This window comes from Geobacter psychrophilus, from assembly GCF_056821595.1.
Genome location: NZ_JBXDTU010000004.1, coordinates 2,177,114 through 2,290,120 on the forward strand (window position 1 = coordinate 2,177,114; position 113,007 = coordinate 2,290,120).

The 113,007-nt window shown below is 51.4% G+C and carries 126 protein-coding genes and 1 pseudogene (2 of these 127 only partly in view); 105 read left to right on the forward strand and 22 right to left on the reverse strand.

The window, feature by feature from the left end; genetic code table 11:
* The 3 genes from ACOCF6_RS12495 to ACOCF6_RS12505 form a co-directional block, all read left to right on the forward strand.
* Positions 1-700, forward strand: partial view of a shikimate dehydrogenase family protein gene (locus ACOCF6_RS12495; protein ID WP_482460675.1) — the 3' portion only. The gene continues 95 nt to the left of window position 1, outside the view; the window shows 700 of its 795 coding nt (coding positions 96-795); its start codon lies off the left edge, out of view; the stop codon is at positions 698-700.
* Positions 701-791: 91 nt separating this feature from the next.
* Positions 792-1,907, forward strand: a complete 1,116-nt coding sequence (locus tag ACOCF6_RS12500) for an NADH:flavin oxidoreductase (RefSeq protein ID WP_482460676.1) — start codon at positions 792-794, stop codon at positions 1,905-1,907.
* A 290-nt stretch (positions 1,908-2,197) separates the two neighbouring features.
* Positions 2,198-2,680 carry a helix-turn-helix domain-containing protein gene (locus ACOCF6_RS12505; RefSeq protein ID WP_482460677.1) on the forward strand — a complete coding sequence of 161 codons (483 nt, stop codon included), beginning with the start codon at positions 2,198-2,200 and terminating at the stop codon, positions 2,678-2,680.
* Between the two features lie 168 nt (positions 2,681-2,848).
* Here ACOCF6_RS12505 and ACOCF6_RS12510 read toward each other — a convergent pair whose 3' ends face one another.
* Positions 2,849-2,983 carry a helix-turn-helix domain-containing protein gene (locus tag ACOCF6_RS12510; RefSeq protein ID WP_482463346.1) on the reverse strand — a complete coding sequence of 45 codons (135 nt, stop codon included), beginning with the start codon at positions 2,981-2,983 and terminating at the stop codon, positions 2,849-2,851.
* Positions 2,984-3,224: 241 nt separating this feature from the next.
* Between ACOCF6_RS12510 and ACOCF6_RS12515 the strand changes: the two genes are divergently transcribed.
* The 10 genes from ACOCF6_RS12515 to ACOCF6_RS12560 all read left to right on the forward strand — a co-directional run bounded on the left by ACOCF6_RS12515 (position 3,225) and on the right by ACOCF6_RS12560 (position 12,565).
* Complete coding sequence (locus ACOCF6_RS12515; protein WP_482460678.1) at positions 3,225-4,682, forward strand: efflux transporter outer membrane subunit; 1,458 nt, start codon at positions 3,225-3,227, stop codon at positions 4,680-4,682.
* A 67-nt stretch (positions 4,683-4,749) separates the two neighbouring features.
* Entirely contained in the window at positions 4,750-5,886 is a 1,137-nt protein-coding gene (locus ACOCF6_RS12520; protein WP_482460679.1) for a hypothetical protein, read from the forward strand.
* Between the two features lie 14 nt (positions 5,887-5,900).
* Positions 5,901-7,454 carry a DHA2 family efflux MFS transporter permease subunit gene (locus ACOCF6_RS12525; protein ID WP_482460680.1) on the forward strand — a complete coding sequence of 518 codons (1,554 nt, stop codon included), beginning with the start codon at positions 5,901-5,903 and terminating at the stop codon, positions 7,452-7,454.
* 21 nt (positions 7,455-7,475) lie between these two features.
* Positions 7,476-7,937: a universal stress protein gene (locus ACOCF6_RS12530; protein WP_482460681.1), complete on the forward strand. Its 462-nt coding sequence runs from the start codon at positions 7,476-7,478 to the stop codon at positions 7,935-7,937.
* 20 nt (positions 7,938-7,957) lie between these two features.
* Complete coding sequence (locus ACOCF6_RS12535; protein ID WP_482460682.1) at positions 7,958-8,767, forward strand: OmpA family protein; 810 nt, start codon at positions 7,958-7,960, stop codon at positions 8,765-8,767.
* Positions 8,768-9,076: 309 nt separating this feature from the next.
* Positions 9,077-9,691, forward strand: coding sequence for a TetR/AcrR family transcriptional regulator (locus ACOCF6_RS12540; RefSeq protein ID WP_482460683.1), 615 nt, complete (start codon positions 9,077-9,079; stop codon positions 9,689-9,691).
* Positions 9,692-9,910: 219 nt separating this feature from the next.
* Complete coding sequence (locus ACOCF6_RS12545; protein WP_482460684.1) at positions 9,911-10,354, forward strand: MarR family winged helix-turn-helix transcriptional regulator; 444 nt, start codon at positions 9,911-9,913, stop codon at positions 10,352-10,354.
* Positions 10,355-10,420: 66 nt separating this feature from the next.
* Positions 10,421-11,011, forward strand: a complete 591-nt coding sequence (locus ACOCF6_RS12550; protein ID WP_482460685.1) for a YceI family protein — start codon at positions 10,421-10,423, stop codon at positions 11,009-11,011.
* Positions 11,012-11,052: 41 nt separating this feature from the next.
* Positions 11,053-11,751: a pirin family protein gene (locus ACOCF6_RS12555; RefSeq protein ID WP_482460686.1), complete on the forward strand. Its 699-nt coding sequence runs from the start codon at positions 11,053-11,055 to the stop codon at positions 11,749-11,751.
* A gap of 37 nt (positions 11,752-11,788) precedes the next feature.
* On the forward strand, positions 11,789-12,565 hold the full coding sequence (locus tag ACOCF6_RS12560) for a DODA-type extradiol aromatic ring-opening family dioxygenase (protein ID WP_482460687.1): 777 nt from the start codon (positions 11,789-11,791) through the stop codon (positions 12,563-12,565).
* A gap of 34 nt (positions 12,566-12,599) precedes the next feature.
* Here the strand turns inward: ACOCF6_RS12560 and ACOCF6_RS12565 are convergent, their stop codons facing one another.
* A complete protein-coding gene (locus ACOCF6_RS12565; protein WP_482460688.1) occupies positions 12,600-13,130 on the reverse strand; it encodes a GNAT family N-acetyltransferase in 531 nt (176 codons plus the stop codon).
* A gap of 172 nt (positions 13,131-13,302) precedes the next feature.
* Between ACOCF6_RS12565 and ACOCF6_RS12570 the strand changes: the two genes are divergently transcribed.
* The 31 genes from ACOCF6_RS12570 to ACOCF6_RS12720 all read left to right on the forward strand — a co-directional run bounded on the left by ACOCF6_RS12570 (position 13,303) and on the right by ACOCF6_RS12720 (position 39,995).
* Positions 13,303-13,767, forward strand: coding sequence for a MarR family winged helix-turn-helix transcriptional regulator (locus ACOCF6_RS12570; protein WP_482460689.1), 465 nt, complete (start codon positions 13,303-13,305; stop codon positions 13,765-13,767).
* Positions 13,764-15,740: an FUSC family protein gene (locus ACOCF6_RS12575; protein ID WP_482460690.1), complete on the forward strand. Its 1,977-nt coding sequence runs from the start codon at positions 13,764-13,766 to the stop codon at positions 15,738-15,740. The genes ACOCF6_RS12570 and ACOCF6_RS12575 overlap by 4 nt, the downstream gene beginning before the upstream one ends.
* Positions 15,728-16,081, forward strand: a complete 354-nt coding sequence (locus tag ACOCF6_RS12580) for a DUF1904 family protein (protein WP_482460691.1) — start codon at positions 15,728-15,730, stop codon at positions 16,079-16,081. Before ACOCF6_RS12575 ends, ACOCF6_RS12580 begins: the two co-directional genes overlap by 13 nt.
* Positions 16,071-17,306: an MFS transporter gene (locus ACOCF6_RS12585; protein WP_482460692.1), complete on the forward strand. Its 1,236-nt coding sequence runs from the start codon at positions 16,071-16,073 to the stop codon at positions 17,304-17,306. The genes ACOCF6_RS12580 and ACOCF6_RS12585 overlap by 11 nt, the downstream gene beginning before the upstream one ends.
* Positions 17,307-17,308: 2 nt before the next feature.
* Positions 17,309-18,388 carry a branched-chain amino acid aminotransferase gene (locus ACOCF6_RS12590; RefSeq protein ID WP_482460693.1) on the forward strand — a complete coding sequence of 360 codons (1,080 nt, stop codon included), beginning with the start codon at positions 17,309-17,311 and terminating at the stop codon, positions 18,386-18,388.
* 17 nt (positions 18,389-18,405) lie between these two features.
* Entirely contained in the window at positions 18,406-18,900 is a 495-nt protein-coding gene (locus tag ACOCF6_RS12595) for a PaaI family thioesterase (RefSeq protein ID WP_482460694.1), read from the forward strand.
* Between the two features lie 218 nt (positions 18,901-19,118).
* Positions 19,119-20,966: a 2-oxoacid:acceptor oxidoreductase subunit alpha gene (locus ACOCF6_RS12600; protein ID WP_482460695.1), complete on the forward strand. Its 1,848-nt coding sequence runs from the start codon at positions 19,119-19,121 to the stop codon at positions 20,964-20,966.
* Positions 20,963-21,997: a 2-oxoacid:ferredoxin oxidoreductase subunit beta gene (locus ACOCF6_RS12605; RefSeq protein ID WP_482460696.1), complete on the forward strand. Its 1,035-nt coding sequence runs from the start codon at positions 20,963-20,965 to the stop codon at positions 21,995-21,997. Before ACOCF6_RS12600 ends, ACOCF6_RS12605 begins: the two co-directional genes overlap by 4 nt.
* A gap of 34 nt (positions 21,998-22,031) precedes the next feature.
* Positions 22,032-22,220: a hypothetical protein gene (locus tag ACOCF6_RS12610; protein ID WP_482460697.1), complete on the forward strand. Its 189-nt coding sequence runs from the start codon at positions 22,032-22,034 to the stop codon at positions 22,218-22,220.
* Positions 22,221-22,236: 16 nt separating this feature from the next.
* The gene (locus ACOCF6_RS12615) at positions 22,237-22,779 is read left to right on the forward strand and encodes an NADH peroxidase (RefSeq protein WP_482460698.1); all 543 of its coding nucleotides are present in this window, start codon (positions 22,237-22,239) and stop codon (positions 22,777-22,779) included.
* A 16-nt stretch (positions 22,780-22,795) separates the two neighbouring features.
* Positions 22,796-23,407, forward strand: coding sequence for an NAD(P)H:quinone oxidoreductase (gene wrbA, locus ACOCF6_RS12620; RefSeq protein WP_482460699.1), 612 nt, complete (start codon positions 22,796-22,798; stop codon positions 23,405-23,407).
* 188 nt (positions 23,408-23,595) lie between these two features.
* Positions 23,596-24,051, forward strand: coding sequence for a helix-turn-helix domain-containing protein (locus tag ACOCF6_RS12625; protein ID WP_214170290.1), 456 nt, complete (start codon positions 23,596-23,598; stop codon positions 24,049-24,051).
* A gap of 377 nt (positions 24,052-24,428) precedes the next feature.
* Positions 24,429-26,030 carry a hydroxylamine reductase gene (hcp, locus tag ACOCF6_RS12630; protein ID WP_281416782.1) on the forward strand — a complete coding sequence of 534 codons (1,602 nt, stop codon included), beginning with the start codon at positions 24,429-24,431 and terminating at the stop codon, positions 26,028-26,030.
* A gap of 180 nt (positions 26,031-26,210) precedes the next feature.
* Positions 26,211-26,645 carry a PAS domain-containing protein gene (locus tag ACOCF6_RS12635; protein ID WP_214170289.1) on the forward strand — a complete coding sequence of 145 codons (435 nt, stop codon included), beginning with the start codon at positions 26,211-26,213 and terminating at the stop codon, positions 26,643-26,645.
* 65 nt (positions 26,646-26,710) lie between these two features.
* Entirely contained in the window at positions 26,711-27,439 is a 729-nt protein-coding gene (gene ric / locus ACOCF6_RS12640; RefSeq protein WP_482460655.1) for an iron-sulfur cluster repair di-iron protein, read from the forward strand.
* Between the two features lie 43 nt (positions 27,440-27,482).
* Entirely contained in the window at positions 27,483-27,884 is a 402-nt protein-coding gene (locus tag ACOCF6_RS12645; protein ID WP_482460656.1) for an HD domain-containing protein, read from the forward strand.
* Between the two features lie 64 nt (positions 27,885-27,948).
* On the forward strand, positions 27,949-29,394 hold the full coding sequence (locus ACOCF6_RS12650; RefSeq protein ID WP_482460700.1) for an ammonia-forming cytochrome c nitrite reductase subunit c552: 1,446 nt from the start codon (positions 27,949-27,951) through the stop codon (positions 29,392-29,394).
* Between the two features lie 343 nt (positions 29,395-29,737).
* Positions 29,738-30,085, forward strand: coding sequence for a hypothetical protein (locus tag ACOCF6_RS12655; protein ID WP_482460658.1), 348 nt, complete (start codon positions 29,738-29,740; stop codon positions 30,083-30,085).
* Between the two features lie 116 nt (positions 30,086-30,201).
* Entirely contained in the window at positions 30,202-30,846 is a 645-nt protein-coding gene (locus ACOCF6_RS12660; RefSeq protein ID WP_482460701.1) for a DUF6448 family protein, read from the forward strand.
* A gap of 138 nt (positions 30,847-30,984) precedes the next feature.
* A complete protein-coding gene (locus tag ACOCF6_RS12665; protein ID WP_482460702.1) occupies positions 30,985-31,212 on the forward strand; it encodes a thioredoxin family protein in 228 nt (75 codons plus the stop codon).
* Positions 31,209-31,592, forward strand: a complete 384-nt coding sequence (locus tag ACOCF6_RS12670; RefSeq protein WP_482460703.1) for a thioredoxin family protein — start codon at positions 31,209-31,211, stop codon at positions 31,590-31,592. The genes ACOCF6_RS12665 and ACOCF6_RS12670 overlap by 4 nt, the downstream gene beginning before the upstream one ends.
* On the forward strand, positions 31,589-32,275 hold the full coding sequence (locus tag ACOCF6_RS12675; RefSeq protein ID WP_482460704.1) for a cytochrome c biogenesis CcdA family protein: 687 nt from the start codon (positions 31,589-31,591) through the stop codon (positions 32,273-32,275). The genes ACOCF6_RS12670 and ACOCF6_RS12675 overlap by 4 nt, the downstream gene beginning before the upstream one ends.
* A 63-nt stretch (positions 32,276-32,338) precedes the next feature.
* Positions 32,339-33,349 (forward strand): 4Fe-4S binding protein, encoded by a 1,011-nt coding sequence (locus ACOCF6_RS12680; protein ID WP_482460705.1) that lies wholly within the window; start codon positions 32,339-32,341, stop codon positions 33,347-33,349.
* Between the two features lie 39 nt (positions 33,350-33,388).
* The gene (locus ACOCF6_RS12685) at positions 33,389-34,093 is read left to right on the forward strand and encodes a hypothetical protein (RefSeq protein ID WP_482460706.1); all 705 of its coding nucleotides are present in this window, start codon (positions 33,389-33,391) and stop codon (positions 34,091-34,093) included.
* A 535-nt stretch (positions 34,094-34,628) separates the two neighbouring features.
* Positions 34,629-34,850, forward strand: a complete 222-nt coding sequence (locus ACOCF6_RS12690; protein ID WP_482460707.1) for a hypothetical protein — start codon at positions 34,629-34,631, stop codon at positions 34,848-34,850.
* Between the two features lie 3 nt (positions 34,851-34,853).
* On the forward strand, positions 34,854-35,309 hold the full coding sequence (locus tag ACOCF6_RS12695) for an iron-sulfur cluster-binding oxidoreductase (protein ID WP_482460708.1): 456 nt from the start codon (positions 34,854-34,856) through the stop codon (positions 35,307-35,309).
* A complete protein-coding gene (locus ACOCF6_RS12700; protein WP_482460709.1) occupies positions 35,309-35,857 on the forward strand; it encodes a hemerythrin domain-containing protein in 549 nt (182 codons plus the stop codon). The genes ACOCF6_RS12695 and ACOCF6_RS12700 overlap by 1 nt, the downstream gene beginning before the upstream one ends.
* Positions 35,858-36,220: 363 nt before the next feature.
* A complete protein-coding gene (locus ACOCF6_RS12705) occupies positions 36,221-36,811 on the forward strand; it encodes a TetR/AcrR family transcriptional regulator (protein WP_482460710.1) in 591 nt (196 codons plus the stop codon).
* A gap of 69 nt (positions 36,812-36,880) precedes the next feature.
* Positions 36,881-38,140 carry a TolC family protein gene (locus ACOCF6_RS12710; protein WP_482460711.1) on the forward strand — a complete coding sequence of 420 codons (1,260 nt, stop codon included), beginning with the start codon at positions 36,881-36,883 and terminating at the stop codon, positions 38,138-38,140.
* A gap of 23 nt (positions 38,141-38,163) precedes the next feature.
* On the forward strand, positions 38,164-39,336 hold the full coding sequence (locus tag ACOCF6_RS12715; RefSeq protein WP_482460712.1) for an efflux RND transporter periplasmic adaptor subunit: 1,173 nt from the start codon (positions 38,164-38,166) through the stop codon (positions 39,334-39,336).
* Positions 39,333-39,995, forward strand: a complete 663-nt coding sequence (locus ACOCF6_RS12720) for an ABC transporter permease (RefSeq protein ID WP_482460713.1) — start codon at positions 39,333-39,335, stop codon at positions 39,993-39,995. The genes ACOCF6_RS12715 and ACOCF6_RS12720 overlap by 4 nt, the downstream gene beginning before the upstream one ends.
* Before the next feature lie 93 nt (positions 39,996-40,088).
* Here the strand turns inward: ACOCF6_RS12720 and ACOCF6_RS12725 are convergent, their stop codons facing one another.
* The 8 genes from ACOCF6_RS12725 to ACOCF6_RS12760 form a co-directional block, all read right to left on the reverse strand.
* Positions 40,089-40,853 carry a hypothetical protein gene (locus tag ACOCF6_RS12725; RefSeq protein WP_482460714.1) on the reverse strand — a complete coding sequence of 255 codons (765 nt, stop codon included), beginning with the start codon at positions 40,851-40,853 and terminating at the stop codon, positions 40,089-40,091.
* A gap of 46 nt (positions 40,854-40,899) precedes the next feature.
* Positions 40,900-41,811 (reverse strand): CoB--CoM heterodisulfide reductase iron-sulfur subunit B family protein, encoded by a 912-nt coding sequence (locus tag ACOCF6_RS12730; RefSeq protein WP_482460715.1) that lies wholly within the window; start codon positions 41,809-41,811, stop codon positions 40,900-40,902.
* Positions 41,753-42,736 (reverse strand): succinate dehydrogenase/fumarate reductase iron-sulfur subunit, encoded by a 984-nt coding sequence (locus tag ACOCF6_RS12735; RefSeq protein WP_482460716.1) that lies wholly within the window; start codon positions 42,734-42,736, stop codon positions 41,753-41,755. Before ACOCF6_RS12735 ends, ACOCF6_RS12730 begins: the two co-directional genes overlap by 59 nt.
* Positions 42,736-44,439, reverse strand: a complete 1,704-nt coding sequence (locus tag ACOCF6_RS12740) for an FAD-dependent oxidoreductase (protein ID WP_482460717.1) — start codon at positions 44,437-44,439, stop codon at positions 42,736-42,738. Before ACOCF6_RS12740 ends, ACOCF6_RS12735 begins: the two co-directional genes overlap by 1 nt.
* Before the next feature lie 58 nt (positions 44,440-44,497).
* Positions 44,498-44,941 (reverse strand): CBS domain-containing protein, encoded by a 444-nt coding sequence (locus ACOCF6_RS12745; protein WP_482460718.1) that lies wholly within the window; start codon positions 44,939-44,941, stop codon positions 44,498-44,500.
* Positions 44,942-44,966: 25 nt separating this feature from the next.
* On the reverse strand, positions 44,967-47,696 hold the full coding sequence (locus ACOCF6_RS12750) for a CoA-binding protein (protein WP_482460719.1): 2,730 nt from the start codon (positions 47,694-47,696) through the stop codon (positions 44,967-44,969).
* The gene (locus tag ACOCF6_RS12755; protein WP_482460720.1) at positions 47,693-49,000 is read right to left on the reverse strand and encodes an ATP citrate lyase citrate-binding domain-containing protein; all 1,308 of its coding nucleotides are present in this window, start codon (positions 48,998-49,000) and stop codon (positions 47,693-47,695) included. Before ACOCF6_RS12755 ends, ACOCF6_RS12750 begins: the two co-directional genes overlap by 4 nt.
* 350 nt (positions 49,001-49,350) lie before the next feature.
* Entirely contained in the window at positions 49,351-50,745 is a 1,395-nt protein-coding gene (locus tag ACOCF6_RS12760; RefSeq protein ID WP_482460721.1) for a sigma-54 interaction domain-containing protein, read from the reverse strand.
* Between the two features lie 407 nt (positions 50,746-51,152).
* Here ACOCF6_RS12760 and ACOCF6_RS12765 point away from each other — a divergent pair, with 407 nt between their 5' ends.
* Positions 51,153-53,213: a methyl-accepting chemotaxis protein gene (locus tag ACOCF6_RS12765; RefSeq protein ID WP_482460722.1), complete on the forward strand. Its 2,061-nt coding sequence runs from the start codon at positions 51,153-51,155 to the stop codon at positions 53,211-53,213.
* Between the two features lies 1 nt (position 53,214).
* On the opposite strand, the gene ACOCF6_RS12770 is transcribed toward ACOCF6_RS12765, so the two are convergent.
* The 3 genes from ACOCF6_RS12770 to ACOCF6_RS12780 all read right to left on the reverse strand — a co-directional run bounded on the left by ACOCF6_RS12770 (position 53,215) and on the right by ACOCF6_RS12780 (position 57,367).
* The gene (locus ACOCF6_RS12770) at positions 53,215-53,376 is read right to left on the reverse strand and encodes a hypothetical protein (RefSeq protein ID WP_482460723.1); all 162 of its coding nucleotides are present in this window, start codon (positions 53,374-53,376) and stop codon (positions 53,215-53,217) included.
* A 34-nt stretch (positions 53,377-53,410) separates the two neighbouring features.
* Positions 53,411-53,863 (reverse strand): pyridoxamine 5'-phosphate oxidase family protein, encoded by a 453-nt coding sequence (locus tag ACOCF6_RS12775; protein WP_482460724.1) that lies wholly within the window; start codon positions 53,861-53,863, stop codon positions 53,411-53,413.
* A 282-nt stretch (positions 53,864-54,145) separates the two neighbouring features.
* Positions 54,146-57,367 (reverse strand): GAF domain-containing protein, encoded by a 3,222-nt coding sequence (locus ACOCF6_RS12780; protein ID WP_482460725.1) that lies wholly within the window; start codon positions 57,365-57,367, stop codon positions 54,146-54,148.
* Between the two features lie 328 nt (positions 57,368-57,695).
* On the opposite strand from ACOCF6_RS12780, the gene ACOCF6_RS12785 reads away from it, so the two are divergent.
* Positions 57,696-59,039: an IS1380 family transposase gene (locus tag ACOCF6_RS12785; RefSeq protein ID WP_482460726.1), complete on the forward strand. Its 1,344-nt coding sequence runs from the start codon at positions 57,696-57,698 to the stop codon at positions 59,037-59,039.
* 581 nt (positions 59,040-59,620) lie between these two features.
* Here ACOCF6_RS12785 and ACOCF6_RS12790 read toward each other — a convergent pair.
* A complete protein-coding gene (locus tag ACOCF6_RS12790; protein ID WP_482460727.1) occupies positions 59,621-60,133 on the reverse strand; it encodes a magnesium chelatase subunit ChlI family protein in 513 nt (170 codons plus the stop codon).
* Here ACOCF6_RS12790 and ACOCF6_RS12795 point away from each other — a divergent pair.
* Positions 60,103-60,585 carry a helix-turn-helix domain-containing protein gene (locus ACOCF6_RS12795; RefSeq protein WP_482460728.1) on the forward strand — a complete coding sequence of 161 codons (483 nt, stop codon included), beginning with the start codon at positions 60,103-60,105 and terminating at the stop codon, positions 60,583-60,585. The two genes, ACOCF6_RS12790 and ACOCF6_RS12795, sit on opposite strands and share 31 nt — an antisense overlap.
* Before the next feature lie 64 nt (positions 60,586-60,649).
* Here the strand turns inward: ACOCF6_RS12795 and ACOCF6_RS12800 are convergent, their stop codons facing one another.
* Positions 60,650-60,988 (reverse strand): helix-turn-helix transcriptional regulator, encoded by a 339-nt coding sequence (locus ACOCF6_RS12800; protein ID WP_482460729.1) that lies wholly within the window; start codon positions 60,986-60,988, stop codon positions 60,650-60,652.
* Positions 60,989-61,222: 234 nt separating this feature from the next.
* On the opposite strand from ACOCF6_RS12800, the gene ACOCF6_RS12805 reads away from it, so the two are divergent.
* The 9 genes from ACOCF6_RS12805 (at position 61,223) to ACOCF6_RS12845 (ending at position 69,717) form a co-directional block, all read left to right on the forward strand.
* Positions 61,223-61,672, forward strand: a complete 450-nt coding sequence (locus ACOCF6_RS12805) for a Fur family transcriptional regulator (protein WP_482460730.1) — start codon at positions 61,223-61,225, stop codon at positions 61,670-61,672.
* 191 nt (positions 61,673-61,863) lie between these two features.
* Positions 61,864-62,367: a ferritin-like domain-containing protein gene (locus tag ACOCF6_RS12810; protein WP_482460731.1), complete on the forward strand. Its 504-nt coding sequence runs from the start codon at positions 61,864-61,866 to the stop codon at positions 62,365-62,367.
* Positions 62,368-62,425: 58 nt separating this feature from the next.
* Positions 62,426-64,621: a catalase/peroxidase HPI gene (gene katG / locus ACOCF6_RS12815; protein WP_482460732.1), complete on the forward strand. Its 2,196-nt coding sequence runs from the start codon at positions 62,426-62,428 to the stop codon at positions 64,619-64,621.
* Positions 64,622-64,728: 107 nt separating this feature from the next.
* Positions 64,729-65,229, forward strand: a complete 501-nt coding sequence (locus ACOCF6_RS12820) for a rubrerythrin family protein (protein WP_482460733.1) — start codon at positions 64,729-64,731, stop codon at positions 65,227-65,229.
* Positions 65,230-65,304: 75 nt separating this feature from the next.
* A complete protein-coding gene (locus tag ACOCF6_RS12825; protein ID WP_482460734.1) occupies positions 65,305-66,795 on the forward strand; it encodes an FAD-dependent oxidoreductase in 1,491 nt (496 codons plus the stop codon).
* Between the two features lie 223 nt (positions 66,796-67,018).
* Positions 67,019-67,675 carry a DUF3793 family protein gene (locus ACOCF6_RS12830; RefSeq protein ID WP_482463348.1) on the forward strand — a complete coding sequence of 219 codons (657 nt, stop codon included), beginning with the start codon at positions 67,019-67,021 and terminating at the stop codon, positions 67,673-67,675.
* Complete coding sequence (gene feoB / locus ACOCF6_RS12835) at positions 67,581-68,906, forward strand: ferrous iron transport protein B (protein ID WP_482463350.1); 1,326 nt, start codon at positions 67,581-67,583, stop codon at positions 68,904-68,906. Before ACOCF6_RS12830 ends, feoB begins: the two co-directional genes overlap by 95 nt.
* A 1-nt stretch (position 68,907) precedes the next feature.
* Entirely contained in the window at positions 68,908-69,042 is a 135-nt protein-coding gene (locus ACOCF6_RS12840; protein ID WP_482460735.1) for a FeoB-associated Cys-rich membrane protein, read from the forward strand.
* 243 nt (positions 69,043-69,285) lie between these two features.
* The gene (locus tag ACOCF6_RS12845; RefSeq protein ID WP_482460736.1) at positions 69,286-69,717 is read left to right on the forward strand and encodes a helix-turn-helix transcriptional regulator; all 432 of its coding nucleotides are present in this window, start codon (positions 69,286-69,288) and stop codon (positions 69,715-69,717) included.
* 17 nt (positions 69,718-69,734) lie between these two features.
* On the opposite strand, the gene ACOCF6_RS12850 is transcribed toward ACOCF6_RS12845, so the two are convergent.
* From ACOCF6_RS12850 to ACOCF6_RS12865, 4 genes are read right to left on the reverse strand one after another with little or no spacing between them, the layout of a single operon-like run.
* A complete protein-coding gene (locus ACOCF6_RS12850) occupies positions 69,735-70,148 on the reverse strand; it encodes a thiol-disulfide oxidoreductase DCC family protein (RefSeq protein WP_482460737.1) in 414 nt (137 codons plus the stop codon).
* Entirely contained in the window at positions 70,149-70,520 is a 372-nt protein-coding gene (locus ACOCF6_RS12855; RefSeq protein ID WP_482460738.1) for a pyridoxamine 5'-phosphate oxidase family protein, read from the reverse strand.
* Between the two features lie 46 nt (positions 70,521-70,566).
* Complete coding sequence (locus ACOCF6_RS12860; protein ID WP_482460739.1) at positions 70,567-71,052, reverse strand: glutathione peroxidase; 486 nt, start codon at positions 71,050-71,052, stop codon at positions 70,567-70,569.
* A 14-nt stretch (positions 71,053-71,066) separates the two neighbouring features.
* Positions 71,067-71,636 carry an SOUL family heme-binding protein gene (locus tag ACOCF6_RS12865; RefSeq protein ID WP_482460740.1) on the reverse strand — a complete coding sequence of 190 codons (570 nt, stop codon included), beginning with the start codon at positions 71,634-71,636 and terminating at the stop codon, positions 71,067-71,069.
* Between the two features lie 351 nt (positions 71,637-71,987).
* Here ACOCF6_RS12865 and ACOCF6_RS12870 point away from each other — a divergent pair, with 351 nt between their 5' ends.
* From ACOCF6_RS12870 to ACOCF6_RS12960, 19 genes are all read left to right on the forward strand, one after another.
* Positions 71,988-72,437: an Hsp20/alpha crystallin family protein gene (locus ACOCF6_RS12870; protein WP_482460741.1), complete on the forward strand. Its 450-nt coding sequence runs from the start codon at positions 71,988-71,990 to the stop codon at positions 72,435-72,437.
* A gap of 37 nt (positions 72,438-72,474) precedes the next feature.
* On the forward strand, positions 72,475-72,873 hold the full coding sequence (locus tag ACOCF6_RS12875) for an Hsp20/alpha crystallin family protein (RefSeq protein WP_482460742.1): 399 nt from the start codon (positions 72,475-72,477) through the stop codon (positions 72,871-72,873).
* 29 nt (positions 72,874-72,902) lie between these two features.
* Positions 72,903-73,385, forward strand: coding sequence for an Hsp20/alpha crystallin family protein (locus ACOCF6_RS12880; RefSeq protein WP_482460743.1), 483 nt, complete (start codon positions 72,903-72,905; stop codon positions 73,383-73,385).
* A gap of 74 nt (positions 73,386-73,459) precedes the next feature.
* Complete coding sequence (locus ACOCF6_RS12885) at positions 73,460-74,401, forward strand: DnaJ C-terminal domain-containing protein (protein WP_482460744.1); 942 nt, start codon at positions 73,460-73,462, stop codon at positions 74,399-74,401.
* A gap of 13 nt (positions 74,402-74,414) precedes the next feature.
* Positions 74,415-74,717, forward strand: a complete 303-nt coding sequence (locus ACOCF6_RS12890) for a chaperone modulator CbpM (RefSeq protein ID WP_482460745.1) — start codon at positions 74,415-74,417, stop codon at positions 74,715-74,717.
* A 25-nt stretch (positions 74,718-74,742) separates the two neighbouring features.
* The gene (locus ACOCF6_RS12895) at positions 74,743-75,870 is read left to right on the forward strand and encodes a S1C family serine protease (protein WP_482460746.1); all 1,128 of its coding nucleotides are present in this window, start codon (positions 74,743-74,745) and stop codon (positions 75,868-75,870) included.
* Positions 75,871-75,896: 26 nt separating this feature from the next.
* Positions 75,897-76,505, forward strand: a complete 609-nt coding sequence (locus ACOCF6_RS12900; protein WP_482460747.1) for a hypothetical protein — start codon at positions 75,897-75,899, stop codon at positions 76,503-76,505.
* A 1-nt stretch (position 76,506) separates the two neighbouring features.
* Positions 76,507-76,950: a thioredoxin family protein gene (locus ACOCF6_RS12905; RefSeq protein ID WP_482460748.1), complete on the forward strand. Its 444-nt coding sequence runs from the start codon at positions 76,507-76,509 to the stop codon at positions 76,948-76,950.
* Positions 76,951-76,962: 12 nt separating this feature from the next.
* Positions 76,963-77,148 (forward strand): DUF2127 domain-containing protein, encoded by a 186-nt coding sequence (locus ACOCF6_RS12910; RefSeq protein ID WP_482460749.1) that lies wholly within the window; start codon positions 76,963-76,965, stop codon positions 77,146-77,148.
* Positions 77,149-77,262: 114 nt separating this feature from the next.
* Positions 77,263-77,967 (forward strand): ABC transporter ATP-binding protein, encoded by a 705-nt coding sequence (locus tag ACOCF6_RS12915; RefSeq protein WP_482460750.1) that lies wholly within the window; start codon positions 77,263-77,265, stop codon positions 77,965-77,967.
* 1 nt (position 77,968) lies between these two features.
* Complete coding sequence (locus ACOCF6_RS12920) at positions 77,969-78,817, forward strand: ABC transporter permease (RefSeq protein WP_482460751.1); 849 nt, start codon at positions 77,969-77,971, stop codon at positions 78,815-78,817.
* Positions 78,818-78,849: 32 nt separating this feature from the next.
* A complete protein-coding gene (locus tag ACOCF6_RS12925; RefSeq protein WP_482463352.1) occupies positions 78,850-78,993 on the forward strand; it encodes a hypothetical protein in 144 nt (47 codons plus the stop codon).
* 162 nt (positions 78,994-79,155) lie between these two features.
* Positions 79,156-79,851, forward strand: a complete 696-nt coding sequence (locus tag ACOCF6_RS12930) for a Bax inhibitor-1/YccA family protein (RefSeq protein ID WP_482460752.1) — start codon at positions 79,156-79,158, stop codon at positions 79,849-79,851.
* 174 nt (positions 79,852-80,025) lie between these two features.
* Complete coding sequence (locus tag ACOCF6_RS12935; protein ID WP_482460753.1) at positions 80,026-80,289, forward strand: hypothetical protein; 264 nt, start codon at positions 80,026-80,028, stop codon at positions 80,287-80,289.
* 40 nt (positions 80,290-80,329) lie between these two features.
* Positions 80,330-80,560 (forward strand): heavy-metal-associated domain-containing protein, encoded by a 231-nt coding sequence (locus ACOCF6_RS12940; protein ID WP_482460754.1) that lies wholly within the window; start codon positions 80,330-80,332, stop codon positions 80,558-80,560.
* Positions 80,535-80,780: a cation transporter gene (locus ACOCF6_RS12945; RefSeq protein WP_482460755.1), complete on the forward strand. Its 246-nt coding sequence runs from the start codon at positions 80,535-80,537 to the stop codon at positions 80,778-80,780. Before ACOCF6_RS12940 ends, ACOCF6_RS12945 begins: the two co-directional genes overlap by 26 nt.
* 165 nt (positions 80,781-80,945) lie before the next feature.
* Complete coding sequence (locus tag ACOCF6_RS12950) at positions 80,946-81,389, forward strand: MgtC/SapB family protein (protein WP_482460756.1); 444 nt, start codon at positions 80,946-80,948, stop codon at positions 81,387-81,389.
* Between the two features lie 214 nt (positions 81,390-81,603).
* Entirely contained in the window at positions 81,604-83,652 is a 2,049-nt protein-coding gene (locus ACOCF6_RS12955; protein ID WP_482460757.1) for a bifunctional DedA family/phosphatase PAP2 family protein, read from the forward strand.
* 150 nt (positions 83,653-83,802) lie between these two features.
* A complete protein-coding gene (locus ACOCF6_RS12960; RefSeq protein WP_482460758.1) occupies positions 83,803-86,133 on the forward strand; it encodes a heavy metal translocating P-type ATPase in 2,331 nt (776 codons plus the stop codon).
* A gap of 251 nt (positions 86,134-86,384) precedes the next feature.
* Here the strand turns inward: ACOCF6_RS12960 and ACOCF6_RS12965 are convergent, their stop codons facing one another.
* On the reverse strand, positions 86,385-86,798 hold the full coding sequence (locus ACOCF6_RS12965; RefSeq protein WP_482460759.1) for a thiol-disulfide oxidoreductase DCC family protein: 414 nt from the start codon (positions 86,796-86,798) through the stop codon (positions 86,385-86,387).
* A gap of 902 nt (positions 86,799-87,700) precedes the next feature.
* Between ACOCF6_RS12965 and ACOCF6_RS12970 the strand changes: the two genes are divergently transcribed.
* The 22 genes and pseudogenes from ACOCF6_RS12970 (at position 87,701) to ACOCF6_RS13075 (ending at position 102,739) form a co-directional block, all read left to right on the forward strand.
* Positions 87,701-88,039 carry a P-II family nitrogen regulator gene (locus ACOCF6_RS12970; RefSeq protein ID WP_482460760.1) on the forward strand — a complete coding sequence of 113 codons (339 nt, stop codon included), beginning with the start codon at positions 87,701-87,703 and terminating at the stop codon, positions 88,037-88,039.
* A 21-nt stretch (positions 88,040-88,060) separates the two neighbouring features.
* Complete coding sequence (locus tag ACOCF6_RS12975; protein ID WP_482460761.1) at positions 88,061-88,255, forward strand: hypothetical protein; 195 nt, start codon at positions 88,061-88,063, stop codon at positions 88,253-88,255.
* 126 nt (positions 88,256-88,381) lie between these two features.
* Complete coding sequence (locus ACOCF6_RS12980; RefSeq protein WP_482460762.1) at positions 88,382-89,533, forward strand: hypothetical protein; 1,152 nt, start codon at positions 88,382-88,384, stop codon at positions 89,531-89,533.
* A gap of 176 nt (positions 89,534-89,709) precedes the next feature.
* Positions 89,710-89,925 (forward strand): PGPGW domain-containing protein, encoded by a 216-nt coding sequence (locus ACOCF6_RS12985; RefSeq protein ID WP_482463354.1) that lies wholly within the window; start codon positions 89,710-89,712, stop codon positions 89,923-89,925.
* A complete protein-coding gene (locus tag ACOCF6_RS12990; RefSeq protein ID WP_482460763.1) occupies positions 89,922-90,230 on the forward strand; it encodes a TFIIB-type zinc ribbon-containing protein in 309 nt (102 codons plus the stop codon). The genes ACOCF6_RS12985 and ACOCF6_RS12990 overlap by 4 nt, the downstream gene beginning before the upstream one ends.
* 320 nt (positions 90,231-90,550) lie before the next feature.
* Positions 90,551-90,961, forward strand: a complete 411-nt coding sequence (locus tag ACOCF6_RS12995) for a cation transporting ATPase C-terminal domain-containing protein (RefSeq protein WP_482463356.1) — start codon at positions 90,551-90,553, stop codon at positions 90,959-90,961.
* On the forward strand, positions 90,897-91,442 hold the full coding sequence (locus tag ACOCF6_RS13000) for a hypothetical protein (RefSeq protein WP_482460764.1): 546 nt from the start codon (positions 90,897-90,899) through the stop codon (positions 91,440-91,442). The genes ACOCF6_RS12995 and ACOCF6_RS13000 overlap by 65 nt, the downstream gene beginning before the upstream one ends.
* A gap of 53 nt (positions 91,443-91,495) precedes the next feature.
* Positions 91,496-92,017, forward strand: a pseudogene (locus ACOCF6_RS13005) (transposase); the annotation flags it as partial.
* Positions 92,018-92,303: 286 nt separating this feature from the next.
* Positions 92,304-92,813: a hypothetical protein gene (locus ACOCF6_RS13010; protein ID WP_482460765.1), complete on the forward strand. Its 510-nt coding sequence runs from the start codon at positions 92,304-92,306 to the stop codon at positions 92,811-92,813.
* 277 nt (positions 92,814-93,090) lie between these two features.
* Entirely contained in the window at positions 93,091-93,897 is an 807-nt protein-coding gene (locus ACOCF6_RS13015) for a DNA/RNA non-specific endonuclease (RefSeq protein ID WP_482460766.1), read from the forward strand.
* On the forward strand, positions 93,894-94,148 hold the full coding sequence (locus ACOCF6_RS13020) for a hypothetical protein (RefSeq protein WP_482460767.1): 255 nt from the start codon (positions 93,894-93,896) through the stop codon (positions 94,146-94,148). Before ACOCF6_RS13015 ends, ACOCF6_RS13020 begins: the two co-directional genes overlap by 4 nt.
* A gap of 290 nt (positions 94,149-94,438) precedes the next feature.
* Entirely contained in the window at positions 94,439-94,717 is a 279-nt protein-coding gene (locus ACOCF6_RS13025; protein ID WP_482460768.1) for a YheU family protein, read from the forward strand.
* Between the two features lie 8 nt (positions 94,718-94,725).
* On the forward strand, positions 94,726-96,306 hold the full coding sequence (gene xseA / locus ACOCF6_RS13030; RefSeq protein ID WP_482460769.1) for an exodeoxyribonuclease VII large subunit: 1,581 nt from the start codon (positions 94,726-94,728) through the stop codon (positions 96,304-96,306).
* Positions 96,299-96,505: an exodeoxyribonuclease VII small subunit gene (gene xseB / locus ACOCF6_RS13035; RefSeq protein WP_482460770.1), complete on the forward strand. Its 207-nt coding sequence runs from the start codon at positions 96,299-96,301 to the stop codon at positions 96,503-96,505. The genes xseA and xseB overlap by 8 nt, the downstream gene beginning before the upstream one ends.
* Before the next feature lie 21 nt (positions 96,506-96,526).
* On the forward strand, positions 96,527-96,802 hold the full coding sequence (locus ACOCF6_RS13040) for an integration host factor subunit alpha (protein ID WP_482460771.1): 276 nt from the start codon (positions 96,527-96,529) through the stop codon (positions 96,800-96,802).
* Between the two features lie 315 nt (positions 96,803-97,117).
* On the forward strand, positions 97,118-98,026 hold the full coding sequence (locus ACOCF6_RS13045) for a 3'-5' exonuclease (RefSeq protein ID WP_482460772.1): 909 nt from the start codon (positions 97,118-97,120) through the stop codon (positions 98,024-98,026).
* A 20-nt stretch (positions 98,027-98,046) separates the two neighbouring features.
* Entirely contained in the window at positions 98,047-98,640 is a 594-nt protein-coding gene (locus ACOCF6_RS13050) for a GNAT family N-acetyltransferase (RefSeq protein ID WP_482460773.1), read from the forward strand.
* Complete coding sequence (locus ACOCF6_RS13055) at positions 98,637-98,807, forward strand: hypothetical protein (protein WP_482460774.1); 171 nt, start codon at positions 98,637-98,639, stop codon at positions 98,805-98,807. Before ACOCF6_RS13050 ends, ACOCF6_RS13055 begins: the two co-directional genes overlap by 4 nt.
* A complete protein-coding gene (locus ACOCF6_RS13060) occupies positions 98,804-99,571 on the forward strand; it encodes a SagB/ThcOx family dehydrogenase (protein ID WP_482460775.1) in 768 nt (255 codons plus the stop codon). Before ACOCF6_RS13055 ends, ACOCF6_RS13060 begins: the two co-directional genes overlap by 4 nt.
* On the forward strand, positions 99,568-101,754 hold the full coding sequence (gene recD2 / locus ACOCF6_RS13065) for an SF1B family DNA helicase RecD2 (RefSeq protein ID WP_482460776.1): 2,187 nt from the start codon (positions 99,568-99,570) through the stop codon (positions 101,752-101,754). Before ACOCF6_RS13060 ends, recD2 begins: the two co-directional genes overlap by 4 nt.
* Positions 101,751-102,500 (forward strand): alpha/beta hydrolase, encoded by a 750-nt coding sequence (locus ACOCF6_RS13070; RefSeq protein ID WP_482460777.1) that lies wholly within the window; start codon positions 101,751-101,753, stop codon positions 102,498-102,500. Before recD2 ends, ACOCF6_RS13070 begins: the two co-directional genes overlap by 4 nt.
* Entirely contained in the window at positions 102,497-102,739 is a 243-nt protein-coding gene (locus ACOCF6_RS13075) for a GIY-YIG nuclease family protein (protein WP_482460778.1), read from the forward strand. Before ACOCF6_RS13070 ends, ACOCF6_RS13075 begins: the two co-directional genes overlap by 4 nt.
* Before the next feature lie 26 nt (positions 102,740-102,765).
* Here the strand turns inward: ACOCF6_RS13075 and ACOCF6_RS13080 are convergent, their stop codons facing one another.
* Both ACOCF6_RS13080 and ACOCF6_RS13085 read right to left on the reverse strand, forming a co-directional pair.
* On the reverse strand, positions 102,766-103,527 hold the full coding sequence (locus ACOCF6_RS13080) for an SOS response-associated peptidase (RefSeq protein WP_482460779.1): 762 nt from the start codon (positions 103,525-103,527) through the stop codon (positions 102,766-102,768).
* 3 nt (positions 103,528-103,530) lie between these two features.
* The gene (locus ACOCF6_RS13085) at positions 103,531-104,502 is read right to left on the reverse strand and encodes a DNA polymerase Y family protein (RefSeq protein ID WP_482460780.1); all 972 of its coding nucleotides are present in this window, start codon (positions 104,500-104,502) and stop codon (positions 103,531-103,533) included.
* Here ACOCF6_RS13085 and ACOCF6_RS13090 point away from each other — a divergent pair.
* The 8 genes from ACOCF6_RS13090 to ACOCF6_RS13125 all read left to right on the forward strand — a co-directional run.
* Positions 104,428-105,000, forward strand: a complete 573-nt coding sequence (locus tag ACOCF6_RS13090; RefSeq protein ID WP_482460781.1) for a helix-turn-helix transcriptional regulator — start codon at positions 104,428-104,430, stop codon at positions 104,998-105,000. The two genes, ACOCF6_RS13085 and ACOCF6_RS13090, sit on opposite strands and share 75 nt — an antisense overlap.
* 772 nt (positions 105,001-105,772) lie before the next feature.
* A complete protein-coding gene (gene hcp, locus ACOCF6_RS13095; protein WP_482460782.1) occupies positions 105,773-107,368 on the forward strand; it encodes a hydroxylamine reductase in 1,596 nt (531 codons plus the stop codon).
* A gap of 350 nt (positions 107,369-107,718) precedes the next feature.
* Complete coding sequence (locus tag ACOCF6_RS13100; protein ID WP_482460783.1) at positions 107,719-108,321, forward strand: TetR/AcrR family transcriptional regulator; 603 nt, start codon at positions 107,719-107,721, stop codon at positions 108,319-108,321.
* Between the two features lie 64 nt (positions 108,322-108,385).
* Positions 108,386-109,018, forward strand: a complete 633-nt coding sequence (locus ACOCF6_RS13105) for a TetR/AcrR family transcriptional regulator (RefSeq protein ID WP_482460784.1) — start codon at positions 108,386-108,388, stop codon at positions 109,016-109,018.
* Positions 109,015-110,337 (forward strand): TolC family protein, encoded by a 1,323-nt coding sequence (locus ACOCF6_RS13110; RefSeq protein ID WP_482460785.1) that lies wholly within the window; start codon positions 109,015-109,017, stop codon positions 110,335-110,337. Before ACOCF6_RS13105 ends, ACOCF6_RS13110 begins: the two co-directional genes overlap by 4 nt.
* On the forward strand, positions 110,334-111,317 hold the full coding sequence (locus ACOCF6_RS13115) for an HlyD family secretion protein (protein ID WP_482460786.1): 984 nt from the start codon (positions 110,334-110,336) through the stop codon (positions 111,315-111,317). The genes ACOCF6_RS13110 and ACOCF6_RS13115 overlap by 4 nt, the downstream gene beginning before the upstream one ends.
* 10 nt (positions 111,318-111,327) lie before the next feature.
* On the forward strand, positions 111,328-112,254 hold the full coding sequence (locus tag ACOCF6_RS13120; protein WP_482460787.1) for an ABC transporter ATP-binding protein: 927 nt from the start codon (positions 111,328-111,330) through the stop codon (positions 112,252-112,254).
* Positions 112,251-113,007, forward strand: the 5' portion of a protein-coding gene (locus ACOCF6_RS13125) for an ABC transporter ATP-binding protein (RefSeq protein WP_482460788.1). Its footprint extends 170 nt past the window's final position; 757 of the gene's 927 nt are visible here — the first part of the coding sequence; it begins with the start codon at positions 112,251-112,253; its stop codon lies off the right edge, out of view. Before ACOCF6_RS13120 ends, ACOCF6_RS13125 begins: the two co-directional genes overlap by 4 nt.

Genomic DNA, 113,007 nt, shown 5'->3' on the forward strand with positions numbered 1-113,007 from the left:
CCGCTGTGATGCGGTTCTTGTCCCAATACAGGTAGCTCCAGAGGGGCTTAAGGCTGTCCTGGCTGCTTTTCGTGCCATGAAAAATCTAGGCGGTTTTGTCACGACGGTTCCGCACAAGACTGCGGTTGCCGCCCTCTGTGATGAACTTGGCGATGCCGGGCGTGCAATCGGTGCGGTTAACGCGGTGCGGCGGGAAACGGACGGGAGGCTGATTGGTAACATGTTTGACGGCGCCGGTTTTGTAGCCGGGTTGCGCTCCCAGGGGTACGATCCGGTTGGTCGCCGGGCACTGCTTGTAGGTGCTGGCGGTGCAGCCGCAGCCATCGCTTTTGCTCTGGTAGAGGCGGGAGTAGCATCCCTGACGGTTGCCAACCGCACCCGTTCGAAGGCTGAAGAGATTGCGGTGAGAATAGCCAAATATTTTCCAGATCGGCCAATCGTGGCGGGAAATGCCGATCCGACCGGCCACGATCTGGTGATAAACGCCACATCGCTCGGCCTGAAAGCAGATGATCCGCTGCCGATTGATACCACAAGGTTGACACCCGCCATGACCGTTGCCGAAATCATTATGAAGCCAGAAACCACCCAACTTCTGGCCGCAGCGAAAGCAAGGGGGTGCACCATTCATTACGGACGCCACATGCTTGATGAACAGGTTCGCCTGATAGCTGATTTTATCGGAGCGATGGGCTCTTGACCGTGATAGAAGAAAACTTACTCAGGATCATGATAGGTACAGCAGGAAGCAAATGATTGTCGTAGCTAACAATGGCGTACAGGAGAACATAATGGCTCAGCTGTTTGAATTTACCGACATAAAAAGTCTCACCCTCAGAAACCGCTTTATCAGATCTGCAACTTGGGAAGGCATGGCTGATGATTGCGGAGCCTGCACTCCACAACTGACAGACTTTTTTTGCACGCTCGCTCGTGGCGAAGTCGGGTTGATTATAACTGGCCATGCCTATGTAAACAAGGCAGGACAGGCAAGGCCCCTGCAATTGGGCGCTCATAAGGACAGTCTGCTCCCGGAACTGGAAAAGATGGTCCAAAGTGTTCATGACAACGGCGGCAAAATCGCCCTGCAGCTATCCCATGCAGGTTGCTATGCGGCCACCGAAATTACCGGACTTGACGTTTATGCCCCATCATCAGGTGAGAACGAGACCGGTCAGATCATCAGAGAAATGACACATGAGGAGATACGGAAGGTAGTAACCGATTTTCCCGAGAGTGCGGCTAGAGCCCAAAAGGCGGGGTTCGATGCAGTACAGATCCACGCAGCCCACGGGTATCTCCTCAGTCAGTTTCTCTCACCTACGCATAATAAAAGAAAAGATGAATATGGCGGTAACCTTGAGAATCGTGCACGTATCCTGCTTGAAGTTGTGACAAGCGTTCGACAGGCTGTTGGAGCCGAGTATCCGATCTTAATCAAGATCAACTCGGAAGATTTTGAGGAGGGTGGTTTCACGAAGGAAGAGATGATTCAGGTGGCGATCTCACTCGAAAAAGCAGGAGTCGATGCCATGGAATTAAGTGGAGGGACCAGAAACTCTGGCCGAAATATCCCCTTCCGACTCGGCCGATTGGATAATGAAGAGGATGAAGTCTATTATCGAGAAGCTGCAAAGCTCTACAAGGAGAAAATCAGTGTGCCACTGTTACTGGTCGGCGGGTTTCGCTCCTACTCGATTGCGGAAATGTTGGTGACAGAGGGGTTGACCGATTACGTATCCTTGTCTCGTCCTCTGGTCCGCGAACCTGATCTAATTCAGCGTTGGAAAGCTGGTGATAAACGAAAAGCGACCTGCATATCGTGCAATTTATGCTACAAACCAGCCCTTGAGGGAAAGGGCATCAGATGCGTTGTTGAAGATGCGCTGAAAAGTAAACAAATTTGAATCCTGTATAATGCGAAAAGGGGGCAGGCTACTTTATTTAAAAGCAGCCTGCCGCTTTTTTCCCAATTCCATTCTCCCTTTTGCTTACAATAACAAATCAAGTTTTTTCAGCCAGCTTGCTAAATCCTTGTCTACTCTGCCGACAGAGTTGTTCAGGTTGCATTCTAGGTCCGGTTGCTCAAAGACCTCAGCCAAGTAGTGATGGAGACATTTTCTGAAGTTGGAAAGCTTCACACCCCGTCGGAGTGTAACAGCCTGTTATTTCGGTGTTTACGAGCAAACACAGGGGTGTGTTAACCTTTCTCTACTATACTCACTTAAAACGGCACTCGTTCTCAATTCAAATTCCCCTCGAAAAACAGCAGCTTCCCGGTTATCCCGAATTTCCCATCACAGTCGGTGAACACATCCGTAAGAAACGAATGGATCTTGGTCTCCTCCAGCGAGAAGTCGCCGAGATCATCGGCGTCACTGAGTCATCCATCTGGAACTGGGAACATGGCACCGAACCAGAATTGCAATATAATCCAAGTATTATCAAATTTCTAGGTTATATTCCGTTCGACTGCCCGGATGACACAGTGGGGCGGCTTGCGTGGTACAAGAGAACGAATGGCCTCACTCTGAATGAGCTGGGCCAGCAGATGCGGCGACATCCGGATCAACTCCAGGAGTGGTTGAGTGGAACACGATGCCCATTCAGAAAGAGCCAGGAAAGGATTGAACTGTTCTTGGAAAACCAGAAAACATTCCTTTTACCAGGGAAAGAATAGCTGACTTTTTCTTCCGTGTAGGGAAGCTTTTCAGGCACACTTTCCGGTACAACCCATCATCAGAAATCATCATTGATCTTTACCGATCTACGAACCCTCTTGGGCAGCAGAGCCAGCTTATCATCGATGTGTCTCCCGAAGATATAGCGAATCGAATTCTCTTCGTCGCTAAAAAGCTTCGCTCCGACTATATTGGCGACCGCAAACACCAACCCCGATCTCACACTTCGTATCACCGCGCTCGATCTTCTGCAAGGTTCTTCTGGAAATCCCCGCCCGTCCGGACAGCTCTTCCTCGGTCATCTTGCGTTCTTTCCTGCCAAGCCGGATGAGCTTGCCCAACAGCTCTGCTGAATCAACGGGTCCGCTGAAGATATCTGCGGCTTACAGGAGACGCTATAAAACTAATCTATTCAATTCCACTACTCGACGCATGCTCCTGTCACGAACAAGAATTTAGCGTTGAGTTTTGGCGCTTGACATTACCTTTTTAATTCTGTACTGTACCGTACAGTATGCAATTCAAGTATGGGAGAGCTTGCTAATGATTAATGATTCCCTAACGTTCACCTCACCTTCAAAACGGATAGCCATCACAATTGCCTTGTGTTCAGTGTTTGGTCTTGGCGGTTGCGCAATGCTTCCTTCAGTCGGCCAAGTCGGCAGTGTGAAACCAGCGTCTGAATATCAGACGGCGGCGTCGCTTTCGGCACCTATTAGCGATTGGCCATCCGAACGCTGGTGGCAGGCATATGGTGACCCGCAACTTGATACGCTGGTTGACGAGGCGCTTCGAGATTCGCCAGATTTGGCCGCAGCGTCAGCTCGTCTGCAACGCGCAGCTGCATTCAGCAAGGTTGCATATTCCACGCTTATGCCACAAGTAAGCGCTAACGCCTCGGTAACTGAGCAGAAACTCAGCTACAACCACCTGATTCCCCGCAGCTCGTCAACAGATGGTTGGCAGGATTACGGAATGGCTGCACTGAGCTTAAATTGGGAAATCGATTTTTGGGGCAAGAATCGTGCTGGCTTTGCGGCTGCGACCTCGCAGCTCCAGGCGAGTCACGCTGAGCTCGCTCAGGTGAGGTTGAATCTTGTCGCTGCCATCGCAGGAAATTATGCGGAGTTGGCCCGTCTCTTCAACACCCGCGATATGGTCATACGCTCAGTAGAAATCCGCAGCAAGACGGCTAACCTGTTCAATGAACGTTTCGCTCATGGAATGGAAACCAAAGGTAGCCTGAATGAGGCCAAAGCCCGCCTGGTAGGAGCTCAAGGTGAACTTATGCTGATAGACGAGCAAATCGGCCTGCAATGTAATCGCCTGGCTGCTCTGGTAGGCGCGGGTCCAGACCGTGCTCTTTCCATCAAGCGCCCGGCTATTAACCTTAAAAGTAGTTTCGGACTCCCCTCTGAACTGGCCACCAACCTGCTGGGGCGACGACCGGATGTTGTCGCAGCGAGAATTATGACTGAAGTACAGATGTACAGAATTGATCAGAAGAAGGCTGAATTCTATCCCAATGTCAATCTCGTTGCCTTCATTGGTGTGCAATCGCTGGGACTAAACATGTTGGCGAGGAGCGGTTCGAGCATTGGCGGCATCGGACCAGCCATCTCGCTCCCGATATTCACTGCTGGCCGCTTGCAAGGTGAGCTGCGGGGGACAGCAGCAACCTATAACGAGGCGGTCGCAAACTACAACAGCACCGTAACCCATGCCCTGGAAGATATAGCCAGTGCTGGCCTCAGTATGAAGGCACTAGCAGCCCAGTTGAGCAAAGGTGAAGAAGCTGTCGAAGCGGCATCTGAGGCGCACCGAGTAGCTCGAAATCGATATGAAGGAGGACTTGCCAACTATATTGAAGTACTTCACGCCGAAGATGGGCTGCTGAACAGTCAACGTTTCCTCACTACTCTCCATTCCAGGGGGTTCACACTGGATGTGGCGCTGAAACGCGCTCTTGGCGGTGGGTATCAGCATAATTCTCAGTTGTAACCTGGTTCGCCAGTCAATAACTGCCCAACAGTCTCATCACAAAATTTCATTGCACAAGGATTACATCATGCCAGAAGAAACTTCACCATTAATTCCTACCGTTGTTAACAAAGAAAAACGCCGCAAGACGCTGCTTATTGGTCTCGCCGGCATCGTTGTTCTTTCTGCAGCAGTCGCTGCAACGTATTGGTATCTGTACAGCTCTAACTTTATATCTACCGACAACGCCTATGCTGCTGTCGAGATTGCCCAGGTGACGCCATCGGTTGGCGGAACTATCAGTGAAGTTCTTGTGAAAGACACTCAGGCCGTCAAAAAGGGTGACATTCTAGTTAGGATTGACCAGACCGATGCCAAGCTTGCGCTTGCCCAGGCTGAAGCTGACCTTGGCCGGGCTACCCGTCGTGTCAAGGGCTTTGTGGCTAATGACAGCAGCCTGAACGCGCAAATATCAGCCCGTGACGCCGATGAAAAACGCGCAGTCGCACAGCTTAGGTCGGCTGAAGCGGATTTTGAGCGGGCCCAAATCGACCTTAAACGACGCGAAGCTCTATCTTCATCCGGTTCTGTTTCAGGTGATGAGATTAGTCGTGCTCTGAATGCTTTTGCAGCTGCCAAAGCTAACCTTGATGTCACACGATCTGCTATTGCACAAGCAAAGGCAAACCGCAATACCGCTCTTAGTACTCGTGAGGCCAACGCCGTGCTCATTGCAGGGACCACCGAAGCTACGAACCCGGAGGTTGCCTTCGCACGTGCACGTCGTGACCAGGCTGCCGTTGATCTGGAGCGTACCGTGGTTAGGGCTCCGATTGATGGAATTGTCGCCAAGCGACAGGTACAGCTTGGCCAGCGTGTGCAGGCTGGCATGCCTTTGCTGACGGTAGTTCCAGTTCAGGAAATGCACGTTAATGCCAACTTCAAGGAAGTGCAGCTGAACAAGGTGCGCGTCGGCCATCCGGTCAAGCTCCATGCTGATATTTACGGCAGCTCGGTGACCTACCATGGCACCGTAGAGGGCTTTTCCGGTGGTTCGGGTTCTGCGTTCTCGGCTATTCCAGCTCAAAACGCCACCGGCAACTGGATCAAGGTGGTGCAGCGCCTGCCTGTGCGCGTCAAACTTGACCCGACAGAGTTGCAAAGCAAACCACTCAAAGTAGGGCTTTCCATGAGTGCCGAAATTGATACTCGCGGCAAAAACTAAGAAGGACTTTAAATATGAACCAAACTATATCCACAACGAACCCTGTTAATGCTGACGAACAGCTTACTGGCGGCATGCTCTGGCTGGCGGCCATCGTCCTGGCTGCGGCAAACTTTATTGCTGTTCTCAACTTGACGATTGCCAATGTTTCGGTGCCGAATATAGCCGGCAGTCTCGGAGCAACGACGAGTCAGGGTACCTGGGTAATTACATCCTATGCCGTGGGCGAAGCTATTACCGTACCACTCACTGGCTGGCTGGCAGCTCGATTCGGTGCTGTTCGCGTCTTTGTCTGGGCCATGGCACTGTTCGGTATTTTCTCTGTTGTGGGTGGCTTGTCCAATTCTCTCGGCCTACTGGTTGTTGCCCGTATCTTCCAAGGTTTTTCGGGCGGTCCGCTGATGCCACTATCACAAACCTTGCTGATGCGTATCTTCCCCAAGGAAAAGGCTGCCGCCGCGATTGGTCTCTGGTCAATGACGACGCTTATAGCCCCGGTGGTCGGCCCAATTCTTGGAGGTTATCTCTGTGATGAATACAGCTGGTCGTGGGTTTTCTATATCAATCTGCCGATTGCCGTCGCCTGTGCCTTTTTCTCCTGGCAACTGCTCAAACGCTATACCGAGCCATTGTCACGCAACCCGATCGACCTTGTTGGCCTCGGTCTGCTCGTTATATGGGTGGCTTCCCTGCAACTGATGCTGGATGAAGGGAAAGATCTCGACTGGTTTTCATCGAACAAGATCATTGTATTAGCCATTATTGCAGCTATTGGGTTTATCGCTTTCATTATCTGGGAGCTGTATGAAGAGCACCCGGCGGTCGACCTCAAGGTTTTCAGGCACCGTGGCTTTACTGCCTGCGTTCTGACCATCAGCTTTGCTTTTGCGGCTTTTTTTGGCGTCAACGTCCTGACGCCACTCTGGCTTCAAAGCTTTATGGGGTACACCGCGACTCAAGCGGGTCTTGCTACGGCTTGGTCTGGAGCATCGGCAATCTTCCTGGCGCCGCTTGTGGCACAGGCATCAAGCAAGTTTGACCCGAGAAAACTGGTGTTTGGCGGGGTAATTTTGATGGGTCTTGTCACACTGTGGCGTTCGATCGCTACCACTGATATGAGTTTCTGGGATGTCTCTATCCCACTGATGATTTTCGGTTTAGCGATACCGTTCTTCTTTATCCCGACTACCGGTTTGGCACTGGCTAGCGTAGAAGAGCATGAAATGGATTCTGCGGCCGGCCTGATGAATTTTCTGCGTACTCTGTCAGGAGCCTTTGCTACGTCGTTAGTGACCACAGTCTGGTCCAACAAAATAACAGCCAACCATGCTGAACTTGTCGGCCTTACTGACAGCGACCAGAGCGTGCGAGCCATGCTTGGAAGCTCAGGAGCGGAACCTGACGCGGTAAATCAGGTCATCGACTACATGATTACGAGCCAGAGCGTTATGCTGGCCACCAATCAGATGATGTGGACCATTGGTATCGCTTTTATTTTCGCCGCCTCGATCATCTGGCTTGCGCCAAAACCGACACGGGTAGTAGACCCTTCAGCCGGTGGACACTAATCAACAGCAGAGGAGTCTCTCATGTTCAAACACATTCTTGTTCCAACTGATGGTTCGGATCTCTCTATTAACGCCATTATACGCGCTGTCTCTTTCGCAAGAGAGGCAGGTGCCCGGATTACCTTTTTTTGTGCCATACAGCCGACGCCCAAGATGTACTACGGCATGGGCACAATCTTTGATGCGCACATGCCGGTCACGTTCCGCGAGACAATGCAGAGTACAGCCCAGGATATCCTTGATACCGCTGAAAAGCTTGCTCTGAATGCCGGAGTAGAATGCAGCAAAGTGATGCTTGTCAGTGAAGAACCTTACGAAGCAATCATCGAAGCGGCCAAGCAGAATAAATGTGACCTTGTTTTCATGGCATCTCATGGGCGACGTGGAATTACAGGGTTGTTGCTCGGCAGTGAGACTCAAAAAGTGCTTACCCATTCGACGATACCGGTGCTTGTACACCGCTCTGAAAAAGCGATCGATTAATCAGTTTGGGGAGGTGAGATGTGGCACTGAAACGTGAGCCGGAAAAACAGCCTAACCACGAAAGGTGGCTGGTTTCTTACGGTGACCTTTTGACACTTTTGTTTGCAGTGTTTGTTGTTATGTATGCGATGGGGCAGCAAGACAAAAAGAAGACAGAGGAAGTAATGCAATCGATGCAAAGCGCTTTCGGCATGTCAGTTACCGGATCTCCATCGTCTAAACTTAATGTGATTCCATCAAATCAGATCAATCCTGTTCCAAGTATTCAACCATCACTTTCACTGATACCAGCGCCGAAAACAGGGATCAACAATCAAAACCGTATTAAAACTACGGCTACAGATAATGACTTCAAGCACATCAAGTCATCAATTGAGGCATATCTCATAAAAGAAGGAAAAACAGACAAGGTAAGCATAAATATTACGAGACGCGGCTTGGTAATAAGCCTGAAAGAGGCCGGTTTCTTTGATTCTGGAAGTGCCACAGTAAGGCAGCAGTCAATAAGTGTCCTTGCAGCGATAGCTGATGCGATTTCCATCTATGAAAATGAGTTCCGGGTAGAAGGTCATACTGACAATCTACCCATAAGAACCTCTTTGTTCCTTTCAAACTGGGAACTCTCAAGCGCACGGGCAAATAATATCATGCATCTGCTGACAGAATCATACGGTTTGAAACCCGAGAGAATTTCGACCGTAGGTAACGGAGAATACCGACCTGTTGACACAAATGATACGCCAGAAGGTCGTGCAAAAAACAGACGGGTAGATATTGTGATCTTAAACTCTGAGGCCGATAAATTTGAAGCTAATTCGGTTGCACAGTAATCAGATTAGAGGTACTGACATGGAAACATCCAGATTATTGCTGTACAGCGTGATCGCTCTAATAGTGCTGTTACTGACTTATTTCGCTCTTGTAGCCGAGCCATCACAAGATTTTCCTACAAACATCATACACCTGCTATTCCGGCATTAACTGATTATATGTTATTCAAGATTATCGTATTTGGAATCATGGTTTGTTGGGCCATAATTGCAGTGATATGTTTTTTGCCACAAAGGAAATGATCTTTTGGCGCAGATTGTGATTAATGCTATCGTTCAATCAAAAACATAAGGAGAAACCACAATAGCATGGCTAAAAAATCCGACACAAAACGGCAACATATTCTAACGGTGGCGGCACAGGCTTTCCAGGAATTGGGATTCGAACGAGCGTCCATGTCAGAAATATGCGCTAGAGTTGGCGGTTCCAAAGCGACGCTTTATAATTATTTCTCTTCCAAAGATGAATTGTTTTACGAAGTAATGGCTCTCACGAATGATGCTGAATTCGAGGCAGTCTTTAATTCGATAGACCCTGCTGCAGAGGATATAGCCGTATCGCTGTGCGAGTTCGGCAGACGTTGGCTGACTTTTCTTTACTCCCCGGGTGTTAAGGCAAATCGTCATTTGGCTATCTCTGTTTCTGGCCGTACAGATCTGGGGCGGCTTATGTATGAACGCGGTGTACTACGCGGTCAGGATCTTGTTGTAGACTTTTTAAGGACAGCAATGAGCCTTGACAGGCTTCGGCAGGCTGACCCTGTTGTCGCGTCACGACATCTGCTCAGCCTGCTGGAGTCCGAACTGATGGAGCGTTTCCTGTTTCAGCTCATAGGAGAGGTCAGCCATGCGGAAATCAAGCAAGTTACTGCTCGTGCTATAGATGTTTTCATGGCAGCCTACGGTCATCACGAGGATAAATGATTGTTCCTTGGCGGTGACATCAGGCCGACTTCCGATCCAGACTCCGATACTGTTTTGCCGCTGCTATGATAAGTATTTTGCATTGTTCAGCAAGTGAGTAAGTTTTCTAATTTCCAACTTTAACAAAATAAACGGTTGACAGTTTCGGCTAAAAAATATAGCTTAACATTAAGCTATTTGATGTTGAGTTTGTTGATTTGAAATTCACCGAGGTTAGTAATGAAGCACAATGACAAATCAACATATCGTGCCCTGAATACCTACACCAAGCTGATGCGGGCGGCTGAATCGGTCACCAGCAGGGTGCATCGCGTCCTGGCGGAACCAAAGCTTACTATCAGCCAGTTCGGAGTACTTGAAGCTCTTTATCATAAAGGGCCACTGTGCCAACGCGACATCGGCGCAAAGATACTTAAGAGTTCTGGAAATATCACATTGGTGATCGACAACCTTGAGAAGCAGAACCTTGTGAGTCGAGTAAAAGACGAAAATGATAGGCGCTATTTCACCATTAACCTTACAGAATCCGGTACGGATCTGATTACCAAAGTATTCGAGGATGTTGAAGCAGCAATCGTTACGGAAATGGCAACGCTTAGCGAGAATGAGCAAGAGTTACTTGGTCAATTGTGTAAAAAACTGGGGATGAAAGGAGTGTCGTAAGGTAGCAGCTTTTTTTAGGCAAATAGTTCAACATCAAACCAATATTGCGACAAAAGGAGAAACATCATGAAAAGAATTATCGCATCAATCAGTACCATTATCGCCCTAGCCCTTCCGGCTTTTGCGTTCGCTACAACCTGGAACATTGACCCCGACCATTCCAATGTTGGTTTCAAATTACGTCACCTGATGGTGTCCAATGTGAAAGGTAGTTTCGATAAGCATACCGGCATCGTTGAGATCAACGACAAAGACATCACTAAGTCAAAAGTGGAAGTCAGCATCGACACAAACTCCATCAACACCAATGTTCAGAAGCGTGATGAGCATCTGCGCAGTGCCGACTTCTTCGATGTAGCAAAATACCCGGCAATGACCTTCGTCTCGAAAAAGGTGGCCAAGGCCGGCAAGGACAAGCTGAAGGTCACTGGCGACCTGACTTTGCACGGCGTAACCAAGCAAGTTGTTCTCGATGTTGAAGGTCCTACAAAAGAAAGCAAAGACCCGTGGGGCAATATCCGTAAAGGTGCAACTGCCACAACAAAGATCAATCGCAAGGATTTCGGCCTGGTCTGGAATGCTGCTCTGGAGACCGGCGGGGTTGCCGTGGGCGATGAGATAACCATCACCCTGGAAATCGAGATGATCAAAAAGTAACGAGATAAAACAAAATCAAAGTAACAACATGGAGGCACACAATGTTACGCGTACGAAAAGCAAGTGAACGTGGACATGCCGATCATGGCTGGCTGAATACCTATCATACCTTTTCCTTTGCCGGTTATTACGACCAGAAACATATGGGCTTCAGAGATTTACGGGTCATCAATGAGGATAGGGTCCAGCCAAAGGAAGGTTTTCCGACCCATCCTCACCGTGACATGGAGATCATCACCTATGTCTTGGAAGGTGCCTTGGAACATAAGGACAGTATGGGCAACGGTTCGGTCATCCGTCCGGGCGAGGTCCAGCGCATGAGCGCCGGCACTGGCATCACCCATAGCGAGTACAACCATTCCAGTACCGAGCTGGTTCACTTCCTCCAGATATGGATACTTCCTTCGAAGACTGGAGTGACACCAAGCTATGAGCAGAAAGCTTTTCCCGAGCAGGAAGAACGGGGTGTACTCAAACTGGTCGCCTCACCGGACGGTCGTGAAGGGTCAGTGACCATTCATCAGGATGTTAATCTGTATGCGGCCATCTTGGAAGTAGGAGAAGAACTCGTTCACCGGATTCCTGCCGGTCGGCATGTCTGGCTCCAGGTAGCCCGCGGCAAGGTTTGTGTTAATAGCACTGAGTTGGATCAAAGTGACGGCGCGGCAATAAGCGATGAGGGCCAGATCGTAGTTACCGGGCAGAGAAAATCAGAAATCCTGCTCTTCGATCTGGCCTGATTGCGAAAGATTTGGCGATTAGCGAAAGGTGACGATCATGACTGAAAGATTCCCGGCGCTGTTTGTATCACATGGCGCCCCCACCCTGATTATAGACGATTGTCCGACTCGCGATTTCTTGTTGCGGTTAGGCAAGGAGATTGGCAAACCCAAAGGGATTATCTGTGTATCGGCACACTGGACAACGGCGGAACCTCGCGTCACCATGCACCCAAGCCCGTCAACAATCCATGATTTTGGCGGGTTTCCCGATGAACTCTACTCCTTGAAATATCCGGCCCTCGGTGAACCGGTTTTGGCAAAACGGGTCATGTCACTGCTCCACGCCCAAGGGATACCTGCAGAAAAGGATATGTCCCGCGGTTACGATCACGGAGCCTGGGTTCCGCTCATGCTGATGTACCCGGAAGCCGATATCCCAGTAATCCAGCTGTCGGTGCAACCTCACCTGGGGCCAGAGCATCATCTGGCCATCGGGAAGGCGCTGCATGCATTACGGGATGAATCAATCCTTATTATCGCCAGCGGCTCGGCCACTCATAATCTGCGGGATTTCTTCGGTAGAAAACTCGATGCTGAACCGCTTCCCTATGCTCGGGAGTTTACAGAGTGGCTTAAAGAAGCTGTCGTTAACGGGCGAACCGGAGAGCTGCTTGACTATGTGAATTGTGCCCCCCATGCGCTCCTGAACCATCCGACGCCGGAGCACTTCCTGCCGCTTTTTGTCGCCATGGGGGTCGGTCTCAAAGGGACACTGCTGCATAACGCCTATACCTATGGTTTCATGTCCATGGCAGCGTTTCAGTGGGAATAAGGTCATTCGGAACTGATTGCAGCGAAATGTTCCGTCAGGTTGTAATCTCGACCTGGTATGATCCACCCTTGAAAAAATACTTTACCTGATAACCCAATTCACGAAGCGTCTTTTTCATGATGTCGTTTTGTGGGTCCATCATGCTGCCGAAGCGGCTGATACCAAACTCCTTGCCTATCATAATAATTCTCGACAGCAATGATTTGCCGACGCCCAGCTGTTGCCAATCGTCACGGACAGCAACTCCAAGGTCAGCAATATTCTCGTCAGGATCATGTGAATAGCGCGCTACGGCGATGATCTCGTTTTGGTCATTAGTTCCAACTACACAGGCAATGGCAAAGCTGTCGTGGTAATCAAGGTGTGTGAACTGATATAGCAGGTCTTCCGGCAGTTCCTGGAAGTTTGTCATGAAGCGCAGATAGCGGGATCGTGGAGTCATCTTGCTGAACATGTCAATCAGGAGGGGAGCATCGGTAGGAACGACAGGCCTAACGAGAACCTCAGCGCCATTCTTTAGCAAAAGGCATGATTCATACTGGCGGAGGTATTTTTCATCAGTCATGATCACACCTTTATTGACCTACAACTTAACAAGCCAGCGCAGAAAACCATCAGCCGCATTCTGTTTACCCAGCCTGAAAGCATTATTATTCATATCTCGTGAGTTAACAATCCAAAAAGTAGCCGATGAAGAATGTATTGCATGTTAATAGTTAGTATGCTATCTATTTTATATGGACATATACAAAACAGAAGTCAATCGCAGCAACCTTCTTTTACGTCTTGGTTACTTGACCCGTCACTGGCGCAAGATACTTGACGCAGAGTTCCAATCTTCCGGGCTCACTGATGCTACGTGGCGTCCCCTCCTGCACCTGCATATTCTCGGTGAGGACATACGCCAGAAGGACTTGGCAGCCTCCCTCGGCATCGAGGGGCCGTCCCTGGTACGGCTTATCGACAGCCTGATCACCAAAGATCTGATTGAACGGTCAGAGGATGTCAGGGATCGACGGGCAAAGCTCCTCCGTTTAACTCCGGAAGGACTTAAGCTGGTGGATCGCATCCGGAAAACGGTAACAGGCCTGGAAGATGGGATCTTCAGCTCGTTCAGCGATAACGAAGTGGCCAAATTCGCTGATTTTGTGCAGCGGCTGGAATCATCTGTTATCGACGCACGGGAACGGCACAAACCTTGAGTTACGGCGCAATACGCAAGATCCTGCGCCGAGAGTGGCCGAGTCTATTACTGGCTGTGCGCGGCACGCTGGCAGCGTTGCTGGCTCTGGCAGTAGCAGTGGCACTGAAGTTGGAATGTCCCTACTGGGCAGCAATGACGGCATTGATCGTTATCCAGCCGACGCGGGGGCTGCTGCTGGAAAAAAGCTATTTCCGCCTGGTTGGCACTGCTTTTGGGGCAGGTGCCGGCCTGCTGATTCTTCTGGCAACCCGCTCACCGCTCATGATTTCACTCCTGCTTTCCTTATGGCTGGCCGGTTGCGTCGGCGTCGGTAACCTGCTATTTGGGCTACGTTCCTATGGGGCCATGGTTGCCGGTTGTACCTGCGCAGTTGTTTCCATGGCCGGTTACAACAATCCCCCTCATCTACATGACCTGGTTTTCGGCAGGATCGCTGGCATTATCATCGGCATCATCATCTCGACAACGGTCACCCTGTACTTCACCCAACGGCGCTCAAAACGTGAAGTACTTCAAAGACTGGAACAGACAGTCATAACCAGCCTTGAATGGACAGCTCATCTGATACGCGGCTATGACCTAACAGAGCTGAACCTCCTCCGGAAGAGTATCCTTGCCGAACTCGCCGATATCGAAAACAGCCTGGATGCATACTGGGCTGGCACGCTTGACCTCAAGAAGAGGAAACAACTCGTCAACAGTTTGATCATTAGCCTCCTTTCCCACCTTGAAGCCGGTACGGTGGCTGACAAGCAGTTACAAAATCATTTCATCGCCTCCTGGAGAGGCTCTTTAGCCGACAAGCTTGAATTGACCGTTGACTGTCTTCAGCAACACGGCATGAGCGATTATGATCCTTCTGGTCTGTCAGGAATAATGACCGAACTGTCATCACGTTTGCCGCTGCTTGCCACGTCACTGGAGGATGTCATGACAGCCCTTCATGTGGCAGTCGCGCAGTGGGATGCGACGATGCCGACACTTGAGCGACCGGCTGCAACACCATATATACACCATCGAGACTGGAAGGAAGCTGGACGCGCTGCCCTGCGAGCCGCCTGCGCCATGGCGGGTGTCGGACTGGTCTGGTATGTCACCGGCTGGAATGAAAGTCCATTGATGATAATGGCTGCGTCAATAATGGTCAGCTTTTTTTCTACTCATGACCGGCCCGCCGTCATGCTCAGGCATATCTTCTGCGGTGCTTTGCTCGGTGTTGCTGCGGCATTTATATATCGCCTGCTGGTACTGCCTGGTTCCAGCAGTTTTTTACTGCAGGTTCTAGTATGCCTACCGGTTCTACTGGCTGGCAGCATTGCACTGCACCATCGTGCAACCGCCCGTGGCGCCATGGATGCCATGCTCTTTTTTCTGTTCGTGATGCAACCTGGGGTGCCAGCTGTTCCTCCCGCAGCCACGTTTGCTCTGGGTGGCCTGGCATGCCTTGGTGGTATCGGCGTTGCCATCCTTTCATTTCGTTTTCTGCTGCCGGTTGACCCAGAAAGGCGTCTTAATTCGCTCCTGGTTGCCATCGTTCGTGATCTTCAAGCCATTGCCCGCAGCGCTTCAGACCATGATTTTGAAAAGAGCCGTTACCGGATGCAGCACCGGGTGCTTCGTCTGCTTACCAATGCTCGAAAAATTGATACTGACATATCCTCTGCCGTTGAAGGGGGTCTTGCTGCCCTGATCATTGGCAGTTCCCTGCAACAGCTCAGGGATAAGGAAAGTAACTGCAGCACGAATTTTCTTCTCGAAGCATCACGCCAGCTCGATGAAGCTGCCCGGCAACCGGCTACTATTCTCCCTCTGCTTGAAGCTTTGGCATTCAAGCTCTGGCAAGCGACTGAGCCGCTCAGTGAGTCATGCGGTTTTTCGGTTGTACCGGAAGTCGGTTCCCGGCAACGGGGAACGTTGATTCAGCCGGAGTCATGGCACGTTGGCACAGGGAAATGCGCATGCCTTACCTGAGATTCAAAGGTTTTGACGAAGGTTTCCTGCGGGAGAAAGCACCACTGATTGTCGATGAATTTGCCCGTGTTGCCGAAGTGCCACAGGAAAAGGTCAAGGTCGAACTGCTCCCGGTAATCCAGATAACCGCTACTCCTCGGTCGCTCGAAATGTTCATGTTTCCGAGGGAGCAAAGTAAGCATGATTATATAGCTGAATCAATGGATACCCTGCTCAATCGCTTCGGCATTAAGGATGTGCATATATTCTTCATCCCTCTGACGCCGAGGCTCTATTACAAGGAAGGCCAGCCCCTGAAGCATATCAGCTGGCTGCCAGGATATGAAACAGATGAAAACTGAACAAATTCAGAGTAGCCGGCTGTTTGTTACCGCCTGCGTCATAGCGTTTGTTTGCTTTATTGGTTCCTACATGAGGATTCCCATCGTCCCCCTGTTTGCAACGTCACTTGGAACTGACACGGTTCAGGTTGGGATAATCAACGGCGCGTTCATGATGATGGCGGGGTTGCTCTCCATTCCTGCAGGACTTGCCTCCGACAGATGGGGCCGTCGATTGCCCATGCTGGGAGGAATTTTCCTGCTGGCATCATCTTCGTTTCTTCTCTACTGGAGCACAAGCCCTTTACAGATGGCCGGCATTTATCTTCTGTTCGGTGTGGGTCTGTCGGCCTTTTCCCCAACACTTATTTCGTATGTGGCTGATATCACCCCCCCAGAAGTACTGGGACAAGCGTACGGCTGGTACACCATGGCCGTATACAGCGGCATGACCTTCGGCCCCGCCGTCGGCGGATTTCTTGGGACAGCGCTTGGGCTCCGGCAGGTATTTCTTGTGTCAGGAGGATTGATCTTTGCGATGTTCTGGGTAGCGCTTTTTTTCATCTCTCCCCCTGCCACCAGTCATCATCAAGCTGCTCACTCTCATCCGCCATTCAATGAGATGGTAAAGAGTTTACTCGGTAATCAGCAGTTGGTGGCATGTCTTGTGGCTACTGCCGGTGGCCGTGTTGGTTTCGGTATGTTCGTTACCTTTATGCCGTTGTATATCCGCAGTGAGGGGCTCTCCACTGGCGCAGTGGGATTTGTTTTCGCATCCCAGGCGCTGGCGAATGCCTTGTCTCGCCTCCCTACTGGGAAATTGTGTGACCGTATAAAAGACCGGAGCCATCTGGTGATCGGTGGCATGGCGATATTTGCCGTGACGATGGGGTTGTTTGGTCTCTGCACATCGGTCGTGATGCTCATGATTACAGCCGCTTTCATGGGGCTCAGCATGGGGACGGCATTTACCGTAGTCTGCGCCTTGATCGTCGATTCGGTGCCAAGGGAGATGCGTGGGCTTGCCATGGGAAGCTACAACACCTGCGTGTACGCCGGCATGATGCTCTGTTCTTGCTGCATGGGGACGATCATCAGTAGTGCAGGATTTAAGGTCGCGTTCTTCTTGGCCGGGGCTATTGTGCTGCTCGCACTGGTGCTGTTCAAGTTCCTGTTCCATAGACCTATTTACTGGCCGGCAGATTCGAACACAGTTTCATCGGCAAACGAACTATTGGAGAATTGATCATGACGTTCACAACAGTACCATTGGGACAGGACAGTAAGAAGCAACAGATCAGAGACGAGTCACAACTCGGTTTCGGCAGGTATTTCACCGACCGGATGCTGCTGGTCGAATGGCGGGCCGGACAGGGGTGGTGCGATGCCCGAATCAAGCCCTATGAGCCGTTCACGCTTGACCCGTCCTGTATGGTCTTCCACTATGCCCAGGAGATCTTCGAGGGGCTCAAGGCCTACAAATGGGCTGACGGCCGGGTAGCCTTATTTCGCCCCGAGATGAACGCCCGCCGCTTCAACCAGTCGGCTGATCGGCTCTGCATGCCAGCAGTCCCGGAGGAACTGTTCCTTGAAGGCATCGAACGGCTGGTAGCCCTGGAAAATGAGTGGATTCCCACATCACCGGGCACTTCGCTCTACATCCGCCCGGCCATGATCGCCGTTGAACCGGTATTGGGGGTCAAACCATCCGACCATTTCTATTTTTTTGTGATCCTTTCTCCAGTTGGCGCCTACTACGCCTCTGGCTTCTCCCCAGTAAGCATCTTGGTCGAGGACTATTTTGTGCGGGCGGTGCCCGGCGGTACCGGCGAGGCCAAGACCGGCGGCAACTATGCCAGTTCCCTCAAGGCAGGGCTGGATGCGAAAAAGAAGGGATTCGATCAAGTACTTTGGCTTGACGGCCGAGAACGGCGCTATATCGACGAAGTCGGGGCCATGAACATGTTCTTCGTATATGGCCAGACCATCGTTACCGCCCCTTTGACCGGTTCAATCCTTCCTGGAGTGACGCGCGACTCGGTGCTTAAACTTGCACCAACTCTTGGTTACAAGATCGAAGAGCGCCCCATCGATATTCATGAACTGATGGCTGATATCAGGAACGGGAAGGTCACCGAGGCGTTCGGCAGCGGTACCGCAGCCGTGATAACGCCGGTGGGCAAACTCAGTTACAAGAATGAGATATTGCAGCTGAATGGTGGCGCCGTCGGTGAGATTACCCGGAATCTGTATGACACCCTGACCGGAATCCAGACCGGTACGGTAGCGGACAGGTTCGGATGGATCAGATTCGTTGATATTCAATAGATAAGGAGCCATCAGCAATGAATCAGACAAATACAGACGGTGCATGCAACAACAAACCAGATCTCAGGGGAGAAATTGACTGGACACCATTCGATGCCGCTGCAAGCGTCGGCTCTTCGCTTCGTTTCGTTTCCGGCGATCCCGAAGGTAATCGTTTCAGGGTCAGCTATTATCGGGACTCAGCAGAACATCTCAAGGCAAAGGTATGGTTCGGTCCCGAGACGGAGGGGCCGCCCGGCCATGCCCACGGAGGGGCAATGGCTGCAGTAGTGGATGAGGTCCTGGGACTGGCCGCCTGGGCTGCCGGTTATTCGATAGTGGTCGGCAATCTGAACGTCAGTTTCCGAAACATGCTGCCGTTGCACAAGGTTGTCAGCGTGGAGACCAAGGTCGTATCCGCAGAGGGACGTAAAGTATTGGTTCATGGCCGCATCTATTGCGAGAAAACTACGTATGCAGTCGGGGAATGTCTCTGTGTCACCATTCAGCCCGAACTTCTTACTATCAAATAGCTTCTGGGAGGAGGTGGTTTAGTTGAACCCGGAAGATTCCTATGAATTTGAAGTGCCGGTAAAGAAATCAAAATTTTTTCTTTACACACTTATTGCGATCATGGCGTCCATGTTAGCGTATGTTATCCTTGTGGACGAGCCTTCTGATGGCTGGCCACAGAACTTGATCCACCTGCTTATAAGGCATTAAACACACTATCACTATTTGAGGATACGACATGACAGTTACAGATTCAGCGGCACAAACCGTGGCGTGCGCTGCTTGTGATAAAGAGCCGGTTGTTAACAATTTCTCGATTACCATAGCCACTGTCAACGGTTCAGGCAGCCAGACAGCCAACAACACCTTGATTCACGCTATTCATAAAATGGGTGTCCCGGTCAGCGGCAAAAGCATATTACCCTCCAATATCCAGGGACTCCCCACGTGGTTCACCATCCGCGTGAGCAAAGAAGGGTACATCGCCCGAAGCGAAAAGACTGAAATACTGGTGGCAATGAACAAGGCATCGATGCTGGAAGACATTCAGAAGCTGGAACCCGGCGGCATCTGCCTTTACCCGAACGACATCCAACTCCCGCTCAAACGCGACGACGTGACCTTTTATCCGATGCCGGTGAACGAACTGGTCCAGGAATCAGGAGCAGAAGCCAAGCTGAAGCCGTACGTTGCCAACATGGTCTACGTCGGCGTACTGGCCTGTCTGCTGCATATCGACCTCCAGGAGATCGAAGCGGCGCTGTCGTATACCTTAAACGGCAAGCAGAAAGCAGTCACTCTAAACTTCGCTACGGCGAAAGCTGCCTATGACTGGGCGGTGTCGAACCTCGCCAAGAGCGACCCGTTTCGCGTCGAACGGATGAACAAGACCGCAGGCACGTTCCTGATCGATGGTAATAAAGCCGCTGCGCTCGGCGCGGTTTTTGGCGGTGTACAATTTGTAGCCTGGTATCCTATCACGCCGTCAACCTCCATCGTGGACAATCTCAGCGAGTACCTACCGAAACTGCGCCGCGACAGTGATGGTAAGGCAACTTATGCCATCGTCCAGACGGAGGACGAACTGGCAGTGCTCGGCATGGTCGTTGGCGCCGGGTGGGCCGGAGCTCGTTCAATGACGGCGACTTCAGGGCCAGGGTTGTCGCTGATGGCTGAATTTGCCGGGTATGCCTACTTTGCGGAAATACCCGCAGTCATCTGGGACGTACAGCGCATGGGGCCTTGTACCGGTTTGCCGACGCGCGTGGCGCAGGACGATATCTTGGCCGCGTACACGCTCGGTCATGGCGATGGCCGACATGTCTGCCTCATTCCTGCAACTGTCGCCGAATGTTTTGAGTTTGGCGGGATCGCACTCGATCTTGCCGAACGGCTGCAAACTCTCGTGATTGTCTTGAGCGATCTCGATCTTGGCCTGAACCTCTGGCCGACGAAACCTTTCGCCTACCCGGACAAGCCGCTCGATCGCGGTAAGGTCCTGTCAGCCGAAGATCTCACGCGTCTGCAGGGGGAATGGAAACGCTATGCCGATGTTGATGGCGATGGCATCTGCTACCGGACCCTGCCCGGCACACATCATCCGGCAGCGGGGTATTTCACCCGCGGAACCGGACACGATGAGGCGACCGGGTACAGTGAACGCCCGGAAGTCTGGGCCAGCAACCTGAAACGCCTGGCAAAGAAACATGATTATGCCCGCACGATTGTGCCGGCACCGGAAGTCGAACTGATTGATGAAGCGGAAGTCGGGATCATCGCCTATGGAACCAGCGACCCGGCTGTCCAGGAAGCGCGCGATCTCCTGCGATCGGCCGGCATCCAGTCATCATACCTGCGGCTGCGGGCGTTGCCGTTGGAGAACAGGCTTACGGAGTTCATCAAACAGCATAAGCGCATTTACGTCGTCGAAAACAATCTGGATGGGCAGATGCATGCGTTGGTCCAACTGCATGCGCCTGGCGCTGCCGGTCGCATAGTCTCGATTGCCAAGTGCGATGGTTTCCCTCTGACAGCGCAGTGGATATGCGAATCCGTTGTAACACTTGAAGTAAAGGAGAATCCATGACACCCGAATCTGCGAATGTCAATCAGCTTGGCTTGAGTAAAGCCGATTACAGCGGCGCACCTTCAACCCTCTGCAACGGCTGCGGCCATTATGCCATCGCCAACATAATCACAGGCGCCGCATTTGACCTGTCACTCGATCTGACCCGCATCGCCAAATTCAGCGGTATCGGCTGTTCGAGCAAGAGTCCGGCGTACTTCCTTGGAAAGTCGCACAGCATCAACGGCCTGCATGGGCGTATGCCGTCACTCGCCACCGGGGCAACAACCGTCAACAGGGATCTGGTGGCCATCGGCGTCAGTGGTGATGGAGACTCCGGATCGATCGGTCTCGGTCAATTCAAACATCTGCTGCGCCGTAATGTCGATATGGTCTACATCATCGAGAACAACGGCGTCTACGGTCTGACCAAGGGGCAACTTTCCGCTACCGCCGATCTGGGGCAGAAGCTAAAACATGGCGGCTTGAACGAAACTCCCCCGCTCGATCTCTGCCTTGAAGCGATCGTTGCCGGGTGTGGCTTTGTTGCACGATCCTTTGCCGGCGACGCCAGGCAACTGCAGTCACTGCTCAAGGCAGCTTTCTCACATCATGGCACGGCGGTGGTCAACGTTATCAGCCCATGCGTTACCTTCAATAATGGCGAAGGCTCGACCAAGAGCTACGTGTGGGCTAAAGAACATAGCCTGCCGCTGCATGATATCGGTTTTATCCCTTTGGAGCATGATGAGATCCTGACTGACTATGAACCTGGTGCGATCCGAGAAGTAACGATGCATGATGGCTCAGTCATTCGCCTGAAGAAAATAGGCCAGGAGCATGACCCAACGGATCGGATGGCTGCCATCAAGTTACTGGAAGATGAAAGAGCCGGACAGTTTTTTGCCACCGGCTTGCTGTATGTGAACGAGGAACGACGGACTTTGGTCGAACAGGCACAGCTGATCGATATGCCGCTGGTCCAACTGCCGAATGAAAAGTTGCGCCCCCCGAAAGCGGCGCTGGATCAAATCAACGCCGAATTGACGTAGAAACAACATTATCGTCATCGTACAGGGAGATTCCATGACACCAGAAACTGAAAACAAGACCTGCTGCTCTACCGCTGAACACAACGGGCACCTTTGTGAATTGGAAAGCCAGCAAGAGTGGGACATCATCAGACAGGTCACCGACCATCCGGCTGTACGTTGTGAAAACTGTGGAAACGTGGCAAATTCGGCCAGAAATGTCTGTATGCCAACAGAACTATAATAAAGGAGAAGAACGAATGAAGAAGTTTGTCTGTACCATTTGCGGTTATGTTCACGAGGGAGACGCTCCGCCGACAGAATGCCCTCAATGCAAGGCTCCAGCAGATAAGTTTATGCTCAAGGATGAAAGCGCCCTTAGCTGGGCCGATGAGCACAAAATCGGCGTCGCCCAAGGTGTCGATCAGGAAATCATCGAAGGGCTCAAGCGGAACTTCACGGGTGAATGCACAGAGGTGGGGATGTATCTGGCGATGAGCCGTCAGGCAGACCGTGAGGGTTATCCCGAAGTAGCAGAGGCTTACAAGCGTATAGCTTTTGAAGAGGCCGAACATGCTGCCAAGTTTGCCGAGTTACTGGGCGAAGTTGTCACTGCTGACACCAAGACTAATCTGCAAATGCGCGTTGATGCGGAAAACGGGGCCTGTAAAGGTAAAAAAGATCTCGCAACCAAAGCCAAGCAACTCAACTACGATGCGATACATGATACTGTTCACGAGATGTGCAAGGATGAGGCCCGCCATGGTCAAGTTTTTGCCGGGTTATTGAAGCGCTATTTCTAAAAAAGGAGAATATTGTATGAGCAAGGTATTGATAGTTGAGTACAGCATGTACGGCCATATTTATAAGATGGCAGAAGCGGTAGCCGAAGGTGTTCGACAGGTCGAAGGGTGCGAGGCGGTCATCAAGCGTGTACCGGAAACTCTGTCGGACGAAATACTCGGAATGATGGGGGCTCTGGATGCCCAAAAAGGCATGGCCCATATTCCAGTTGTCACGGTTGATGATCTGGTCGCAGTCGATGCCATTATCTTCGGCACCCCAACCCGCTTCGGCAATATGTGCGGACAAATGCGCCAGTTCCTTGATGCCACTGGTGGACTTTGGGCAAAAGGTGCACTGGTCGGAAAAGTTGGCAGCGTGTTCGCCAGTTCTGCCACCCAACATGGCGGGCAGGAATCGACCATCCTGAGCTTCCATACAACACTTCTGCATCATGGAATGATTGTTGTCGGTCTGCCCTATGCCTTTGCAGGACAGATGGGAATCGGAGAAATAACCGGGGGATCACCGTATGGTGCTTCCACCATTACTGGCGGTCAAGGTGAACGGATGCCGAGTGATAACGAACTTGCTGGTGCGCGTTTTCAAGGAGCGCATGTCGCTGGTATCGCAAAGAAACTGGCCTGACGAGTAGTTAATGCTGACAAGACTGTCTCCTCTTAAAGAGGAGGCAGCCTTGTCAGCAAGTTATGTTGTTCAAGTTGATCAAAAATGGTTGGAGCGAAAAATAACTAGCAGGTTGGAGATGGAAAGCTTCACACACCGTCGAAGTGTAACAGCCTGTTATTTCAGGGTTTACGAGCAAATCCAGGGGTGTGTTAACCTTTCTCTACTATACCCACTTAAAACGGCACTCGTTCTCAATTCAAATTCCTCTCGAAAAACAGCAGCTTCCCGGTTATCCAGAATTCCCCATCACAGTCGGTGAACACATCCGCAAGAAACGCATGGATGTTGGCCTCCTCCAGAGAGAAGTCGCAGAGATCATCGGAGTCACCGAATCATCTATCTGGAACTGGGAACATGGCACCGAACCGGAACTGCAATATAATCCAAGTATTATCAAATTTCTAGGTTATATTCCGTTCGACTGTCCGGATGATACTATTGGACGGCTTGCATGGTATAGGAGAGTGCAAGGGCTTACAGTGGTAGCACTGGGAAATCAGATGAAAATTCACCCTGATCAGCTGTACGAATGGTTGAGTGCGACGAGGAAGCCGTTCAATAAGAGCCTTCAGAGGATTGAGCGGTTTCTGGAAAGTCAGTAAGTGATCGCCAAAATAATAACCTGCATGTGCTGTCAGAAATCATCATTTATCTTTACCGGCCTGCGAATCCACTTGGGCAGCAGGGCGAGCTTATCGTCAAAGTGTCTCCCGAAAGTATATCGGTTCGAATTCTCTTCGTCGCTGAAGAGCTTCACCACAACCAGGTTGGCGACTTCTATGCGTCAGACAAGCGAGTTCTCTCCAAGCCTACACGGCAAAAAGATCATTTGCTGATTAGAAAAGGAAAGCCTATCTGTTTAGCAGTTTTTTGACTACGGTCAAGCAAATGTCACTAAACGAAGTATAATGTAAGGTTACACAGTTATAAATCTATCAGTCAAATCAATTAAACAACAAACCAAAGGAGAATAAAAAAGATGAGTATGTTCTGTAATCAATGCGAGCAGGCAGCAAACGGCACCGGCTGTAACATTTCCGGTGTCTGCGGTAAGAAACCCGATGTAGCGGCCCTGCAGGATCACCTGTTGTACGGTCTCAAATCTCTGGCCCTCTACGCTGTCAAGCTCGGCCGCAATGCCGAGATCGATCGTTTCACCATCGAGGGGCTCTTCAGCACCGTCACTAACGTTGACTTTGAAGCAGCCCGCATTGGCGACCTGATCAAGCGTTGCTACGAGTTGAAAGAGAAGGCCAAAACCGCTGCCGGTGTAACTATCACTGGTCCGGTAGCTGACTGGAAGCCGGCCGATGATCTGGCTGGTATGGTTGCGCAGGGCGAAGCCCACGGCCTTAGTACCCTGCATGTCAACGAAGACATTCGTTCAGTCATCGAAATTTTGACGCTGGGTCTCAAAGGCATGGCAGCCTATATGGATCACGCCATGATCCTGGGCAAGACAGATGATGAAGTCATGGCATTTTTCCAGAAAGCATTGGCAGCAACCACCGACGCCAACCTGGGTCTAATGGATTTTGTTGGTCTTTCAATGGAGTGCGGCAAGCAGAACCTGACCGTCATGGGACTCCTGAATACCGCCCATACCGACGCCTATGGCCACCCGGTCCCGACTCAGGTACAATTGGGCACCAAGGCCGGCAAGGCAATTCTGGTATCCGGCCACGACCTGAAGATGATGGAGGAGATCCTTAAACAGACTGAAGGCAAGGGGGTCAATGTCTATACCCATGGCGAGATGCTGCCGGCTCACGGCTATCCCGGCCTGAAAAAATACAGCCATCTGGTTGGTAACTACGGCGGCGCATGGCAGGATCAGGCCAAGGAATTCGCCAATTTCCCCGGTGCCATTATTTTTAACACCAACTGCATCCAGAAACCGGCCGAATCCTACACCGACCGTCTCTACACCTGGGGCCTGGTGGCATGGCCCGGTGTCAAGCACATCGACGGCTGGGACTTTACTCCTGTCATCAACAAAGCACTGGAGTGCCCGGCCCTGCCGGAAAATCCGGGCCAAGAGATCCTGACCGGTTTCGGCCATAACGCCGTCCTGGGTGTGGCTGACAAAGTAATTGCCGCGGTCAAGTCCGGTGCCATCAAGCACTTCTTCCTGGTTGGCGGCTGCGACGGCGCCAAGTCCGGCCGCAACTACTACACCGAGTTTGCCGAGAAGGCTCCCAAGGACACCGTTATACTGACACTGGCCTGCGGTAAGTACCGCTTCAACAAACTGGAGTTCGGCGATATCGGCGGAATCCCACGCTTGTTGGATGTTGGCCAGTGCAATGACGCCTACTCCGCTATCCAGATTGCCGTAGCCCTGGCAGGTGCCTTCGAGTGCGGCGTCAACGACCTGCCGCTCTCCATGGTGTTGTCCTGGTACGAGCAGAAGGCGGTTGTCATTCTGCTGACCCTGTTCCACCTCGGCATCAAGAACATCAAGCTCGGGCCGACACTGCCGGCCTTCATCACCCCCAACGTCCTCAACTTCCTGGTTGAAAACTTCAACGTCGGACCGATCACCACGGTTGATGCCGACATGAAGGCCATGCTGGGATAACACTTTCCAAATAACACCGTTGAATAATGAGCGCCTCGCGGGTCCCCGTGGGGCGCTCATCTTTTTTTGTGTACTACACTAGTTTATGTTCTTTTATTGATGTGGGTCAAAATACAAACATAGCCATCGGTGTATCATTTAATCATTGGGACATACGACAAGTCACAAATTGGAGGAAATATGGACAGGATATTGATTCAAGCAGTTAATAATGCTCCGGATGCAATCCTCATTTCAGACCGGGAAGGAATTATCAGCTATTGGAACAGCGGAGCAGAGCAAATGTTTGGACACACGGCAGCTGAAGCTGTTGGTCAATCACTTGATCTGATTATTCCTGAAAATCTGCGGGGCCGCCACTGGGATGGCTATCACCGGGTAATGGCATCTGGAGAGACGAAATATAAGACAGGTCTCCTGTCATCACCTGGAATTCGTAAAGACGGATCCCGTGTTTCGCTAGAATTCAGCATGGTACTGCTGCACGACGAAGCAGGCCAATTGCAGGGCTGTGCATCGATCATGCGGGATGTCACCGAACGATGGAAAAAGGAGAAGGAATTGAAAGAGCGATTGACTGTTTGTGAATCAAAACTGGCAGGATCACCTGATTAGGATTCAACAAAATGAGTCAGATGGCAGACTAATACCGGCCAACACTGATTCAGAGGAGAACACACATGAAAGAATCAACTCTTCAAACGAATTACACACTAAATACAACAATCGGTGAGATAGTTGCCGCCGATTATAGAACTGCCAAGGTCTTTGAGTCTCACGGGATTGACTTTTGCTGTGGTGGTAAGGTTGCTCTATCATCAATATGTCAGGAAAAGGCTATCAACCCCGACACGTTATTGCGGGAGATCGAAGCAATCAAAAGTGAACAGATTGATCGTAGCCAAAATTACACCTCATGGGAGCTCCCCTTCCTGGTGGATTACATAGTCAATACACATCATGCATATCTCAAAGAAAACGACGAACAAATTGCCATATACGCTCGAAAAATTGCAGAAGTCCATGGTGCTCATCATCCCGAGGTGATCGAGATCGCCACTATCTTCCAAAAGATAACCGCAGATATGGCAGCCCATCTACTTGAGGAGGAAGAAGTTTTCTTCCCAGCGGTAAAACGGGCCGATGCGGCAAGAAAAGCAGGCAAAGCATCATTGAAAGAAGATTGCGATGTAATTACGGAATCCCTAGCGAAACTCGGCCGCGAGCACGAGGAGATCGGCGATGCTATCCACACGATTCGTCACCTTTCAAAGGATTATGCAATACCAAAAGACACGTGCAATACATTCATGATCACATATCAAAAGCTCAAAGAGTTTGAGGATGATCTCCACAAGCACGTCCACCTGGAGAACAACATCCTCTTCCCCAAAGCGTCACAACTTTAGAACCTTTACGATGCCTCGGTAATTCTTAAGGGTTAGAGCGGATATGGATTACTTCAAAGCTAGAGTTACAAAATTATTGGTGGATTACTTTGGAAATGATTTTCGAAGAATCTCGCATGCGTTAGAGGTCTTGAAACACTCTGAGTTAATTATGGAGAATTTTCAGTGCTGTGATTATGAGATTCTGGTTGCCTCCGCACTTTTACACGATATCGGCATAAAGCAATCTGAAGAGAACCTTGGATATAATAATGGCAAGACTCAAGAGGAGTTCGGTCCGCCGATTGCCGAAATGCTGCTTAACAGCATCTGCTTCTCACAGAGTAAAACAATAAAAGTATGCGAAATCATAGCCAATCATCACTCACCTTCACGGCACGATTATATTGAGCTTAAAATCCTTAAAGAAGCTGACAGAATCGTGAACAAACTGGAAAGTGGCTAAGAAATACCTTGGTAATTCAGAGTGGTAGCGCAGCTAATCCAACCATGGGAGGCAAAACATGTAAATGAAGTATGTGAGAAGATTCACCGTGCTGGCAATACTGGCAGCCACGGGTATTTGGTCAGGGTGCTCACCAAAGAAGGTAGAGCCCTTGAAGACTGTAGCTATCGAAGACGGTACGGTCGACCCTGCTGAGTGGGGTAAAGTGTACCCTAGTCAGTATGAGCTCTGGAAACAGACAGGCGAGCCTACCCCAGCCGGGAAGAGTAAATACAAGAAGGGTTACGATGTTGGTGAGGACCGGCGTGACAAGCTCGATGAGTATCCATTTTTGGCGTTGTTATACAATGGCTGGGGTTTTGGTTCCGAATACCGCGAACCACGTGGACACTATTTTATGGTTCAGGATCAGCTTGAGGTTGACCCAGGCAGGGTAAAAGCAGGTGGTTCATGCCTGACATGTAAAACACCTTACGCACCAATACTAGAGAAACAGATGGGAAAAGCCTACTTCTCAACCCCATACAAGGAAGTGTTGGCAAAACTTCCTAAAGATCAGCAGACCCTCGGCGTCGCTTGTATTGACTGCCATGACAACAGGGGAATGGCTCTAAAGATTTCTCGTGGCTTCACATTAGGCAAAGCACTCAAGAAAATAGGCGTGGACGAGGCAAAACTCACGACTCAAGAAAAGCGGACTCTGGTCTGTGCACAGTGCCATGTCAGTTACATAATCAGTAAGGACAAAGAGATGCATTCGACGGATGTCGTCTTTCCTTGGCAGGGCAGCAAAGTTGGTAATATTAGCATTGAAAACATAATTGCCGAGATCAAGAGTTCTCCTGCACATGCAGAGTGGACACAGAGCGTTACAGGCTTTAAGTTGGGCTTTATTCGTCACCCCGAGTATGAACTATTTTCCAACAACAGCCCACATTGGGCCAACGGCGTTAGCTGTGCGGATTGCCACATGCCGACCGTTGCAAGGGATGGTCAGAAGATTTCCGATCACAGGATTATGAGCCCGCTTAAAAACGATCTGGTCGCTTGCGCCGCCTGCCACGAAGAGAAGCCGCAGGTACTCCGCGATAAGATCTTTGCTATCCAGGATAACACAATGATTGTGTACCTTAAGGCAGGCTATGCAACGGCAACAGACGCGAAACTGTTTGAGATTGCGAACAAGGTTGAGGCATCAGGTAAAAAGATCGATAAGGTTCTCTACGCTCAAGCAAAAGAACAGTACGAGCAGGCTTTCTATCGTCTCATATTCATTGGCGCAGAGAACTCGAATGGTTTCCATAACCCCAAAGAAACCATGCGCGTCTTGAATGATGCTGCAAAATACGCTGCGTCTGCCGAGGCACAGCTTCGCAAGCTGCTCGCGCAGGCTGGAGAAAAGGTGCCGGAAAAGATCGACCTTGAACTCTCAAAGTACACCAACAACCGGGGTGCAAAAAAAATCATGTTCAAACCCGAGCATGAGATAAAGTCCCCCGAAGCTAAATAACTCCATTTCCGGAGAGCGGCACATATCCGCTCTCCGGTTTTAGACAGCTATTTCGGCTTTTCGTCATTTGAATCTTCGGTGAGCGATGAAACTGGCCGTAAGCGGGGTTGTGCCTTGATCATGTGGGACGTATCTGCGAGGTGGAAGAAAGAGAGGGAATTGTAGGTGCATAAGGCTGTTTGCGAAACTAAATTGGCAGGGACATGTGGCTAGATTTCAACATATATCAAGTTATTTTGTTTTTTACTCTTAAATTGACCTGAATCAAACTTATTGCGAACATACCATGAGATCGTTGAGCAAGAGTTTTCAAATTCAGGACGTAGTACATCGGAAGATGCTTATGATGTTCTCAAACAGACATAGTAGGATAGTAATAATATTATTACTGCTGGTTCAGATCTGTCTGCCGCTTACCGGTTCGCTCTACATCTCAACTAATATGAGTACGAGTGAAACCGGTCATACGGAAACCGCGTGTGTCCATTCTGACGCCGATGCCGACCATGAATCCGGGGACCGGCACGATCAGATTCCCCACTGCCACGAACTTGATGCACCATGCGACGCTGTCTCCGGTACGGTAGTTAAACACTCTCCGCTCATTTCGCTTCACAAGGTCTCATACAACGGTGCCTTTCTGCCAGGCTACGGCGCTCCGCTGGAAATCCCCCCGAAATATAACGTTTGACTCATATCTGCCGGCATTATCTTCCTTCGTTGTAAGGCAGTCCCGGCAATAACGTGCAAATTCGCTTAGTACTGGTGAATCAACCGTCAAACCATACACATAAAGGAGAATAACTCATGAGATATACACACATATTTAAAACAGGCATGTTGGCAGTTTCAGTATTTACGGTGCTATTTCTTGCAACCCCTCGCGAAGCTGCTGCCCATTGTGACACCCTGGACGGCCCGGTTATCCAGGATGCCAGAATGGCGATCGAAGGCAAGGATATCACTCCAATTCTGAAATGGGTGAAGCCAAAGGATGAAAAAGCTGTCCGAGCTGCCTTTAACAAAGTGTTGTCCAGTAAATCAAAGAACCAGGAAGAAACAGAGCACAAATTCTTCGCAACCCTTGTCAAAATCCATCGGGCCGGAGAAGGTGCATCATTTACCGGTCTGAAACCGGCTGGCGCAGTAGAACCGGCCGTTGCCGCAGCGGACAAGGCCTTGACGAGCGGTTCAGCCGACGCTCTGGTGAAACTGGTCACCGATGATGTATCCGCTGGTATCAAGACCCGTTACGAGCATGCAGCGACTACATACAAGCATAAGGATGAAAGTGTTGCCCAGGGACGGGAATTTGTGGAAGCTTATGTTGCGTACACCCATTATGTAGAGCGGCTTCATCAGGATGCAACCGCTAAAGGCGCACATGGCGAGCATGGCAAAGTCGAAAAACATAACGAGCATAAAAAAGCGTCAGAGCATTCTACACACTGATGTTATGAGAGGTGTATCAGATTTGACCTCATAACACAGGATTGCTGCCTGGCAGGGACAACGCCCCGTCAGGCAGCTTTTTACTGCGAGTATTATATCGTGGACTATATGATACGTGGCTAATAAGGAGAATCCGCAATGAAAATAGAAGTATTAGGCACCGGTTGTATCGATTGCATTACCCTCTATGAGAACACGAAGAAAGCTCTTGCTGAAAGCGGTAAGAGTGGTGAAGTGGTTAAAGTCGAGGGAATTGTAACAATGTTGAAATACGGCATTCTTAGGCCCCCGGCACTGGTCATCGACGGCCAAGTCAAATCCTCAGGCGAGCTGCTGTCTGTAGCCGCAATCAAGGAGCTACTATGAAATCAACCGTTATTGCTATAGTCACTCTTCTTATGCTTGCCGGTGCTGCCGGAGCGGAGCTCCCTGCAGCTACCGCGACAGCCGTCAATCAGGCCCTGTCGTCCGGCAAGCCGACGCTGATTGATTTTGGCCTGCGCACCTGTCCCGTATGTAAGAAGATGGCACCCTACCTGGAATCTCTGTCCAATGAGTACCGGGGCCGTGCCAATATTCTCTTCATTGATGTACGTTCTGACCAGGCAACCGCCCAGAAATTCCGCGTTCAGATGCTGCCCACCCAGATCTTTATCAATCCGCAAGGGAAAGAGATACAACGTCACACTGGTTTTATGGACAAAGAAGATATCGTCAAAGGATTGAAATCGGCAGGGCTCAAGTGACCTTCATCGATAACATTGAGCAGATCATTACTGCCTACCCGCTGCTGGCCTTCGGCGCAGTTTTTCTGGCAGGAGTTATTTCTTCAGCTTCACCCTGTGTTCTCAGCACCATCCCGCTGGTGGTCGGTTTCGTTGGCGGCTATAGTAATGGTGACCGCTGGAAGGCATTCCGTTATTCCCTGATGTTCATTGTTGGACTGTCTCTCACCTTCACAGCCTTCGGCGCTGCAGCCGGATTGCTCGGCACGGTTTTCGGGGTGGTCGGTGTTTGGTGGTATGTGATTGCCGGTACCGTGGCACTGGTAATGGGTGGTCAGATGATGGGGTTGTATGAAATCCGTCTGCCGATCAAGCGCGATTTCAAGCCAAGACAGGGCGGTATAATTGGAGCGTTCATGCTTGGTCTGTTCTTTGGCCTTGTATCTTCGCCCTGCGCCACACCGGTAATGGTTGTGTTACTGACCGTTGTCACCGGCAAGGGCCAGGTTCTCTACGGCATCATGCTGATGTTCAGCTATGCTGTCGGCCATTGTCTACTCATGCTCGTTGCCGGGACGTTTACCGGTTTTGTGGAGTCTTTTGCCAAAACGCGAGGGGTGCTCAACTTTTCGAACTGGAGCAGGAAGGTAAGCGGTTTCATAATCTCTCTTGCCGGGGCCTGGTTCATCTGGCAGGCATTCTAGACGCTTATAAACAGGATTGAGAAGAGTATCTCGGCACATGCCCATGATACGAAGAGGATAATCATGTACCCAAACGGGGTTTTTACAAAATCTGCCAGTACCATACGGACTGTTGTGCAGTGGTGCTTTATGTTGTGGGTGATCGGGATCGGTATCCGCTTCGGCATGTTTGTCAGTTCTGTTGAACGTGGCGCAGCCGTTCCACTGGTTTCCCGCCCTCCGGGTGTGGAAGGCTTTCTGCCAATCGGAGCTCTAACAAGTCTGAAGTACTGGCTGGTTTCAGGAGAAATACATCCGGTACATCCAGCTGCACTGGTAATATTCGTGACAATTCTGCTCATGAGTCTGCTTGCCAAGAAATCATTTTGCTCATGGCTTTGCCCGGTCGGCACTCTTTCGGAAGGGGCATTCAAGATTGGCCGGAAGTTAGTTGGCCGGAATTATCGTATATGGAGATGGCTTGACTATGGATTACGGAGTATCAAATATCTACTATTGCTGATGTTTGTGAAATTTATCCTGGTGGACATGTCAGTCGAAGCGCTTGGCAGATTTCTGGATGCTCCATACTGGGCAGTCAGCGACGTCAAAATGCTCCATTTCTTCACGAGCATGTCCTTAACCACCATGGTGGTGCTGGCGATCCTGACATTATTATCACTCTTTTACAAAATGTTCTGGTGTAGGTATCTCTGCCCTTATGGTGCATTACTGGGGCTTGCAAGTATTTTCAGCCCTTTTAAAATCCGACGGGACTCGACTGGTTGTACCGGATGTCAGCGCTGCTCCAACGTCTGTCCTTCCAGTCTTGTAATTCATTCCAGAACAGCAGTTACTTCACCGGAATGCACGGGATGTCTCACTTGTGCAGCAAGCTGTCCGGAGCGAAATGTGCTCGCAATGCAGCCTGGCTTTTGGAAACGACCGCTACCATTTTGGGTTTTTCCGACAGTTGTCCTGACCATCTTTATCGGGGGAATCGGTGCTGGAATGGCCAGTGGGCACTGGCAAAGCTCTTTGAACTATGCTGATTATCAGAAGCTGATGCCGCTTGTACCGTACCTGAGTCATTGAACGTAGCAATACGCATTGCACATTTAAAAAGGTGATTATATGTTCATCAGCATTTGTCGTAAACTTCAGCTAACTCTTATCATAACTATCATGCTCCCCATGCAAGCACTCGCTATACCTGCAATTACCTGTCACTGCTTCACAGATCGCTCCTATGACGCTGCGCGGCCTACCTTGGCCGATCCCTATTTTCTAGCCACGACGCAAAATTCCTTTTTTGCTGCTGTTTTTGGAGTGGAGAAAAAGACGATTGTTGTCAAAAAGCAGAAAGGCGTCTCTTCTGATGATTTATGGGTTGCATATTGGCTGGCGGCCAAATCCGGCGTCGATCCTGAAGCTCTGCTTCTCGGGCGCAAAAGCAAAGGAACTTGGCGGCAGGTAGCAACTCCATTGGCTATCCCTGACAAGTCAATGGGGAGTAGAGTAGCTGAAGCCCTGAAAGTCAACGCTGCTGACGAACGATTGGCCAATGCGGTGGTTGACGAACTGGTGCTGCGCTTTCGCTTTCATGGCGAACCAGAATTAATAGCTCTAAGAAAAGCTGGTGCCGGGAACCAGGAGCTGATTATGCTTGGTTTGATTTCATCTAAAACGCATCAACCGGCTGCTAAGCTCTATCGCGATGTCAAAACTGGAACTACAAGTTGGGGGGGCTTGCTAAAGTTGGCAAAGGTAGAACCATCTGAAATCCAGTCTGAGGTCGTAGCACTGGTAATGATTTCAAGTGTTCCTGGATCGAAATAAAATAACCATTTACCCTGAGATGATAAAGCTTGTTCCTTTTCACCTCAGAAAAATAATCATGATGCCGTTGGCATCACAAAATCTCCCCCAGCAAACTGAATTGCAGTCGGCTCGTTGGCGCGAGGCGGCGATACGGCATGCACGCCACCGCACTCAGGGCAAGCCTGAACGAAAGTTTTGAGCACAAAAGATGCTCCGCATCCCTGACATGCTGAAGTCAGTCCACCGTTCGGTACTGGAGACACTGCTATAGCTCCACCATGGGCTGCAAGCACAAATTCCACGAGTTCCCTGCCTGATGCAAATGGTCCTGCCCCCGGTGTTTTGGTTGATCCGCAATCACACATAACCTTCTCCTCTTGATAATATTCACATCGAAATCTAACGACACCTTGCCCTACTGTGTTTCTGATAAGCATGACCTATGTCAAATTATCCGGCTTACTTCATTGAATCCGGTTTATTGATTCAGGTCAAACGCATGCGCCGATTTCTTTGCTAATCTCAGAATCATAACAAAGCAAGGAGACAAACAATGAACTTCAATAACGAACTTGGTGATAAAGCAATACAGGATGTGATGCAGACCTACCCTGAGATCGGCGAGATACTTGCTCGTTACGACATCGGCTGTACCACCTGCAAGGTTGGGATCTGTCTGCTAAAGGATGTTGTATCCATTCACGGCTTATCCAAGGAAGACGAAGCAAAAATTGAGCAGGAAATCAACGAACACTTAGTTAAAAAGGGAGAGTAAATCATGGGAAATCTGGGATGTGGTTGTTCCGGCAGCATGGCGAAGGTAATCGAAAGACCGGTAACAGAAGAAACAAGCAACATCAAGGCGGTCTCTGAACTCAGACAGTGGCCGGTGCAACTCCACCTGGTTCCTCCCGCCGCTCCGTACTTCAAGGATGCTGAGATTCTTGTCTGCGCTGACTGCGTGGCTTTCGCCATGGGGAGCATGCATCAGGACCTGCTGAAGGGAAAGGCGCTGGCAATTGCCTGCCCGAAGCTGGATGATACGGGTACGTACGTGGACAAACTGGCCACGATCTTTTCGACAAACGAGACCCCTCGTGTCACCGTGGCAATCATGGAAGTGCCATGCTGCAAAGGACTCGATATCATGGTTAAGGATGCGATTCAGAAAAGTGGTCGGGATATTCCATTGGACACAGTCATTGTTGGCATCGACGGCAACAGGAGAAATTGATGAAAGTAGACATCACCACAACATTGGTGGAAGAACATCGCCTCATTCTTCGCATGATTGCATTGCTTGAAAAAAATGCCCCTCAAACGGCTGAAGGGAATTACCTCAACTGGCAATTCTATCTTGATGGCATCGACTTCATCCGTCAGTATGCTGACCGTTTTCACCATGCCAAGGAAGAAGATGTCCTTTTCAAGGCATTGGTTGACAACGGTATGCCGAAAGAAAACAGTCCGGTAGCCGCCATGCTGATGGAACATGACCAGGGCCGGAACTTTGTTCGCGCAATGGAATTTGCTGTTCATGAGGCACAATCGGGCCGTACCGACACGTATCAGGCAATTGCAGATAATGCTCTGGGGTATGCTGCTCTGCTGCGGGACCATATAAGTAAGGAAGACGAAATTCTCTACCCGTTAGCAGAACGGGTGATTCCCGAAACTATGCGTACCGGCATCCTGCAGGGATATCAAGCCGCAGAAGCCCATGTATCGCCCGGGTTTGAAAGTCTTTATCAGGCCATTATTGTGCAGTACGAGCAGGAATAGTCTTGAATTCGGAGAATAAAATATGATCACCACGAGCGAAATAGCGGTTACAGCAACTATCTGGGTATTAACAGCTGCCGGCGGGTTCTTCGGCACGCGTGCTGCCTTGCGCAAAAAGAGACTGAAGTGTGAGATCACTAAAAGCAGGCTGCAGCAAACCAGCGGAGTAAATGATCGGTCAACGGACTGCTGAGTCGTTGAACTCCACATGGCTGATTTGCAAAAGAAGCGGTTTCATATTTACTACCATCGTAGTCTGGTCAATAGGCTGGCATTTAAGCTGATTATATTCGTTTGCTCAATCTGCTTGCATATATGTAAAAACCAGCATATTATGTGAATATATAATCACATGAGGTGCCTATGCTCGAAAAGAAAAGCACACGCGTTCGTAAAGAAGAAATCATCCAGGCAGCCCTTGAGGTAGTAGGTAGAAATGGAGTTCGCACTCTTACCATCGCTGCAATAGCAGCATCAGCGGGAATGAGCGAGGCCAATATTTACCGACATTTCAGCGGGAAAGACGACATCTATTCCGCCGTGGCAGAATTCATCGGAAGTTCGGTCATGAGTAATGCCTCCGCCATCGCCGGAGGGAGTCGGAAACCACTGGAAAAACTGGAGACGATCTATTTTTCCCATGTCGCTCTTATCATAGAGCATCCAGGAATTCCACGCTTCGTATTCTCCGATGATATCCATCTGGGGCAGAGGAATCTTGCTGATACCCTCACACTACGCATTGGTACTTATATCGAAACGATAACAGGTGTCATTGCCGCAGGCATAGCGGAAGGTGATTTGAAACCCGGCTTGTCTCCCCGGGAAACGGCCTTAACTCTCCTTGGCATGATCCAGTTTACCGCGTTGCGCTGGACTATAAGTAACGCATCCTTTGAAATACGGCCGGAAGCGGAAAAGCTCTGGCAAAATTTCCTGATCCTTATTCGTTGATTTTTTTTGCACCGAATGTGAATATAAATTCACTTTATATTCAATTTCCAGCATGACATAGGGAACCTTATGAAACGATTTGTGTTTGTGCTGTTGGCTCTCCTGACTTCGACTCAGCCGCTGTATGCTGCAGCCGACCTGACGCTGGACGAGGCGCTGGGTACAGCCCTGAAAAACCACCCCCAAGTTATCGAAGCCAGGGAAAACCTGAACGGTGCCGAAGCTAAAACCGGCCAGACTTTGGCAAATTACTATCCTCAGATAAACCTGACTGCTGACTGGATCAAAGGCCAGACGTACTTTCCGGCCCAGGAAACCATAAAGATTTCTGAAACCAATACTGCGTCACTGTATCTGAAGCAGACCATCTATGATTTTGGCCGCACTGCTGGTTCGGTCGAAGCTGCTCGCGGCAACCGCGAAGCAGCCGATAATGCCCTTACCGTGACCCGACAGGATTTGACGTTACGTGTCAAAGTTGCCTTCTATCTTGTTCTTGCGCTTGAAAAACAGGTCCAGGCCGTCAGAGAAAACGTCAAGGCGCGGGAAGACGTTTTCCGCCAGGCGCAGGAATTTTTCAATCAGGGGATCAGGGCCAGGGTGGACGTAGCCAGGTCAGAAGCTAACTATTTTGCTGCTAAAACGAATCTGATCCGCGCGGAAAGCAATCGGGAGATTGCCCGGGTAGAACTTGCCAATGCCATGGGGATTGCCACCTTGGAGGAACGTACCCCGGTTGCGACGTCCTTCGCTTTACTATCTTTGCCGGAGCGTAACACGTCCCAGCAAAATGCCTTAAGTACCCGCGCAGAACTGCAACAATTTGCGGCTATGAAGTCGGCAGCGAATGGAAATCTCACGTCAGCCAAAAGCAGCTATTTGCCGATTCTCTCCGGTGTCGCCAACATTGGCTATGCCGACCGTGACTTTCCACCCACCGGAAATGTCTGGGGGGTCGGCCTGAACCTGACCGTACCGCTCTTTTCCGGTTTTTCTTCCGTTGAGCAGGTGCGCGAGGCTACTGCTGCTATGAACTCCATCGAGGCCAGGCAGAACAATCTTAAACTTCAGATCATCAAGGAAGTCGAAACAGCCTGGTTTGGCGGAAACGATGCCGCTGCCCGCATGGTATCGACGGAAAAAGAAGTTGCGGCAGCAAACGAAAGCAAATCGCTGGCGGAAGGGCGCTATCAGGAAGGTATCGGCAGCATTATTGAAGTCACCGATGCACAGTCCCAAACGCTTGATGCCCAAACAGCAAACATTCAGGCAAAGTTTGATTATTACACCGCACTGGCACGACTCGACAGGGCTGTGGGCAAACAATGAGAATTACCGTAAAGGAGTACTGTATGGGTCTCTTGAATAGATTGGCAGGAAAGAAAAAATATCTGATCTGGCCCGTTGTTTTCGTGGCTGGGTGGATCGCTCTTAAAATGACTGTCTTAGCCCCTACGAAGGTAAATGTCGTGAGTGTTGAGAAACGCGATCTCACTGCCCAGGTCTACGGCAACGGAACGGTTGAGGCCAAGGTTGTGGTCGGTGTTTCCAGCAAGATCACCGGCAGAATAGTGGAACTGTACGCTGATCAGGGTGATCTGGTGAAACGGGGGCAACTCCTCGCCAAGCTGGAAAATGACGACTTTCGCCACCAGGAACAGCAGTCCGAGGCCGGACTGAGCAAATCAGCGGCCAATCTGAGTGTGGAACAGGCCAATCTCCAAAAGGCCAGGTCAAATCTGACCCTGGCGGAAAAAAATGCCCAGCGTTACAAAAACCTGGCCGAGAAGAACTTTGTCTCCAGGCTGGAGGCCGAACAGTATGATACCGCCAGCCAGGTGGCCAGGGAAGAGGTAGCCCGCAGCCAGGCAGCTGTAGAGGCTGTGCGCATGGAACAGCAGGCTGGCCGGGCCAGCGTTGGCTTTGCCCGAAGCAGGGTTGCAGACACGTTGATCTACGCACCCCAGGATGGGGTCATCATCACCCGTGACCTGGAAAAGGGCGCCACAGTTTCGCCGGGGATGTCGATCTTCAACCTGGCAGACCCGCAAACCGTCTGGGTCAAGGCCAACGTTGACGAATCACAGTTGAAAGGGGTGGCTGTCGGCAGGAAAGCGATGATTACGCTTCGTTCTTCGCCCGGTGAACAACTCTCCGGCCAGGTTGCCCGTCTGGGGCGCCAGAGCGATCGAGTGACCGAAGAGCTAGTTGTGGATGTGGCCTTCAGCGAGCCGCTGAAACAGTTCCGTTTGGGGGAGCAGTCCGATGTGTACATCGTCACGGATACAAAAAAAGATGCTCCGTCACTCCCATCCGCCGCCATTGTCGCCAAGGACAAAAAACGGGGCGTGTGGGTGATACAAGACGGTCGGTTAACATTTAAAGAGGTGACTATTGGGATCGAGGACCGCAGTAATCTGAGCGAAATCGTTGCAGGGCTTGATGCCGGCGACCGTGTAGCAGTGGCTCCACCCGCGAACATGGCAAAATTCAAGGAAGGCATGCGGGTGCGGGGGGCGAAATGAATCTCGCCATTCGGGACATACGCTACCACCGGGGCAGATTTATCCTGACCTCGATTGGCCTTGGGCTGCTCCTCGGTGTGGTTATCAGCATGGGAGGCATCTACCGGGGACTTATCGCCGACGCCCTGGCGATACTACACGCGAATAAGGCCGACATCTGGGTTGTGCAGCAGAATACCAACGGCCCGTTTGCCGAGAGTTCGCGCATCCCGGAAGACATCAAGTACCGAGTACGGGCGGTGCCCGGTGTTGCTGAGGCATCCCCGCTTTCCTTCCAGACGGTCCAGATCGAGCGTCACGGCAAACCCTTCCGCTTTTTCCTGATGGGTTATGAATTGAGCGGCTTCGGCGGACCGCCGGAGATAGTTGCCGGTCGCGGCATCCGCCAAAAGCATTACGAAATGGTGGCTGCCAAGGCGATGGGAATGCAGATTGGGGAAAAGATCCATCTGGGTCTCCATGATTACACGATCGTAGGATTAACCGGCAAGATTGTCTCTTCCAGCGGAGATCCGGTTGCCTATGTGAGTCTGGCCGACGCCCAGAACATTCAGTTCAAAAAGGACAACGACGCCATCAGGAACGACCGGGAACGGATCGGTGCCAATCTGGAGCAGCTCTATAAAAAGGCCGGAGGAAGCACATCCCGCCGGCCTTGAAAGGAGTACACATGGCAGCGTGTACTCATCCAACACTCATAATGTTGGATTTTTATTACCCGGCTTGCCCATAAAGACACGTACCGAGGAGATCTAAGCTTCTATATTTGCAATCAAATCTGAATACTTTACGTCAAACAAGGTTCTTGGCTTGCCCATAAATTCTTCCGTATAAGAGTGTAAAACTTCAAATTCGGCATCAATATTTATCTCTCTCTTGTACTGGAATGTGTCCCAGCGATTGGAATCAATGATCCTGATCTTTTCACCTTTTGTACAGGTTGCAATCAAAACAGGAAGTGAATCTCTGGCATTATTGTCCCACAGAAACGCGGCATCAGCCATCGGGAACACTCTCTCCACTGAAGCCGGCATATCCCGGTGTGCTTCAAGAAACATCCTGAAGCTCGGTCGTAATGCCAGGGAAATATCAATATCTTTACTTAAAAAAACAGTAAATGCGTTGAATTCTCCGGCAACATGTCTGGTCAGCGACCTTTTCCAGGCTTCAGAAGCTTGCGCGGTAATATAATTACATTCAATAAAGCGACCTGCATTTTGACCAAGCGAAATATACTCTTCAGCTCTTTTTGACACACAAAAGGGCCAATCTACGGTTACTCTCAACACATCGCTATACGCCACCGCAGATCTCTCACGACCATACACCATACTGATATGATCTCTTACATCCTGCTCTCTGACCTCAACATTATAGCTTTTCGCTTCCTTGACGACCATGGCGTCATAATCAAGGTGAACAAATTCCTCATTCGATTTATTTTGGTTCCGTACAAGAATATAAGAACTTTTTCCGGAAGCCGGCGGCCCACCTACTAACTCCAGTATTCTTCTCAATAAGTACCCCCTGGTCTTTATATCCAGTCGATCCCCGAAAACCTCGTCAGCAAATCATATGTCGATCGATACCAAGTTCCTCTCTTGTATGTCCGAGCGCCAGACCAATCATTTGCGACAGGTGTAGAACCGGTACATTCCCGCGAACGGTTCGCCCCTCTAACGCCTTTAACTGATAGGCATCAAGCGCGGTATGACAGAGCGGACAGGGTGTTACAATATAATCTGCATTACCGCGGACCGCAGTTTCCAGAACATCTCCCGACATCGTTAACGACTCTTTCTCCGCTACGAGGAGTGTATGGAAACCGCAGCATTTGTTTTTTGACGAAAACTCAACCACGGTTCCACCCAGAGCCTCGATCACTTGATCAAGAGAGGATGGAGCGACCGGGTTGTCTCTGCCGAGCAGATGCGAGGGCCTGATGATGTGACAACCGTAAAAGGGAGCAAACCGGATTCCTGACAATGGTTTGGACACCTTTTCTGTCAGTCGCTCCAGGCCATAGTCTTCTGTGATAACCCAAAGGATATGTTTTACGTCGCTGGCTCCGCTGTAGTACAACCCATCCGCTTCCAGCAGGCGATTTACGTTCTCCCTCTTTTCGGATGAGTTGTCCAGGATCTGTTTGGCGCGTCGCAAGGTCAGCAGACAGGTACTGCACGACGTCACCAGATCAAGCCCCAGCTGCTCGGCAAGGGCAAGATTCCTGCCATTGACCGCCAGAAAGTGATCAGGACTGACATAATCGAGATTACTGCCGCCGCAGCAGGTCCCTTTTTCGAGCTTGACCATGGTTATTCCGAGGTCTTTGTTCAACTGCTCAAGCGAGCCGTCAACCTCTTTGGTCATAGATTCGTTTATGCAACTGAGAAAGTAGGCAAATTTCATGATATCCTCACGACTTTCCGGCATGACGGCCGCATGTTCGTCCGACAAGTTTCCGGTACATTTCACGGACACGCTCTATTTCGGGAATCTTATGGGGGAATAATGGCGGTATTCTTCGTTTGACCGCCATCCTCACGGCAAGTGGAAACATACCGAAACTGCCGGCGACCCCCTTAGTGCGCAGGGGAAGAGTAGACTCCTTTAGTCGGCCGGAATCACGGATATCATCAAAAAAGGCCTGTGCATGCCGGGACCCTTCCGTGTCGGCCATGGTGCGCTCAAAGGTCTCTTCCCGAAGTCGATGGATTCCGTCCATGATCGGTATTTTCTTTGTGCAGTGTTCAACGCAGCGGTAGCAATGAGTGCAATCCCACAAACCGTGGTCTTTTGTGACACATTTTAGTCGATCAGCACCCTGGGTATCCCGCGTGTCATTGTTCAATCGGAACGTTTTGAGCAATACCGGTGGTGAGATATAGCGCGAATTGACTCCCGACATGCTACACTCTGAATAACATGAGGCACAAAGAATACAGTCGGTAGCGGTATTAATTACCTCGAACTCTTCATCGCTGACAAAGTGTTCCCTGCATCCCATCTGTTCTTCTGACGTTGCCGGAACGAGCCACCCTTGATTCTGCGTCAGCTTCTCCATCATGGGGTCCATATCGACCAGCAGATCGCGAATCACCGGCAGATTTTTGAGCGGTTCGATCAAAATGGGCTCATCGCCATGCAGTTCATCCCACACCTGGGTTGTGCAGGCAAGTTTAGAGACTCCGTTGACACGCACCGCGCAGGAACCACAGATACCGGCCTGACAGAAAGCCCGGAAGGTAAGACGAGGTTCGAGCTGTTCTTTGATATGGTTCAGGGCGCGCAGGATGGTTATCCCCTTTTCGACAAATATCTTGAAGTTATCAAAAAACGGGGCGCAGTCTACCTGCGGGTTATAGCGCTGGATTCGGAAGGCAACCTCTTTTAGTTCCATTAGTAACTCCTTGATTCCAGAGGGTGGATCCCCATTGTCACCGGCTTGCTTCCGGACACGATGTGCCCGTCATGACCCCAGTTGCAGAGGGAGTGTTTATGCCATGAGGCATCGTCCCGCACCGGAAAATCTTCACGGTGATGCGAACCTCTGCTTTCCTGGCGTTCCATGGCTGACACGGCAACGCACAGTGCAAGGTCGAGCATATTCTTCAGCTCCAGGATCTGAATCAGATTGGTATTGAACACGGTACCGGTATCGAAAAGCCGGATGCGCTGAAAACGTTCCCGTAAAGCGTGGATGTCATCGACACCTTGACGCAGTCGTTCACCGATCCGATAGATGCCCACATTCTCACTCATTGTCCGACCGAGTTCTTCTCTGATCAGCCCGTAGCGTTCATACCGGTCATGACCGGCATATGCCTTAATTTCCGACTTGTTTTTTTCGACTGCAGCAGATGGAACCTGACGAAATTTGCGTTCCTGTGCATCAAGAGCTGCCTCCCGACCGGCCAACTTGCCAAACACAAGGATATCAAGGAGTGAGTTACCACCAAGGCGGTTGGCACCATGTACGGAGACACAGGCGCATTCACCGATGGCATAGATTCCGCGCACCGCAGTGCGGGCCATATGGGTATCTATGCCCCCCATGGAATAATGGGCGGTCGGTCGGACCGGAATCGGCTCCTCAATCGGATCCACTCCCTCGAAGTGCATTGAAAGCTCTCTGATCTGAGGAAGTTTTTTCTTGATTGCCTCGGCACCCAGATGCCGCAGATCCAACTCGACATAGCTGCCGGCCTCACTACTAAAACCGTTGCCTTCGATTATCTCGGTCTCCATGGAGCGTGCTACCAGATCACGCGGGCCAAGTTCCATCTTCAGCGGGGCATAACGAGCCATGAATCGTTCGCCATGACGGTTGAGAAGGTAGCCCCCCTCACCTCGCGCAGCCTCCGTTACCAACAGCCCGCTTTTGCGCAGGCCAGTGGGATGGAACTGGATAAATTCCATGTCCTTCAAGGGGATACCTGTGCGCAATGCGGCTGCCTGCCCATCGCCCGTATTGCCGGAGGCATTGCTGGATCTGTTCCAGTACATCTTGGCGTGGCCGCCGGTGGCCAAGACGACCGTCCTGGCAGAAAAGGTCTCAATTGCGCTGGTGCGCATATTCATCGCCACCAATCCCTGACATTCACCGTTGTCATGCTCCAGCGAGAGGAGAAAATATTCGTTAAAAAACCTGACACCACGGCGGAGACACTGTTCATAGAGGGTATGCAGGATGGTGTGCCCGGTTTTGTCGGCGCAGTAGCAGCAACGGTCTTTGACGGTCCCTCCGAACGGCCGCTGGGCGATGGAGCCGTCGGCAAATCGTGAAAACGGGGCACCAAGATTTTCCAGTTCCCGCACCACAGGGGCAGCCTGATTGCAGAGGTATGCCACGGCATCCTGATCCGCCAGATAGTCACTTCCCTTTATGGTATCAAAAATATGGAGTGCCGGAGTATCATCGCTGTCCTTATTGGCCAACGCAGCATTGACACCGCCCTGGGCAGCGGACGTATGGGAACGGGTGGGATATACCTTTGAAATGACAGCCACTGAAATCCCCGGCGCGGTACGAAACGCCTCCAGTGCGGCAAAAAGACCACCACCGCCGGCACCCACAATAACCATATCATATGAATATTCCATCGTTTTCTCCCTGGCAGCTCCGTTTGAAACCGTCTTGAACCCGTTTCAGGTGACCGGACTACAATGCCACCTGGGTGATCGCCGGTAATTCCTCCACGGCTCGGAAAATCTCTATTTCACTAATGATACCGAGCAGATCTCTCCCCCGCAGCACAACCAGACGTCTGACACCGAGCTTGTTCATCATCCTCAGGGCGTATTTGACCCTCATCTCCGGATCTATGCTGAAGACCGGCTTGTTCATAATCTCATGTACCTGAGTATTCCAGATGTCACGGTAGATGTTCTCGCCCGGGTCGATCACCTTGCCAAGTATGTCGCGAACCGTCAGTATGCCGAACGCATCATCATCGTTTGCCGGCAGTATGACCAGGCTGGCAACCTTGCGCGATTTCATAACCTGAATGGCTTCGGCTACCGTGTGGCTACCGTTGAAGGTCACCATATCCCTCTGCATCAACTCTGAAACGGGTGTGTTTCGGATTCTTTTGAGAGCTTCCATGATTAATCTCCTGGCATTATTAGTATTACGACAGATATTTGAGCTCTTCCGGCAAAGTGCGACAATCAAGATCGCGGCCCTTGCTGCGATGATCGATAATTTCAGCAGAGATCCCTGCCATCCTGCCGTAAAGAAAGATTGTAAATACAATCTCTTGCGCTTCATTCTCGCTCAATTCACCGCTATGCAGCTGTTTCCAGAAGAGATCCAGTGCGATGCAGGCCAGAGCTGCATCAACATTTACACAGTATCGGTTTGGGGTAATCCCCTCGGAATACAGCTCATCAGCCAGAACATGATAGTATTCAAGAAACGGATTGCTGACTCCCCTGGCTGTGAGTTGACGATGAAGATACGCCTCACGGGGATCCTCATTTTTTTGTTTACCGCGAAAAACCGGGTGATTCAGACAGGGAACCCGAACGCTGAAGCCATCCAGCTTTGCTTTTCGCTTGCAGGCCACAAATTCCTGCACCGCTTTGGAGGCGAGATCTATAAACATGTTCTGCTGTTTCTGTTCACCGGCATGATACGGATCTGTGTCAGCAAACGTTTTGAGCAGGTAGCTCACCGCCTCAAATCCGTTACCGCCATGGGCAAGTCCGGTATTGGTCATAAATCCGGCATAGGCTGTGGCAATGTGGTTCCTGGCGCTGACGCTCTCTTTTGCACCTTTGGCGCTCAGCGTTCCCGGTCCATTGGTCACGGTCAGGTTCAACAAAGAATTGAAGGTAAACAGTTCATGCTCATCCGCTGTTCGACTGAACATGATCTGGAAGCAGGTTGACGAAAAATCCGCCGTCAGCAATGACAGATCAGAGAGATCATGCAGTTTCTGCCAGAAACTGTTTTTACTGGATGACACCGGCGAGACGCCGACAATAATCCCGTTCAGTCCCAGATAGGTTGCCATATCCTGAGCTGTCTCCCGGCTGATGCGACGATCACAGAGCTGCCCCCATGACAATCCCAGCAACATTGCAGATAGCAGCATTTTGAAAGGATCAGTACCGCTAATTTCCGGACTGGACTGAGCGCAGTAAGCCTGGGCAAAGCGAGTGAGCACCGTTTCCTGACCGGTTTTTTTCAGAATTTCCCCAAAATATTCGCCAAGTTTTTCAGAATTTGCCTCGCGCGTCATTGCAGGCAGTTTCGATACTGTGGTGCAGGTACTGGCAATCAGTTTTTCATCAATGGCCAGACTGCCACCGATTACAGGGTAAAACAGGTCGATCATCCATGCGCTTATCGAACGTACGTCTTCAAAGAGGCTATTGTTGCCGGCCAGCAGTATATCAGCGGCAATGTAAGCATTTGGTGTGCAGCCGTTTGCCCGTCCGCGGGCCACAGTAGCTACATTCTCACTCCCCTTGGAGACAAACCAGTTAAGCAGAGGATTGATAAGAGCCATTTGCTTGGCATCCGGCATGGTTTTGAGGATTGCATAGATACACATGGCACCGAACGGCACATCGATAAGATCGAGTAGTTTGTTGCCATGGAACGAGATGCCGTGATTATTCGGATCAATGTGGCTCGCCCCTGAACAATTGCGCATCGGCTCTCGTATTGTACGAGCTCCGATAAGTTCATTAGCCTTGTCAATTTCTTCACCATAGGGAGAGACCGCCTTGACCGGAATCATCTTCAGGTGACTCGGCAAAACCAGGCCATGGTCATTGACAAACCACGGTTTCAGGCTGAGATCGCCGGTCGGCTCGAAGTCGGGCTGGTCTCCGTGCAGCTGCATACAAGCGCCGACCGCTTCCGCAACATCCTGAATGGTAGTTATGCGGACACCTCGCCGAGACACCTCTGGATGGTTCGGATTGAATACCGGCACACCGAAGTATTCATCGAACCAGCGTTCTTTGGCTTCGGCATCATCCCCGCAGCCGGCCATGGCACCAGCGTGGCCGCACGAGCGGGTGAGATTCTTTTTCCAGCGACCTGTTACACAGGCAATGACCGGTTTGGTGAGCTTGAAACGCCCCTCTGTTATCCAGTCGAGAGCCTGTTTTTCATAGTAACCACCCGGTTCAACATACACAACGATCGCCTTGGTGCGTGGGTCGTTCTCGGCGCAATAGAGAAACTCCGCCAGAGCAAAATGGATGTAGACGTCCTTGCCGCTGCTCAGGATGGTAGAAGTGCCAAATCCGCCCGTCTTCAGGTACTCTGATAACGTAGTGCTGAAGTTTCCCGAGTTGCTGTAGATAGCAACGCTTCCCTTTCTCAGGCTTTCTGCCGGCTTATCGCCACCCAGTGCCCCGCCGATCCTTACCTGATCCCATGAATTGGCAATCCCCAGAGTGTTTGCGCCGATAACGTCTACTTTCCTGTTCTGGCAGCCATAGCGAATCAACCGTGAATCACGTACCGGCACCTTTTCCGTTACAATCACGATGCGCTTCAGATCGACGTTGCGGGCACACATTTCGGAGACCGCATGGGATACGGCCGTAGGAGGAAGATAAATCACTCCGGTGTCAAACTGGACACCGGACCGGATAACATCGGATACACTGCCGAACACCGGAATATCCCCAATCGAAGTTTCAAAGGCACCGCCCGATTCACCATACTGAACCCCGGCAACAACGTTACCACCGCTATAGGCGTGAGACACCGGCGTCACTGTTGAACTTTCGGTGCCACGGATGTTCATGATACAGACGCGGGAATGCTTATTCACCAGTTCATGCAAGGACTGAACGCCGACAAAATAGGGAAATGGATTATTGAGGTAGTTCATGCTCTGCTCCTTGCCTGTGTGTTCTTGCCAGATGCGGCGACTTTAACTCCGGCACGGTTTGTATTACCCGAAACATGCCGACCTGTGATCTCGCTCTCCAACTCCATGGCATGCTGGAGAACGCTCATCATACTGCTGTCATGTCCGAAGAAGCGATGCGGCACTCGCAGACTATCAAGCACATCACGTCCGTACACCATTCCTTCAATAACCTTTGGGCCGCCTCTACCTGCCACCACAACAATGTGAGGATTCAGGTGGATATGCTCCTTGAGTGAATCAAAAATAGCCTTAAACGTGGTGAAGATATCCGTATTGTTGGCTCGCCCCCCCACCAACATGACCACTTTGGCTTGTGGGAGCCAGTGCCGGAAAGTGATGTCAGCAATGGCCTTTATTTTCTCATAGGGAGGATTGCCGCCGAAGTCCGAGGAGATGATTCCCTTGTCTCCCAGTACCTCCGTGGCGGCACTGTTGGCACCACCGCCAAAGATAAACGGCAGAATAGTGCCCTTGGGATTTATCTCGGTAACATCACTTTGCCCCTGATGAGTTCTCAAAACATTGATCTCTGCTTCAAACTGGGTGATATTGGTCGAAAATATCTCCTCAGGGTACCCCAGGCGTTTCCACGCCTGATTGTCCTGGTCGAAGGATGCTTTGATATCGCAGGCATAAGGGATGTAGCGACCCTTTACCCGCCCCATTCTGATAGGGTTGAGCTCCAGAGTGGTCAAGCCATAACTGTCATAGGCCTGCCACAGCTTCGGCAGATGCTGCACAAGCTGGCTGATATACTGCGGAGGGCACTTCAGTTCGCGCAACGCATCATTTATATGGAAAGATTTTACTCCCGTTACCGGATTGAAGAGGATCGTACGCTTGGCATCTTGTGGCACATCCTCGACATCAACGCCGCCCTCCATAGTCAATAGCAACACCGGCATACGGTGTTCGCTTGAATCGGCAATGCTGACATAGATCTCAACATCAGAAGCGATGTACCCCTCGAAGGTTACTCCGCAAGCCTGAACGGGGCGGTTCCCTTGATTATGGGTCGCGAAGAATAATTCCCTTTTTGCAACCATGGCATCAAACACGTTGGTGACGACCCGCACCAACCCGGCTTTCCCCTTTTTCCCCACTCCGCCCAGAAACACCGGCTTAACGATGCATTTGCCGCCATGCGTCTCGATGAGATGGCTGATCTCATCGTGGGATGCGTCTTCGGACAGAACCGGGGCAACGGGAAATTCAACCATGTCTAAAAGACGTTTTCCATATTTCAATCCGGTTAATTGCATAAAGTACCTCTCTTATAGTTACGGTAAAACTGATTAAAACCTTACGGTTTACGGACACCACACATTAATATAACAGTGTTTAGCAATAGCTGTGCCAATGGAAAATCCAACCCGATATGATTTTAAAGCGCATATAATTACAGGCTTTTTTTACTGTGACTCTCAAAACTACGTTTAAATGTAAGGTCTATGTTTCATCTGCGTTACGAAACATGTTTCGAGACCGTAACAAAAATGACGGATGTTACGCGAAACAGAAAAGCCGCACCCAATAATGAGTGCGGCCTCTTTCTATTTACTGTCACGGCCTCTCTTACATCGAAACCATCAGACCACATCGTGCTGAAACATTATCCATTGCCCGATAAAGATGCGTCAATTTCGTGAATCTTCATTTTTTCCCAGAGAGTCTTACGAGAAATACCGAGCCGCTGTGCTGCCTCACCCTTTCGGTTTCCCGTAGCTCGCAGCGCTTCAAGTATTGCTGCCTTCGTCGACACAGTGACATTTGAGGAAAGCAAGGCATCTATTGGTGATACGGAGGCAGCCGGATACGCAGTTTGGTTTATGCCATATTCAGTTGGGAGATGCTCCAGGCGTAACTCTCCTCCGAGGGAAAGCGCCATGGCACGTTCCATGGTATTCTCCAGCTCCCGGACATTTCCGGGAAATCTATAGATCTCAAGGGCGTTCCTGGCGGCGAGCGATATGTCAAGTACCGGTTTGTGCATCCGCTCGGCGTACCGATTGAGAAACTGTCGGGCAAGAATCAGGATGTCCTCGCGCCGTTCCCGTAATGGAGGCAGATTGATCGGAATAACATTGAGACGGTAGTACAGGTCTTCACGGAAGGTTCCGTTGGTAACTTCACGCTGCAGATTCTTGTTTGTTGCCGCAATGATCCTGACATCGACACGGATTTCTCTGTTGCCACCCAACCGTTCAACAGTTCGTTCCTGCAATACCCGCAACAGTTTTGCCTGTGCAGACAGCGGCATTTCAGCGATTTCGTCAAGAAAAATTGTCCCGCCATCGGCTTGCTCAAACTTGCCAATCCGATCCTTAATGGCGCCGGTAAACGCCCCTTTATCATAGCCAAACAACTCGGATTCCAACAGCGAATCCGGCAGCGCAGCGCAGTTTACCTTAACCATCGCGAGATTTTTGCGGCGGCCATGCTGGTGAATAGCGCGCGCGACCAGTTCTTTGCCGGTACCGCTTTCTCCGGTGATCATAATTGTGGAATCAACACCAGCTGCAGCATGGATCAGCTGGAATATCGGTAGCATTGCCGGGCTGTTGCCAATCATATCACCGCAGCCGGAGTCTAACTGAATCTGTTCACGAAGCGCTACTGTTTCCTCTTTGAGTTTTTCCTTTTCGGTGACATCGCGACATACGATAAGAGTGCCCAGATACAACCCCTCGATGTTGCGGATTGGATAAAATGTATTTTCGTAAATACACAACTTGTCTTCAATGATCTGTCTATGAATAGGCTTGTTTCCGCTTTTGAGATCGGCAAACAATTCATAACTTGAACCGGAAGCAGCGTCAGTCGGAATTGAGAAGCCCGTCATGAAGCGCTCAATACCTGTATCACTTCCAAGATCGCGAATTTTTTCAGCAGCCCGGTTGATGTAGACCAAGACATCGTTCGCATTCAAGAAGAGAATACCATCTCCAATGTTATTCAGGATTGCCTGAGATATGAGCGGGTCAATTATTTTCAGGGACGTATTCATGGATGCTATGTATATCCTTATGGCCGTGAATTTCATGAAAATCGTGTATACGTACAGTATCAATTTATGCTTGACGCCCTACGCAAAATATAACATAGATATAGCAATTGATATGCCATGCTGGACATTAGTTACACCAAGACCAAGTCAACACTTATCTATTTGTATTTGCATTGCTTTTTATGGATAAAAAAATAACAATGTTTAACAATGTAGTGATCCACGCCGTTTATACCGTATCTGAATGTATATTTATGTCCAGAATGTGCCATCTTTGCTACACCCGATCTTTAGCAATGAAGGCTCTTATCTCCTCTGAATTGCGTTAACAATACCCGGTGTTGAATGTATTTTCCGCCTACTCAAAAAAACAAATTCCAATCCTTTAATGTCAAGGAGAGTGCCACGTGAAGAACCTATCTAAAATGTCCCTTGGAGTTAAATTTTCATTGGTTCAGACAGTCGTTATTGTGATCGTTATGGGGATTTTTACCGTTACGCTTTCTTCCCTGATTACCAGAAAACTGGATCAAAGAGCTGAAAGAGATTTAAATCAGCAGGTTACGTTGTTGATCAGTTCCATGTCATCTTATCATGAGGCACTGGCTGGAAGTGCTGGCAAGCAGATGGGAATCTTTCGCACCTCCTTTCCGGGCTCATTTGAAATTGATCCTTCAACAAGCGTCCTGGTTGGTGACAAACAAACCCCTACACTTACCGCTGGTTCTACCACCCTTAATCTTAACACTGAAGTTGTAGATAGATTCACTGCCACAACCAAGGATGTCGGCACGGTATTTGTGCGCGCAGGGGATGATTTTATCAGAATCAGCACGTCGCTAAAAAAGCAGGATGGTAGTAGAGCCATTGGTACCGCTCTTGACCGGGCACATCCGGCTTATCAAGGACTTCTCAAGGGCGAGGAGTTTACCGGCAGAGCTACACTGTTTGGTAAGGATTATATGACCAAATACCTTCCCGTTAAGGATGTAAGTGGTAAAATTATAGCGGTTCTTTTTATCGGTTATGATCTAACAGAAAGTTTTAAGGCGTTTAAAGAGAAAGTCTGCAGTATAAAGATTGGCCAGACCGGCTACCTGTATGCCATAGATGCATCTGATGGCAAAGGTCATGGGGTCTTCCAGATACACCCTTCATTGGAAGGTAAAAATGCGACTGAAATAAAAGATGCCAACGGTCGGGATTTTCTTGCTGATATGCTTAAACAGAAACAGGGAGTTATGCGCTATGACTGGATAAACAAAACTTCAGGTGAAAGCAGTCCGCGCGAGAAACTTGTAGCGTTTCAACATTTTAAGGAATGGAATTGGATTGTTGCAGCGGGTACGTATAGCCATGAACTGAATGGTGAAGCAAAAATACTCCGTAACGCTATGATCGTGGCCACGTTGTTGGTCGTGGTTGTTCTTGTGTTAATGTCCATGTTTATTGTCAGGCGCTGGATTTCTCTGCCACTTGGGAAGGTCATCTCAATGACGGCTCTTTTGGCCTCGGGTGATTTTAGAAATATTGATGTAGTTGATGTTGATTCGATACGGTCTGCTGACGAGGTGGAGCATCTTTCGCAGGAGATACGGCGAATGGCAGGCGCACTTAAAAGCTTATTGCTCAGTATAAACGAATCGTCGGAAGATGTTTCTACTGCAGCTGCAAAGGTTACTATTATTGCTGAACGGATCGCTACCGGAGCCGAAGAAGTTGCGGCGCAGTCTGGTACGGTAGCCACTGCCGGCGAAGAAATGTCGGCCACATCAGGTGATATTGCACAAAACTGCCAGATGGCTGCAGAAGGAGCACAACGTGCGACGCAGGCTGCCAGCGATGGCGCTGCAGTGGTGGAAAGAACTGTCGCCGTCATGGGACAGATCGCGCAGAAAGTTCAGGAGTCCGCCAGAACGGTGGAAAGCCTGGGGCAACGCTCCGACCAGATCGGCGCGATTATCGGCACGATTGAAGACATTGCCGACCAGACCAACCTGCTGGCGCTGAATGCCGCCATCGAAGCCGCCCGGGCCGGAGAACAGGGTCGAGGTTTTGCCGTTGTTGCCGATGAAGTTCGCGCTCTGGCCGAACGCACCACCCGCGCCACCAAAGAAATCGGCGAAATGATCAAGGCCATTCAGCGAGAAACCAAAGGCGCAGTTACCGCTATGGAGCAGGGTGTTCATCAGGTGGAGACCGGGACAGAGGAAGCAGCAAAATCAGGGCAGGCGTTGCAGGATATTCTGGCGCAGGTCAATGATGTCGCCATGCAGGTCAACCAGATCGCCACGGCAGCCGAAGAGCAGACTGCGACAACCAGCGAAATTTCCAGCAATATGATGCAGATCACCGAAGTCGTTCAGCAGACGTCGCAGGGAGCTCATGAATCCGCTAATGCTGCAGCGCAACTACACGGTAATGCCGAAGAGTTGCAACGGTTGGTGCGGCAGTTCAAGCTGCAATAGCTTATAGGTAACGCATATCCGGATAAAGCGCTGCAGCAGAAAACTGACTCTGTTGCTCCCGGTTCTTTGTGTCGAGAATGACTTTTAAGCGCACGACTGTTTCATCGGCCTTCTTCCAGCGATAGAACGATAGCAGGTTTTCAGCCAGTTCCCGATCGTTCATCTCCGGCAGGTCGATGACGAGTTGGTTGGAGTGTTCATGCTGAAAAGTGGAATTCCGTGACGTTCTGAAAACGTGTCACCAGGTAGATGCTCGCTATCTGCACCCCGAACAGGGCGCAGCTTGGTGACGCGGTGAACACTGCCAGGTGCGGATGCCGCTTCAGGAATATCGTCAGCCCGGTCTCCAACTCAGGCCCGCTCAATTCTTCGGCATTCCCAAGGATCGTGGCGGCGGCCGCCCGGCTGAAATCGGTCACCTGGTTGCTGCGATTGTCGATCAGGATAGAGACGTGATGGTTTCCGGCCAGATTGGTCCATTTGCGGGTGGCCCGGAGTGTGGCAAAGTACAGCTGGTGAAGGTCCGGGGTGGTGGCGACCGCCACCAGGCTGGTGTATGGCCCTTTTCCGGCGTCGGTGGCCAGCACTGCCAGCGGCTGACCGGCGCAGAGTTCCTTGAGAATAACATTGTTTTCAGCGCTGTTGTTCATTGATGTAGCTGCTCCTTTCGACAGCATGCCTTCCCCGCAGCAAAGAGTCAATACCCTCTGCCGGTTGCCGCCTCCGCAACTGTAGTAGCAGGTAACCGGCCATGGCATGTTGCCCAGGGTTGTGATCCAGAGCAACTGTCAGGCTGGTTGATTGGCCGACATCACCCATTCAGGAAAAATTGGGAAAAAATTGAGCTATTTTGGGAGCAGCGGATAGTGGACAGACCTGACTGCAAATTTTAATCGGTACGAGTATTAGATCAGCACTCGTCTATCACTCACTCATTTACCATCAAGTACTTCACGAATACTGATGGACAGGTTAGTCATTGAGAATGGCTTTTGAATAAAATTTAAACCGGCGTCAAGTACACCGTGATGTGCTATGACGTCGGCAGTGTATCCTGACATATACAGGCATTTGATGTTCTGGTGCTGTGATTGCAGCTTTTTCGCCAGATCCCGACCATTCATCTCGGGCATGACAACATCGGTCATGAGCAGGTGAATGTCATTTCCGTATTTACTTGCAAGAGTAATCGCTTCAGCGGTGAAGTTGGCAGCCAGTACTTTATAGCCAAGATTTTCAAGAATCATCGTGGTCATTTTCAGTATGGCCGGATCATCCTCCACCAAAAGAATAGTCTCCTGCCCCCGCTTGGCAGGTTCAACAGCATCTTTCGTCTGAGCTTTTTCAGATGTGCCCGAATATCTGGGCAGATAGATTGTGAACGTTGTTCCTAAGCCAGGTTCACTGTAAACATGTATAAAGCCTTTGTTCTGCCTGACTATGCCGTACACGGTGGCTAAACCGAGACCAGTGCCTTCACCAAGTCCTTTCGTTGTAAAGAATGGCTCAAAGATTTGTGCCAACGTTTCTTTGTCCATTCCGCAGCCATTGTCACTAATTGAAAGCTGCACGTATTCACCAACTGCAAAACCTGCGTTTTGAGTACAGTATTCCTCATCAATGACACTGATTCCGGTTTCAATGGTTATTGTTCCAACATCGGTTATCGAATCCCTAGCATTAACGCAGAGGTTGGCTAGAATCTGGTCAACCTGAGACGGATCCAGTTCCACTTCCCACAGATTTGGTGCCGAACGCCAGTTGAGACAGATTCTTTCACCGATGAGCCGCTGCAGCATCTTGAGCATTCCTGATATAGTTTCATTCAAATCAAGTACTTTGGGAGCTATGGTCTGTTTTCGAGCAAAGGCCAGCAATTGACGGGTAAGGTCCGCAGACTGCTCGGCAGCCTTGCGAATATCTGCAATATAGCGTTGCAAATTAGCCGTATCAGTCGCAGTATCAGCGAGATACGTATATCCCAGAATGACGGTTAGCTTGTTATTGAAGTCATGGGCTACGCCACCAGCCAGGCTGCCGATCGCTTCCATTTTCTGGGCTTGATGGAGTTGATCTTCCAGGTTTTTCCGCATAGAGATGTCATTAAAAAGCATGGCCCACTGTCCCTTGCGGTGAGAGAAGACCCGGACATCAAAATGGCGTTTAAGCGATTCGTTGTAGCGCTCGTAAGCGTAAGAACCACCATTTTCAGCAATATCAAAGAAGCTCTGGACAAGTGATGAGGGCCACTTGAAGGAAATTTCTGCAGATGTACGGCCAATTTCTTCACTGCGCTTCAAGCCCGTTTGTGTTTCAAACTCAGCATTAGCAGAGATCAATCGATAGTCAACAGGCACACCGGTCTCATCATAGATACTATTCATAACAATCAGGCCACTGTGCATCTGTTCAAAGAGGTTGAAATACTCCTCATCTCGTTCATGGAGCTTCTGCTCAGATTCTCCTTTTTTGACGACTTTCCACACAACATCCATCGTGAGCGTCAGTTGTTGCACATCGGCATTGGTGTATCCGCTTTCGTTATTGGCAACGCCAACGACAGCGACGATTCTGTCGTGATCAAAAATCGGCACAGTCATGAAAGACTTCAGAGCCACATGGCCTTCTGGATAGCCTTTTTTGAAGGGTGATGCCGCACAATAATCGTTAACGATGATTGGAGAACGCTGGCGAACCGCTTCACCCCACAAACCGGTTTTCTCCAAAGAGTACAGAGTCTGTGACTCCATAACAGAACACTCTTTCATAACATCATGAGACCACGAATTGAGCGTAAATTGCTTCAGTTCCTCGTCGTAGTAGTAGATATAGCCGAGCTTACTTTGGGTCAAGGTGAGCGCTTCGCCCAACACGTAGTCCAATAAGTCCTGAGTCGACTTATAATTGTACTGGGAAATCCGTAAAAGGCTCTCAAGCCACGCGGAGTCATGTCTGGTCTGCTCCTCTAACTGTGTGCGCTCGGTAATATCGGTTGCTGCGCCGTAGAGGATTAATTCCTCATTCGACGCCCCACGTTCGCAGCGACATTTATCCGCGATCCACCGCACACTGTGATCACGAGTAATTATCCGAAAGTTTATCTCCCTGATATCGTCCGGTTGCAAGCTGTCAAGTGCTGCCGCTGTTGCCTCCTGATCGTCTGGATGGACAATTGACATCCAGCATCCCCGCTCGAACATTTCCTCAATGCTGTACCCGGATATTGTTCTCAATGCGCCGCCGATCCATTGGATACGGTATGGTTCATTTCCCTTTCGTGCGCACTTGTGAACATAGTCCGAAGTCAGTGTGGCAAACTTCCGATAATTCTCTTCGCTGTCAGCCAGGGCAGTTGTGCTTCGTTGTACCCTCTGTCGCAGCATCAGATTAAACAGGTACAGTATGACCAGTATAAACACCGCAGAAATAGAAAACGTAGTAGCAACAAGTGCCGCCGATATATCATCTGTGATAGGAACGCGAATTGACTCGATCGCTCTGATGACGCCGGTTGTTTCATTGAAACCGCTTTGGCCGGAGTATATCTTCTGCAGACCAATAGGTGCGTCTGCCCGTTTACCATGGCAGCGAATGCACGCCTGGTTAGTCTCAAGAAACGGTTTAGCGTAGACCAGGAATTTATGTCCGCCTATGGTAGCGACTTCAGAATGATCTTTCAGAGCCCTGTTGGCGTTGAACAGCTTGATAAGTTCAGCTTCTTTTTCATCAGCCTTATTGACGGGATTTCGTGGGTTGTTGGCGGCAAGTTTGTAATAGACAAGCGGCAGACCTTCTTTTTCGCGCTCTTCGTTAAAGAATCCATGCATGACCCGGGCAACAAATGAAGAAGAGAGGATTTCAGGAGCGTAATAATCTTCCGCAATCTTACCTTCATCGCGGGCTTTATAGTAGGTTGGATGCATCACCTTCTGGATGTAATCGTGGAATGAACGGTGGGACAACATGATGCTGTGAAGATTTTCTTCGGCCTTGTGAACCACATATTTTGAAACGGCTGTATAGGTCAGAACACCAACGATTGAAGCAAGTGCCAGAGCAATTAACAGTTTTCGGAATATTTTCATGAATCCCCCACAGAAGCGTTCAATATGTGAGCCGGAAGCAGCATCAGCCGGAATTGAGAACCCCGTCATGAAGCGCTCAATACCTCTATCATTTCCAAGTCCGCGAATATTTTTGATGTCATACGCAAAATATAACAGCGGTATGCAATTTACAGGCCATTCCGGGCAATAGTTGCACCAAGACCAAGCAAATACGTATCTATCTATCTTTGCGTTGTTTTTTTGGATAAAAAAATAACAACGTTAAACAACATAGTGTGTCATGCCGTTTAAGTCGTATTCCTGACTCCGTGACGACTACTTAAATAAATTAATTCATACCATTTGTAACACATTGATGTTCTTTGATAATTGAGCTATTTTGCTATTCAAAAAAACTCACCCGGCAGGTGAATCCATGAAACGTTTCATCATCGAACAGTCCGACGAAGAATTCTACACTTCCCACTCCGGTCTTGCCCTTGTCGGGCTGGCTCTGAACCGTTTTACATCTCTTTCTTCTGCCCTTGCCGGTATGGACGCACCCAGCGATCTGATTGCCGGCATTGATATCATCAGGAGCTACTGTGCCCTTCTTGCACAAGGCAAGAGCGATTTCGTTGCTGTCGAGCAATATCGGCGTGACGACTTTTTCCGTGAATCGCTTGGCAATAAGGATGTCCCCTCCGAATGCACCATGCGGCAGCGCATGGATGAATATGCCGGTCGGATGCTCGGTGCAATTTCTTGGGCTTCCATCGAGTTTTTGGAGAGAACTAAAGTCCCTCTGACAGCTCTATCAACCGGCCACATTCCCCTTGACCTCGACGGATTCGTTCTCGACAATTCCGGAAGCAAGAAAGAGAAGGTAGAACGCACCTATCGGCAGGTTGACGGTTATCTCTGCCTTCCCGCCTATCTTGGCATGGAAGGCTGGATGGTGAATCAACACCTTCTGCCTGGCTCGCAGCATCCCCAGAACGGTTTCATATCCTTCATACGCGAAACACTTGGACGAGTTCGTCAGTTCTGCAAACAAAAGCTTTTGCTGCGCACCGACTCAGCCCATGACGCTCTTGCCAATATGGCGGAACTTTCCCGCCACCGGCGAGTGGATTACATCATCAAGTGGAACCCACGCAAACAGGATAAACAAGCCTGGGTGCAACAGGCCTTTTCTAAGGGAAAGATCAGCACACCACGCCCTGGCAAGCGGGTTGCGGTTTTCAGTGTTAAGGAAAAACACACCTTTGCCGATCCCGATGAAATAGAAAGAACCATTACTCTTCGCCGAGTCATGCGGGTTGTAGAGCGAACCACCGACAAAAAGGGACAGATGCTTCTTGAGCCGGACATCGAAATTGAAGGCTGGTGGACAAGCCTTTCACTTTCCGACCAGGAGATTATCGAACTGTACAAGGGGCATGCCGTCTGTGAACAGTACCATGCCGAAATCAAGACCGACATGGACCTTGAGCGGCTGCCGTCAGGTAAATTCGCAACCAATCAGCTTGTAATGGCCTGCGGCTCTTTGGTGTACAACATCCTGCGCTTCATCGGCCAAGTCGCTCTGGTAAACGCAAAAGGGATCATTCGTCACGACGCCAAACGCAGGAGAGTCAAGACAGTCATTCAGGAACTTGTTTACTTTGCCGGAAGGCTCATTACCAGTGGCAGACGACTGAAACTCCGATTCAGTCGTCATGTGACAGCCCATGCCGAAGCGTTCAATCAGATTTACCAACGGCTGGCCTACGGCTAAAGAACGACACCTGTACAAACAGAGTAATCAGGGGTTCCCGACAGGGGGACAAGAATAACACCTGTCCGCAATTTGGGAATAGACATAGCAAAACGGTTCAATTGCCAGAGAGCAGGGCTTACAGATCAAATTTAAGACTCGATTTTTTCAAAATCACAGCCTTTAATTAGCAAAAAATGGGACCGGTGCCCAAAACTACCCGTGTCAGCAAAATTGCGTCACGGATTCAGGGTATTAAATGTATATTTATGTCCACGATGTGCCATCTTTGCTACACCCGACTATTCTTGCCGGGCGCGTATGGCGTCTGGTCGAGCCGATTATTTCACCGATGAAAAATGACGTCTACGAAGAAGCAACCAGGATGTGAAGCATATTGGTGAGTTGATGCGTGGCTTGGGAATAGGAATATCCTTTGGCAGAAGCTTCACGAAACCTCTCTTCGCTATATACCTTAAGCGATATGATAGGCTTGAAATCGTGATCTGAATCCTGTTAAGCATCGCCCCGCCCCCGAGAGCCATACATAATCATCTGCCTGATATGAAAGACTATATCCTGATTTTGTTGTTCGAAAAGAACTACAACGTCTTCCTATCCAGGCTCCGATACTGAATCGCTTCAGCAATGTGCTGTTCATGGATAGAAGCGCTGCCATCAAGATCCGCAATCGTGCGGGCAACTTTGAGGATGCGGGTGTAGGTGCGGGCAGAGAAGCCGAGGCGGTCAGTGACCAGTTCGAGCATGCGGTTGCCGGAGGCGTCCAATTCGCAGTATTTTTTGATGAAGCGCGGAGTCATCTGGGCGTTGCAGTGAATTTTGGTGCCTTTGTAGCGTTCCAGTTGCAGTTCGCGCGAATGTTCAACCCGTTTGGCGATGGCGGCGGAACTTTCCGCGTCACTCCTATCAGCCAGATCACGATATTTGACCGCCGGTACTTCAATGTGAATGTCGATGCGATCGAGCAATGGCCCGGAGATACGGGAGCGGTAGCGGTGGATGGCAACCGGAGTACAGGTGCAGGGGTGAGTCGGATCGGAAAGATAGCCGCAAGGGCAGGGGTGTGTGCACCTTTCTCTACTATTCTGACTCAAGACGGCACTCGTTCTCAATTCAAATTCCCCTCGAAAAACAGCAGCTTCCCGATTATCCCGAATTCCCCATCACAGTCGGTGAACACATCCGCAAAAAACGAATGGACCTCGGCCTCCTCCAGAGAGAAATCGCCGAAATCATCGGCGTCACCGAGTCCTCTATCTGGAACTGGGAGCATGGCACCGAGCCAGAACTGCAATATAATCCAAGAATTATCAAATTTCTAGGTTATATTCCGTTCGACTGCCCGGATGACACCGTGGGGCGGCTTGCATGGTACAAGAGAGCTATGGGAATGAACCTGGATCTTCTGGGTGAAGCTATGGGTAGAGATCCCGAACAGCTATCTGACTGGTTGAGTGGCCGGCATAATCCGTTCCGGAAAAACCTAGATAAGATAGAACTCTTCCTGAAGAATCAGAAAAGCTTCCCTCTGCCAGAGATAAAATAGAGGATATTTTCTTCAGTGAAAGGAAACTCTTCAGAAACGCTACTCACCTGTACGTGTTCTACCGTCAAAAATCATCATTGACGTTTACTGCTTTACGAACCCGCTTGGGGAGCAATGCCAGCCTATCGTCAATGTGCCTCCCATAGGTGTAGCGAGTCGAGTTCTCTTCATCACTGAAAAGCTTCACTCCGACTATGTAGGCAACCTCGAACACCAGGCCGATCTCACACTTCGGGTCGCCGCGCTCGATTTTCTGCAAGGTCCTCCTGGAAATCCCCGCCCGTCCGGACAGGTCTTCCTCGGTCATTTTGCGTTCTTTCCTGCCAAGCCGGATGAGTTTGCCCAACAACTCAACTGCATCCCGGGTCTGCCGGAGATATGTACGGTTCACAGGAGATGCCATAAATCACAATTTGCTTATTATCGTAGTCATACGGACTTTTATTGATTACGATAATAGCCATATTGTGGCGATTGCGTCAACCGCATTACATCCGAGCGGTCACTTTCGCTCTGCTAACTGCCTCCCACCATGTTCGTCCACCCCAAGAGTGGATGACTAATTGTATTTGCGTAAATATTTTGCCAATAGTGTTGACATTTATAGAAGGTGTAGTACCATTCCTCCTAATCAGGAATGATTATTGACTGGGGTGTTATTATCAAACGGGAACAGTTCAAAAACGCGATTGTTAAGGGGCTGAAAGAACGGGGAATGAAACTGACTCCCCAGCGGCGGACTATTGTCGAAATCTTGACCCTTGACAATTGTCATCCCTCTGCCATGACCATCTATCGAGCGGCACGGGAAAAACACCCTAAAATCAGCCTCTCTACTGTTTACTCCACCCTGTCTCTACTTAAATCTCTCAAGTTGGTCAGGGAGTTGGAGTTTGAAGCTATGGATAATCGATATGATATGGATACAAGCAATCACCTCAATCTGATCTGTACCCGTTGCGGGCGGATTGAGGACTTCACCGATACCGCTATGATCCCACCTGAAATAGTTGAGAAACTAACTGGCTTCAAGGTGCATGACGTGCGTTTTGAATATTACGGCGTGTGTGGAAAATGTTCTCAATAGCCCCCACCATCAAAACGTATGCCAGAGCAAGAAAACCATCCAGCTTACCATTTTTTTGCTCATCAAACAGGAATGGTTCTTGATTGATTAAGTAATATATCGCTGCATGTCACTAAATTCTACATAAACACTACTCGGCATGCCTGGATAGCAGGAAAAGCTAAAACTATATTTTCAAAAAGGAGAAGAACATGGGATCGAAGGGACGTGAAATTATCGGTATGGATGTGAATGAATTACTCGGGCTGTTACGCAGCGCATACAGTGACGAATGGCTGGCCTATTACCAGTACTGGCTGGGAGCCAAGCTGGTAAAGGGACCAATGAAAGATGCCGTGGGGGCAGAACTGTTGCAGCATGCCACCGAGGAACTGGCACATGCTGACATGGTGGCCATGCGCATCATCCAACTGGGTGGAACGCCAGTCACCAAGCCTGAAGAATGGTACAAGCACACAAACTGCGGCTACGACGCCCCTGACGACCCGTTTGTCAAGGTGCTTCTGGAGCAGAACATCAAAGGGGAACAGTGCGCCATCGGCGTTTACAAGCGGCTGATGGATATCACCAGAGACAAGGACCCGGTCACCTACAACATGGTGTTGACCATCCTGCAACAGGAAGTCGAACATGAAGAGGATCTTCAGTCGCTGCTGGAGGATTACGAACTGCTGGTCAGGGCTATGAAGGAATAGGCGGCAACGGATACTCATAAAAACGATTCATAACAACACAAAGGAAAGGAGAGCAGAGATGAGTGAAGAAAGCACGTGCCCGGTCACGGGCAAAACCAGCAAGCAGGTAGCCGGAGGTGGCACCTCGAACCGGGACTGGTGGCCGAACCAGTTGAACCTCAAGATGCTTCATCAGAATTCTCCCTTGGGCAACCCGATGGGCGAGGAGTTCAACTATGCCGAGGAGTTCAAGAAACTTGACCTGGATGCCTTGAAGAAGGACCTCTATGCGCTGATGACCGACTCGCAGGAGTGGTGGCCGGCTGACTACGGTCACTACGGCGGGCTCTTCATCCGGATGGCATGGCACAGCGCCGGCACCTACCGCATGGGCGACGGCCGCGGCGGTGCCGGGTCCGGCAACCAGCGCCTGGCACCCCTCAACAGCTGGCCCGACAACGTCAACCTCGACAAGGCGCGCCGTCTGCTCTGGCCGATCAAGCAGAAATACGGCAAGAATATCTCCTGGGCCGACCTCATGGTCCTCGCCGGCAACTGCGCCATGGAGTCAATGGGATTCAAGACCTTCGGCTTCGGTGGCGGGCGCGAGGACATCTGGGAGCCGGAAGAAGACATCTACTGGGGCAGCGAGGACACCTGGCTCGGCGACCAGCGCTACAGCGGAAACCGGGACCTCGAGAACCCGCTTGCCGCCGTGCAGATGGGCCTGATCTACGTGAACCCGGAAGGGCCGAACGGCGAACCGGATGCGGTCGCCTCCGGCCGTGACGTTCGCGAAACCTTCGCCCGCATGGCAATGAACGACGAGGAGACTGTTGCTCTTGTTGCTGGTGGGCATACCTTTGGTAAATGCCATGGCGCTGGCCCCGCAACCCATGTGGGGCCTGAGCCGGAAGCCGCCCCCATCGAACAACAGGGCCTTGGCTGGAAAAGCAGCTTCGGTAGCGGCAAAGGGGGCGATACCATCAGCAGCGGCATCGAGGGCGCCTGGACGCCGAATCCGATCAAGTGGGATATGGGCTATTTCAGCATGCTGTTCGGCTATGACTGGAATCTGGTGAAAAGCCCTGCCGGCGCCAACCAGTGGGTTCCAGTCAATCCGGATGAAAAGGATCTCGCGCCGGCTGCTCACGAACCTTCTAAGCGGGTAACGACCATCATGACCACGGCGGACCTCTCCCTGAGAATGGATCCGATCTATAAGCCGATCGCGAAGCGGTTCCACGAGCACCCGGAGGAGTTCGCAGATGCCTTTGCCCGGGCGTGGTTCAAACTGACCCACCGCGACATGGGACCCCGTTCGCGCTACCTCGGCCCGGAGGTTCCGGCGGAGGAACTGATCTGGCAAGACCCGCTGCCCGCAGTCGATCATAAGCTGATCGACGAGAAGGACATCGCAGAGCTTAAGGGCAAGATTCTCGCTTCGGGACTGTCTGTCTCCCAACTGGTCTCTACGGCATGGGCGTCGGCGTCCACCTTCCGTGGCTCCGACAAGCGCGGCGGGGCGAACGGCGCGCGCATCCGTCTCGCCCCGCAAAAGGATTGGGAAGTCAACCAGCCGGAACAGCTTCAGGCGGTGCTGCAGACCCTGGAGGGGATCCAGCAGGAGTTCAACAGCGCGCAGTCCGGCGGGAAGCGGGTTTCCCTCGCCGACCTGATCGTTCTGGGCGGCTGCGCGGGTGTCGAACAGGCTGCCGGGAAGGCCGGCCACGACGTGACCGTCCCCTTCGCGCCGGGACGCACCGATGCGTCGCTGGAGCAGACCGACGTGAAGTCATTCAGCGTCCTGGAACCGAAAGCCGACGGATTCCGCAACTACCAGAAAACCAAGTATGCCGTTTCGGCGGAGGAGATGTTGGTTGATCGCGCGCAACTGCTGACACTGACCGCCCCTGAGATGACGATTCTGGTTGGCGGCCTGCGCGTCCTGAATGCCAACTTCGGACAGTCCCGACACGGCGTCTTCACCAAGCGGCCAGAGGCGCTAACCAATGACTTCTTCGTGAATCTGCTCGACATGAGCACGACGTGGAAGGCAACTGCGGAAGACGACGACGTGTTCGAGGGCCGTGATCGCGCATCGGGCGAACTCAAGTGGACCGGCACCCGTGTCGACCTTGTCTTCGGTTCGAACTCCCAGCTCCGGGCCGTCGCGGAAGTCTATGGTTGTCAGGACTCCCGGGAGAAGTTCCTGCACGACTTTGTAGCGGCGTGGAACAAAGTAATGAACCTTGACCGATTCGACCTCGCCTGATCCGGCTGAGAGGCAAAAACAGGTAAACCGTAGTGATGAAGGATGTTTCACACAATTATCCCGGGTGCTCTTTAGATCACCCAATCTAAAATCAGGAGGTAGCACCAGTGTCCACAAAAGAGAATCTCGCCGGAGCCTTTGCCGGTGAAAGTCAGGCCAACCGCAAATATCTTGCATTTGCCAAACAGGCCGAGGTAGACGGCTTCCCACAGGTAGCCAAACTGTTCCGGGCAGCCGCCCATGCCGAAACCATCCATGCCCATGCCCATCTGCGAGCTATGGGTGGAATCAAGAAGACCGCCGAAAACCTGGTGGAAGCGATAGAAGGTGAAGGATTCGAATTCCAGCAGATGTATCCACCGTATCTGGAAGAAGCGCAGAAAGAGGGGGATAAGATGGCGGAGATTTCGTTCCGCAATGCCCTGGCAGTTGAAGAGATCCATCACGACTTGTACCAGAAGGCTGCCGCTGCCGTTAACAGTGGCGGCGACCTGGCTGCACGACCGGTCTATGTCTGTGAAGTCTGCGGCAATACGGTTTATGACGGGGCTCCGGACAAATGCCTGGTCTGTGGCGTACCTAAAGAACGCTTCACTCTGATTGACTGATCCATGAACAAGCTGAGTTGATGAATCATCCGGCCACTGTCAATCCGACAGTGGCCGTCTATTCAGGAGGATTTTATGGCAGACACACGCTGGTGCTGCACGGTTTGCGGTTATATCCATGAAGGGAATACCCCGCCGGAATGTTGTCCGGTCTGCGGTGCGACGCCGGACCTCTTCGAGCCGTCGACTCCTGCGCCAGCACCGGTGAGGACTGCGCCTTGCAGATGGCGTTGTATCAACTGCGACTACGTTCACGATGGAGATGCCCCACCCGAATGCTGTCCGGTTTGTGGAGTCGGCCCTGACCAGTTCGAACCAGTGGTAGAGCAAGAGGAAAGTACCGTTAACCAAGTAATGACAGGCTGCATTGTGATCATCGGTGGTGGTATCGCCGGACTCTCGGCTGCCGAAGCCGCCCGCAGTGCCTCGCCCGAAGCATCCATCACCCTGATTTGCCAGGAGAACGATCTTCCATATTACCGCCTCAATTTAACCCGCTACCTGGCGGGGGAGATCACTGTCAGTGACCTCCCTGTCCATCCAGAATCCTGGTATACCGAGCAACGGATCACCATTTTAAGCGATGCCGAAGTGACTGCCATTGATCGCTCAGCCAGAATTGTTACGCTCAAGCGACATGCCGATCTTTGCTACGACAAGCTTGTCCTAGCCATGGGCGCTCACCCCAGCATTCCGCCCATTCCGGGCGCAGACCGGAACAATGTGGTCGCCCTCCGCACCTGCCGTGATGCCGAGACGATCCTGAGGCAGAGCCGGGCCAATGCCAGCTGTGTGATTATCGGCGGCGGCGTACTTGGGCTGGAGGCAGCAGCGGCTCTAGCTCGCCGCAAGGTACAGGTAACGCTGGTGGAAGGGTTTGACTGGCTCCTACCGCGCCAGCTCAACAGGGCGGCAGGAGAGCGTCTCGCTGAAGAGGCCATTGCGCTCGGTATCACCCTGATTTGTGGTGCCCGGATAAAAGAGCTGAAAGGTGATGCGCATGTGCGGAACGTTGTGCTTGAATCAGGAGAATCAATCCCTGCGGATCTGGTGATTATTGCCGCCGGAGTACGCAGCAACAGCTACCTTGCCCGCATGGCCGGACTTACCGTTAACTACGGGGTGGTTGTAGATCAGCATCTGCGCACCTCTGATCCGGACATATTCGCTGCGGGTGATCTGGCGGAACATTTGGGAACGGTTTACGGCACCTGGGCGCCATCCCAGTTCCAGGGAACAATTGCAGGCATGAACGCTGCCGGCGGAGATGCCCTCTTTGCCGGCATTCCCCGCTCCAACAGCATCAAGGTTCTGGGAGTTGATCTCTTCAGCATCGGCATGGTTCACCCTGATGATGCCAGCTACCAGATCTTCGAGGAAGAGGGAGACCATTACCAGCAGTATATCTTCCGTGATTCGCATCTGGTGGGAGCAATTCTTTTTGGTGACACATCCTCCGCACCGATTTTGAAGAAGATGATAGAGAAGAACATATCCTGTGCAGAACTGCTGTCCAGAGCCGGTAACGCCAAGGACATCCACGCCGGAATAGCACTCTTGACCTGAATAATATCTGCGGAAGATCAATATTTGCCAGCAGCCTGAGCCCTTGTTTAAAAGGGCTCTTTTTTTGCGGGTACTATTGTAATACTGCTGCTTTTGCAAGCCGCGATCGAGAGAATGATTATTTTTAAAGATTACTATTGACATTGATTTTCAATATCTATATTGTTTCAAAAAATCGATGGGGATACTTATGGGTCAAATGCAGTCTTATAACCACATACAAATGGGCACCCGGCACACGAGTCCAGATAGAAGTGCTGATAACAAGTCTTCCGGAACGAGTCACAAAACCAAGCGTGCTTTCTGGGGTGACGTCGCTGGCCGGTTCTGTGACCCTCGGGAATGTCTTGCCTCCTATCTTGCTCTTGAGACAGCGGAAGTCATTGCCGGTGTCAAACCAGCCAACCTGATTTCCGTACCTAACCGAACCCATTCATGCGGCAGCAATCCCTATACCTATTGGAAAAAGTGGGGTCGCGAGGTTACTAAGGTAGCCCAACTTGAATCATACACCTTGAAAGATCGGGGAAATTCCGTGCTGGTACTGCTGTACCGGGAGGATGTTCTGGCAGAGCTCTTGGCAACGCCTGCAGCACGTGCCATGCTGCGCCGCGCCGGATACTCCGGCCAGATGGGCATTTCCGAGCTACTTGATACACTCGCACAGCGCATGGGATCGGGAACTTTCCCCCATGAAATCGGCATTTTTCTCGGCTACCCGCTATGCGTTATCGACCGGTCTCTGTCGGGAAATTTTGACAAAGCCGGAAAAGCGGAACATCGAATTGACGGAGAAGATCGACCGGGTCGTTCTGAACCGTTTCTTCGGGATACCGATCTTCATGGCCGCCATGTGGCTGCTGTTCAAGCTGACCTTTGATCTTTCAGCGCCATTTGGTGAATGGATCGGGGCAATGACCGAAGGCCCCTTCAAACGCTGGGCCACCGACATTTTGGGCGGCATCGGCGCGCCGGACTGGACCGTGTCCCTGGTCAATGACGGGGTCATTGCCGGGGTCGGTTTTGTATTGGTTTTTGTCCCGGTGATATTTTGCATGATGTTTTTCATCACCTTTCTGGAGGGGAGCGGTTACATGGCGCGGGCGGCCTTTGTCATGGACCGGGCCATGCATGCCATCGGTCTGCACGGCAAGTCCTTCATTCCGATGCTGCTCGGTTTCGGCTGTAATGTGCCGGGCATCTATGCCACCCGTACACTGGAAAATCCCAAGGATAAAGTTCTGACCGCGCTGCTGATTCCGCTCATGTCCTGCGGGGCACGTCTGCCGGTGTATGTGCTCTTTATCGGAATATTTTTTCCGGATAATTCCGCTAATGTCATCTGGTCCCTGTATGTCATGGGTATCCTGCTGGCGGTTGTGATGGGTTACATCTTCAAGAACACCCTGTTCCGGGGTGAAGCGCCCATGTTCATCATGGAGCTGCCGCCGTACCGCATGCCATCCTTCACCAGCCTTTGCCTGCATACATGGGAAAAGGGCAAACACTTCCTGGTCAAGGCGGGCACCTACATCTTCGCGGTTTCCATTCTGGTCTGGTTCATGCTGCACCTGCCATGGGGAGTGGAACATAAAAAAGATTCATACTTGGGGCAAGCCGGGCAGGTAATGGCCCCAGCACTGGCGCCACTCGGCTTTGGAACCTGGGAAGCGGCTTCATCCCTGATTACCGGCGTCATCGCCAAGGAAATCGTGGTTGGCACCATGGGGGAAATTTACGCCCCCAAACAGGAAGATAAAAAAGAGATCCCGACTCTCGGCGAGGATTTGAAGGAAATCGTCGTATCATTCGGGACTGCGGCCAAAACAGCGATCAGCACGCTGCTCTTTATTCCTGGAGAAGAAGAAAAAGAGGAGGACAAGTCCGCACTGAATCAGGCGATCAAGGCCGGATTCACGCCCCTTTCATCGTATGCCTTCATGGCGTTTGTCCTGCTCTATATGCCCTGCATGATCGTGCTGGCCGCCATGCGCCAGGAGTTCGGCACCTGGAAATGGGTCGGTGTCGGATTCGTCTATCAGACCATACTGGCTTGGACAGTGGCGCTGATTATCTACCAGGGGGGAACACTACTGGGACTGGGAGGGTGACATGGGATTGTTCGATATCATTTTGATGGCCCTGATTCTGGGAGGAGCCTTCTGGCTCCTCTATCGCTCGCTCTGGAAAAAGAAAGGGTGCTGCAGTGGTTCCGAATGTGGCGGATGCGGGAGTCATAAGAATTGAGAAAAAGGAATTGCTATACGGTTTTACGGTCAAGGCTCCGATATTGGATCGCTTCGACGAGGTGCAGTTTCCTGAAAGCCTCGCTTCACTCCATATCGGCAATAGTTTAAGAATGAAATGCTGGAGTAGTTGCATTGGAAAGCTTCACACTCCGTCGAAGTGTAACAGCCTGTTATTTATGGGTTTACGTGCGAATCCAGGGGTGTGTGCACCTTTCTCTACTATTCTGACTCAAGCCGGCACTTGTTTTCAATCTACATCCCCCTCGAAAAACAGCAGCTTCCCGGTTATCCCGAATTCCCCATCACAGTCGGTGAACACATCCGTAAGAAACGAATGGATCTTGGTCTCCTGCAGAGAGAAGTAGCAGAGATCATCGGGGTCACCGAATCCTCAGTCTGGAACTGGGAGCATGGCACCGAACCGGAACTGCAATATAATCCAAGAATTATCAAATTTCTAGGTTATATTCCGTTCGACTGCCCGGATGACACTGTGGGGCGGCTTGCGTGGTACAAGAGAGCGATGGGGATGAACTTGGACCATCTGGGTGAGGCAATGGGCCGTGATCCTGAACAACTATCGGACTGGTTGAGTGGGAGGCACAATCCGTTCAGGAAGAATCGGGAGAGGATTGAGCTATTCCTGGAAAGTCAGCAAATGTTCTTCTCTTAAGCCGATATTCTGATGGTTCACCCCTTATGGTGAATGCTGCAGGTCCCGCTATCACATTGATGTCGTTTTGGCAGATACGGTCGAACACGGGTAAACAGCCAGTAGCCTATGCGTGCTAACCGGTTTACCAGCGGAAACTGGATGATGCGCCCCATGAGACCATAGATTGTCGAGGCTGGGAATGCCTGCCAGATGGCCCTGAATGAGTCAACCCCTTTGTAGATTTGTCCGACCTGATCAATGGCATGCAACTGATGCATGAAATCAGCGAGCGAGATCTGGTACGGTACCGAGTCGAATTCAGGGCTGCTGATGTCAATTGCCACCAACTTGTCACCATGATCCTTCCTCAGGTAGTGCTCTATCTCGGTAGCACAAACAATGCATGAGCCGTCGTAAAACACTCTGAGCGGGAATCGGGGCGTTTTCATTCAAATAAGTGGACGCACTTCGGTAACTGTGAACCAGGCAGCGTGGGTGACGGCAGCTCCGGTACCGGGGCCAACGGTGGCATCGGCGCTTTCTTTGATTTTTGCCAGCATGGGACCGGACTCTTCCGTCTTTACCAGTTCCAGGGCCAGACGGACGCCACTGAAGCCGGGACCTGAGGTCTTGAACAGAAATGATGCCTGCGGGTTTTCGGAAATATTCCGATAGGTACGCCCCTCTGTCATCCCCCATACCATAGTCTTTTCATCGATCACATGCGGTCGGGCATAGACAGCTGTGTTGACGCAACCATCCTTCGCTGTTGTTGCCATGACCCCCAGGCCTTGCTGTTTGAACAGTTCGTTCAGGTTCATGATTGTCATCTCCTTGTATAACGGACCATTTTGAGCAGTTCGATCGTTATTGTTGTAGCGCTGCTTCGATATCCTTTTCCATGCTTTCCGGTGTGGTCGTTGGTGCGTACCGCTCAAGTACCGCGCCGTGGCGATCGACTAGGAACTTTGTGAAATTCCATTTGATCGCCTCACTCCCCAGCACCCCTTTTGCTGCAGACTTCAGATACTGAAACAGCGGTGAGGCCTCAGATCCATTGACATCGATCTTGGCGAACAGGGGGAACGTCACGTCATAGGTGAGCGAACAGAAGTTTTGTATTTCGGTGATGTCTCCCGGTTCCTGTGCGCCAAACTGATTACAGGGGAACCCGAGCACGACAAACCCCTGAGAGGCGTACTTTCGGTACAGCGACTCAAGCCCCTTGTACTGGGGGGTAAAGCCGCACTTGCTGGCTGTATTGACGATCAACATGACCTGACCGCGGTATTCGGCCAGGCTTTTGATTTCCCCACTAGCCGTTTGCACCTGAAAATCATATATGCTGGGCATGATGGCGCTCCTCGTCATGATACCGGTCGTGCCACGACAGGTATCAGTATCTCATTGCGGCGCAGGAACCAGAGCGTAAATGGCGGATTGTAGCGAGCCCACACCGGTTCGCCGCTGATCTCTAATCCGTTTTCCCGAATCCAGTTTTCCAGCCTTTCCTTATAGTCGAGGTAGTTCTTATCGCTCCATGTCCCGGAATAACGGACAGCAACCATACGTCGGCCCGGCACCTGGCGCAAGGTGATGCTGTTATCATTAGGAACGGGCAGCGTTGCCAGTGTGTAGTTTGCCGGCATCATGAAGCTGACAGCCCATTTGCCCGCTGACACTTGCTGACTCACCGGAGCAGTCATGGTGATCTTTTCCCCGGATGACTCCTGAGAAACCGGGGCCGTCATGGCAATGGAACTGCGGGAGTGATTGGCACCGGATATGTAGTTGAAGAGTCGCCTGAAGGCTTTGTTGCCGGCATCTTCAAGAGTGCTGTCAACCAAAGTCTCGGCAAGTATATGCGGCTCGTAGTCCCGCACCTCGAAGATCCCGGATGCTTTAACCACGGTATAGGGTGCCTCTTCAATTGCCATTGCCTGTGCTCCCGTTAGAAGCGTAACCACTAGCAGCAACAATACCAGTTTCACAAACACCCCTTATTTCAGCTGATGAGATCGTAACTGTCACCTTAATACCATATACGAATATTATCATAGTCACTAGATATCCTTATGACTTCGATAGCAGTCATAACAGTCGGGTTTGTAAAAATTGTTTTCTATCAAGTGCTGGCAACTTCAACAGATACATCGGCAATTCAATTTCTTGCCCCCATAACACACCAATATCATGGAGTTAAATCGATTTAACCCTCCCCTTGACAACCCAATTATACGTACTTATTTTTTGTTCAGAAAGTCACAAATCGAAAGGAGGTAATCCACATGGCAACCTGGGATGTATTCAAAGAACTGGACAATCTGAGAAGGGAGATCGACGAAGCTTTCCGTGGCGCTGGTTACAACCGGCCGTTTGGTCCGACATTCCTTTCGCCGGTCACCACCCGTCGCTTTCCGTTGGTCAACTTCAGCGAGGATGAAGGGCGTGTCTACATTGAGGCACTGGTTCCCGGCGTAGATCCGAAGGATGTCGATCTTTCCGTTCTGCGGAACACTGTCACCATCAGCGGGGAACGCAAACCGTTCGTCGAAAAGGAAGGTCAGATCGTGCATCGCTCCGAACTAGGCTCCGGCAAATTCTCCCGCACCCTCGAATTGCCGGTCGACATCGACCCCGAAAAGATCACGGCCAACTGCAAGGACGGTATCATGCAGATCACCATGGCCAAGGCCGAACATGCCAAACCGAAGAAAATCGACATCAAACTTTCGTGACAACGAACGACATGATACGGAAAGGAGGTAATCAATCATGGCAACCAACAGCCTGACAGAAAGAAATGACGAACGGAATGTTCAGACCCGTGAAGAGACACGGTCGAACGAAAAATATATTCGCCCGGCGGTGAATATCATCGAGACCGAAGAAGGACTGGTTTTGACCGCTGATATTCCCGGCGCCTCCAAGGATGCTCTCGATGTGAACGTTGAAAAAGGCATCCTGACCATCAGCGCACCGGCACAACATACCACGCCGGGAGTCTCTGCCTATCGTGAATTCGAACTTGCCAGTTACTACCGTCAGTTCACGATCCCTGAAAGCCTCGACCACGAAAAAGCAAAGGCAGAATATATCAATGGCATTCTGACGCTGAGGGTCCCCAAGGCGGAAGTCGCCAAACCAAAACGGATCGCTGTACAGGTCAGCTAAGAGAGGTGTATGAACCGGAGGTGAAGGCAATGTCAAACCTGTTGCCCGAAAAATGGAGCGAGGCGCTGGAGCGGGTTAACGACAAAGTCGGCCATTTCCTGAACAGGATGGCGCCATGGAAAAAACAGGAGCAGTCGCCTGAAAGGATCACAGCCGATACCCTTCCAGCATTCATGAAGCTTGGTGGTCCGCTGCTGGACATGCACGAAACCCCTGATGAACTGATCATCAAGGCTGAAGTACCGGGACTGAATAAAGATGACTTTTCAGTCGAGCTTGTCGGCAGGCGGTTGACAATACATGGTGAAAAGAAAGTCGTACGTGAACAGAAAGGAGGTGATGGGTGCCTTATTTCAGAATGCAGGTACGGCAGTTTTTCCCGCAGTATCCAGTTACCGTACGAAATAGATGAGAAGTTGATTGCGGCGGACCTCAAACACGGGGTCCTCACCGTCCGGCTCCCCAAGCCGGAAAAGGAACAGCATACCCGCTATCGTGTGCCTGTCTCCTGAACCAGCAGATTGTACCGAGGGCCGCTGAAGCGGCCCTCACTATTTCGGTATGGTAGCAATGGCAGGTGAACGTTATGAACAACTACCAAGACTACTACAAGACACTCGGCGTCGAGAAAAAAGCAACTCAGGATGAAATACAGCGAGCGTATCGCAAGCTGGCTCGTAAATACCATCCTGACATTAACAAGGAAAGCTCCGCCGAGGAAAAGTTCAAACAGCTCAACGAAGCCTACGAGGTTCTGGGTGATCCGGAAAAGCGAGCCAAGTATGATCAACTCGCCAGCGGTTGGAATGGGCAATTTACGAATCAGGACTATCAAAATGGCGAAAATGTACAGTACCATTTCTCCAATGCCGACCCGGGCCAGTTCAGTGATTTCTTCCAAAACCTCTTCGGCGGCGGGTGGAGTTTTGGCGAAGAGCCAGAATTACGGGGCGGGGGCACCAGGAGGCGACGAGGCCGTGACCATGAGACCACCATCGGCATCACGCTGGCCGATGCCTATCATGGCGCCAGGAAAAGCATCGAACTGGAGAAGGTCGAAGCCGATAGCAGCGGCAGACCGACCAGGACCAGACGCAGCTATGACGTCACCATTCCTCCCGGCGTGACCGACGGATCCCTGATCCGGCTTGCCGGGCAAGGTGGCAGCGGCAGCGGTGGCGGGGATTCCGGCGACCTGTTCCTGCGGGTCAGTATCCAGCCCGACAGCCGCTTCAGTCTGAACGGCCATGACCTGGCCACGACGGTCGATATCACCCCCTGGGAGGCGGCCTTGGGAGCAAAGGTACTGGTGCCGACCATCGACGGCCGAATCAACCTCACCGTGCCGACCGGTACCCAGAGTGACCAGACCTTGCGGGTACGGGGCAAGGGGATGCCGGTTACTTCGGGCCGCTATGGAGACCTGCTGGTGAACGTGCGTATCGTGGTGCCGAAGCATCTCACGGCCAGGGAGCAGAATCTCTTCGAGGAATTGGCTAAAGAGTCGCGATTCGATCCGCGTGTGTGACCGAGGAATAGTTATGACCACTCATAAGTATGATATAATCATCAGCAGAAAGCATGAACTGGTCTCCGTGCCGGGCATTACCATCCATGAATTGAGCCGGCTGTGCGAGTGCCACTTATTAGTGGCGAAGCGGCTCTTCTCCATCGGCCTCATCGAGCCACTGTCGGCAGGTACAACTCCTCTATTCGACCGGAGCGCCGTGGTCAGGGCCAGGAAGGCCCTGCGCCTGAAACGGGATCTTGGCCTCAACTTCGATGCCATGGCCCTGGTTATGGAGCTGTTGGACCGCATTGACGACCTGGAACGGCGAATATGAACAGTACCCTGACAGGAGCTAAACCATGATACAGAAAACTGCCGATCCGTTCCTGCGCCGCCTGCGTTGGCTGACCATCGCTGCTATCACAGTGCTGTTTGCCTGGCATGCCCTGTCCTGGGCGGACCGGGTGTTCCAGAAAGAATCGGCAACACCGCGAGCGGTAACCGCCCGGGGCGACCTGGCCGCTGATGAGAAATCGACCATCGAACTGTTCGAACGGTCCCGCGATTCGGTCGTGTATATTACCACCTCGGAACAGGTCATGGACTTCTGGAGCCGCAATATCTTCACCATCCCTCGTGGCACCGGGTCCGGGTTCATCTGGGATGACAAGGGACATGTGGTCACCAATTACCATGTCATCGAAGGGGTTTCCGAAGCACGGGTCAGATTGTCGGACGGCAAGGAGTACAAGGCCAGTCTGGTCGGTGCCAGTCCCATGCACGACCTAGCGGTGCTGAAGATTGCTACCGGCTTCAAAGGGAATTCGCTGCCGGTGGGGACCTCACACAACCTAAAAGTTGGACAGAAGGTGTTCGCCATTGGCAACCCGTTTGGTCTCGACTGGACTCTGACCACAGGGATAGTCTCTGCTCTGGACCGGTCATTGAAGGGGGAATCCGGCAGCGTCATCGAGCATCTGATCCAGACCGATGCCGCCATCAACCCGGGAAACTCCGGCGGGCCGTTGCTTGATTCCGCCGGTCGGCTCATTGGTATTAATACCGCCATCTACAGCCCGTCTGGCGCATCCGCCGGGGTCGGATTCGCGGTCCCGGTTGATACTGTCAACCGGGTGGTACCGCAACTGGTTGGTCAAGGGAAATATGTCCGCCCATCCTTGGGAATTGAAATTGACCAGGATCTTAACGAGGCGATTACTGAACAGCTTGGCGTCAAAGGTGTAGCAATACTCAAGGTGCGTTCAAATTCTCCGGCAGCACGTGCAGGTTTCAGAGGCATAACCATTAATCGAGACCGAACATTTTCTCCGGGAGATATCATTACAGCCGTACAAGGAAAACAGGTCGAATCGATCCCCAAATTACTGGCTCGACTGGATGACTTCAAGGTGGGCGATACCGTGACCATCACCATTCTTCGTGACGGCAAACAGCAGCAGCGTAACGTTCAGTTGCAAGCAGAGTGAGCAAAATCAAGCCAGGGAGAAGCAGAATGCCCCAAACCATTGACGATCTCATACGACGGATCAAGGAACTGCAGGAGGATCTCGAAGTCGAGTTCAAGAAGAAGCGGGACGAATTCGAGTTCATTATCGAAAAGAAACGGGTTCGTTTTGCCGAGGAGGTAGCACGGCAGCAACGTCGCCTGAAAATCGACTGGTTCCGCTATCTGATCAAATCAAGACCGCTCAATGTCCTGACCGCTCCGGTTATCTACGCGGGTTTTATCCCCTTCATAATTCTGGATCTGTTTCTCTGGCTCTATCAGTCGATCTGCTTTCCGGTGTATGGTATTCCCAAGGCAAAGCGCTCCGATTATCTGATCTTCGACCGGGAAGATCTCCCGTACCTGAACGTCATCGAGAAGTTCAACTGTTTCTACTGTTCCTATGGCAACGGCCTCATGGCCTACGGTCGGGAGATTGCTGCACGGACCGAACAATACTGGTGCCCGATCAAGCATGCCCGCCGGATAAAAGCGGCTCACGAGCATTATCCGCGCTTCTTCGAGTACGGCGACGCAGAGAGCTGGCAGAAAGGGTTGGAACGGCTGCGGCGGCAATATCCAAAAGAGCAACAACCTGCAACCGAGGTGAAATGACATGGCCACGGCAAACTACCTGATTTCCTGCCCGTCCTGCGGCATTGGTAACCGTATCCCGGCTGATAAAGAGGGCCTGCGGGGACGCTGCGGCAACTGCAAGTCAGCTTTGCCGCCGTTGTACTGCCATTCCCAGCAGGTGACCGACCGGACATTCGACTCGTTTATCAATTCCTTTCCGGGCCCGGTGCTGGCAGAGTTCTGGGCCCCTACCTGACCGCACTGCCATACCTTCGCACCGGTGGTGCGAAACCTTGCAGAAAAACTGGCCGGTCAGGCGGCTGTATTACAGATCAATACCCAGGACAGTCCGTCCTTGGCGGCTCGCTTCGGAATCCGTGGCATACCGGCAATAGTGCTATTGAAGCAGGGACGTGTTGTCGATCAGCTGCCGGGAGCGCACCCGCTCGATGCGGTGCTAGCATGGTTCCGTCGAAAGGTTTGATAAATTTAGAACATGACTTCTGCTAAGCGACGGAAAAATCCAATTGCAGCCACATCACGTCACACCAAAGGTCTGCATATTGTCGCCCTGTTCGAGGGAACCAAGGGGGTTTTGGTCCTTCTGGCCGGCTTCGGACTGTTGTCGCTCATCCACAAAGATGTCCATGAAATTGCCGCTCGCCTGATTTTAATCATTTGATTAGCGGCGTCATGTTGCTATTTTGAACCATCGTAATTACTTTGAATACAGGTTCATTCTAAAGCACAGGAGTTGGTATTATGTCTCACCTGAAATCTCATAAGAGTCCATTATATGATTGAATTGAAAAACGTTACCAAACGATATGAGTCGCTTACAGCTGTTGACGATGTATCCTTTTCTGTAAAGACGGGTGAGTGTTTTGCTCTGCTTGGCCCCAATGGTGCCGGTAAGACGACAACCATTAAGATGCTGCTCGACTTTACTCGACCGACATCGGGAAGCTTAGCCTTAAGCGGCATCCCAAGTACCCTGGCAGAATGCCGACAATCAGTCGGATATCTTGCCGAAAACAATCATATTCCAGCATCTCTTTCAGGATGGCAATATCTTCAACGCTGTGCTGATCTATTGGATATGAACCGATCTGATGCTACAGATCAATGCAGGCGAATTGTCGAGCTGATTGGAATGCAAGGCAGGGAGAATACGAAGGTCGGCACATATTCCAAGGGCATGGTGCAACGGTTCGGTTTAGGCGCTGCACTCATGGGAAATCCAAAGCTGCTAATTCTCGATGAACCCACCTCCGGTTTAGATCCCATCGGGATCAGAGAAATACGCCAACTCCTGGAGTCGCTGAAAGATCAAGGCATGACTATCTTCCTGAATTCACATCTGCTGTCAGAAGTTGAAAAAATCTGCGATACCGCAGCTATAATCAACCGTGGCAAGCTTTTGGTAAAAGACACGATTTCCGCCATTGTTAAAGAAGGTGAGACGCTGGAAGATGTATTTGTAAGACTGGTGAAAGGTTGACATGGAAACTTCAAAATCACTCTCCGCCATAACAAAGATTACAAAATATACGCTTATTGACGAAGTGCAGCAGAGAAGTTTCGTCGTCATGTTCGTCTTCTGCGCACTCTGTGTATTTCTTGTTCGTGGCTGTTATCAAGGCAATTATATGGTGAACGGACAGACACTTGATGCCGATACCATTGTAAGAACTTTATCGAAAGCGACCTTCCACGTAATTGGTGCTGGCGTGATGGTCATAGCGGCCTTACTTTCAATGCGAATATTCAGGCGCGATCGGAATGAGGGTATGCAATCGTGTATTTTGTCCAAACCAATAGCCCGGTGGAAGTATGTAATGGGAAAGATTCTCGGATTATGGGCCTTATCGACACTTTTCATGTTCATTTTACATAGCATTGTCTTCTTGATAACATCCATCAATTTAAAGGTTATCATGCCGGGGTACCTCGTTGCCTCACTTATCTGTTCTATCAACCTGCTCTTTGTGGTTATTGCCGTACTTCTTTTATCAGTCCTGATTTCCGACATTGTCGCTTTTCTTAGTGTTCTGGGCGTTGGTGTCGTTGGCTTTGTAGCCGATGGCATCGCTGCTGCCAGCCACAGTCAGATTGCGCAGGCAATGTTGCAGCAATCGACCGGAAATCCACAGCCAGATTTAACGTGGTGGAAAGTTGTTTATTTGTTATGGCCGAAGCTCTTAGGAGTTCAGCAGTTGGCGTCTTCGTTGATCGAGAGCGAATCAAGCCATGGATTCGGCCCCATCTATCCACTCATTAATGTCCTTGTTTACTGCCTTATTCTTGGCGCATTGCTTTTCAAGCATTTTAGGAATGAAGATATTGCCTAGATTTTTGAGATGATTGATTTGCGACTGCGCTGATTACTCTAGCCATTTTGGGTGCTACCGCAGCATACGCCGGTGGTGCTCCCATTGCTAAGGGCGCTATTCGTGTTGCATTCTGGGGCGTGCTTGCAATGGGACTAACCGCCGGAGTCGGCAAGTTCTTTGGCGAGGTTATTTGAGAAACCGAAACAATCACCTAATGTTGCTAAAAATGGTATACTGGCCTCAATATGGCAAGACAAGAAAAAGTATATTTCCCAAGGCGACTATTAACAGTCAATCTTACTTCTGAGATCTGACATGATCGTGCCTCCAGAAAGATTGAAAACAGGAGCTTTATCATGAATGAATTTAGTACCACGCAGCCACGTAGCGCAACCCAGGTAGTTGTGAGACAAAACTCTCTTATCCGTCAGGTATACGCCTGGATGGGAGCAGGATTGGCAATAACAGCTTTTATGTCGCTCATCACGCTCTCCTCACCGGCGATACTCAATGCCGTATTTGGAAACAGGCTTGTCTTTTACGGAATAATGATCGGAGAACTGGCTCTGGTGTTCACTCTTGTAGGTGCAATAAACAAGATGAGCGCCTCAACTGCGACTTTTGTATTCATTGCCTACTCCGCACTTAACGGAATCACCCTTTCTAGTGTGGCGCTAGCCTACACCGCCAACTCTATTACCTCCACCTTTGTTACCACTGCCGGGATGTTTGGCGCCATGAGCCTTTTTGGCTTTATGACCAAGCGTGACCTCACATCATGGGGCAGTTTTCTGTTCATGGGGTTGATCGGTGTGGTAATCGCCTCGGTCGTCAACATCTTCGTTGGCAGCAGTGCAGTCTCCTGGGTCATATCAGGTATCGGCGTGATTGTTTTCACAGGTCTTACTGCATATGACACCTGGAAAATCAAAGCAATGGCAGCTCAGGGAACGGAAGGAAGAAAATCAGCTATTCTCGGGGCATTGACACTGTATCTTGATTTCATAAACCTTTTTCTTATGTTGCTACGGTTTACCGGTGACCGGCGATAATACGATGAACGTATACCCTATAAAATAGTTGGGTCTGCTGAGTGAATTGATGCAGACAAACGGATGTAAAAAAGCCGCACCAAAGTCCCAAAGCATCTGAGCAAACAGTCACACGCACGTGGACTGAATGTTGTTGCGCTCTTTGAAGGAGCAAAAGGGCTACTGGTTCTCCTTGTGGGTTTCGAGCTACTGACCTACATCCACAAGGACATCGATGAAGCCGCAATGCATCTGGTGAAACATCTTCACCTCAATCCTGCCAGCCATTACTGCAGCTGCCGGGTGGTTGCTCATCTCGGTAATGCTCATACCACTTATCTATATTTTTGCGTATTTAGGATTGAATTTCACTTCATCCGCTGGTTTATCCAAGTATGCTCAGGTGAGCGATGGCGATTGGGGTATATTATGCGTCAGGCAGAGATGAGCATGACGTAAAAAGACTCACTCAGATTTATCCGGATGAAAAGGACTATCGATGGCCCCACCACATACAACTCTTGAACTGAAGATTCGTGGTATGGATTGCTCCGGTTGCGCCAGACACCTGGAGAGTGTAGCAAAGAGAATTGTCGGAGTGACCAAAGTGGCGACACTGCTTAGCGACCGCAAGGTTGTGGTTCTCTACGACCCGGCCAAGACTACGGCGACTGCGATTCGTGATGGTATTGCGGCAGCTGGCTATGCCACAATTGCCGAGGGTAATTGAGGTCACCGCTCTCCCCGCTGCTCAGGCGAGCCGTCAGGAGCAGCTACGCATCGAAAATATGGACTGTCCGACTGAGGAAGCGCTGATCCGGAACAAATTGAAAGGTTTTCCCGGCGTGACGGGACTCGAATTCAACCTTCTGCAGAGAAACCTTGTCATCTCCCACACCCTGCCATCGCTGGATTCGGTAGTAGTTGCCCTGAGCGCCGCCGGCATGTAGGCTGGGGTGGTGGAGCAACCGGACGAATTACCGAAGGAAGAAAAGACCAATTAAGGTGGCTGTTGATTGTATCTGAAGTTACTGCGCTGAGCGGCCACCGTCGTGGATCAATCCGGCACTGGCTGCGCCACTCGATGTATAGACGTGAGGAGGTAAACGAAGAAAATGGATATCGAAACTGAACTTCTTTATACCATGCGCATGATGGTCGCTGCGCTGATAGGAGGCTTGATCGGCTGGGAAAGAGAACACCATGCGAGCGATGCGGGCATTCGGACTTACATGTCGATCGCTCTGGGTGCTTGCGCATTCTGTTTGATAGCTGTCCACGTGGCCAATGATCCGACTCGTATCGCGGCGCAAGTTGTCTCCGGCATAGGCTTTATCGGAGCAGGCGTCATTTTTCAGAACAAGGGGGGCGTGGCAGGACTAACGACCGCTGCAACGCTCTGGGCGACGGCGGCAGTGGGCATGGCCAGCGCTTTCGGAATGTATGTGTTGGCGACCCTCACGGGAGTGCTGATTTTTGCGACCCTCGCGCTTAATCATCTCCCCGGCTGGAAGCGGCTTGGCAATAAAAATGGTAACCAACAAGACTATCCCGAATAGAAAAGTGTCGTCGTTTGGCATAAGGGACTCGGTATTTACCAAAATGCCATTTACATCTGTAGGGACGAAGCAAGTTTCTTCTGCTTCGCCCGCCTGTTGTCTCCGTTTCAGCAAGGGCAAAGCAGGTGAGACGTTTGCTTTTGCCCCTACATTGAAAAACGGTATATCAATAATTACCGAATCCCTAATTCCATAGGAGAAGGAAACAGGCCTGGTGACAAGCCTCTTGCAAAATGCTGTGAGCTGGATCGGGATGCATCCGTCCGTCGCTGATGTCCTGGTCTTTGTCGTTGCCATGGCCGAATCGCTGGCAATGGTAGGCCTGGTCGTGCCCGGAGCTGTGGTCATGATCGCCGCCGGGGCGCTCGTGGCCCAAGGGGCAATCGGCTTCTGGCCAACCCTGCTTGCCGCCGTGGCGGGTGCGATTGTCGGCGACGGCATCAGTTTCTGGATCGGCCACCGCTATCGCGACCGGCTGCATGCCTTCTGGCCGTTCCATCGCCATCCGGAATGGCTATCGCACGGTGAGGTGTTTTTTCGTAGCCACGGATGCAAGAGTATTCTCTTCGCCCGCTTCGTCGGTCCCATCCGTCCCATTGTTCCGCTAGTTGCCGGTATGCTCGGGATGCGGCCTGCGGCCTTCTACGCAGTGAACGTCTTGTCGGCACTCGCCTGGGCGCCGGCCTATCTGATTCCCGGCATGGCTTTCGGCGCCTCGCTTGCCCTGGCGGGCGTGGTCGCGGTGCGGCTGGCGATGCTGCTGGTACTGGTCGCGGCGATGCTCTGGTTCATCTGGTGGCTCATTCGCTGGTTCTTCCAGGTGCTGCCACCGCATGCGGTACGGCTGACGCAATGGTTTCTGGCATGGGGCAGCCAGCATCCGAGAGTGAATAGAGTAATAGGTGGCGTGCTTGACCCGGCCCAGCCGGAGGCGAAGGCACTACTGGTCTTGGGAATACTGCTGATTGCCTCCAGCTGGTTGTTCCTGGGAGTGCTTGTAAATGTTGTCACGGGCGATCTCCTTGTGCGCACGGATCAAGCTTTGTACCGGTTTATTCAGGGTCTGCGGACGCCGTGGGGCGACCGGGCCATGGTGCTTGTGACGGAGTTGGGCGACGGCGCGGTTATCGCGCTTGTTGCGGCGGCGGTGATGGTCTGGCTCTTGTTGCGTCGCTGCTGGCGCGCGGCCACATACTGGGTCGCAGTGGTGGCTTTCGGTCAAATCGCCGCCATGGTGTTGAAGCAGGTCTTGCAGCGGCCTCGGCCGATCACCATTCCATACGACAGCCTCTCCGTCTACGCCTTTCCCAGCGGCCATGCCTCCATGAGCGCGGTGATATACGGGTTCCTGGCCGTGCTCATCGCCCGCAATCTTTCCCCGTCGCGGCGCCGGCTCACTTATGCCCTGGCTGCGCTGCTCATCGGCGCAATCGCGCTGTCACGATTGTATCTGGGTATCCACCGGTTCTCGGACGTTGCCGGGGGGCTGAGCCTCGGGCTGGCTTCGGTTACGTTGTGCGCCATCGCATATTATCGGCACTCCCATCCTTTGGCTCTGCCGCGCGGTTTGGCACGCGTCGCATTGCTCGCACTCGTGTTGGCGGGCGGATGGCACATGACCGTTCGGTATTCCACGGATATGCAGCGCTACGCGCAGCAGGTCACGGTCCGGCATCAGGACGCCGCATCCTGGTGGCAAGAGGGGTGGAAGTTGCAGCCTGCCTATCGGCAGGACCTCGATGGCGAGCCGCAGCATCCGCTCAACGTGCAATGGGCCGGCTCGCTTCTCGCCGTGAGTGAGAAGCTCGCCTCGCAAGGTTGGCGCGAGCCCGTCCCGCTGAGCGCGACCTCCGCCTTGCGCTGGTTGTCGCCGGCACCCCTGCTTGCCGAGCTGCCAGTGCTGCCGCAAGTGCATGACGGCAGACATGAATCGTTGATTCTGGTCCGCCCTCTGAACACGGACTTAAAGGAAGGAGAAGCCGGGCTTGACCGGCAGCTCGCTCTCCGTCTCTGGAACACCGGCATGCTGCTCGATCCCGATGGGATTCCGCTCTGGGTTGGGAGCGTTTCGTTCCAGAAGCCTGGACGCTTGCCGTTCCTGCGTCTGCCTCTGACTGCGGACGGATATGACGCGCCTCTTGCGTTGCTGGAACAGTCACTGAACGGGCGCGAGCGACGCCTGGTTCGACGTTCGCCTGCTCCCGGCCCGATGGAAAAGGAATATCGTTGGAGCGGAAATGTGTTGTTGGTACGCAATTGGTGATCTGACAAACGAAGAGCTGCAATCGCGCGCATTTTGCCATTATCGGAACAAGAAAATGAAAGGTCAAGTAATGAATGTGAACAGGGCAACGGTGGCCGAACAAGCGAGGGCTGCCCCCACTGCAATAAATTGGTTCTAAGGAGTAACAACATGAACGAAAAACTTAAACTGGAATTGTCCGTGGTCTTGCCGGACGTCGCCGATGAGCGTGACGCCTGCGTAGGGCGGCTGACTGAATTGCTGCAGGCCGAAGGGTTGGAAAAGGTACACTTGGCCCGCGAGGATGGGAGCGCCCTCCTGTGCCTGCATTACGACCCACAGCGGTTCAGCGTGAGCCGGGTACGCGAACTGGCGCAAGCGGCCGGGGCGAAGATCTCCAATCGCTATCGTCACGAGAGTCTGCGCATCGATGGCATGGACTGCGCCACCTGCGCCACGGTGATCGAACACGCGCTGTCGCGCATGGAGGGGGTGCTGGAAGCCTCCATGAGTTACGCGGCCGAACGCCTTAGCCTGGAATTCGACAGCGAAAAAATCGGGCGCACAGTGATCGTCCGGCGCATCCAGGCGCTCGGTTATACCGTGCTGGAGGAAGGCCGCGAGGCCGGATGGTTTGCCGAGCATCGCGAGCTCATTTTCAGCGGTGTTGCCGGCTTGCTGTTACTGGCCGGCTGGCTCGCGGGTCTCGCCGGCGCGCCGCGCGGCCTGGCGCTTGGCCTGTTGCTGGGCGCCTACGCAGCGGGCGGCATCTATACCCTGCGCGATGCCTGGCAGAGTTTGCAGAGCCGCAGCTTCGACATCGACACCCTGATGATTGTCGCGGCCGCCGGAGCGGCAGCGCTCGGCGCCTGGGAGGAAGGCGCGCTCCTGTTGTTCCTGTTCAGCCTGGGTCACGCGCTGGAACACTTGGCCATGGACCGCGCGCGCAAGGCCATCGAGGCGCTGGCAGAGCTGGCGCCCAAGACCGCCATCGTGCAGCGCGGGGGCGTGGAGATCGAGGTACGGGTGGAGGAACTGCTGCGCGGCGACCGGGTGATCGTCAAACCCGGCCAGCGAATCCCCGCCGACGGCCAGGTGGCGTCCGGCAACTCGGCAGTCGATCAATCTCCGGTTACCGGCGAATCCATGCCGGTAGACAAACAACCGGGCGACAAGGTATTCGCCGGCACGGTCAACGGCGAAGGTTCGCTGGTCGTCGAGGTGATCAAGCTGGCGCAGGAGAGCACGCTGGCGCGCATGGTGGTGATGGTGGCCGAGGCGCAGACGCAGAAATCACCCACCCAGCGTTTTACTGACCGTTTCGAGCGGCTCTTCGTGCCCATCGTCCTGGTGGGTGTCGTCTTGCTGATCGTGCTGCCGCCGTTGTTCGGCTTTCCTTTCACCGAATCCTTTTACCGCGCCATGGCGGTTCTGGTGGCGGCTTCGCCCTGTGCGCTGGCCATCGCCACCCCCTCGGCGGTGCTGTCCGGCATCGCACGCGCCGCGCGCGGCGGCGTGCTGATCAAGGGGGGCGTGCATCTGGAAAATCTCGGCGTGCTCACGGCCATCGCCTTCGACAAGACCGGCACCTTGACCGTCGGCAAGCCCGCGGTGACCGATGTAGTCGCCGTCAATGGAAACGAGGAACGTCTGCTGACCCTCGCCGCCGCCGTGGAAAGCCGCAGCGCGCATCCCCTGGCGCAGGCGGTTGTGGCGGAGGCGAAGCGGCGCGGTTTGACCTGGAGCGAGGCCGGGGAGACGGAATCCGTGACCGGGAAAGGCGTGCGCGCCGAATTCGATGGGCAGAAAGTGGCGATTGGTAACGCCAGGTTATTTGCCGGAGAAACCATCCCGGAAGAAATTCAACAGCTGACAGAGCGCCTCCAGTCAGATGGCAAAACCATCATGCTGATTCAGGTGGATGGGCAGTTCCTGGGTGGACTCGGCCTGGCCGATACGCCACGTGAAGGGGTGAAGGAGGTATTGGAACAACTGCGCCAGATCGGCATCCGCAAGACCATCATGCTCACCGGAGACAACGAACGCGTGGGCCGTGCCATCGGTGACGCTGTTGGCTTGGACGAAGTGAAAGCAGATCTGTTGCCGGAGGACAAGGTGCAGGCCATGGAAGAGCTCGGGCAACGTTACGGACAGGTGGCCATGGTCGGCGACGGGGTCAACGACGCCCCGGCCATGGCGCGCGCCACGGTCGGCATCGCCATGGGCGGCGCGGGCACCGACGTGGCGCTGGAAACCGCCGACGTGGCGCTGATGGCGGACGATCTCTCCAACCTGCCGTTTGCCGTGGCCTTGAGCCGCGCATCGCGGAACGTGATCCGCCAGAACCTGTGGGTGTCGCTGGGCGTGGTGGCATTATTGATTCCCGCGACCCTGTTCGGCTGGGCGGGGATCGGCGTGGCGGTGCTGGTGCACGAGGGATCGACGCTTGTCGTCGTGGTCAACGCGCTGCGACTGCTTGCTTTTCAATCCCAGAAGAAGTGAGGTGACAGGATTCAGCAATCAGGCATATCATCTATAAAAGGCGATGCGACGAGTTTCGGTATAAAAATGTCATCTATCGTGTGGTCGATCTCACCAAAATCGCCATTTAGTGCGAAGTTGAAACCCACGTCTTAGTTCATAAGGTTTTGTTTGCCGGCTTGGTCATAGGTACAAACCATCAGTACTGGGGTAGGGAAAAGTAGGGATTTTGCTCCGACAGATTTCTTCGTAATCTCTCCTGACGTCCTATTTCAATGCCTCTTACTGATATTGCAGGTGCCGCTGCTGCAATCGCGTCTCTTCGGCAGGTACGTTCTGATGCGGGCGAACCCCTTGTATAGAAGGTGGGCTAACGGGTTCAGTACGGGGGCGGTGACGATCTTCCCCAATAAACCATACACGCTTGATGCCGGGAATGCCTGCCAGATTGCCCAGAATGCTTCAACCCCACGATAAATGTTCCCGCTTCGGTCTATAACGTGAAGTTCATACATGAAATCTGCCAAAGGGATTTGATACTTTTCCGGAGCGAAACCCGGAGCACTGATGTCTTGCCCCATGAGTTTGCCGGCCCGATCCCGGCGCAGGTAGTGCTCAATCTCGGTCGCACAGACAGAACATGCTCCGTCATAGAAAATCCGGACTGGAAACTCAGGCTGTTTCACGAGTCATCCTCTATACTAGTTTTTCTTGCTGCAATAAGTTTGACTGGCGGGTTTTGTCATGTGCATTTTTCGCAGGCTGTTTCCGTAGTGCCCTGAAACTGGCAACCGCAGTGCACACAGGGATGAGTGCCGGTACTAAGAAATTTCGGGACTTGATGAAACGGACTATTCACAAACTGCCACTTCAGCCATTCGTTCGTAAGCCAACGAAATAGACACCAACGAAATAGATTCTTGACAATTTAGAGCAAGTTGAACATTATTACAAAACAAATGCAAAAATTAATTTCTCTCAAATTCTTTTCAAAACTTCTCCTCATAGTCATGTTGACTGTGACGATAACTAGCGTGTATGAAAGTGCTCATGCCATGCAGGATCACGTCAACGTGGCGAATTATCAAGCATCACCTTCGGAAGTCTCCGCCGCTCAGCAGTGTCCATGTGCCCCGTTTGAACAACACAAAGATTACGATGGTTGTGATACCTGTATCAATTGCGCTTGTCATGCCCCTCTGACCGTCCAGTCGTTTGAATTCAACAACCTGTCTATTCAGAAGACTAAATTTTATTTCTCCTTCAAGTTTTTACCCGAAGTCTATCTTTCCAAGTTTATCCCCCCACAAGAACAAGCCTAAAACACCACACCGGGAGTAGTGTGTCCCCATCCAGGGACAAATTTCTTCTTTCCATGTCTTGGTGCGTCCACAACCTTTTTACATGAGGCCATCTCCCGCTACGGCATCAACGTCATCGATATCCAGTATCTGCTGGAAGTGACGTCTGGCTACCGTCGTTATCGGCGGGCTAATAACATCCACATTACTTACCCTCGTTGTTCTGCCGCCCCTGTGTCGCTGGTGGGAACGAAGAGCGGAACTTAAACTCAAAAGGAGATTTCCGAATGAAACAGATAATTGCTTACATCAAACCAGCTGTTCTTGAACGGGTAACCGAAGCAATCAGGCTCGTTGCTGGCCTGACCGGGATGAGCGCAGAGGAAAACAACGGATTCGGCCGCGTAAAAGGCGCGGTACGTAAGAGAGTTGACAGTCAGATCAACTATTTCGCCAGAAATGTTCGCATTACGATCATGGCTTCGGATGCCGTTGTCTGGGAGATTGTGGATGCCATTCGTCAGCAGGCCTGGACCAGCGAAAAGGGGGGAGGAAAATTCTACGTAATCAACGTACTTGAGGCGGTGCGGATACGAACCCACGCACGGTGCGAAGCGGCGGTCTAACCCAAAAATCGAGTCAGTCATATGAACAAAGCCGGTCTGTTTTTAATGATTTCACTGATGGTGCTAAGTGGTTGGGCTGAAAGCTCCGCCCTGATTAAGGCCAATAGCACAGGCATTCGCACTGACGTCTATGAGGAATTAACGAACGGTGGTATTGCCCCACAGGGATATGCTGATTTGCGTATTGGACTTATTCACTTATTAACCGGACAGTAGTGACAATAAATATGAACATATTCGTAATGTTACATTTTTGGATGGAACCTTTTTAGTCGCCGATTCTTTAGAATCGGAATAGAATAAAATTAAGAGGTTGGTAATATAGTGAAAGGAATGACTACTATGCGTGGATATGTTCTCAAAAGTCTAGGACTGATGATGCTTCTCTGGTTGCCGATGCTGACTGCGGTTCAAACAGTTCTCGCGGCAGATGTTCCCCCACAAATTGCTCAACCGTTGATCCGCGAAGGTGATTTTGCACTTAAGCTCAGTCTGGCGCTGAGTCTCGGAACCCCGGCCAACGAGACCGAGGCAGAAAAGCTGCTTTCAGAGGTCAACATCATCCCGAAAAATGGTTGGCTCGCGGATTATCCAGTTACTCCAGACATCGCAGCTGAACTGTCCAATGCTGTGCAAGACGCAGCGGTCTCGGGGAAAATTTCACTGAGAGTGGAAGAGGCACTTCAGAAATTTGACAGCGTGCTAGCGCAGTCTAATTTGCCGATTACACTGGCGCCAACTGACGCAAGTAACCCGCTAGAACCACAGGAAGGCACAAATTCTCCGGTTGCACAAGTCACGACTCCGAATTACCCTAGCCAGACTGTGATTGAGAACTACTACCAGAGCACAGGTCCGCCGATTGTCACCTATTACGCTCCGCCACCCGCATACTACTCACTGTATGGGTGGGTCCCGTTCGGTTTTTGGAGTGCTGGTTTTTGGTTTCCGGGTTTCTTTGTGCTGAACAATTTCCACCAGGCGCAATTTTTTGGCAACCAACACTTCTTCGTGTCTAACCACTTCCGTGACACCTTTTACGGTCGAACCTTCCGTGTGAATGCAGTAGACCGGTTCCATGGACGAGCTTTTTTCGATGGAACTCGAACTAATTCGAGTCGTGAGTTCATCGGTGTCGGAAGAGGACGCAGTAACAGTGTTTCGACTTTCCAGGCTCCAAGAGGCAGCCGAGAATTCAGGGGCGCGGCGCGTTCGAGAGGTGGTGAAGCGTTCTTCGGGTCGAGAACCGGTCGAGGCTTGAATCCGCCGAGCATTGGTGCGACTCAGCGGTCGATGGGTGCTCGGTCAGGTCACAGCGGCCGAATCAGCCGAGAGATTAGCCTGACCTCGAACAGCGGAAGAGGCGTCAGTATGCCGTCAAGAATGGGCGGAGCGTCGCAGTCATTCTCCCACGGAGGTGGCGGATTCAGTGGAGGCGGCAGATCTGGCGGAAGCGGCAGATCCGGTGGAGGCGGCGGCCGAGGAAACCACTGACCCGCACAGTAGATAGTTGAGTATTCATGCATCTGAATGATGCTCGGGCAGTCTCGCTGTAAATCAGATTTCAATTCTTACCCACCATCGGCGTCCAATTTGACCCACTTTAATTTGATATAACATTGAAAAATAAGCACGTTAAAGAGTTCGGCGGTTCACACCTCGGTGCCGATGTGGGGCAAATTTCGAAGCCGGTTCACACTGATTTGCGTATCACTGGCTCACTGAAAACCCATAAACCTGGCTCTATCCCGGTTGGATTAGGCATACTAGCCACCGAGTTCGCCTGGGCCTATAGAATGCTGACGATAGTACGTGAGCGAATTCAATCTGCTATAATCAACTGCAATAGCAGCAACAAACAAAACTATAAGGAGGATGCGCCATGAAATGCCCAGTTTGCTCAGGAGTTGATTTGAAAATGGCAGAACGCCAGGGAGTGGAGATCGACTATTGTCCCGAATGCCGTGGTGTCTGGCTCGACCGTGGAGAACTGGATAAAATCATCGAACGCTCAGATGCCCTGCAACAAGAGCCCCAGCATCAAGAACCCCAGTACCAACAGCCAGAACCTCGGTACCAGCAGCCGGGCTATAATCAGCAGCACCATGGCAAGCCGCATCATGATGATCAAGGCTATAGTAATGCCGGCTACTCCAAGAGGAAGTCATGGCTGGCGGAATTGTTCGACTGATAACCTTTCAGGAGAGAAGGGCGTGTCCCCGGTGGCCCCCTTCTCTTTGTTATTATCAGCATTATCATGACACTATGCTGTTGCTCGACCTAATGAGCACCGAAACCGCCAAAATGATCACTGCTATCGCGCTATCCGTTGCCGATAAAGAAATCTCGGCGGATTAGTGACCAACCCCGTATCGCAAGCATCAGACCAATGAACTGTGATTGTCTTGAGCAGGACATTAAAATCTCTCCGGGTCATATTCCCCGAAGCTTGCTTCGATGAGAGAAATCAATTACTGACGTAATACCTCGTAGCTTGCTGCGAGGTAGTTCATTGGGGGTGCCCTTACGCTTACCTTTACAACTTTCGTGCTTTTTCAGGTGTTCAATGTCCTTAATTCGCGCAATGAAACGGATTCGGTCCTTAACCGCAACTTGTTTGCCAACCGGATGCTCTGGCTTGCAATTATCGGGGTGATAACATTGCAGGTGGTTGCTGTGACCTGGAAGCCGGCCCAGACCCTGTTTCATACCATAACACTCTCCACTGCCGACTGGTGTCTGGCTGTGGCGGTGTCAGCCTCTGTCCTGCTGATGGAAGAAATTTGTAAATGGATTGTCAGGCTTCAGTCCGTACTGACAGTAGCCTTACAAACACACAATAACAACGGAGGCAACTATGAAAAAGATTCTATTGATGATTATTATGACTGGAATGATGGCGCTCTGCGGCTGCACAACTGAAAAAGCACCCGAGCCGCCGCAACAGATCCCTGCTCTCAAACTCTCCTCTGCTGACAAAGAAAAACTGCTGGCATTCCAGAAGGAGATTCTGAACATTGAGAACCTTACAGACAAGGCTGTCAAGCTGGCGGTCGATGAACTGAAGAATGTCATCAAAGGGGGAGAAGTTTCCATCAACTGGTCTTCTATCATTGACAAGGCAAAAGCGGAATGCCTGCTTGCAGGAGAATCACTGGCCAGTAAGGTAATTCCTGAAGTACTGCCACCTGAAGCGAAGAGCCTTCTTAACGAGGGAAGAACAGGCTTGATTGCCGCTTATAAAGCCTATGCGGAATCATTTGACGCCATCAAGAGCTTTGTTGCTGACAAAAACCCTATGGCACTGCTTGAGTACCGGAAGAAAAACACACAAGCTCAGGAACTCTATAACGCAGCCGCCGCAAAGCTCAAGACGGTTATGACAGCGGCCGGGGGGTTGTAAAGTTGATTGTGTAAGTGGCTAAAATCGGTAAATACAAAAGATAGGAGAGACCGATGGCCACAACAGACGAACTGCTCGATATTTTGATGAAAGGCTACAAGAAACCCGAAGACTTGATAGGCGAGAATGGACTTCTGAAACAACTGACCAAGAGGTTGTTAGAACGGGCAATGCAAACCGAACTGACAGAACACCTCGGTTATGAGAAACATTCTCCCACTGGCAAGAACAGTGGTAACTCTAGAATCGGTGGTTATAAGAAAACCATCTCTGGTGAGTTTGGCAACCTCGATATTACTACACCCCGTGACCGCAACTCAACATTTGAACCGGTCATCCTCCCCAAAGGTGAAACCCGCTTTATCGGCTTTGACGACAAGATAATCTCCATGTACGTCAGAGGCATGACCACTCGTGACATTCAGGGCCATCTATAGGAAATTTATGGGATAGATGTCTCTCCTGCCTCGATTTCCCAAGTTACCGATGCTGTCAGTAAAGAGGTGCTGCTATGGCAGAACCGACCACTGGACGAGGTTTACCCTATTGTCTACCTAGATGCCGTCAGGATAAAGTGAAGAATATTGCGAAAAAGTGGACAATGCCGATTAAGGATTGGAAGTCTGCATTGAATCAGTTTAGTATCATTTTTGGAGACCGGATGCTGAACTTCTGAAAATGGGGGGGCATAATCCTCTTTGTTACTGAAGCAGGGAGATTATAGATAATTTGTTGTCCAACATCCCAATTTGGTGGATGGCCAGATCTGATCAATAATGAGTTGTCGCCAAATGAAGAACAGATAGGGCAAGGGGGATGATTTTACCAATTTTTAAAAGATCACAAAAAAAGGAGAATGGTATGAGACAGATTGGGAAACTTCTAATTGCTTCAACTTTCGCAACATGGTGCCTTGCATTCGCATCCTTAGTCAGTGCAGAACAGCCACCGAAGACAAGCGACAATTGGCTCTTGGATGCAAAAGATGACACGGAACGGTTCAAACGGATTCAGCAGATGTTTGGAGGCTTTTCCATGTCTATGCAATTCGTAGGTGAACGGTACGATCGAACGTATGATGCCATCATTGACGGCAATTATGATTTGGCTAACTACCACTGGAAGAAGATCAAGGAAACTATCGAACTGGGTTATCTCAGGCGGCCCGCACGTGAGGCTAATGCAACGGCTATTTTTTTAAAGGGTCCGTGGGTATCGGTTAGCGAAGCTATTACTTCTAAAGACAAAGTAAAGGCAAAGGAACAGTTTCTCATAGCGAGGTCAGCCTGCATAGCCTGTCATGTTGCAGAGAAAGTGCCGTTTATAAATGACCAGCCGAAGTTCCGGAGAACCGTTACGTTTCCCAAGTAGTGCCCAAATAGAATCGAAAGGATAAGGGTCAACTTTCCGTTTTCCATTTTATAAAGTGAAATGAATAGAGAAATTGCCAACCAGGAAGCAGGACCGGCCCTTTATAAAACTGGGCCGGTCAGCTCCCGCTCCGTTGAAATAATACTGAACTTCAGAAAACCGAAAAGACCATTTACACAATCCAGTTGACATGCCCCAACTTTGCTTTTTCCTAGCTCTTTCCTTGTAAAATCACCCGTAAATTGATAGAGTTACGCCTTCTTTTGGAGGTTTACAAATGAGCATTAAAAGATTTTTTCTTGTAGCGTTGTCGATATCAAGCCTTCTGTTGTCCGTTCCAGTGATGGCAGCCCAAACCGGGTGCCCAGAACACTTCGCAAACGGCATAGCCCCTGACTTCATCAATCAAAAGCTCACCGCAAAATCGCGTGAAATCTGCTATTCGGGTTTTGCGGTCAAGCATTCCGGTATTACCAGAACTCCCCTCTACGCTGCCGAGCATCTAACGCGAGAGCGAATACTACAGGGTAAGGGAATGAAACGGCAGAGCAAGTTCCACCCCGACGAGAATATTCAAAGATCGGAACGGGCCGAACTGCGTCACTATGCCAAGTCTGGATACGACCGAGGTCACGTAGCCCCTTCAGCCGATATGTTCGACCTGCAGTCTCAATACGAATGTTTCTCTCTTGCGAATATGATCCCCCAAGTTCCGGAAAACAACCGGGGCCCATGGGAAGGGATCGAATCAGCTGTGAGAATGATGGCAAAGAGTAAAGGTGACATCTTTGTCGTCACCGGTCCGATCTATCAGGGTAGCAACATCGAGCAGATTGGTGGCGCCGTAATGGTGCCGACAAAGATGTTCAAGGCCATTTACGATCCGCAGAGAAAAGAAACCGGTGCATACCTGATTGATAACACCGCAGATGCCCAACCTGAAAAAATCTCCATATCCGAGCTTGAAAAAATTACCGGGATCAGCATCTTCCCTTCAGTAGAGGAAAACGTCAAATCCAGACTCATGCGCCTGCCTGAACTAAAATCATACAAGGAGCGCAAGCGCAAGGGAGGCCGAGGATGAGCAGGAAAGGAATCAAACCCTTCGCGAACGAAAGCGATTGCCTACAGATCGGCGGGATCACCATCGAGAACCGGGTTGACAGGGTGTCGCTCTTCGGCAGCATTGATATCACCCGTGACAAGGAAGGTCTAGCTGCCGCACGGGAACTGAAGGCGATCCTGGACCTGACCCTGACGGAACTGGAAAGCGCAGAGCTTCCTGATAAGGTGTCTCTCAAACCGGTTAAGGCCGTTAAGAACCCATTTGACTAGAATGAATTCGAATCAGAAATTTTTTAGAGAAAGGCGGACGTTGTGAGAACTCCCAGCTATGCCCCTAACGAGGCATCCGTCAAAGAGCGCTGTCATGTGATCGAGTTGTACAGTCACGCCAATACACTCCGTCATTCACCAAACGAATTCTTCCAGGCAAGACAGAAAGCTGATAATGCCATTACAGCATGGCTTGATAAGTACGGCCCTCATACAAGACAACGGACCGGCGCGTGAATGTTCCGCACTGTCTTCGCCTGATACAACAACCAGCCTAATGGAGCATAAGCTTGCCTGATTCAACCGAAGTAATAATGGTTTCGGATGATTGCAGTTCGCAATCGACTGAGACTAATGCTGACGAGGATGGGGTTGAAGTCCCCTGGGACAGCATCAACCCGGAAACACTTCGCAACCTGATTTCCGAATTCGTCACCCGAGAGTGGCCAGACACGGAATACTCCCTTGAAACCAAAATTGATCAAGTGCTGAAGCAGCTCCGCACCGGGCAGGCGAAAATAGCCTTCGACCTGGTATCCAAGACCTGTAACATCATTCCGAGCAGGTGACCGCATCGATGGATAAACGATTCTTCCCCCTCTCCTCTATCACAAAGCGGATCAATGAACTGCTGGAACCTGCCATCAGCAAGCAGTTCTGGGTCAAGGCCGAGATATCCACTGGCCGGGAAAGAGGCGGAGCTTTTTACTGTGATCTGGTTGAAACGGATGCCGGCGGAAAAATCGTCGCAAAGATTGCCTGCACCATCTGGCAGAGAGAACTCGGCACCATTAAGGAGCTGTTCAAAGCCAGGAACATGGATCTTGTGCTGACAAATGGCACGGTGGTCGGTTTTCTCTGTTCCCTTCAGTTTAGTCCCCAGTACGGCTTGTCTCTCAGAGTCATTGATGCCGATCCATCGATTGCTTTGGGTGAAATGGAACTGAAAAAGAGAGAGATCATCGAGCGCCTGCAAAATGAAGGGCTGTTCGAGACGAACAAGGAACGCTTCGTACCGATCCTCCCTATAAGGCTTGGCCTGATTACCAGTGCCGGGAGCGCAGCATACAATGACTTCATTCAGACCCTCACAGCGTCAGGCTACGGCTTCAAGATTTACCTGGCCGATGCTATGGTCCAGGGTGACCAGACAGAAAAATCGGTCCTTCGAGCCTTGGATGCCCTTACCGGACTCGATGTCGACCTTGTACTTATCCTCCGGGGTGGCGGCAGCAAGACTGATCTCTACTTCCTGGATAATGAGGCCATTGCCAGGAAAATTGCCGGATACCCCAAGCCTGTGTGGACCGGTATCGGTCACGAAATCGATACGAGTATCCTGGACTATATCGCCAATCGCTCTTTCAAGACGCCGACGGCGGCAGCAGAGGAACTGGTGGCCCGTTTTGTCCAGATGCGCCGGCAGTTGGATGAGGCCACTAACACTCTGAAGACCGTCTGGGCCTACCGCTTGAAAATCGACCAGGACTATCTGGCAAGAGCGGTGACCGGCATACAGCAGGGGCCGAGAAAACTGCTTGATGTGACAGCAAGCTGCTTGAGGGAACAGGCACAAGAACTGCGTGCCCGGGTACAGCGGCGGTTGTCAACTGAGCAGATTAGAATAGGGCGGCGAAGGGAAAATTTACGTTCTCTCCCGCTGGCACTGACCAAGAATCACTTGGAACGCCTAACAGCAAAACGGCAAAAACTCTCATCAGGAGTGACTCACTGTCTTACCCGAACAGGAGAGACACTGTCCGGACTGAAGCAACGCTTTGAAAAAGATCGCTTTCTGCGGCGCCTGGCAGCTGAACGTGAGCGCAACGAGAAAAACCGACAGCAACTGAAAGCCCGGTTCTTTTCGGCATTCAAATTGAAATCGATGCTTCTCACAAATATCAAGGGACGGCTCAAGCAAGAGCGGGTTTTGCAGAGGATTGCTCTGGCTCGTACCAGCCTGAATGACAAAATGGCCATCCTGAAAGCTATTGACCCGCAGACTGTTTTGAAGCGTGGCTTTGCCCTTGTCTACAGCGAACAGGGCACTCTTGTCAGATCCATTGCTGATGTCGCTGAAAAGCAGCTTATTCAAACCCGCTTAGCTGATGGTTCTCTGATCAGCGAAGTTACTGCAAAGGAGTTAAACCATGAGTGACGCTACCGAACCTACTTATGAGCAGAAAGTAGAAAAACTGGACGAGATCCTGACCAAGCTTGACAATTCAGAGACTCCCATCGACAAACTTGCAGAAGATGTCAAGGAAGGAGCCCGGTTAATCAGGGAACTGGATAAAAAACTCAAACAGGTTGAGACTGAAGTGCTTGATGCCTTTAAGGAACTGGAAAGTGACTGATATTAATAGAGGACACAGCAAATGACCAAAGCAGATATTGTTGAAAAAATTCATACCAACACAGGTATGACCCAGAAGGAGTCAATGGAAATGGTGGAGGCGGTTTTTTCCATCATGAAATCGACCCTTGAAACCGGTGAGACTTTGAAAATCTCTGGTTTCGGCAGTTTTGTGGTGAAACAGAAAAATGACCGGCGGGGCCGTAATCCTCAGACTGGCGAAGCTATCACCATTGAGGCGCGGCGTATATTAACCTTTAAGCCAAGCACTGTGCTGCGCGATGCAATCAACAAGTAGAAATTTCTGCCACGGCGAGAATGTAACCTCATGAAGTTTGGAATTCGTACACCGTCTCTGACGAAACGGATTGCCGCTCGGACATCACTGAAGAGATACGTCCGGCAGTCATTGGGGCTTAAAGCCCCAAGAGGATGGGGTTGGCTGACGAACCCCAAGAAGGCGGCCTATAACAGAGTCTACAATCGAACGTCTGTAGGTTGCTTGATTCCGTTGACAGTAATTTTCGTAATTATTTCTCTTGCGGTATTCGCTTTGGCGAAGATTCGATAAGTGTAGAGGTAAGAGTTGGAAAAGCCCTCCAAAGACATACCGATGAACTCCCTTGAAGCTGAGATAGCAGTTACTTCACTTAATGCGACTGGCGATTACAAGGTGTTGCGCAGAATGAACCTGAGCCAGGACAACCGTTTCGCCGGCAAGGTTATAGCCAATCCCAGGATCGGTCTCTGCCTCGACACGGAAACAACCGGGTTGAACCCTGCTTGCGACAAGATAATTGAGCTTGGGATCGTGGCCTTTCAGTATGACCCGCTGACAGCAGGAATAATAAAGATCATCGACCGGTATGCCGGATTTGAAGACCCTGGAATTCCTCTTTCAGCCGAAACAACGGCGATTACCGGCATCACTGATGAGATGGTGTCTGGTCAATCCTTCGATGACGCCCAAGTATGCCGACTCGCCGATCAGGCAAGCCTGGTAATTGCCCACAATGCCGCGTTTGACCGCAAGTTCGTCGAGTCGCGATTCCCGGTCCTCTCAAAAGTGCCCTGGGGCTGTTCAATGACGCAGGTCGACTGGCAGGCAGAAAGAATTTCCACCCGGGTTCTGGAATACCTATTGTTCAAGTTCGGTTGGTTTATCAATGCCCATCGTGCCTTGGACGATGCCGAAGGCCTGCTCGGTATTCTTCTGGAATCTCTTCCTGTCAGTGGTACACCCATATTCAAGGTGCTGTTGGAGAGATATGATGAGGTCACCGCGAAAGTCTGCGCGGTAGGTGCCCCCTTTGAGAAGAAGGACGCATTGAAACAGAGAGGATATCGCTGGAATGACGGGGCGCAAGGTGGCTGCAAGGCATGGTGGACAAGTGTTCCCGGGGATATGGAAAGAGATGAACTTACCTGGCTTGCAAACGAAGTTTATCCTCGTGGCATAACGGACAGCGTGGAGATTACCAGAGTCGATGCACTTGATCGCTTCTCAATTCGGGAGAGATAATATTTTATGTGGAATGTCTCATGGCGATAACCGAGCAAATATTGACTGGTTCAGCCGTTGAAAACTGTCTCAACGATATAGCAACACTCCGAATCGAGATTTTTCGAGAATTCCCCTACCTGTACGATGGCCGCCGCGAGGATGAACTTCACTATCTGAAGCTTTACTCCGTAACCCCTGATTCATTCGTGATCATCGTCAAAGAGGGGGAAAAGGTCGCAGGTGCGGCCACCGGGATGCCGCTGCGACATGAGGCAACGGAACTGGTCGAGCCGTTCAGCGGCACATCCTATCCTGTCGACGAGATCTTCTATGTGGGTGAACTGCTTTTCTATCCCGAACATCGCAATCGCGGTACGGGGATGCAGGTAGTGCGAATGGTCGAGGAGCAGATTCGTTCCTACAGTACCTACCGGTACCTGACCTGTGCCACAGTGGTACGGACTGACGACCACTTGATGCGTCCGGCAGACTATATCCCCATTGACAGGTTTCTCGCACACACGGGTTTCAATCCCCTACTCGGAATAACGACGAGCTTCACCTGGCTGGAAACGGATGGTGTCAAGCGCTCCCACCCCATGGACTTCTGGATCAAGGAGTTGCCGGCATGACCTGGCAATTGTGGCGCCAGGACGATAACGGCGTCAGGTACCTCGTCGGGACGTACGGCACGAAGGAAGCGGCCCAAGAGAAGATAACGGAACTAACCAGGTGTCACCATAAGCAGACCTACTGGGTCAGTGAAGCAATAGAAGATATAACAGGTTCCGAATCATGAGTAAGCCGACGATAACCACAGAAAGCGGCAGGTACTTCCTGACAGACCGGATTAGGGAAGAGGTCAATTTCTATTGCACCCCGCAGTCTGAAGGGGTCGCTCCGCCTCCAGTCCAGAAACCGGTGCAACCGGGTAGCCGAATCATCCCTCTTCCATCCCGGCATGAATGGTCGATCAAGGCGCATGATCTGCAGACAGCAATCGCCGATCGTGAGAGCCACCGCCGTTTCACGGACGAGCACCTTTCCCTCGATGAACTGGCCTTTCTCCTCTGGTCAACCCAGGGTGTTCGTGCCGTGATCCACGAAGTTGCAGTGCTACGCACAGTCCCTTCCGCTGGTTGCCGCCACCCATTTGAGACCTACCTCGGTGTGCTCAAAGTCGCCGGTCTCGACCCTGGTCTGTATCGCTACCTTCCTCTTGATCACGCATTGGTGCATGAACGGGATCTCCCGAACCTGCCGGCCTATCTCACAGCTGCCTGCCGCGGTCAGGCATTTGCCGGGCAAGCCGCCGTAACCTTCATCTGGACTGCGGTAATGGCTCGCACCGAGTGGCGCTACGCTGAGGCATCCTACAAAGTTATCGCCCTCGATGCCGGCCATGTCTGCCAGAACCTGTACCTGGCCTGCGAAGCGATCGGCTGCGGCACCTGTGCCATCGCTGCCTATAATCAGGGTCTGGCGGATGATCTGGTTGTCGTCGATGGTAATGAGGAATTCACCGTCTATATCGCCCCGGTAGGCAAAGTAGCCAGTAAATGAACGGGAAAGCCACCGCATCAGATGTCCCGGTCGAACGGATATCCGGTTCCGTGGAGAGGGTAACCTTCCACAGCGAGGAATCAGGGTTCTGCGTCATCCGGATCAAGGTAAAGGGAAAGCGTGAACTGGTCACGGTCATCGGGAGTGCTGCATCTATAACCCCCGGTGAATTCGTCGAGTGCGTTGGCACCTGGCATAACGACAAGACCCACGGCCTGCAGTTCAAGACTACTCACCTGAAAACAGTCCCCCCGAGCACCCTGGAAGGCATCGAAAAGTACCTTGGCTCCGGCATGGTCAAAGGGATCGGCCCCCATTTCGCCAAAGTACTGGTGAAGGCATTCGGCGTCGACGTCTTCACCGTTATCGAGGAAACCCCGGAGAGAATGCTGACACTCCCTGGCATTGGCAAGAAAAGGACCGATAAAGTTACCGCTGCCTGGGCGGAGCAGAAAGCGATCCGGGAGATCATGGTTTTCCTCCAGTCCCATGGTGTCGGGACCGGTCGGGCAGTCAGGATCTACAAGACCTATGGCGATGAGGCCATCATCAAGGTGTCTGAAAACCCCTACCGCTTGGCTCTCGACATTCACGGAATTGGTTTCAAGACCGCTGACGTAATTGCCGGCAGGCTGGGTATTGCCCCGGACTCACTGATCAGGGCTCAGGCTGGCGTGCGCCATGTATTGCAGGAGTTGTCCGGCGACGGCCATTGTGCTGCCACCCACGACACCCTCATCAAGGAGTCGGTAAAGCTCCTGGAGATTGACGAGGCAATCCTGGAAGACGCGATCCGGGAGGAAGTCACCCAGGAAAACCTGGTGCCGGAAGAAATCGACGGCGTTCCCTGTCTGTTTCTGACCGCGCTTCACCGGGCTGAACAGGGAGTGGCGAACAGCGTCAGGAGAATACTGAGTGGAGCACCGCCATGGGGCAAGATCGATCTGGAAAAGGCGCTCCCCTGGGTGGAAGAGAAGACGGGCCTTTCGCTCTCCCAGTCGCAGAAGGACGCTGTATGCCTTGCTTTAACCAGCAAAGCACTCGTCATCACCGGCGGCCCGGGCACCGGCAAGACGACCCTGGTCAATAGCGTTCTGAAGATCCTCGCAGCCAAACAGCTCGACATCCTGCTGGCCGCCCCAACCGGACGTGCGGCCAAGCGGATGACCGAGACTACAGGACGGGAAGCCAAGACCATTCATCGCCTCCTGGAGTTTGATCCCCAGAGTTTCGGTTTCAAACGCGGGCGTGACAACCCTCTCGAAGCAGACCTCATAGTCATTGATGAATCATCAATGGTGGATGTGGTGCTGATGAACAAGCTCTTGGCGGCAGTCCCCGACAGCGCGGCTCTGATGATCGTGGGTGATGTGGATCAGCTGCCTTCTGTCGGACCTGGCGCCGTACTTGCCGACATCATCGCATCCGGTTCTGTCCCGACTGTCAGGCTGACCGAGATCTTCCGCCAGGCAGCCACCTCAAAGATCATCGTCAATGCCCACCGGATCAACAAGGGAGAGTTGCCGCTGAGAAATGAAACGGAAGAACTATCCGACTTCTACTTCATACCGGCGGAAACTCCGGAAGAAATTCACGCCAAGCTACTGCAGGTCGTTACCGAACGCATTCCGAAGCGCTTCGGCCTGCATCCGGTCAAAGATGTCCAGGTTCTCACCCCCATGAACCGTGGTGGACTGGGCGCTCACGCCTTGAACGCGGAACTCCAGAAAGTGCTCAATGGGAACAGCGAGCCCAAGATAACTCGCTTTGGAACGACGTACTCGCCGGGTGACAAGATCATCCAGACGGTGAATAACTACGACAAGGAAGTCTTCAACGGGGATATCGGCCAGATTCTTGAAATCGATACCGAGGAAAGCTCCCTCAAAGCTGATTACGACGGTAGAATAGTCGAGTATGAATTTGGTGAACTGGACGAGGTGTCGCTGGCCTATGCCACCAGCATCCATAAGAGCCAGGGTTCAGAGTACCCAGCTGTCGTGATTCCACTGGCAATGCAGCATTACATGCTGCTGGAGAGGAATCTGATCTATACGGCCGTCACGCGGGGGAAAAAACTGGTGACGATCATTGGCCAGCCAAAGGCATTGGGTATGGCGGTGAAGAATAAAAATGCCACAAAGCGTTTGACGAATTTGACAGCGAGGCTGCGTTTCGCATGACCGACCCTATCCTTGATCATCCAACTCTCACGGCACGTTACTTCTACCCCTGGCCGAATCGGCTTGATGATCCCTTCTACGTGCAGGGGGATGGTTTCCGTCTGGGGTGTCGCTATCGGCACATCTCGGATGACCTGCCGACGATTATCCATTTCCACGGAAACGGAGAGACCGTAGCAGACTACCTTGGCGACTTCGAAGATCGGATCACTGGCTTGGGAGCCAATCTGCTACTGGCAGAGTACCGGGGCTACGGGATGTCCGAAGGCGAACCAGGACTGGCAGCCATGCTGGACGATGTCCGACTGATCACGGAGGCCAGCGGAGTGCCACAGGGAAAAATTATCTTCTTCGGGAGGTCCCTGGGATCGCTTTACGCAGTCCACGGTGTGTTCCTCTATCCACAGGCAGCCGGTCTCATCGTGGAAAGCGGCCTGGCAGAGCCGCTGGAAAGAATCCTGGTCCGGATCGAACCGCAGCATATCGGTGCTACCATGGATTCACTCAAGGAAGCTGTGGCCCGCCATCTTAACCAGAAGCGGAAGATTGCCTCGTACCAGGGACGGCTGTTGATCCTGCATACTCAGAACGACGATCTGGTTAGCGTTTCACATGCCGAGAATCTGTACGAATGGGCGCAGGAGCCGAAAGAATTGCTGATTTTCGAGCGGGGGGACCACAACAATATCATGGCGGTGAACACAGAGTCATATTTCAGAGCAGTAGCGAGGTTCCTCAGCGCATGAACTGGTGCGTCTATGTCATCCTTTGTTCCGATAACACTCTCTACACAGGGATCACCACTGATATTGAGCGCCGGTTCCTGCAACATGCATCTGGGATCGGCGCAAAATACTTCCGGGGACGTCAACCATTACGGGTTACGTATCTTGAAAATGGGCATAGTCGATCTTCTGCTTCCAAGAGAGAATATCAAATCAAGACTATGGACAGGGCTGACAAAATGCAGTTGGCAGGGGTATGAAATCAGCCTCTCATTGCTGAAATTCTTCACTTGTAGAATTCATCGATAATCTCATCCGGTAAAAGGTCAAAATCTTCAGACATCTTTATCTGACCCTTGGCAGTGCCAAGTATTCTTATGGGGGCAATACAATCAGCAGAATCGTTTTTCGGACTGTTGACTATTGGAGAGACGGGATAGGCATTCAGGATATCTGGAGGACAAGGCCGACAAAGCTCCTTCAGCAGCACGCCATCTGTCAGCTTGGTGTTGAGCCACGTCGCATGGTCTTCATGGCTCAGAATAACCGGCATCCTGTCATGTATGGGTGCCATCAGCTCATTCGCGCTGGTTGTCAGGATGGAACAGGACTCTATTACCTGACCATCGCTCCCCTGCCAATGTTCCCATAAACCAGCAATCGACACGGGACTTCCATCGGGCATCCGAAAATACCAAGGCTGTTTCCTTTTCCCATCCTGCCGCTGCCATTCGTAAAATCCTCCTGCTGGAATGACACAGCGACGTCGCTTAAATGCTGACCGGAATGACGGTTTCTCCGCAGCGGTCTCCGAACGGGCGTTGATCAGGCTGTTACCGATAGAGATGTCTTTTGACCAGGAAGGGATGAGTCCCCACCGAACGAAGGTCAGCTCCCGACTACCTTCCACATCCTCCCTGACAATGGGTATTGTCTGGGATGGAATCACATTGTATCTGGGGTTAAGCTCCCGGTCGATTTTCTTGATGATGCCGTAAATTTCGGTGATCATTTCCGGCGACAGATCGATTACCAGACGTCCGCACATGGTTTACCTCACCTGCACATTCCTGATCCCCTCCGGCTTCCAAGCCGGCGAGATCACATGTGAACCCTTCTCCTCATTGTTGCCCAAAAGACTGCCATACGTCACGGTAAAATCGCCGAACCGGTCATTCACCGTATCCATTGCGTTGATCATGAAGGCCTTGCGGCGTTCCTCCTCAAACAGGGGCAACTGTTCGCGCTGGTAGCAGAGATTGGTGATCCTTACCCCCAGCAGGCGAACGGGCTGTTCCAGTTCAATGCTATCCAGAATCTTAATGGCGCCCTGGTAAATGTCATCACTCTGGTTGACATGACAGGAAAGGGTTTCCTGTTTCCCAAAGGTGCTGAAGTCGGCATAACGAATGGTCAGATGAACCGTCTTGCCGGCCACCCCGTAGCGCCGAGCCCGACGCCCAACCATTTCCGAGAGCTGCAGCAGGTAGCGCAGGATCTCGTTTCGGCTGCTGATATCCCTTTTTAGGGTCATTGAATGCCCGACGGACTTGACCTCCTCGGCATCTTCTGCCGGGATTACCGGGGAATCGTCAATCCCCTGTCCCATCTGCTTCAACCGGCTACCGATGATGCCGAATTTTCTCTTCAACCGCCCCTCATCGCATCGCCCCAGATCCCCGCAGGTATAGATGCTCATCATATTGAGATGTCGCTCCATTTTTTTACCGATGCCGCACAGTTCCTTGATCGGCATATGTTCCAGAGTTGAACTGACTTTATCGGGCGTGATGATGGTAAGCCCGTCAGGTTTCATCATTTCCGAGGCAAGCTTTGCCAGCAGCTTGTTCGGAGCAATGCCAATTGAACAGGTAATATCGAACTGGTGCTTGATCCGTGCCTTGAGCAGATAGGAGATGTTTTCAGCACTGTTGAAGATCGACAGAGAATGGGTCACGTCCAGGAATGCTTCATCGATGCTGAAAACTTCTACCAAGGGAGTGTAGTCCAGCATCATCTTCATGATTTGAGCAGGGGTGTGTGCACCTTTCTCTACTATCCTGACTCAAGACGGCACTCGTTCTCAATTCAAATTCCCCTCGAAAAACAGCAGCTTCCCGGTTATCCCGAATTCCCTATCACAGTCGGTGAACACATCCGCAAGAAACGAATGGATCTCGGACTCCTCCAGAGAGAACTCGCGAAGATCATCGGCGTCACCGAATCCTCAATCTGGAACTGGGAGCATGGCACCGAACCAGAACTGCAATATAATCCAAGTATTATCAAATTTCTAGGTTATATTCCGTTCGACTGCCCGGATGACACTGTTGGTAGGCTTGCGTGGTACAAGAGAGCGATGGGGATGAACCTGGATCATCTGGGTGAAGCTATGGGTAGAGATCCTGAACAGCTATCAGATTGGTTGAGTGGCCGGCATAATCCGTTCAGGAAGAACCGAGAGAGAATAGAGCTGTTCCTTGGAAACCAGAAAACCTTCCTTCAGCCAGAGAAAGAATAACGGATACTTTCTCTCTTACAAGGAAGTTTTTCAGCATCGGGGCTTCCAGTACAACCCACCATCAGAAATCATCATTGATCTTTACCGGTCTACGAACCCGCTTGGGCAGCAGAGCCAGCTTATCATCGATGTGCCTGCCGAAGGTGTAGCGAATCGAATTTTCATCGTCCCCAAAAAGGTTCCCCCCAACTAGGTTGCCACCTCAAAAACCAGACCTATCTCGCACTGCGGGTCGTCACGTTCGATCTTCAGTATGGGATTTCTGGAAATCTCCAGCCGAAACCACAACAATCATGATCGATGGCAAAGAGAAGACGACACCGCTGGAGCAAGTGCAAGTCGGCGACCTGCTTTCTGTCAAGTCCGGCGAGGCATTCCAGTATCGTTAATTCCCCATCAAACCGCCGATGACTTATTACTTGTTTACTCAGTGATCATGCAAAACATATTAGAATTTATTGTAGTTATATTTCCGCTTGCACTGAATGTTTATAGTGTTAAACTAAAGTGAGTACCCACTTGCAAGAGGAGCTTAAATGACTAAAAGAAGGCGGGAAACTACTGAGGTAAGGCAGCAGCAAATAACCGAGGCAGCAATGCAGGTTACACGGCAATGAGTTCATTGGCTGATTGGAAAAGAACAGCCTATCTTCTATACTGATTTTTGACTATGATCAAACGAATGTCAGTAAACGTAGTATAAATTACCGTCATTCAGCTTATTAACGCTCAGTTCAATCGTCTAAAACAACAAACAAAAGGAGTAACACACATGTTCTGTAATCAATGCGAGCAGGCAGCAAATGGAACCGGTTGTAACATCTCTGGCGTATGCGGCAAGAAACCTGATGTGGCGGCCCTGCAGGATCATCTGCTCTACGGCCTGAAAAGTCTGGCGCTCTACGCCGACAAGATCGGCCGCAATGCCGAGATCGATCGTTTCACCATCGAAGGGCTTTTCAGCACCGTCACTAACGTTGATTTCGAGCCGGCCCGTATCGGCGGCCTGATCAAGCGTTGCTATGAATTGAAAGAAAAAGCCAAGGCTGCTGCCGGTACGGCAATCAGCGGTCCTGTGGCCGACTGGAAACCGGTCGATGATCTGGCTGGCATGACCACGCAGGGTGAAACCCACGGCATCAATACCCAGCATGTTAATGAAGACATCCGCTCCGTGATCGAGATCCTGATGTACGGCCTGAAGGGTATGGCCGCCTATATGGACCACGCCATGATCCTGGGCAAGACCGATGACGAAGTGATGGCATTTTTCCAGAAAGCGCTGGCTGCAACCACCGACGCCAACCTGGGATTGATGGACTTCGTCGGCCTCTCAATGGAGTGCGGCAAGCACAACCTGACCGTCATGGGGCTCCTCAACAGCGCCCACACCGACACCTATGGCCACCCGGTACCGACCCAGGTACAGCTCGGCACCAAGGCCGGCAAGGCCATCCTGGTCTCCGGCCACGACCTGAAGATGATGGAGGAGATCCTCAAACAGACCGAAGGCAAGGGGGTCAATGTCTACACCCACGGCGAGATGCTGCCGGCCCACGGTTACCCCGGCCTGAAAAAATACAGCCACCTGGTGGGCAACTACGGCGGCGCCTGGCAGGACCAGGCCCAGGAGTTCGCCAAGTTCCCCGGCGCCATCATCTTCAACACCAACTGCATCCAGCGCCCGGCCGAGTCCTACACCGACCGCCTCTACACCTGGGGCCTGGTGGCCTGGCCCGGCGTCAAGCACATCGACGGCTGGGACTTCAGCCCGGTGATCAACAAGGCCCTCGAATGCCCCGCACTCCCCGAGAATCCGGGGCAGGAAATCCTGACCGGCTTCGGACACAACGCTGTGCTGGGTGTAGCCGACAAGGTCATCGACGCGGTCAAGTCCGGCGCCATCAAGCACTTCTTCCTGGTAGGCGGCTGCGACGGCGCCAAGTCGGGTCGTAACTACTACACCGAGTTTGCCGAGAAGGCTCCCAAGGATACGGTCATCATGACCCTGGCCTGCGGCAAGTACCGCTTCAACAAGCTGGAGTTCGGCGATATCGGCGGCATCCCGCGTCTGTTGGATATCGGACAGTGCAATGACGCCTACTCGGCCATCCAGATCGCAGTTGCCCTGGCAGGAGCCTTCGAGTGCGGCGTCAACGACCTGCCGCTCTCCATGGTCCTCTCCTGGTACGAGCAGAAGGCGGTTGTCATTCTGCTGACCCTGTTCCACCTCGGTATCAAGAACATCAAGCTCGGTCCGACACTGCCGGCCTTCATCACCCCTAACGTGCTCAACTTCCTGGTGGAGAACTTCAATGTCGGCCCGATCACCACGGTCGATGCCGATATGAAGCAGATGCTTGGATAACTGAAAAATAACTACCTATGAACAATGAGTGCCTCGCGGTTTACTGCGGGGCGCTCATTGTTCATAGGCAACCGTATTATAGTCTATGTTTTGGGCCTTATTTTATGTGGGTCAAACTGCCACAGGTGACATTGTTGTATTGTTAAGACACAAGATAAATCCGCCAGGTATCATCGAAAGAGGGTCTATTTATAGACTTTTGAATACAGATGGCTCTTATAAATTGAGAAGGGATGTTTTAAAAAATCGTTGAGAAAAATTTCAAATTTTGACCTAGGTCAAGGTGCGAATTTGTTTTATATTGTTCTATGTAAGCAAATGCTCACTTGCACACAGTGAAAGGAAATGTGATGGCAGTCAGAATAAGGGAAACAACTGAGGTTAGGCAGAGCCAGATTACTGAGGCTGCTTTGAAAGTTATCGGGCAGAAGGGTATAAACGGGGCGACTACAGCGGAGATTGCCTCTGCCACTGGTATTTCTGAGGGCAATATTTACCGCCACTTCAAGAACAAGGAAGAAATTTTTATTGCTGTGATTGATAAGATAGGGAAAGACCTGGAATCGCTGCTTGATACGGTTTCAGATATTGATGATCCGCTGCAAAAACTGGCTGAAATCTTTAAACGCCACCTGTCTTACATAGAAGAACATATCGGTATTCCCCGCATAATTTTTTCCGATGAGGTACTGGTATTGAATATAAACCTTCGGACGAAGGTCAGACACAGCATTTCACAGTACTCTAGTGGTGTTTGCTCCATCATTTCACAGGCGCAGGATGCCGGGATTATTAACCGGAAACTGGATCCCGGTGTTGTGACAAGCATGTTTATTGGTACAATTAACTTTACTGCTATCCAGTGGGTCATGAACGACTTTTCCAATTCTTTGACTGCTGATGTAGAAAAACTTTGGATGACTTTTGCTGCTGCCATAACAACAAAATACTGAAGTATAAAATGGTAAAAAATTTGCGATATAAGTAAGTGAATATTTACTTGCATGTGGAGGGTGTATGTCCCATATCGTTTCAAAAGTTCAAAATAGCGCACGACGGGAGCAGATCGTTCGTGCCGTATTTAACATCCTTTCTGCCGGCGAAGAGGTAAATACACTAACGATAGGCGCCATTGCACGGGAGACCGGAGTGTCAACGGCTGATATATATCGGCATTTTAAGAGCAAGGATGAAATCATCGAAGAAACGGTTACGAAGGTCCACCTAGAATTGATGAAGAACCTGACGTATCTCTACGACAGCGATCCTTCTCCACTTATCAGCCTAAAGCGGTTTTATCTCCTCCATCTTGATTTCCTGGAGACAAGGAAAGGGATTGCCCGTCTAGCTTTTTCAGGAGGAATCCTCAAAGCCGGAAGTGCGTCGCAGAGAAAGATTGATTACCTGCTTGATACTTATTCTGCCGGTCTGGTAAACGTCATCGAAAAAGGGAAGAAAATCGGCGACATCAGGAAGGCTGTGGACCCAAAGGCCTCCGCCATGGTGCTGATTGGAATGGTGCAGGCGATAACTTTAAAGTGGCTGGTAAGCGACTTTTCCTTTCCTCTCGTAGATGAGGGGATGATGCTGTGGCATGGTTATGAGAATTTTTTGACTTATGATAGCAATATCGTGGGGAGGCAGAAATGAAAAAGATATTGGCTATGATTGGAATTTTTCTATTACCGTCAGCGCTTTTTGCGGAAAGTAACCTGCCATCCTACAACCTTCCACAAGTGATCGAGTTTGCCCTGAAGAACGAACCGAGGCTCAGCGGGCTCGGGAAGGATGTCAAAGCGACTGAATATGCTATCGACGCTGCAAAAGGGGAGCGGTGGCCAAAGGTTGATCTGGGAGTCGGCATTACGCGTTACCGTTACCCCACCGCCATTTCCCCCATAGCAGGCTCGCCGCAAAACAGTAGTTTCCCTGACTTTGATAAAGACATCTACGATGCAGGAGTCTCACTTAAAATTCCCCTTTACCGGGGCGGACGACTCGAAAAAAACGTTGATATAGCCAAGATCACCAAGATGGTCACTGAGGGAACCTTTCGCCAGGGCAAGCAGGAACTCGTCTACAACCTGACAAGCACGTACTGCAAGATACTGGAGTTGGAGGCGCTTCTCAAGGCGCGCGAGCAGATGGTAAAGCAGCTTGAAGAGCATCGCAGGGTCACTGATCAATTTGTTAAGGCCGGCAGGTCAGCGCGGGTGGATCTCATGAAAACTGATGTGGAGTTGGCCCATGCCAGGCAGCAGGCGTTGGCAGCACAGAACGCCATGGCGGCTACATACGCGCTGCTCCGGACATTGATGGGGGCGGACGAGACATATCCGCAATTCACTATCTCCGGTGAACCTCTTTTTTTAAAAGTACATTCACAGGAGGCCGAAGAGGTGAAGGTAGCTTTGCAACAACGTCCGGAATACCGGAAGGCCAGCGCTCAGGCGGAACTTCAGCAGGCCAAGCTGGATTTGACCAAGGGAAAGCGTCTCCCTTCTCTGGATCTGGCCGGCGAGTTCACAGAAAAAGGAGGAGACTCCTTTTCGTTCAAGGATAACTGGAATATTGGCCTGCGGCTCTCATATCCACTTTTCGACGGTGGGATAACACGGGCGGAGATCAATAAAGGGTCTATAGAACTTGAGCGCAGTCAGGAAGAGCTCCGTGCCGTTCGGCTGCTGATTGTGCAGGAGGTAAAGGAGGCTTTCCTTGCGGTCGCCGATGCGGAGAAAAGAGTCTCGGTTTCTAAAGAGGCAATTTCATCTGCCGAGGAATACCTGCGAGTGGAGCAATTGAAGTATGAAACCGGTGATGGGACAACCAAAGACGTGATCGACGCTCAGACAGCGTTATTGCGGTCGATCACTGATTGGCACCAGGCTTCGTACGATCTGTTAACGGCACAGGCGGCCCTTGAAAAGGCACTGGGAAGTAATGTACCTGAGGAGGTGACTTCACGATGAAAAAGAGACTGATACTAATTGGCTTGGTGGTAATTGTAGCAGCGGTTATTGCCTACTTCCTGCTCCATCGAAAAACCGATGATCCAGGGATACTGCTCAGCTCGGGGAACGTCGAGGTGACCGAGGTGGATCTTGGGTTCAAGGTCCCCGGCAGGGTGGAAACGCTCCTGACCGACGAGGGTAGGAACGTCGTGGCAGGCGGGGTCTTGGCAAAGCTGGACCGCACACAGCTTCTGCGCCAGATGGAGGCGCAGCAGGCCGTCATCGATTCCAACAGCGCCAGACTTCTCGAGTTGCAACGTGGTTCGCGCCCACAGGAAAAAAAGAGCGCTCGATCGCTCGTGTCCTCCGCCTCCGCTGACCTTGAAAAAGCAGGCAAGGATTTCGAACGTGCCGAGATGCTGTTTAAAAACGGCGCTATCTCGGCACAACAGCGCGACTCCGCCAAGCGGACCTTTGAGGTGGCAAAGGCGCAGTACGATCAGGCTTTGCAAAACGAGAGCCTGGTGAAAGAAGGGCCGCGGTCGGAAACAATCAAGGCAGCTGAAGCCCAGGTCCGACAGCCCAGAGCGCAGCTGGCGGTGTATCAGGAGCAACTGGCGGATATGGACTTGAAAACGCCGGTGCAGGGAGTGGTCCTCAGAAAAAATGTGGAAGCTGGTGAAACCGTTACTGCTGGAACTCCCATCTTTACCGTCGGCGACCTGGCACATCCATGGGTAAAGATCTATGTGAAGGAGGACAAGTTGGGCTTGGTCAAGCTGGGCCAAAAAGCGGAGGTAACGGTCGATACCTATCCGGGGAAGAAGTTTGACGGGGAAGTGACCTATATTTCCTCGGAAGCTGAGTTTACCCCCAAGAACGTGCAGACCCAGGAAGAACGGGTGAAACTGGTCTTCGGCGTCAAGGTGAGCGTGGATAATCCGAACCAAGAGCTGAAACCGGGCATGCCGGCGGACGTCAAGATCAGGGTAAGGTAGGGGTTGCGAAATGGATACGAATACCGCAGCAATTAAAGCAGAAGCGCTGACCAAGACCTTCGACGGCAACATTGCACTCGACAGCCTCACCCTGGAGATCAAAAAAGGGGAGTTGTTCGGCCTGGTCGGACCGGATGGTGCCGGCAAGACCACCACTATGCGCCTGTTAACCGCCATCATGGAACCCACTTCCGGTGATGCATGGGTAGCGGGTCACTCGGTTCTTAAGGAAGGGGAGCGGATCAAGGAACAGATCGGCTATATGTCTCAAAAGTTCGGCCTCTATGAAGATCTTACCGTCATGGAGAATATCATCTTCTATGCTGACCTCTACGAAGTCCCACAGAAAGAACGTCCGGAGCGAATCGAGCGTCTTCTGGGTTTTTCCAACCTGACCCCTTTCAAAGGAAGACTGGCCGGGAAGCTTTCCGGAGGGATGAAGCAGAAACTCGGCCTTGCCTGTGCCCTGATCCACACCCCTGAGATTCTCTTTCTCGACGAACCGACCAACGGGGTCGATCCAGTTTCACGGCGGGATTTCTGGCGTATCCTTTACGGCCTGCTGAAGGACGGGATTACCATCTTCGTCTCCACTGCCTACCTGGACGAGGCGGAACGTTGCACACGGGTTGGTCTCATGCACCGGGGAAAGATCCTGATCGATGACAGCCCGGCACGGATCAAAGCATCCCTGGGCTTTCCCATGGTGGAACTATGGACCGGGGATGCGCGCAAGGCCGAGGATATCGCAAGGGGCTGTCCAGAGGTGCACAGCGTGAGCATCTACGGCGACCGTCTTCATGTCGCTCTGGAGCGTAGCGAAGCGCTGGATGGCGTTATCGGCAGACTCCAGAAAGAGGGGATTATGGTTCGGGATCATCGTTTTATCCTCCCTTCCCTGGAGGATGTCTTCATCGCCATGGTGGAGGAGCCATGAACAGTGTCGAAACAGCAGTGGAATTTACCGGGTTGACTCGTGTTTTCGGCGATTTCACTGCCGTGGACCAAATCAGCCTCACTGTTGGCAAGGGAGAAATCTTCGGTTTCCTCGGCCCCAACGGAGCCGGTAAATCGACCACCATCAAGATGCTGTGCGGCCTCCTCACCCCCTCCGCTGGTAGTGGGAAGGTGGGGGGCTTCAATATCATGACTGAGGCGGAAGAGATCAAGAAGAATATCGGTTACATGTCCCAGAAGTTTTCCCTCTACGACGATCTGACGGTGGAGGAGAATATCAACTTCTTCAGCGGTATCTACCGGGTTCCCAGGGAGAAGAAACGTGAGCGTAAGGAATGGGTTCTGGAGATGGCCGGGATCGCGGACCGGCGGGGGGCGCTGACAAAAACCCTCTCGGGTGGTTTCAAGCAGCGGCTGGCGCTCGGTTGCGCAATCCTTCACGAACCTCCCATCATTTTTCTCGATGAACCGACCTCGGGGGTTGACCCAATCTCCCGACGCAATTTCTGGCGGCTCATCTATGCCATGTCTCGGGAGGGAAAGACCATCTTTGTTACCACTCACTACATGGACGAGGCGGAATATTGCGACCGGTTGGCCCTCATTTACCGGGGGAAGATCATCGCCGAAGGGACACCGACCACCCTGAAGCAGGAGTATATGGAAAGGGATGTTCTGGAAATCGAGGTTGAGCAGGTGGTGGATGCGCTTGAAGTCCTTGAACAGAGCGGCA

What these genes read in the sequence shown, in the direction of transcription:
- ACOCF6_RS12665 (WP_482460702.1), top strand. Translation starts at nt 30,985, where the DNA reads ATGAAAATAGAAGTATTAGGCACCGGTTGTATCGATTGCATTACCCTC.
- hcp (WP_281416782.1), top strand. Translation starts at nt 24,429, where the DNA reads ATGAGTATGTTCTGTAATCAATGCGAGCAGGCAGCAAACGGCACCGGC.
- ACOCF6_RS12990 (WP_482460763.1), top strand. Translation starts at nt 89,922, where the DNA reads ATGAAATGCCCAGTTTGCTCAGGAGTTGATTTGAAAATGGCAGAACGC.
- ACOCF6_RS12525 (WP_482460680.1), top strand. Translation starts at nt 5,901, where the DNA reads ATGAACCAAACTATATCCACAACGAACCCTGTTAATGCTGACGAACAG.
- ACOCF6_RS12750 (WP_482460719.1), bottom strand. Translation starts at nt 47,696, where the DNA reads ATGAACTACCTCAATAATCCATTTCCCTATTTTGTCGGCGTTCAGTCC.
- ACOCF6_RS13120 (WP_482460787.1), top strand. Translation starts at nt 111,328, where the DNA reads ATGGATACGAATACCGCAGCAATTAAAGCAGAAGCGCTGACCAAGACC.
- ACOCF6_RS12560 (WP_482460687.1), top strand. Translation starts at nt 11,789, where the DNA reads ATGACTGAAAGATTCCCGGCGCTGTTTGTATCACATGGCGCCCCCACC.
- ACOCF6_RS12875 (WP_482460742.1), top strand. Translation starts at nt 72,475, where the DNA reads ATGGCAACCAACAGCCTGACAGAAAGAAATGACGAACGGAATGTTCAG.
- ACOCF6_RS12545 (WP_482460684.1), top strand. Translation starts at nt 9,911, where the DNA reads ATGAAGCACAATGACAAATCAACATATCGTGCCCTGAATACCTACACC.
- ACOCF6_RS12785 (WP_482460726.1), top strand. Translation starts at nt 57,696, where the DNA reads ATGAAACGTTTCATCATCGAACAGTCCGACGAAGAATTCTACACTTCC.
- ACOCF6_RS13090 (WP_482460781.1), top strand. Translation starts at nt 104,428, where the DNA reads ATGGGTCACGTCCAGGAATGCTTCATCGATGCTGAAAACTTCTACCAA.
- ACOCF6_RS12555 (WP_482460686.1), top strand. Translation starts at nt 11,053, where the DNA reads ATGTTACGCGTACGAAAAGCAAGTGAACGTGGACATGCCGATCATGGC.
- ACOCF6_RS13110 (WP_482460785.1), top strand. Translation starts at nt 109,015, where the DNA reads ATGAAAAAGATATTGGCTATGATTGGAATTTTTCTATTACCGTCAGCG.
- ACOCF6_RS12550 (WP_482460685.1), top strand. Translation starts at nt 10,421, where the DNA reads ATGAAAAGAATTATCGCATCAATCAGTACCATTATCGCCCTAGCCCTT.
- ACOCF6_RS12740 (WP_482460717.1), bottom strand. Translation starts at nt 44,439, where the DNA reads ATGGAATATTCATATGATATGGTTATTGTGGGTGCCGGCGGTGGTGGT.
- ACOCF6_RS12570 (WP_482460689.1), top strand. Translation starts at nt 13,303, where the DNA reads ATGGACATATACAAAACAGAAGTCAATCGCAGCAACCTTCTTTTACGT.
- ACOCF6_RS12745 (WP_482460718.1), bottom strand. Translation starts at nt 44,941, where the DNA reads ATGGAAGCTCTCAAAAGAATCCGAAACACACCCGTTTCAGAGTTGATG.
- ACOCF6_RS13000 (WP_482460764.1), top strand. Translation starts at nt 90,897, where the DNA reads ATGAAAAAGATTCTATTGATGATTATTATGACTGGAATGATGGCGCTC.
- ACOCF6_RS12590 (WP_482460693.1), top strand. Translation starts at nt 17,309, where the DNA reads ATGACGTTCACAACAGTACCATTGGGACAGGACAGTAAGAAGCAACAG.
- recD2 (WP_482460776.1), top strand. Translation starts at nt 99,568, where the DNA reads ATGAACGGGAAAGCCACCGCATCAGATGTCCCGGTCGAACGGATATCC.
- ACOCF6_RS12565 (WP_482460688.1), bottom strand. Translation starts at nt 13,130, where the DNA reads ATGACTGATGAAAAATACCTCCGCCAGTATGAATCATGCCTTTTGCTA.
- ACOCF6_RS13085 (WP_482460780.1), bottom strand. Translation starts at nt 104,502, where the DNA reads ATGAAGATGATGCTGGACTACACTCCCTTGGTAGAAGTTTTCAGCATC.
- ACOCF6_RS12510 (WP_482463346.1), bottom strand. Translation starts at nt 2,983, where the DNA reads ATGACCGAGGAAGAGCTGTCCGGACGGGCGGGGATTTCCAGAAGAACC.
- ACOCF6_RS12830 (WP_482463348.1), top strand. Translation starts at nt 67,019, where the DNA reads ATGGGCACCCGGCACACGAGTCCAGATAGAAGTGCTGATAACAAGTCT.
- ACOCF6_RS12595 (WP_482460694.1), top strand. Translation starts at nt 18,406, where the DNA reads ATGAATCAGACAAATACAGACGGTGCATGCAACAACAAACCAGATCTC.
- ACOCF6_RS13045 (WP_482460772.1), top strand. Translation starts at nt 97,118, where the DNA reads ATGAACTCCCTTGAAGCTGAGATAGCAGTTACTTCACTTAATGCGACT.
- ACOCF6_RS12760 (WP_482460721.1), bottom strand. Translation starts at nt 50,745, where the DNA reads ATGAATACGTCCCTGAAAATAATTGACCCGCTCATATCTCAGGCAATC.
- ACOCF6_RS12650 (WP_482460700.1), top strand. Translation starts at nt 27,949, where the DNA reads ATGAAGTATGTGAGAAGATTCACCGTGCTGGCAATACTGGCAGCCACG.
- ACOCF6_RS12810 (WP_482460731.1), top strand. Translation starts at nt 61,864, where the DNA reads ATGGGATCGAAGGGACGTGAAATTATCGGTATGGATGTGAATGAATTA.
- ACOCF6_RS12700 (WP_482460709.1), top strand. Translation starts at nt 35,309, where the DNA reads ATGAAAGTAGACATCACCACAACATTGGTGGAAGAACATCGCCTCATT.
- ACOCF6_RS12635 (WP_214170289.1), top strand. Translation starts at nt 26,211, where the DNA reads ATGGACAGGATATTGATTCAAGCAGTTAATAATGCTCCGGATGCAATC.
- ACOCF6_RS12865 (WP_482460740.1), bottom strand. Translation starts at nt 71,636, where the DNA reads ATGGCAATTGAAGAGGCACCCTATACCGTGGTTAAAGCATCCGGGATC.
- xseB (WP_482460770.1), top strand. Translation starts at nt 96,299, where the DNA reads ATGAGTGACGCTACCGAACCTACTTATGAGCAGAAAGTAGAAAAACTG.
- ACOCF6_RS12860 (WP_482460739.1), bottom strand. Translation starts at nt 71,052, where the DNA reads ATGCCCAGCATATATGATTTTCAGGTGCAAACGGCTAGTGGGGAAATC.
- ACOCF6_RS12825 (WP_482460734.1), top strand. Translation starts at nt 65,305, where the DNA reads ATGGCAGACACACGCTGGTGCTGCACGGTTTGCGGTTATATCCATGAA.
- ACOCF6_RS12890 (WP_482460745.1), top strand. Translation starts at nt 74,415, where the DNA reads ATGACCACTCATAAGTATGATATAATCATCAGCAGAAAGCATGAACTG.
- ACOCF6_RS12685 (WP_482460706.1), top strand. Translation starts at nt 33,389, where the DNA reads ATGTTCATCAGCATTTGTCGTAAACTTCAGCTAACTCTTATCATAACT.
- ACOCF6_RS12960 (WP_482460758.1), top strand. Translation starts at nt 83,803, where the DNA reads ATGAACGAAAAACTTAAACTGGAATTGTCCGTGGTCTTGCCGGACGTC.
- ACOCF6_RS12775 (WP_482460724.1), bottom strand. Translation starts at nt 53,863, where the DNA reads ATGAACAACAGCGCTGAAAACAATGTTATTCTCAAGGAACTCTGCGCC.
- ACOCF6_RS12540 (WP_482460683.1), top strand. Translation starts at nt 9,077, where the DNA reads ATGGCTAAAAAATCCGACACAAAACGGCAACATATTCTAACGGTGGCG.
- ACOCF6_RS13115 (WP_482460786.1), top strand. Translation starts at nt 110,334, where the DNA reads ATGAAAAAGAGACTGATACTAATTGGCTTGGTGGTAATTGTAGCAGCG.
- ACOCF6_RS12930 (WP_482460752.1), top strand. Translation starts at nt 79,156, where the DNA reads ATGAATGAATTTAGTACCACGCAGCCACGTAGCGCAACCCAGGTAGTT.
- ACOCF6_RS12900 (WP_482460747.1), top strand. Translation starts at nt 75,897, where the DNA reads ATGCCCCAAACCATTGACGATCTCATACGACGGATCAAGGAACTGCAG.
- ACOCF6_RS12910 (WP_482460749.1), top strand. Translation starts at nt 76,963, where the DNA reads ATGACTTCTGCTAAGCGACGGAAAAATCCAATTGCAGCCACATCACGT.
- ACOCF6_RS12605 (WP_482460696.1), top strand. Translation starts at nt 20,963, where the DNA reads ATGACACCCGAATCTGCGAATGTCAATCAGCTTGGCTTGAGTAAAGCC.
- ACOCF6_RS12755 (WP_482460720.1), bottom strand. Translation starts at nt 49,000, where the DNA reads ATGCAATTAACCGGATTGAAATATGGAAAACGTCTTTTAGACATGGTT.
- ACOCF6_RS13055 (WP_482460774.1), top strand. Translation starts at nt 98,637, where the DNA reads ATGACCTGGCAATTGTGGCGCCAGGACGATAACGGCGTCAGGTACCTC.
- ACOCF6_RS12895 (WP_482460746.1), top strand. Translation starts at nt 74,743, where the DNA reads ATGATACAGAAAACTGCCGATCCGTTCCTGCGCCGCCTGCGTTGGCTG.
- ACOCF6_RS12670 (WP_482460703.1), top strand. Translation starts at nt 31,209, where the DNA reads ATGAAATCAACCGTTATTGCTATAGTCACTCTTCTTATGCTTGCCGGT.
- ACOCF6_RS12980 (WP_482460762.1), top strand. Translation starts at nt 88,382, where the DNA reads ATGCGTGGATATGTTCTCAAAAGTCTAGGACTGATGATGCTTCTCTGG.
- ACOCF6_RS12500 (WP_482460676.1), top strand. Translation starts at nt 792, where the DNA reads ATGGCTCAGCTGTTTGAATTTACCGACATAAAAAGTCTCACCCTCAGA.
- ACOCF6_RS12715 (WP_482460712.1), top strand. Translation starts at nt 38,164, where the DNA reads ATGGGTCTCTTGAATAGATTGGCAGGAAAGAAAAAATATCTGATCTGG.
- ACOCF6_RS12655 (WP_482460658.1), top strand. Translation starts at nt 29,738, where the DNA reads ATGATGTTCTCAAACAGACATAGTAGGATAGTAATAATATTATTACTG.
- ACOCF6_RS12720 (WP_482460713.1), top strand. Translation starts at nt 39,333, where the DNA reads ATGAATCTCGCCATTCGGGACATACGCTACCACCGGGGCAGATTTATC.
- ACOCF6_RS13070 (WP_482460777.1), top strand. Translation starts at nt 101,751, where the DNA reads ATGACCGACCCTATCCTTGATCATCCAACTCTCACGGCACGTTACTTC.
- ACOCF6_RS12870 (WP_482460741.1), top strand. Translation starts at nt 71,988, where the DNA reads ATGGCAACCTGGGATGTATTCAAAGAACTGGACAATCTGAGAAGGGAG.
- ACOCF6_RS12520 (WP_482460679.1), top strand. Translation starts at nt 4,750, where the DNA reads ATGCCAGAAGAAACTTCACCATTAATTCCTACCGTTGTTAACAAAGAA.
- ACOCF6_RS12705 (WP_482460710.1), top strand. Translation starts at nt 36,221, where the DNA reads ATGCTCGAAAAGAAAAGCACACGCGTTCGTAAAGAAGAAATCATCCAG.
- ACOCF6_RS12940 (WP_482460754.1), top strand. Translation starts at nt 80,330, where the DNA reads ATGGCCCCACCACATACAACTCTTGAACTGAAGATTCGTGGTATGGAT.
- wrbA (WP_482460699.1), top strand. Translation starts at nt 22,796, where the DNA reads ATGAGCAAGGTATTGATAGTTGAGTACAGCATGTACGGCCATATTTAT.
- ACOCF6_RS12645 (WP_482460656.1), top strand. Translation starts at nt 27,483, where the DNA reads ATGGATTACTTCAAAGCTAGAGTTACAAAATTATTGGTGGATTACTTT.
- ACOCF6_RS12660 (WP_482460701.1), top strand. Translation starts at nt 30,202, where the DNA reads ATGAGATATACACACATATTTAAAACAGGCATGTTGGCAGTTTCAGTA.
- ACOCF6_RS12950 (WP_482460756.1), top strand. Translation starts at nt 80,946, where the DNA reads ATGGATATCGAAACTGAACTTCTTTATACCATGCGCATGATGGTCGCT.
- xseA (WP_482460769.1), top strand. Translation starts at nt 94,726, where the DNA reads ATGGATAAACGATTCTTCCCCCTCTCCTCTATCACAAAGCGGATCAAT.
- ACOCF6_RS12780 (WP_482460725.1), bottom strand. Translation starts at nt 57,367, where the DNA reads ATGACGGGGTTCTCAATTCCGGCTGATGCTGCTTCCGGCTCACATATT.
- ACOCF6_RS12805 (WP_482460730.1), top strand. Translation starts at nt 61,223, where the DNA reads ATGATTATTGACTGGGGTGTTATTATCAAACGGGAACAGTTCAAAAAC.
- ACOCF6_RS12690 (WP_482460707.1), top strand. Translation starts at nt 34,629, where the DNA reads ATGAACTTCAATAACGAACTTGGTGATAAAGCAATACAGGATGTGATG.
- ACOCF6_RS12915 (WP_482460750.1), top strand. Translation starts at nt 77,263, where the DNA reads ATGATTGAATTGAAAAACGTTACCAAACGATATGAGTCGCTTACAGCT.
- hcp (WP_482460782.1), top strand. Translation starts at nt 105,773, where the DNA reads ATGTTCTGTAATCAATGCGAGCAGGCAGCAAATGGAACCGGTTGTAAC.
- katG (WP_482460732.1), top strand. Translation starts at nt 62,426, where the DNA reads ATGAGTGAAGAAAGCACGTGCCCGGTCACGGGCAAAACCAGCAAGCAG.
- ACOCF6_RS13010 (WP_482460765.1), top strand. Translation starts at nt 92,304, where the DNA reads ATGAGACAGATTGGGAAACTTCTAATTGCTTCAACTTTCGCAACATGG.
- ACOCF6_RS13080 (WP_482460779.1), bottom strand. Translation starts at nt 103,527, where the DNA reads ATGTGCGGACGTCTGGTAATCGATCTGTCGCCGGAAATGATCACCGAA.
- ACOCF6_RS12770 (WP_482460723.1), bottom strand. Translation starts at nt 53,376, where the DNA reads ATGAACGATCGGGAACTGGCTGAAAACCTGCTATCGTTCTATCGCTGG.
- ACOCF6_RS13050 (WP_482460773.1), top strand. Translation starts at nt 98,047, where the DNA reads ATGGCGATAACCGAGCAAATATTGACTGGTTCAGCCGTTGAAAACTGT.
- ACOCF6_RS12800 (WP_482460729.1), bottom strand. Translation starts at nt 60,988, where the DNA reads ATGGCATCTCCTGTGAACCGTACATATCTCCGGCAGACCCGGGATGCA.
- ACOCF6_RS13015 (WP_482460766.1), top strand. Translation starts at nt 93,091, where the DNA reads ATGAGCATTAAAAGATTTTTTCTTGTAGCGTTGTCGATATCAAGCCTT.
- ACOCF6_RS12850 (WP_482460737.1), bottom strand. Translation starts at nt 70,148, where the DNA reads ATGAAAACGCCCCGATTCCCGCTCAGAGTGTTTTACGACGGCTCATGC.
- ACOCF6_RS12880 (WP_482460743.1), top strand. Translation starts at nt 72,903, where the DNA reads ATGTCAAACCTGTTGCCCGAAAAATGGAGCGAGGCGCTGGAGCGGGTT.
- ric (WP_482460655.1), top strand. Translation starts at nt 26,711, where the DNA reads ATGAAAGAATCAACTCTTCAAACGAATTACACACTAAATACAACAATC.
- ACOCF6_RS13020 (WP_482460767.1), top strand. Translation starts at nt 93,894, where the DNA reads ATGAGCAGGAAAGGAATCAAACCCTTCGCGAACGAAAGCGATTGCCTA.
- ACOCF6_RS12585 (WP_482460692.1), top strand. Translation starts at nt 16,071, where the DNA reads ATGAAAACTGAACAAATTCAGAGTAGCCGGCTGTTTGTTACCGCCTGC.
- ACOCF6_RS13105 (WP_482460784.1), top strand. Translation starts at nt 108,386, where the DNA reads ATGTCCCATATCGTTTCAAAAGTTCAAAATAGCGCACGACGGGAGCAG.
- ACOCF6_RS12840 (WP_482460735.1), top strand. Translation starts at nt 68,908, where the DNA reads ATGGGATTGTTCGATATCATTTTGATGGCCCTGATTCTGGGAGGAGCC.
- ACOCF6_RS13075 (WP_482460778.1), top strand. Translation starts at nt 102,497, where the DNA reads ATGAACTGGTGCGTCTATGTCATCCTTTGTTCCGATAACACTCTCTAC.
- ACOCF6_RS12515 (WP_482460678.1), top strand. Translation starts at nt 3,225, where the DNA reads ATGATTAATGATTCCCTAACGTTCACCTCACCTTCAAAACGGATAGCC.
- ACOCF6_RS12610 (WP_482460697.1), top strand. Translation starts at nt 22,032, where the DNA reads ATGACACCAGAAACTGAAAACAAGACCTGCTGCTCTACCGCTGAACAC.
- ACOCF6_RS13100 (WP_482460783.1), top strand. Translation starts at nt 107,719, where the DNA reads ATGGCAGTCAGAATAAGGGAAACAACTGAGGTTAGGCAGAGCCAGATT.
- ACOCF6_RS12920 (WP_482460751.1), top strand. Translation starts at nt 77,969, where the DNA reads ATGGAAACTTCAAAATCACTCTCCGCCATAACAAAGATTACAAAATAT.
- ACOCF6_RS13060 (WP_482460775.1), top strand. Translation starts at nt 98,804, where the DNA reads ATGAGTAAGCCGACGATAACCACAGAAAGCGGCAGGTACTTCCTGACA.
- ACOCF6_RS12710 (WP_482460711.1), top strand. Translation starts at nt 36,881, where the DNA reads ATGAAACGATTTGTGTTTGTGCTGTTGGCTCTCCTGACTTCGACTCAG.
- ACOCF6_RS12975 (WP_482460761.1), top strand. Translation starts at nt 88,061, where the DNA reads ATGAACAAAGCCGGTCTGTTTTTAATGATTTCACTGATGGTGCTAAGT.
- ACOCF6_RS13040 (WP_482460771.1), top strand. Translation starts at nt 96,527, where the DNA reads ATGACCAAAGCAGATATTGTTGAAAAAATTCATACCAACACAGGTATG.
- ACOCF6_RS12970 (WP_482460760.1), top strand. Translation starts at nt 87,701, where the DNA reads ATGAAACAGATAATTGCTTACATCAAACCAGCTGTTCTTGAACGGGTA.
- ACOCF6_RS12615 (WP_482460698.1), top strand. Translation starts at nt 22,237, where the DNA reads ATGAAGAAGTTTGTCTGTACCATTTGCGGTTATGTTCACGAGGGAGAC.
- ACOCF6_RS12580 (WP_482460691.1), top strand. Translation starts at nt 15,728, where the DNA reads ATGCCTTACCTGAGATTCAAAGGTTTTGACGAAGGTTTCCTGCGGGAG.
- ACOCF6_RS12885 (WP_482460744.1), top strand. Translation starts at nt 73,460, where the DNA reads ATGAACAACTACCAAGACTACTACAAGACACTCGGCGTCGAGAAAAAA.
- ACOCF6_RS12735 (WP_482460716.1), bottom strand. Translation starts at nt 42,736, where the DNA reads ATGGAACTAAAAGAGGTTGCCTTCCGAATCCAGCGCTATAACCCGCAG.
- ACOCF6_RS12695 (WP_482460708.1), top strand. Translation starts at nt 34,854, where the DNA reads ATGGGAAATCTGGGATGTGGTTGTTCCGGCAGCATGGCGAAGGTAATC.
- ACOCF6_RS12945 (WP_482460755.1), top strand. Translation starts at nt 80,535, where the DNA reads ATGCCACAATTGCCGAGGGTAATTGAGGTCACCGCTCTCCCCGCTGCT.
- ACOCF6_RS12680 (WP_482460705.1), top strand. Translation starts at nt 32,339, where the DNA reads ATGTACCCAAACGGGGTTTTTACAAAATCTGCCAGTACCATACGGACT.
- ACOCF6_RS12855 (WP_482460738.1), bottom strand. Translation starts at nt 70,520, where the DNA reads ATGAACCTGAACGAACTGTTCAAACAGCAAGGCCTGGGGGTCATGGCA.
- ACOCF6_RS12530 (WP_482460681.1), top strand. Translation starts at nt 7,476, where the DNA reads ATGTTCAAACACATTCTTGTTCCAACTGATGGTTCGGATCTCTCTATT.
- ACOCF6_RS12600 (WP_482460695.1), top strand. Translation starts at nt 19,119, where the DNA reads ATGACAGTTACAGATTCAGCGGCACAAACCGTGGCGTGCGCTGCTTGT.